107 protein-coding genes and 1 other RNA gene (1 of these 108 cut by a window edge) are annotated in these 112,966 nt (G+C 69.4%); 42 read left to right on the top strand and 66 right to left on the bottom strand.

Annotation, left to right across the window (positions count from 1 at the left end):
* Positions 1-115: the 3' end of a hypothetical protein gene (locus tag AVR91_RS37845; protein WP_063276142.1), read on the top strand. The gene continues 1,028 nt to the left of window position 1, outside the view; the window shows 115 of its 1,143 coding nt (coding positions 1,029-1,143); its start codon lies off the left edge, out of view; its stop codon occupies positions 113-115.
* 50 nt (positions 116-165) lie between these two features.
* Positions 166-801 carry a hypothetical protein gene (locus AVR91_RS37840; RefSeq protein ID WP_063276141.1) on the top strand — a complete coding sequence of 212 codons (636 nt, stop codon included), beginning with the start codon at positions 166-168 and terminating at the stop codon, positions 799-801.
* Between the two features lie 63 nt (positions 802-864).
* Here the strand turns inward: AVR91_RS37840 and rnpB are convergent.
* The 5 genes from rnpB to AVR91_RS37815 all read right to left on the bottom strand — a co-directional run bounded on the left by rnpB (position 865) and on the right by AVR91_RS37815 (position 4,495).
* Positions 865-1,263, bottom strand: an RNA gene (gene rnpB, locus AVR91_RS37835) — RNase P RNA component class A.
* Positions 1,264-1,277: 14 nt separating this feature from the next.
* Positions 1,278-1,838 carry a COG4315 family predicted lipoprotein gene (locus AVR91_RS37830; protein ID WP_228709447.1) on the bottom strand — a complete coding sequence of 187 codons (561 nt, stop codon included), beginning with the start codon at positions 1,836-1,838 and terminating at the stop codon, positions 1,278-1,280.
* On the bottom strand, positions 1,759-3,042 hold the full coding sequence (locus AVR91_RS37825) for an NAD(P)/FAD-dependent oxidoreductase (protein ID WP_063276139.1): 1,284 nt from the start codon (positions 3,040-3,042) through the stop codon (positions 1,759-1,761). Before AVR91_RS37825 ends, AVR91_RS37830 begins: the two co-directional genes overlap by 80 nt.
* On the bottom strand, positions 3,039-3,848 hold the full coding sequence (locus AVR91_RS37820; RefSeq protein WP_063276138.1) for a ferredoxin: 810 nt from the start codon (positions 3,846-3,848) through the stop codon (positions 3,039-3,041). The genes AVR91_RS37825 and AVR91_RS37820 overlap by 4 nt, the downstream gene beginning before the upstream one ends.
* The gene (locus tag AVR91_RS37815; protein ID WP_063276137.1) at positions 3,845-4,495 is read right to left on the bottom strand and encodes a DUF4142 domain-containing protein; all 651 of its coding nucleotides are present in this window, start codon (positions 4,493-4,495) and stop codon (positions 3,845-3,847) included. The genes AVR91_RS37820 and AVR91_RS37815 overlap by 4 nt, the downstream gene beginning before the upstream one ends.
* 246 nt (positions 4,496-4,741) lie before the next feature.
* Between AVR91_RS37815 and AVR91_RS37810 the strand changes: the two genes are divergently transcribed.
* From AVR91_RS37810 to sfnG, 4 genes are read left to right on the top strand one after another with little or no spacing between them, the layout of a single operon-like run.
* The gene (locus tag AVR91_RS37810) at positions 4,742-5,296 is read left to right on the top strand and encodes a sigma-70 family RNA polymerase sigma factor (protein ID WP_063276136.1); all 555 of its coding nucleotides are present in this window, start codon (positions 4,742-4,744) and stop codon (positions 5,294-5,296) included.
* 11 nt (positions 5,297-5,307) lie between these two features.
* The gene (locus AVR91_RS37805; protein WP_228709446.1) at positions 5,308-5,667 is read left to right on the top strand and encodes a zf-HC2 domain-containing protein; all 360 of its coding nucleotides are present in this window, start codon (positions 5,308-5,310) and stop codon (positions 5,665-5,667) included.
* Between the two features lie 31 nt (positions 5,668-5,698).
* Positions 5,699-8,524 (top strand): BREX system ATP-binding domain-containing protein, encoded by a 2,826-nt coding sequence (locus tag AVR91_RS37800; RefSeq protein WP_063276134.1) that lies wholly within the window; start codon positions 5,699-5,701, stop codon positions 8,522-8,524.
* A 33-nt stretch (positions 8,525-8,557) separates the two neighbouring features.
* Entirely contained in the window at positions 8,558-9,649 is a 1,092-nt protein-coding gene (gene sfnG / locus AVR91_RS37795) for a dimethylsulfone monooxygenase SfnG (protein WP_063276133.1), read from the top strand.
* A gap of 18 nt (positions 9,650-9,667) precedes the next feature.
* On the opposite strand, the gene AVR91_RS37790 is transcribed toward sfnG, so the two are convergent.
* The 4 genes from AVR91_RS37790 to AVR91_RS37775 form a co-directional block, all read right to left on the bottom strand.
* Entirely contained in the window at positions 9,668-11,404 is a 1,737-nt protein-coding gene (locus AVR91_RS37790) for a hypothetical protein (protein WP_063276132.1), read from the bottom strand.
* 113 nt (positions 11,405-11,517) lie between these two features.
* Entirely contained in the window at positions 11,518-12,627 is a 1,110-nt protein-coding gene (locus AVR91_RS37785; RefSeq protein WP_172843526.1) for a bifunctional RNase H/acid phosphatase, read from the bottom strand.
* Positions 12,624-13,361, bottom strand: coding sequence for a zinc ribbon domain-containing protein (locus AVR91_RS37780; RefSeq protein WP_063276131.1), 738 nt, complete (start codon positions 13,359-13,361; stop codon positions 12,624-12,626). Before AVR91_RS37780 ends, AVR91_RS37785 begins: the two co-directional genes overlap by 4 nt.
* 16 nt (positions 13,362-13,377) lie before the next feature.
* Positions 13,378-14,199, bottom strand: a complete 822-nt coding sequence (locus tag AVR91_RS37775; protein ID WP_016331562.1) for a Nif3-like dinuclear metal center hexameric protein — start codon at positions 14,197-14,199, stop codon at positions 13,378-13,380.
* Between the two features lie 31 nt (positions 14,200-14,230).
* Here AVR91_RS37775 and AVR91_RS37770 point away from each other — a divergent pair, with 31 nt between their 5' ends.
* Positions 14,231-14,785, top strand: coding sequence for a chorismate mutase (locus AVR91_RS37770; protein ID WP_063276130.1), 555 nt, complete (start codon positions 14,231-14,233; stop codon positions 14,783-14,785).
* A 174-nt stretch (positions 14,786-14,959) separates the two neighbouring features.
* Here the strand turns inward: AVR91_RS37770 and AVR91_RS37765 are convergent, their stop codons facing one another.
* The gene (locus AVR91_RS37765) at positions 14,960-15,280 is read right to left on the bottom strand and encodes a hypothetical protein (protein WP_063276129.1); all 321 of its coding nucleotides are present in this window, start codon (positions 15,278-15,280) and stop codon (positions 14,960-14,962) included.
* Between the two features lie 130 nt (positions 15,281-15,410).
* Between AVR91_RS37765 and AVR91_RS37760 the strand changes: the two genes are divergently transcribed.
* Genes AVR91_RS37760 through AVR91_RS37750 form a run of 3 tightly spaced genes read left to right on the top strand, consistent with a single transcriptional unit; the run spans position 15,411 to position 17,383 of the window.
* Entirely contained in the window at positions 15,411-15,872 is a 462-nt protein-coding gene (locus tag AVR91_RS37760) for a low molecular weight protein-tyrosine-phosphatase (protein ID WP_037331995.1), read from the top strand.
* 23 nt (positions 15,873-15,895) lie between these two features.
* Positions 15,896-16,717, top strand: coding sequence for an SURF1 family cytochrome oxidase biogenesis protein (locus tag AVR91_RS37755; RefSeq protein WP_063276128.1), 822 nt, complete (start codon positions 15,896-15,898; stop codon positions 16,715-16,717).
* Positions 16,718-16,771: 54 nt separating this feature from the next.
* A complete protein-coding gene (locus tag AVR91_RS37750) occupies positions 16,772-17,383 on the top strand; it encodes an FMN-binding negative transcriptional regulator (protein WP_063276127.1) in 612 nt (203 codons plus the stop codon).
* Between the two features lie 346 nt (positions 17,384-17,729).
* Here AVR91_RS37750 and AVR91_RS37745 read toward each other — a convergent pair whose 3' ends face one another.
* Together AVR91_RS37745 and AVR91_RS37740 are read right to left on the bottom strand one after the other, a co-directional pair.
* Complete coding sequence (locus AVR91_RS37745) at positions 17,730-18,683, bottom strand: cobalamin biosynthesis protein CobD/CbiB (RefSeq protein ID WP_211282815.1); 954 nt, start codon at positions 18,681-18,683, stop codon at positions 17,730-17,732.
* A 38-nt stretch (positions 18,684-18,721) separates the two neighbouring features.
* Positions 18,722-19,417 (bottom strand): FadR/GntR family transcriptional regulator, encoded by a 696-nt coding sequence (locus AVR91_RS37740; RefSeq protein WP_016331555.1) that lies wholly within the window; start codon positions 19,415-19,417, stop codon positions 18,722-18,724.
* 103 nt (positions 19,418-19,520) lie between these two features.
* On the opposite strand from AVR91_RS37740, the gene AVR91_RS37735 reads away from it, so the two are divergent.
* The 4 genes from AVR91_RS37735 (at position 19,521) to AVR91_RS37720 (ending at position 22,332) form a co-directional block, all read left to right on the top strand.
* Entirely contained in the window at positions 19,521-20,012 is a 492-nt protein-coding gene (locus tag AVR91_RS37735; RefSeq protein WP_063276126.1) for a gluconokinase, read from the top strand.
* Positions 20,012-21,379, top strand: coding sequence for a GntT/GntP/DsdX family permease (locus AVR91_RS37730; protein ID WP_063276125.1), 1,368 nt, complete (start codon positions 20,012-20,014; stop codon positions 21,377-21,379). Before AVR91_RS37735 ends, AVR91_RS37730 begins: the two co-directional genes overlap by 1 nt.
* A gap of 120 nt (positions 21,380-21,499) precedes the next feature.
* Positions 21,500-21,826, top strand: coding sequence for an ArsR/SmtB family transcription factor (locus tag AVR91_RS37725; protein WP_016331552.1), 327 nt, complete (start codon positions 21,500-21,502; stop codon positions 21,824-21,826).
* Entirely contained in the window at positions 21,823-22,332 is a 510-nt protein-coding gene (locus AVR91_RS37720) for an SRPBCC family protein (RefSeq protein WP_072028729.1), read from the top strand. Before AVR91_RS37725 ends, AVR91_RS37720 begins: the two co-directional genes overlap by 4 nt.
* A gap of 58 nt (positions 22,333-22,390) precedes the next feature.
* On the opposite strand, the gene AVR91_RS37715 is transcribed toward AVR91_RS37720, so the two are convergent.
* The 6 genes from AVR91_RS37715 to AVR91_RS37690 are packed head-to-tail and all read right to left on the bottom strand — an operon-like array spanning position 22,391 to position 29,169.
* On the bottom strand, positions 22,391-23,395 hold the full coding sequence (locus tag AVR91_RS37715; protein ID WP_083737904.1) for an N-acetylglucosamine kinase: 1,005 nt from the start codon (positions 23,393-23,395) through the stop codon (positions 22,391-22,393).
* On the bottom strand, positions 23,380-24,645 hold the full coding sequence (locus AVR91_RS37710; RefSeq protein WP_063276355.1) for a 6-phospho-beta-glucosidase: 1,266 nt from the start codon (positions 24,643-24,645) through the stop codon (positions 23,380-23,382). The genes AVR91_RS37715 and AVR91_RS37710 overlap by 16 nt, the downstream gene beginning before the upstream one ends.
* The gene (locus AVR91_RS37705; RefSeq protein ID WP_016331548.1) at positions 24,642-25,535 is read right to left on the bottom strand and encodes a carbohydrate ABC transporter permease; all 894 of its coding nucleotides are present in this window, start codon (positions 25,533-25,535) and stop codon (positions 24,642-24,644) included. Before AVR91_RS37705 ends, AVR91_RS37710 begins: the two co-directional genes overlap by 4 nt.
* On the bottom strand, positions 25,532-26,521 hold the full coding sequence (locus AVR91_RS37700) for a carbohydrate ABC transporter permease (protein ID WP_016331547.1): 990 nt from the start codon (positions 26,519-26,521) through the stop codon (positions 25,532-25,534). Before AVR91_RS37700 ends, AVR91_RS37705 begins: the two co-directional genes overlap by 4 nt.
* Before the next feature lie 4 nt (positions 26,522-26,525).
* Positions 26,526-27,908, bottom strand: a complete 1,383-nt coding sequence (locus AVR91_RS37695; protein WP_063276354.1) for an extracellular solute-binding protein — start codon at positions 27,906-27,908, stop codon at positions 26,526-26,528.
* A 10-nt stretch (positions 27,909-27,918) separates the two neighbouring features.
* Positions 27,919-29,169 (bottom strand): ROK family transcriptional regulator, encoded by a 1,251-nt coding sequence (locus AVR91_RS37690; RefSeq protein WP_063276353.1) that lies wholly within the window; start codon positions 29,167-29,169, stop codon positions 27,919-27,921.
* Between the two features lie 300 nt (positions 29,170-29,469).
* Here AVR91_RS37690 and AVR91_RS37685 point away from each other — a divergent pair, with 300 nt between their 5' ends.
* Positions 29,470-29,847 (top strand): TetR/AcrR family transcriptional regulator, encoded by a 378-nt coding sequence (locus AVR91_RS37685; protein ID WP_063276352.1) that lies wholly within the window; start codon positions 29,470-29,472, stop codon positions 29,845-29,847.
* Positions 29,844-30,200: a hypothetical protein gene (locus AVR91_RS37680; RefSeq protein ID WP_063276351.1), complete on the top strand. Its 357-nt coding sequence runs from the start codon at positions 29,844-29,846 to the stop codon at positions 30,198-30,200. The genes AVR91_RS37685 and AVR91_RS37680 overlap by 4 nt, the downstream gene beginning before the upstream one ends.
* A 106-nt stretch (positions 30,201-30,306) precedes the next feature.
* Here AVR91_RS37680 and nudC read toward each other — a convergent pair whose 3' ends face one another.
* The 5 genes from nudC to AVR91_RS37655 are packed head-to-tail and all read right to left on the bottom strand — an operon-like array spanning position 30,307 to position 37,330.
* On the bottom strand, positions 30,307-31,320 hold the full coding sequence (gene nudC / locus AVR91_RS37675) for an NAD(+) diphosphatase (protein WP_063276350.1): 1,014 nt from the start codon (positions 31,318-31,320) through the stop codon (positions 30,307-30,309).
* Positions 31,320-32,696: a M16 family metallopeptidase gene (locus AVR91_RS37670; RefSeq protein ID WP_063276349.1), complete on the bottom strand. Its 1,377-nt coding sequence runs from the start codon at positions 32,694-32,696 to the stop codon at positions 31,320-31,322. The genes nudC and AVR91_RS37670 overlap by 1 nt, the downstream gene beginning before the upstream one ends.
* The gene (locus AVR91_RS37665) at positions 32,693-33,997 is read right to left on the bottom strand and encodes a M16 family metallopeptidase (RefSeq protein WP_063276348.1); all 1,305 of its coding nucleotides are present in this window, start codon (positions 33,995-33,997) and stop codon (positions 32,693-32,695) included. The genes AVR91_RS37670 and AVR91_RS37665 overlap by 4 nt, the downstream gene beginning before the upstream one ends.
* Positions 33,998-34,014: 17 nt before the next feature.
* Positions 34,015-35,613 carry a DUF2207 domain-containing protein gene (locus AVR91_RS37660; RefSeq protein ID WP_063276347.1) on the bottom strand — a complete coding sequence of 533 codons (1,599 nt, stop codon included), beginning with the start codon at positions 35,611-35,613 and terminating at the stop codon, positions 34,015-34,017.
* A 1-nt stretch (position 35,614) separates the two neighbouring features.
* Complete coding sequence (locus AVR91_RS37655; protein ID WP_394329979.1) at positions 35,615-37,330, bottom strand: DUF2207 domain-containing protein; 1,716 nt, start codon at positions 37,328-37,330, stop codon at positions 35,615-35,617.
* Positions 37,331-37,640: 310 nt separating this feature from the next.
* Between AVR91_RS37655 and AVR91_RS37650 the strand changes: the two genes are divergently transcribed.
* The gene (locus AVR91_RS37650) at positions 37,641-38,900 is read left to right on the top strand and encodes a neutral zinc metallopeptidase (RefSeq protein ID WP_063276345.1); all 1,260 of its coding nucleotides are present in this window, start codon (positions 37,641-37,643) and stop codon (positions 38,898-38,900) included.
* 580 nt (positions 38,901-39,480) lie between these two features.
* Here the strand turns inward: AVR91_RS37650 and AVR91_RS37645 are convergent.
* Positions 39,481-40,368, bottom strand: coding sequence for an RDD family protein (locus AVR91_RS37645; protein WP_063276344.1), 888 nt, complete (start codon positions 40,366-40,368; stop codon positions 39,481-39,483).
* A gap of 61 nt (positions 40,369-40,429) precedes the next feature.
* Between AVR91_RS37645 and AVR91_RS37640 the strand changes: the two genes are divergently transcribed.
* Together AVR91_RS37640 and AVR91_RS37635 are read left to right on the top strand one after the other, a co-directional pair.
* Positions 40,430-41,437 (top strand): stage II sporulation protein M, encoded by a 1,008-nt coding sequence (locus AVR91_RS37640; RefSeq protein WP_063276343.1) that lies wholly within the window; start codon positions 40,430-40,432, stop codon positions 41,435-41,437.
* Positions 41,438-41,454: 17 nt separating this feature from the next.
* Positions 41,455-42,528 (top strand): hypothetical protein, encoded by a 1,074-nt coding sequence (locus AVR91_RS37635; RefSeq protein ID WP_063276342.1) that lies wholly within the window; start codon positions 41,455-41,457, stop codon positions 42,526-42,528.
* A 76-nt stretch (positions 42,529-42,604) separates the two neighbouring features.
* On the opposite strand, the gene AVR91_RS37630 is transcribed toward AVR91_RS37635, so the two are convergent.
* The 6 genes from AVR91_RS37630 to AVR91_RS37605 form a co-directional block, all read right to left on the bottom strand.
* Positions 42,605-43,387, bottom strand: coding sequence for a hypothetical protein (locus AVR91_RS37630; RefSeq protein WP_063270868.1), 783 nt, complete (start codon positions 43,385-43,387; stop codon positions 42,605-42,607).
* An 88-nt stretch (positions 43,388-43,475) separates the two neighbouring features.
* Positions 43,476-44,762, bottom strand: a complete 1,287-nt coding sequence (locus tag AVR91_RS37625) for a DUF58 domain-containing protein (protein ID WP_063270867.1) — start codon at positions 44,760-44,762, stop codon at positions 43,476-43,478.
* Positions 44,762-45,721 (bottom strand): AAA family ATPase, encoded by a 960-nt coding sequence (locus AVR91_RS37620; RefSeq protein ID WP_083715427.1) that lies wholly within the window; start codon positions 45,719-45,721, stop codon positions 44,762-44,764. Before AVR91_RS37620 ends, AVR91_RS37625 begins: the two co-directional genes overlap by 1 nt.
* Positions 45,722-45,738: 17 nt before the next feature.
* Positions 45,739-46,863: a DUF4350 domain-containing protein gene (locus AVR91_RS37615; protein WP_063270865.1), complete on the bottom strand. Its 1,125-nt coding sequence runs from the start codon at positions 46,861-46,863 to the stop codon at positions 45,739-45,741.
* The gene (locus AVR91_RS37610) at positions 46,860-47,501 is read right to left on the bottom strand and encodes a DUF4129 domain-containing protein (RefSeq protein WP_063270864.1); all 642 of its coding nucleotides are present in this window, start codon (positions 47,499-47,501) and stop codon (positions 46,860-46,862) included. The genes AVR91_RS37615 and AVR91_RS37610 overlap by 4 nt, the downstream gene beginning before the upstream one ends.
* Positions 47,495-48,628: a hypothetical protein gene (locus tag AVR91_RS37605; RefSeq protein WP_063270863.1), complete on the bottom strand. Its 1,134-nt coding sequence runs from the start codon at positions 48,626-48,628 to the stop codon at positions 47,495-47,497. Before AVR91_RS37605 ends, AVR91_RS37610 begins: the two co-directional genes overlap by 7 nt.
* 216 nt (positions 48,629-48,844) lie before the next feature.
* On the opposite strand from AVR91_RS37605, the gene AVR91_RS37600 reads away from it, so the two are divergent.
* Positions 48,845-49,930, top strand: a complete 1,086-nt coding sequence (locus AVR91_RS37600; protein WP_228708017.1) for a neutral zinc metallopeptidase — start codon at positions 48,845-48,847, stop codon at positions 49,928-49,930.
* A 315-nt stretch (positions 49,931-50,245) separates the two neighbouring features.
* Here the strand turns inward: AVR91_RS37600 and AVR91_RS37595 are convergent, their stop codons facing one another.
* Positions 50,246-50,653 carry a hypothetical protein gene (locus tag AVR91_RS37595; RefSeq protein WP_143254233.1) on the bottom strand — a complete coding sequence of 136 codons (408 nt, stop codon included), beginning with the start codon at positions 50,651-50,653 and terminating at the stop codon, positions 50,246-50,248.
* A gap of 126 nt (positions 50,654-50,779) precedes the next feature.
* A complete protein-coding gene (locus AVR91_RS37590; RefSeq protein ID WP_063272018.1) occupies positions 50,780-51,856 on the bottom strand; it encodes a potassium channel family protein in 1,077 nt (358 codons plus the stop codon).
* 88 nt (positions 51,857-51,944) lie between these two features.
* Here AVR91_RS37590 and AVR91_RS37585 point away from each other — a divergent pair, with 88 nt between their 5' ends.
* Positions 51,945-52,331, top strand: a complete 387-nt coding sequence (locus tag AVR91_RS37585) for a DoxX family protein (protein WP_063272017.1) — start codon at positions 51,945-51,947, stop codon at positions 52,329-52,331.
* On the opposite strand, the gene AVR91_RS37580 is transcribed toward AVR91_RS37585, so the two are convergent.
* Both AVR91_RS37580 and AVR91_RS37575 read right to left on the bottom strand, forming a co-directional pair.
* Positions 52,328-55,585: an ATP-dependent helicase gene (locus AVR91_RS37580; RefSeq protein WP_063272016.1), complete on the bottom strand. Its 3,258-nt coding sequence runs from the start codon at positions 55,583-55,585 to the stop codon at positions 52,328-52,330. The two genes, AVR91_RS37585 and AVR91_RS37580, sit on opposite strands and share 4 nt — an antisense overlap.
* Entirely contained in the window at positions 55,582-58,797 is a 3,216-nt protein-coding gene (locus AVR91_RS37575) for an ATP-dependent helicase (protein WP_211282814.1), read from the bottom strand. The genes AVR91_RS37580 and AVR91_RS37575 overlap by 4 nt, the downstream gene beginning before the upstream one ends.
* Before the next feature lie 54 nt (positions 58,798-58,851).
* Here AVR91_RS37575 and AVR91_RS37570 point away from each other — a divergent pair, with 54 nt between their 5' ends.
* Entirely contained in the window at positions 58,852-59,175 is a 324-nt protein-coding gene (locus AVR91_RS37570; protein ID WP_063272015.1) for an MGMT family protein, read from the top strand.
* Between the two features lie 14 nt (positions 59,176-59,189).
* Positions 59,190-60,026 (top strand): siderophore-interacting protein, encoded by an 837-nt coding sequence (locus AVR91_RS37565; protein WP_063272014.1) that lies wholly within the window; start codon positions 59,190-59,192, stop codon positions 60,024-60,026.
* A 295-nt stretch (positions 60,027-60,321) separates the two neighbouring features.
* Here AVR91_RS37565 and AVR91_RS37560 read toward each other — a convergent pair whose 3' ends face one another.
* From AVR91_RS37560 to AVR91_RS37550, 3 genes are read right to left on the bottom strand one after another with little or no spacing between them, the layout of a single operon-like run.
* A complete protein-coding gene (locus AVR91_RS37560) occupies positions 60,322-61,611 on the bottom strand; it encodes a sensor histidine kinase (protein ID WP_063272013.1) in 1,290 nt (429 codons plus the stop codon).
* Positions 61,612-61,665: 54 nt separating this feature from the next.
* Positions 61,666-62,475 (bottom strand): uroporphyrinogen-III synthase, encoded by an 810-nt coding sequence (locus AVR91_RS37555; RefSeq protein ID WP_063272012.1) that lies wholly within the window; start codon positions 62,473-62,475, stop codon positions 61,666-61,668.
* Entirely contained in the window at positions 62,468-63,436 is a 969-nt protein-coding gene (locus AVR91_RS37550; RefSeq protein WP_063272011.1) for a helix-turn-helix transcriptional regulator, read from the bottom strand. The genes AVR91_RS37555 and AVR91_RS37550 overlap by 8 nt, the downstream gene beginning before the upstream one ends.
* 60 nt (positions 63,437-63,496) lie before the next feature.
* Here AVR91_RS37550 and AVR91_RS37545 point away from each other — a divergent pair, with 60 nt between their 5' ends.
* From AVR91_RS37545 to AVR91_RS37535, 3 genes are all read left to right on the top strand, one after another.
* The gene (locus AVR91_RS37545; protein WP_063272010.1) at positions 63,497-63,892 is read left to right on the top strand and encodes a DUF3224 domain-containing protein; all 396 of its coding nucleotides are present in this window, start codon (positions 63,497-63,499) and stop codon (positions 63,890-63,892) included.
* Positions 63,893-63,901: 9 nt separating this feature from the next.
* Positions 63,902-65,020 carry a DNA glycosylase AlkZ-like family protein gene (locus AVR91_RS37540; protein WP_143254228.1) on the top strand — a complete coding sequence of 373 codons (1,119 nt, stop codon included), beginning with the start codon at positions 63,902-63,904 and terminating at the stop codon, positions 65,018-65,020.
* A 93-nt stretch (positions 65,021-65,113) separates the two neighbouring features.
* Positions 65,114-66,295 (top strand): Kelch repeat-containing protein, encoded by a 1,182-nt coding sequence (locus AVR91_RS37535; protein WP_228709445.1) that lies wholly within the window; start codon positions 65,114-65,116, stop codon positions 66,293-66,295.
* Positions 66,296-66,357: 62 nt separating this feature from the next.
* Here AVR91_RS37535 and AVR91_RS37530 read toward each other — a convergent pair whose 3' ends face one another.
* From AVR91_RS37530 to AVR91_RS37505, 6 genes are read right to left on the bottom strand one after another with little or no spacing between them, the layout of a single operon-like run.
* Positions 66,358-67,461 (bottom strand): uroporphyrinogen-III synthase, encoded by a 1,104-nt coding sequence (locus AVR91_RS37530; protein WP_063272007.1) that lies wholly within the window; start codon positions 67,459-67,461, stop codon positions 66,358-66,360.
* Positions 67,458-67,805, bottom strand: coding sequence for a nitrite reductase small subunit NirD (gene nirD, locus AVR91_RS37525; RefSeq protein ID WP_063272006.1), 348 nt, complete (start codon positions 67,803-67,805; stop codon positions 67,458-67,460). The genes AVR91_RS37530 and nirD overlap by 4 nt, the downstream gene beginning before the upstream one ends.
* On the bottom strand, positions 67,802-70,306 hold the full coding sequence (gene nirB, locus AVR91_RS37520; RefSeq protein WP_063272005.1) for a nitrite reductase large subunit NirB: 2,505 nt from the start codon (positions 70,304-70,306) through the stop codon (positions 67,802-67,804). Before nirB ends, nirD begins: the two co-directional genes overlap by 4 nt.
* Entirely contained in the window at positions 70,306-71,664 is a 1,359-nt protein-coding gene (locus AVR91_RS37515; protein ID WP_063272020.1) for a nitrate/nitrite transporter, read from the bottom strand. Before AVR91_RS37515 ends, nirB begins: the two co-directional genes overlap by 1 nt.
* 29 nt (positions 71,665-71,693) lie before the next feature.
* Complete coding sequence (locus AVR91_RS37510) at positions 71,694-73,121, bottom strand: FAD-dependent oxidoreductase (protein WP_063272004.1); 1,428 nt, start codon at positions 73,119-73,121, stop codon at positions 71,694-71,696.
* Positions 73,118-75,187 (bottom strand): molybdopterin oxidoreductase family protein, encoded by a 2,070-nt coding sequence (locus AVR91_RS37505; RefSeq protein WP_228709444.1) that lies wholly within the window; start codon positions 75,185-75,187, stop codon positions 73,118-73,120. Before AVR91_RS37505 ends, AVR91_RS37510 begins: the two co-directional genes overlap by 4 nt.
* A gap of 364 nt (positions 75,188-75,551) precedes the next feature.
* Here AVR91_RS37505 and AVR91_RS37500 point away from each other — a divergent pair, with 364 nt between their 5' ends.
* From AVR91_RS37500 to AVR91_RS37490, 3 genes are read left to right on the top strand one after another with little or no spacing between them, the layout of a single operon-like run.
* Positions 75,552-76,076, top strand: coding sequence for a PadR family transcriptional regulator (locus AVR91_RS37500; RefSeq protein WP_063272003.1), 525 nt, complete (start codon positions 75,552-75,554; stop codon positions 76,074-76,076).
* Between the two features lie 15 nt (positions 76,077-76,091).
* The gene (locus AVR91_RS37495; RefSeq protein WP_063272002.1) at positions 76,092-76,772 is read left to right on the top strand and encodes an ABC transporter ATP-binding protein; all 681 of its coding nucleotides are present in this window, start codon (positions 76,092-76,094) and stop codon (positions 76,770-76,772) included.
* Positions 76,769-79,012, top strand: coding sequence for an FtsX-like permease family protein (locus AVR91_RS37490; RefSeq protein ID WP_063272001.1), 2,244 nt, complete (start codon positions 76,769-76,771; stop codon positions 79,010-79,012). The genes AVR91_RS37495 and AVR91_RS37490 overlap by 4 nt, the downstream gene beginning before the upstream one ends.
* Here the strand turns inward: AVR91_RS37490 and AVR91_RS37485 are convergent, their stop codons facing one another.
* On the bottom strand, positions 79,013-79,810 hold the full coding sequence (locus AVR91_RS37485) for a TIGR02569 family protein (protein ID WP_063272000.1): 798 nt from the start codon (positions 79,808-79,810) through the stop codon (positions 79,013-79,015).
* 105 nt (positions 79,811-79,915) lie between these two features.
* Between AVR91_RS37485 and AVR91_RS37480 the strand changes: the two genes are divergently transcribed.
* Entirely contained in the window at positions 79,916-80,884 is a 969-nt protein-coding gene (locus AVR91_RS37480; RefSeq protein WP_228709443.1) for a hypothetical protein, read from the top strand.
* A 346-nt stretch (positions 80,885-81,230) separates the two neighbouring features.
* Here AVR91_RS37480 and moeZ read toward each other — a convergent pair whose 3' ends face one another.
* The 3 genes from moeZ to AVR91_RS37465 form a co-directional block, all read right to left on the bottom strand.
* Entirely contained in the window at positions 81,231-82,409 is a 1,179-nt protein-coding gene (gene moeZ, locus AVR91_RS37475; RefSeq protein WP_016331501.1) for an adenylyltransferase/sulfurtransferase MoeZ, read from the bottom strand.
* Positions 82,410-82,527: 118 nt separating this feature from the next.
* A complete protein-coding gene (locus AVR91_RS37470; protein WP_063271998.1) occupies positions 82,528-83,697 on the bottom strand; it encodes a DUF3152 domain-containing protein in 1,170 nt (389 codons plus the stop codon).
* 81 nt (positions 83,698-83,778) lie between these two features.
* Entirely contained in the window at positions 83,779-84,636 is an 858-nt protein-coding gene (locus tag AVR91_RS37465; RefSeq protein WP_063271997.1) for an alpha/beta fold hydrolase, read from the bottom strand.
* Positions 84,637-84,880: 244 nt separating this feature from the next.
* Between AVR91_RS37465 and AVR91_RS37460 the strand changes: the two genes are divergently transcribed.
* On the top strand, positions 84,881-85,504 hold the full coding sequence (locus AVR91_RS37460) for a TetR/AcrR family transcriptional regulator (RefSeq protein WP_037332079.1): 624 nt from the start codon (positions 84,881-84,883) through the stop codon (positions 85,502-85,504).
* Positions 85,505-85,577: 73 nt separating this feature from the next.
* Here the strand turns inward: AVR91_RS37460 and AVR91_RS37455 are convergent, their stop codons facing one another.
* Complete coding sequence (locus tag AVR91_RS37455) at positions 85,578-86,999, bottom strand: amidohydrolase family protein (RefSeq protein ID WP_063271996.1); 1,422 nt, start codon at positions 86,997-86,999, stop codon at positions 85,578-85,580.
* Between the two features lie 35 nt (positions 87,000-87,034).
* Positions 87,035-88,075, bottom strand: a complete 1,041-nt coding sequence (locus AVR91_RS37450) for an amidohydrolase family protein (RefSeq protein ID WP_063271995.1) — start codon at positions 88,073-88,075, stop codon at positions 87,035-87,037.
* Between the two features lie 96 nt (positions 88,076-88,171).
* Here AVR91_RS37450 and AVR91_RS37445 point away from each other — a divergent pair, with 96 nt between their 5' ends.
* Entirely contained in the window at positions 88,172-88,708 is a 537-nt protein-coding gene (locus tag AVR91_RS37445) for a carboxymuconolactone decarboxylase family protein (protein ID WP_063271994.1), read from the top strand.
* 328 nt (positions 88,709-89,036) lie between these two features.
* Here AVR91_RS37445 and AVR91_RS37440 read toward each other — a convergent pair whose 3' ends face one another.
* Entirely contained in the window at positions 89,037-89,960 is a 924-nt protein-coding gene (locus AVR91_RS37440; RefSeq protein ID WP_063271993.1) for an alpha/beta fold hydrolase, read from the bottom strand.
* Positions 89,957-90,865, bottom strand: coding sequence for an AurF N-oxygenase family protein (locus tag AVR91_RS37435; RefSeq protein ID WP_063271992.1), 909 nt, complete (start codon positions 90,863-90,865; stop codon positions 89,957-89,959). The genes AVR91_RS37440 and AVR91_RS37435 overlap by 4 nt, the downstream gene beginning before the upstream one ends.
* Positions 90,866-90,915: 50 nt before the next feature.
* On the opposite strand from AVR91_RS37435, the gene AVR91_RS37430 reads away from it, so the two are divergent.
* Together AVR91_RS37430 and AVR91_RS37425 are read left to right on the top strand one after the other, a co-directional pair.
* Positions 90,916-91,683, top strand: a complete 768-nt coding sequence (locus AVR91_RS37430; protein WP_063271991.1) for a TetR/AcrR family transcriptional regulator — start codon at positions 90,916-90,918, stop codon at positions 91,681-91,683.
* The gene (locus AVR91_RS37425) at positions 91,680-92,006 is read left to right on the top strand and encodes a DUF4873 domain-containing protein (protein WP_016331491.1); all 327 of its coding nucleotides are present in this window, start codon (positions 91,680-91,682) and stop codon (positions 92,004-92,006) included. The genes AVR91_RS37430 and AVR91_RS37425 overlap by 4 nt, the downstream gene beginning before the upstream one ends.
* Positions 92,007-92,109: 103 nt before the next feature.
* Here AVR91_RS37425 and AVR91_RS37420 read toward each other — a convergent pair whose 3' ends face one another.
* From AVR91_RS37420 to AVR91_RS37410, 3 genes are all read right to left on the bottom strand, one after another.
* Positions 92,110-93,390 (bottom strand): heparan-alpha-glucosaminide N-acetyltransferase domain-containing protein, encoded by a 1,281-nt coding sequence (locus AVR91_RS37420; RefSeq protein WP_063271990.1) that lies wholly within the window; start codon positions 93,388-93,390, stop codon positions 92,110-92,112.
* Between the two features lie 114 nt (positions 93,391-93,504).
* On the bottom strand, positions 93,505-93,735 hold the full coding sequence (locus AVR91_RS37415; RefSeq protein ID WP_016331489.1) for a DUF3107 domain-containing protein: 231 nt from the start codon (positions 93,733-93,735) through the stop codon (positions 93,505-93,507).
* Positions 93,736-93,795: 60 nt separating this feature from the next.
* A complete protein-coding gene (locus AVR91_RS37410) occupies positions 93,796-94,449 on the bottom strand; it encodes a ferritin-like fold-containing protein (protein WP_043848581.1) in 654 nt (217 codons plus the stop codon).
* A gap of 463 nt (positions 94,450-94,912) precedes the next feature.
* Between AVR91_RS37410 and AVR91_RS37405 the strand changes: the two genes are divergently transcribed.
* Together AVR91_RS37405 and AVR91_RS37400 are read left to right on the top strand one after the other, a co-directional pair.
* Positions 94,913-96,508: a DEAD/DEAH box helicase gene (locus tag AVR91_RS37405; RefSeq protein WP_063271989.1), complete on the top strand. Its 1,596-nt coding sequence runs from the start codon at positions 94,913-94,915 to the stop codon at positions 96,506-96,508.
* Positions 96,509-96,543: 35 nt separating this feature from the next.
* On the top strand, positions 96,544-97,923 hold the full coding sequence (locus AVR91_RS37400; protein WP_063271988.1) for an Rv3212 family protein: 1,380 nt from the start codon (positions 96,544-96,546) through the stop codon (positions 97,921-97,923).
* Positions 97,924-97,964: 41 nt separating this feature from the next.
* Here the strand turns inward: AVR91_RS37400 and AVR91_RS37395 are convergent, their stop codons facing one another.
* The 7 genes from AVR91_RS37395 to AVR91_RS43010 form a co-directional block, all read right to left on the bottom strand.
* Entirely contained in the window at positions 97,965-98,666 is a 702-nt protein-coding gene (locus tag AVR91_RS37395; RefSeq protein ID WP_063271987.1) for a hypothetical protein, read from the bottom strand.
* Between the two features lie 115 nt (positions 98,667-98,781).
* Entirely contained in the window at positions 98,782-99,120 is a 339-nt protein-coding gene (locus tag AVR91_RS37390) for a hypothetical protein (protein WP_063271986.1), read from the bottom strand.
* A gap of 34 nt (positions 99,121-99,154) precedes the next feature.
* A complete protein-coding gene (locus AVR91_RS37385; protein WP_016331482.1) occupies positions 99,155-100,015 on the bottom strand; it encodes a RecB family exonuclease in 861 nt (286 codons plus the stop codon).
* Between the two features lie 215 nt (positions 100,016-100,230).
* Complete coding sequence (locus AVR91_RS37380) at positions 100,231-100,860, bottom strand: MarC family protein (RefSeq protein WP_016331481.1); 630 nt, start codon at positions 100,858-100,860, stop codon at positions 100,231-100,233.
* The gene (locus AVR91_RS37375) at positions 100,857-101,720 is read right to left on the bottom strand and encodes a PHP domain-containing protein (RefSeq protein ID WP_063271985.1); all 864 of its coding nucleotides are present in this window, start codon (positions 101,718-101,720) and stop codon (positions 100,857-100,859) included. Before AVR91_RS37375 ends, AVR91_RS37380 begins: the two co-directional genes overlap by 4 nt.
* 51 nt (positions 101,721-101,771) lie before the next feature.
* Positions 101,772-102,332: a PH domain-containing protein gene (locus AVR91_RS37370; protein WP_016331479.1), complete on the bottom strand. Its 561-nt coding sequence runs from the start codon at positions 102,330-102,332 to the stop codon at positions 101,772-101,774.
* A gap of 24 nt (positions 102,333-102,356) precedes the next feature.
* Positions 102,357-102,518 (bottom strand): hypothetical protein, encoded by a 162-nt coding sequence (locus tag AVR91_RS43010; protein ID WP_005167589.1) that lies wholly within the window; start codon positions 102,516-102,518, stop codon positions 102,357-102,359.
* A gap of 186 nt (positions 102,519-102,704) precedes the next feature.
* On the opposite strand from AVR91_RS43010, the gene AVR91_RS37365 reads away from it, so the two are divergent.
* Positions 102,705-103,118 (top strand): NUDIX hydrolase, encoded by a 414-nt coding sequence (locus tag AVR91_RS37365; protein WP_063271984.1) that lies wholly within the window; start codon positions 102,705-102,707, stop codon positions 103,116-103,118.
* A gap of 321 nt (positions 103,119-103,439) precedes the next feature.
* Here AVR91_RS37365 and AVR91_RS37360 read toward each other — a convergent pair whose 3' ends face one another.
* Both AVR91_RS37360 and AVR91_RS37355 read right to left on the bottom strand, forming a co-directional pair.
* On the bottom strand, positions 103,440-104,543 hold the full coding sequence (locus tag AVR91_RS37360; protein WP_063271983.1) for a DUF2332 domain-containing protein: 1,104 nt from the start codon (positions 104,541-104,543) through the stop codon (positions 103,440-103,442).
* A gap of 33 nt (positions 104,544-104,576) precedes the next feature.
* Positions 104,577-105,155 carry a MaoC family dehydratase gene (locus AVR91_RS37355; RefSeq protein ID WP_016331476.1) on the bottom strand — a complete coding sequence of 193 codons (579 nt, stop codon included), beginning with the start codon at positions 105,153-105,155 and terminating at the stop codon, positions 104,577-104,579.
* Positions 105,156-105,404: 249 nt separating this feature from the next.
* Here AVR91_RS37355 and corA point away from each other — a divergent pair, with 249 nt between their 5' ends.
* The 3 genes from corA (at position 105,405) to AVR91_RS37340 (ending at position 108,155) form a co-directional block, all read left to right on the top strand.
* Positions 105,405-106,493, top strand: a complete 1,089-nt coding sequence (gene corA, locus AVR91_RS37350) for a magnesium/cobalt transporter CorA (RefSeq protein ID WP_016331475.1) — start codon at positions 105,405-105,407, stop codon at positions 106,491-106,493.
* 178 nt (positions 106,494-106,671) lie between these two features.
* Positions 106,672-107,319, top strand: a complete 648-nt coding sequence (locus AVR91_RS37345) for a metallophosphoesterase family protein (RefSeq protein WP_063271982.1) — start codon at positions 106,672-106,674, stop codon at positions 107,317-107,319.
* On the top strand, positions 107,316-108,155 hold the full coding sequence (locus tag AVR91_RS37340; protein WP_016331473.1) for a ParB N-terminal domain-containing protein: 840 nt from the start codon (positions 107,316-107,318) through the stop codon (positions 108,153-108,155). The genes AVR91_RS37345 and AVR91_RS37340 overlap by 4 nt, the downstream gene beginning before the upstream one ends.
* Positions 108,156-108,379: 224 nt before the next feature.
* On the opposite strand, the gene AVR91_RS37335 is transcribed toward AVR91_RS37340, so the two are convergent.
* A complete protein-coding gene (locus tag AVR91_RS37335; RefSeq protein ID WP_063271981.1) occupies positions 108,380-109,903 on the bottom strand; it encodes an MFS transporter in 1,524 nt (507 codons plus the stop codon).
* Positions 109,904-110,025: 122 nt separating this feature from the next.
* Between AVR91_RS37335 and AVR91_RS37330 the strand changes: the two genes are divergently transcribed.
* Entirely contained in the window at positions 110,026-110,706 is a 681-nt protein-coding gene (locus AVR91_RS37330; RefSeq protein WP_063271980.1) for a TetR/AcrR family transcriptional regulator, read from the top strand.
* Between the two features lie 12 nt (positions 110,707-110,718).
* Here the strand turns inward: AVR91_RS37330 and AVR91_RS37325 are convergent, their stop codons facing one another.
* Positions 110,719-111,645, bottom strand: a complete 927-nt coding sequence (locus AVR91_RS37325; protein WP_063271979.1) for a hypothetical protein — start codon at positions 111,643-111,645, stop codon at positions 110,719-110,721.
* Positions 111,646-111,844: 199 nt separating this feature from the next.
* Here AVR91_RS37325 and AVR91_RS37320 point away from each other — a divergent pair, with 199 nt between their 5' ends.
* Complete coding sequence (locus tag AVR91_RS37320; protein WP_034313416.1) at positions 111,845-112,045, top strand: PspC domain-containing protein; 201 nt, start codon at positions 111,845-111,847, stop codon at positions 112,043-112,045.
* A 3-nt stretch (positions 112,046-112,048) separates the two neighbouring features.
* Here the strand turns inward: AVR91_RS37320 and AVR91_RS37315 are convergent, their stop codons facing one another.
* Positions 112,049-112,810: an NPP1 family protein gene (locus tag AVR91_RS37315; RefSeq protein ID WP_063271978.1), complete on the bottom strand. Its 762-nt coding sequence runs from the start codon at positions 112,808-112,810 to the stop codon at positions 112,049-112,051.
* Between the last annotated feature and the right edge of the window lie 156 nt (positions 112,811-112,966).

Below are 112,966 nucleotides of genomic sequence, written 5' to 3'. Positions count from 1 at the left end.
CACCGAGGGCAAGGAAGCCGTGACGCCGGAGGGGGAGAACGAGCCGTGGTTCAACAAGAGCGAGATCGGCGGGGACAAGAGCCCGGAGGAGACGCGGGGGAACCTCGACATCTGAGCGACTCCCGGCAGCGGGCGGCGGAAAAGATCTTCGCCCACCAGGAGCGTATGGAGGACAAGGCCGACAAGGCCCTGGTCCGTCCTGGCTTCCGTGAACGGGTCGAGGAACTGATGGCCGCCCAGTGGCGCGAGCCGGTCATCGTGCTGCGGCTGGGCGACACCGATCTGGGTTTCGACGTGCCCGGCAGGCGCCTGGACGGCACGGTCAAGGGGAAGCGGCTCGTCCGGCGGTTCTTCTGGAACGTGTTCCGCGGAATCGGCGGCGCGTTCGTCTACGTCTTCGCGCTGCTGAACGGTGCGGGCAGTGGCGGCGGCAAGGGCGGTCACCCGTTCCAGCGGGAGATCCGGGTGAAGGGCCCGGCGAACGCGATGGCGCTGGAGCCCGCCGATCGGGTCCGGAAGGCGAGCGGGCCCTGGCTGGTGTGCTCGCCGTCCGCGATCGCGGTGGTGGACACCGGTTCGACCTACCGGGACCCGGCCGACGCGCCGCCGCCGGAGATCCTCTGGCAGGCCCGGAAACCCCAAGCGCCCGAGATCGACTTCCGCAAACGCGTCCTGACTTGGCCGGACGGGTCGAGTTTCGCGTTCACTCTGCACGGCCGCACGGAGGAGCGGTATCTGCGGGACCGTTTCGAGTTCCCCAACACCATCCACTGGACCGGACGGCCGGACGCCTCGAGGTAGCTCGCTCGCTGCCCCCAATGCCACATTGGGCGCACACGCGACCAGCGCCCTCGAGAAGTAGTACGGACGAGCCGGCGTGTAAGCCGGATCCTGTCCCCGCCCCGCCTCGCGGCGGCACGGGTGGCGGCCATCCATCTAGGCCCGCCGTCGCCGACGGGCTCGAGCGGCCTACCCGCAGGCTCGGGCGGGCAGCCCTCGATCGCCTGCGCAGGAGCCTCGCGGCTCCCTCTTGGCCTTGCTCCGGGTGGGGTTTACCTAGCCGTCCTGGTCACCCAGGACGCTGGTGGTCTCTTACACCACCGTTTCACCCTTACCTCCGCCCGCGAAGCGAGCGGAGGCGGTCTGTTTTCTGTGGCACTGTCCCGCGGGTCGCCCCGGGTTGCCGTTAACAACCACCCTGCCCTGTGGAGTCCGGACTTTCCTCGAACCGGTTTCCCGGCTCGCGGCCGCCCCGCCGACTCGTCCGTCGGCGAATCCTACTGCACGGGTGTCGGCAAGCAGTTCAGGTTGCGCCGCCCGTCGGGTCGGACCACGAACCACACGTGGTCGGTGCCCTGCCCGGTCCATTCGCCTGGCCGCGCGTTGGCGAACTTGTAGAGCGGCCAACCGGCCAAAGTCACCTGCTTGGCGCCTTCGGGACGCTTGATGGTGTCGACCAGCGCCGGATCGATGCCGGTCACCAGGGGTGTGCCGGTGGTCGTGACGGGGGTCCACACCGCGGCGCAGTCCCCGAGGCACGCCGAGCGGGCCTTGTGCGGGTTGTCGCGTTCGTAGCGGAAGAGCACGGCGCCGGTCTCGTCGAGGACGGCTTGCCCCATCCGGGTCATGTAGACGGCGGTGAGCCGCGTGCCGGGCGGAGGATCCGTCGGAGTACCGGCGCGCGAGGTGACGGGCTGCGACACCCTCGGGCTGGGGAGCGATTCCGTCACCGGAGCCTGAGCCGTCCGCGAAACGGGGTCAGCCGCCTGCCACCACATCGCGGCGCCCACGACGAGCGCCGCGATGACGGCGAGCATGGTCAATCGCGATCGGCGCATCGGGCGTCTCCGTTTCTCCCGGGTGGCTGACGGGGTTCTGTTCCGCGATCTCGTTGGTCCAGTGGAGGACGGCGGACGGGCTGTCGAGGCCGACCACGCCGACGAGCCGTCCCTTGCGAACGAAGCCGGTGACGGGCCGTTCGCCACCGACGGGTGAAGCGAGCGCGACGGTGTCGGTGCCGAGCTTCGGGATGCCGCCCGCCTGGATGCGCATGCCGTGCTGTTCGGACCAGAACCGCGGCACCGGCGCGAAGGGCCGCGAAGCCTGCGGGCCGGCGAGGAGGTTTTCCGCGGCCGCCCGGCCCATCTCGACGGCGTTGAGCCAGTGCTCCACTCGCCGCGGCGTCTCGTCGAAACGCAGGTTCGGCCACTGGGCGACGTCGCCGGCGGCGACGATGTTGTTCATCCCCAGCACGTGACAGGTCGGCGAGCAGACGACGCCGTCGTCGAGCGGCAGTTTCGCCCCGCGCAGCCACGAGATCGACGGCACCGTGCCGACGGCCACCACGACGCACGAGACGTCCAGGATCCAGCCGTCGGACGACCGCAGCCGCAACCCGTTCGGTGTGGTCTGCCAGCTGTCGATGGACGCGCCCAGCGCCAGCCGCACCCCGCGCGAGCGGTGCAGCGCCGAGAGCTTCTGCCCGATGTGCTTGCCGACGACCTCGCCGAGCAGATGCGCCGACCGGCCGATGATGGTCACATCCCGGCCGATCTCACGCAGGCTGGCGGCGACCTCGCAGCCGATGAACCCGCTGCCCAGCACCGCGACCGGGCCGTGGTCGGCGGCCAGGTTGTCGCGCAGTTCGGCGGCGTCGGCCAGGGTCCGGACGACGACCACGCGCGGATGTCCGTGCGGCACACCGGAAAGCCTTCGCGGCTCGACGCCGCTGGCGATGACGAGCCCGTCGTAGGGCAGCTCTTCCGCCCCGGGCAGATGGACGACCTGGCGCCCCGGTTGCAGATGGGTCGCCGGGGTGTTGAGCCGCCATTCGGCGTCGATCTCGTCGAGCCGGGCGAGCATCGTCTCCGCCGGGCCGGTGGCGCCGGTCAGCAGTTGCTTGGACAACGCCGGCCGGTGATACGGCGGCTCGGGCTCGTTGCCGACGATCACCAGTTCGCCGTCGAATCGCAGTTCCCGCAACCGTTCCGCGCAGCGCAGCCCGGCCAGCCCGCCACCGACCACGACGATCCGTTCGCTCATCGTTCCGCCCCCTGCAATCGGATCGCCCGCATCGGGCAGGCTCTGGCCGCGGCTTGTACGAGCGGCACCTGTTTGGCGCCGGGTTTCCGGAGGTACCGCAGCTGTCCGTCGCCCTGCAACTGGAAGACCTGCGGTGCTTCGGCCTGACAGATGGCGTAGCGGTGGCACTTCTTGTCGTCGACGGAGATCCGGACCGGTTCGGCCCGGCGGGTCCCGCCTTCGAGCAGCCCGAGCAGGACCAGCGCCCGCGGCGGGAGCACCCGCAGCACGGTGAGCACCACGGCCGGGGTGAGCACGGTGATCCCGCCGAGCCAGACCGTCGCGAGGTTCCCGTTCGCCGCCGCGCCCAGCCACGAGTGGATCGCCAGCAGGCCGACCGCGAAGTAACCGGCCTGATGGAACCGCTGCCCCCGGAGGTCGGCCGCGCCACGACGCACCGCCGCGGTGACCGCGAGGGCGATGAACAGTTCCAGCCCGACGACGCCGGCCGCGTGCCGGGCGAGCCCGCCGCCGGCGAACGGGATCAGCAGCGCGAGGACGCCGAACGAGTCGTCGTCGAGGAACAGATAGGACAGTCCATGGACGACACCGGTGGCGAGACTGAACACCGCGAGCACGACGTGACCTCCGCGCAACGCCTCGTGACCGGTGACGCGCCTGATCCAGCCGGTCGCGCTCAGCACGCCCCACACCAGCGTCAGGCACATCGTCACGTAGGCGAACCGGGCCGACAGGGCGGCGATGTCCCGCACCCCGCTGTCGTGCGGCGACGGGGCCGGGATCACCGCCAGGAGCGCGGCGCTCATCCGCGCCTGCCCGATGTCCCGAGCATCCGGACGAGCCCGAACGTCGCGCCCCCGGCGATCCCCGCCATGAGCACGCCGAGCGCGATGTCGCCGCCGTCGAGTTCGTCACCGTCGCCGGGAGCGATCATCAGTGAAGTGGTCTCGGCGATCCCGGTGCTTTCGAGCAGGGTCATGTGCCGCATGACGGTGTCGACGGCGGTCTGGGCGAAGGAGCGCATCGCGTCGTCACGGGTGGCGGCCCGCACCTGGGACGCGAGGCCGAAGACGCTCCCGTGCGCGGCGCGGGAGCGATTGACGTAGAGGCGGTCGAAGTCGGCACCGACGGCTCCGGTGATCTCGTCGCTCCAGGAACGCTGTTCCTCGGTTGGCTCGGCGGGGAGTTCGACGCGGACCTTCGAAGCGAGCGCGCGGACCTGGGCGTCGAGCCGGTCGTGGTCGTCGGCGAGTTTCCGGCCGACCTCCCGTACCCGCTGCCCGCTCCCGCGCTGCTCCGCCTGACGGCTGATCGGTCCTTCCCACAAACTCCCTTGGCGGACCTGGACGAGCAGTTCCCGGTCATGGGCGTCGATTTCCGCGAAGGCGTGGGTGGGCGTTCCAGCCCATATCACCAAGCAGGCGATCACCAGTCCGAACAGCCGATAGATCATTTCACCCGTCCCCGTCCTCGAAGTGCCTCACTGGGAGTACGGCGAACCGGAGCGGCCGGTTCGATCTAGCCGGAGCAGGGCGGTGTGATGTGCATCACACGACATATTTAGAACCGTTTATCGCCGCGATACGTACCGGCCGGCTAAATGTAAACGAACCACTACTGCACATGGCTCACGGCGATAGTCTGCGCTACGGTGTACGAACCCGTGAAATCCTCCACCGCCGGGGAGGTAGCGAACTTTATGGAAGCAGTGGGCAGAGGCTGCCGGTTCGATGGCGACCATCGGCCGGGCGAGGTTTCCGACGAGCTTATTTCGGTGCTGTACAAGGATTTCCGGGACACCCTGTTCGGGCAGGTGATGTACCTGACGGGCCATGATCAACAATGGACGGAAGACGTCGTCCAGGAAACACTGATCCGCGCCTGGCAGCATTCGGACACGTTGAACCGCGAGCCGGGAATGTTGCGCGGCTGGCTGCTCACGGTCGCCAAGCGGATCGTGATCGACGGCTGGCGAAACCGGCGCGCCCGGCCACAGGAGGTCGAGCTGGACAGTTCCGAAAACGCCGAAATAGCGGACCGGACCGAACAGTCACTGTCCGCACTCGTCATTTCCGAAGCGCTGCGTTATCTGGACGGCAAATATCAGGCCGTCATCTACGAGACGTATCTGACCGGGCATACGGTCCGGGAGGCGGCGGTGATATTGGGGATCCCGGAGGGAACGGTCAAATCACGGCTGTACGCGGCTATGAAGACATTGCGACGGTCGTTAGGAGAGCTGGGTTCCCGATGAGGAAGCGAAAGGTGAAACACACCGATGTGGCGGCGTACGTACTCGGTGTGCTGGACCGGGCGGAGGCTCATGCCTTCGAGAAGCATTTGAAGGATTGCGCGCGATGTGGACGGCAGGTCGCGGAGTTCGCGTCGGTGGAGGACGCGCTGGCGAAGGCCGATCTGCGCTACCTGTCCCCCGTCGCCGCGCGATGTCGCGGCCGGCTGTCGATGATCACGGCGAACCTGGTCGTGGTCTTCCTGGCGTGCGTCGTCGCGGCCTTGATGTCGTCGCAACGATCGTCCCGGCGGATCTCGTCGGATGCGGACATCCCGGCTCCTGCTCCCCTCGACGACCAGCGCTCACTCCCGTTACCGCTTACATGCGAGTAGTCTGCCGCAAGCCGACACGAAGGTCTCTACGGTGCATACCGAAGTAAATCCCGAGAGTCCCTTCGGCGGGCCTTCGGTACCGAAGCGCCGCGCCGCCGGGTTACTGGGTCGAGACGGCGAACTCGACACGATCACCGGCCTGTGCCGCGCCGCCCGGCAGGGCCGCGCCGTCAGCGCGGTGGTGGTCGGCGAGTTCGGGATGGGCAAGTCGTCGATGCTCACCGCGGCCGGTGAGCTCGCCGAAGCGGCCGGATTCACCGTCGCGATCGCCACCGCGTCCCGGCTGGAAACCCATCTGACCGGCGGTGTCGGCCGTCAGCTGGTCGAAGGGCTCACCCACGCGCCCGCCGAACCCGGATCGCCGCGGCCGCGCACGCCGCACGCGACCGAAATCCTGCCGGATCACCCGCCCCGTACCGAACGGGAACAGACGGAGGCGCTCGACGCCTTCTTCCACACCGTCCGCCACGCCGCCGAACAGGGACCGGTCTTCCTCGGCATCGACAACATCCACCTCGCCGACCCGTGGTCGATGCGCTGTCTCGCCTACATCCGGCACCGGGTCGAGCATTTGCCGGTGCTGGTCGTGCTGACCTCGTTGATCGGGCACTTGCAGACCGGCGAGGTCGCCCTGCTGGAGATGTCCGGCTGCACCCCGGCGACCATCCGGTTGCGCGGGCTCGGGACCCGGCACGTCGCCGAGTTCCTCCGGGTCTCCGTCGGGCGGTTCGCCGAGGAATGCCGCGAGGTCACCGGCGGCAACCCGTTCCTGCTCGGCGCGCTGCGCCGCCGCCTGGTCCCGGGGATGGATCCGGCCACCGCGGGGTCGGCGATGATCGGCGAGGTGCTGCGGGTCCGCATGCACGAGTACACCGCCGCGCCGAAGGTGCTCGAAGCCGTCGCGATCCTCGGCGAGGACGCGAGTTTCGACCTGCTGGCACAGCTGGCCGGGGTCGACGAGAGCACGGCGCTGGAGGCCATCGACACGATGGTGCGGGTGCACCTGCTGACCAACAGCCACCGGCCGTCGCTGACGTACCGGTTCGTCCGCAACTCGGTGCTCGCCGACATGCCGCTCACCACCAGGGCCGTCACGCAGGCACGGGCGGCGCGGCTCCTGCACGACGCGGGTGCCGCGCCGGAACGGGTCGGCGTCCATCTCCTGGAGGCGACCGCGATCAGGATCCCGTGGGCGGTCGACGTCCTGCGGCTGGCCGCGCGGCATTCGGTGGTCGAGGGCGACCCGGAGCTGTCCGTCCGGTTCCTCTCGCGCGCGCTCGAAGAACGGCTCAGCGAACGCAAGCGGATGGCGATCCTGCTCCAGCTCGCGCACGCGGAATTCCACTGCGACCAGGATTCGGCGCCGGCCAGGGTGCGCGAGGCCATCGACCACATCGACGACCGGGAAACCGCGGCCTTCGTCGCGACGGCCATGATCCTTTCGCTGTGCTGCGGCCCGGACGCGCGGCTGGCGATCAACTCCGCCGGCCAGTTCGCCGCGCGGCTCGACGCGGGCGGACGCGACGCCGTCTGGCCGCTGCTGTGCATGACCTATCTCGCCGAAGCCGGCAGCAGGCTCGGGCCACCGCCGGACTTCCGCGACTTCGAACAGCAATGGGCGCCGCTGAACGATCCCGCCGCGCAACAGAGCCGATCCGGCCTGCTCGCGCTCGACACGGTGCGCGACGGGAAGTCGTCGGCGAACGCCGTCCGGCATTTCGGGGAGGCGTTGTCCGGAGAGCAGCCCGAACTGTTCGAACAGCCGTATTTCTTCACGCTCGCGACGGCCGCGCTCGCCGACGAACCCGCGCTCACCGACAAGCTCTGCCAGGTGCTCGACACCAAACGCCTGCCGTGGGACTTCCACGTGCCGAAAGGCGCCCTCGCCACCCTCGCCCGCGGGATCGCCCTGCAGGCGGGCGGCGACCTGGTGCGCGCGAGTGTCCACTTCGAATCGCTGGTGCGGCAGTTCGACGAGCGCGGGGTCACCAGCCGATGCCCGATCGCGGTGCTGTGCGCGGCGAGACTGATCGAGGTCTCGGTCGACCTCGGCCGCCACGATGTCGCGAAAACCCTGCTTGACCGGATCGATTTCGGTGCCACACAAGCACTTTTCACGCACAACTACCTGCTCTACGCCCGCGGGAGGCTCCGTGCGGCCACCGGTGAACCGGAGCTCGGCTACGAAGACCTGCGTGGCTGCGGCCGCCGTCTCGAGCACCACGGCATGCGTTTCCCCGGCTTCGCCCCTTGGCGGGCGCACGCCGCCCGCACCGCGCTGGCGCTCGGCCGCACCGACGCGGCGGCCCGGCTCGCCGAGGAGGATCTCGAAGCCGCGGAACGCTGGGGAGCGCCGAGGATCCTCGGCGGCGCGCTGACCACGGCCGGTCTCGTCCGCGAGGACGAAGAGGGCGAACGCCTGCTCATCAGGGCTGTCGACGTCCTCGGCGGGTCGACCGCGAAACTCGCGCTGGCCGAGGCGCTGACCGAACTCGGCGTGCTGCAGGCCCGGCACGGGCAGGCCGAGAAGGCGGTCGGCACGCTGCGGATGGCCGCGCAATCGAGCAAGCACTGCGGGGCGCGGCCGCTCGCGCGGCGGGCCGCCGAGGCGCTGCGGGACGCGCGGACGAGTCTCGCCACGGCGAAGGACAACGAACACGGGCTCACCAAACAGGAATACCGCGTCGCGCTGATGGCGTCACAAGGTCTCACCAACCGGGAGATCGCCGAAGCACTGCACCTGACCCGCCGCACCGTCGAACTGCATTTGTCCGGCGCCTACCGGAAACTGGGGATCACCGGGCGCACCGAATTGAGTTCCGCGCTCGGGCGGTCCCAGCGCGTGGACGCCGATTGACGGTTTCCGGGGATGGCGGGTTCACTCCGCCACATGCCGGAAATCGCATCCGAACCACTCAAATTCGCCTATTGGGTCCCCAATGTGAGCGGCGGTCTGGTCACCAGCGACATCGAGCAGCGCACCGACTGGGGCCACGAGTACAACCGCGATCTCGCCGTCCTCGCGGAGAACAGCGGCTTCGAATACGCGCTGAGCCAGGTCCGCTACACGGCCAGCTACGGTGCCGCCTACCAGCACGAATCGACCGGATTCAGCCTCGCGCTGCTGCTCGCGACGCAGCGGCTGAAGGTGATCGCGGCCGTCCATCCCGGACTGTGGCATCCCGGCGTGCTCGCGAAGTTCATCGCGAGCGCGGACGTGATCTCCGGCGGGCGCGCGGCGGTCAACGTGGTCAGCGGCTGGTTCAAGGACGAATTCACGAACCTCGGTGAACCATGGCTGGAACACGACGAACGGTACCGTCGCTCGGAAGAATTCATTCGCGTGCTGAAGGAACTCTGGACGAACGACCACGCCGAATTCACCGGCGATTTCTACCGGATCCACGATTTCGACATCAAGCCCAAACCGGTCGGGCGGCCGCATCCGGAGATCTTCCAGGGCGGCAACTCCACCGCGGCGAGGAAGCTCGCGGGCCGGGTCTCCGACTGGTACTTCAGCAACGGCAAGGACTTCGACGGGTTCAGCGAGCAGGTCGAGGAAGTCCGGGGCTACGCGGCCGCGAACGACCACACCGTCCACTTCGGGCTCAACGGCTTCGTGATCGCGCGGGAGACCGAGAGCGAGGCGAAGGCCGTGCTGCGCGAGATCGTCGAGAAGGCGAACACCGAGGCCGTCGAAGGCTTCCGCGGCGCCGTCAAGCAGGCGGGAAGCTCCACATCGGACAAGAAGGGGATGTGGGCCGACTCGGAGTTCAAGGATCTGGTGCAGTACAACGACGGCTTCCGCACCGGGCTGATCGGCACGCCGGAGCAGATCGCGGACCGGGCCATCGAGTACAAGAAGCGCGGGGCGAACCTGCTTTTGCTCGGCTTCCTGCACTACCTGGAGGACGTCGAGCACTTCGGGAAGCACGTGCTGCCCGTCATCCGGGAGAAGGAGGCGGCCCTCGACCGCGTTTAGTCCTCTGAATGCGGTCGTTTACGGGAGGTAGACGGTCTGGCCCGGGTGCATGGTCGGGCCGCAGTCCTTGAGCGGCCCGCCGAAGCGCGCCTTCTCGACATCCGGCATGGTCTTCGCGGCGTAGTCCCGCACGGCCTTCAGCTTCTCGGGACTGGAGACGGCGTCCTTGCGCACGAAGTCGCCGTTGCGCGGTCCACTACCCGGGTACACGAAGATCGGCTCGTAGTCGCGGTCGACCCGCGGGTCGACGGTGATGCCGTTGCCCGCGGCCCACGGGCCCCACGAGTGGATGAAGGTCGGCTTGACCTTGTCGAACACGTAGTCGCGCAGCCCCGGCAGGTCGCCCTTCTTGAGGAAGTCCGCGACGTCCGCCTCGACCAGCCCGGCCATGTCGACCAGGTGCAGGCGGCTGGTCATCGACGAGCCGCCGAGGTCCGGCAGCAGCAGCGACGCCTGCTGCAGGCCCAGGATGTCGGCCATGGTGTTGAAGCCGCGGCCGAAGCGGTCGGCGATCAGGCACGCGGGCACCGTCGGGACCTCTTGGAACTTCTTCGAGGCCGACGCGAAGCCCATCCCGGACGGGATCGCGGCCGCCACCAGCACGAGCACCACGACGATCCGCAGCACCGCCCGGGAGCGGCGCATCAGTTCGCCGGCGGCCAGCGTCCCCGCCAGCACGGAGAGGATCCAGATCGGGGTGGCGAACCGGTGCTGGCCCATCCAGTCCGGGACCATCACGCCGTACGCGATGATGCCCAGCGCCAGCGGCACCAGCAGTGCGATCAGCGCGCGCCGCCATTCCGCGCGGACCAGCGCGTACCCGATGGTCAGCGCCAGCAGGATCGTGCCGGCGACACCGGCGTAGCCGACCAGCTCGAACGGCTGCTTCAGCGCCGAAAGGCCGGGTAGGCCCTGCCCCTTCGCGATGGACGGGTTCGCCAGCAGCCTGCCGAACTCCGCGATCCGCCAGGCGAGGTACGCCCCGAACGGGATCGCGAACGCGACCACGGACACCACGACGAGTTTGATGCTCTGCCCCAGCAACGGCTTCCGCAGCTGGAACAGGACGACGAGCGGGTACGCACCACCGTAGATCAGGCCTTCGGGGCGGGTCAGCGCGGCGAACGCGACCAGGATCCCGGACCAGACGGCGACCTTCGCGGTGAGCACGGTGTCCTTGCGCACGGCCACGAACAGCAGCACGGCGAGCCAGGCGACGGCCATCCCGAACAGCGAGTTCTCCAGGCCGGAGATCGTCCAGATGACGAACGACGGGATCGCGGCCAGCGTCAGCCCGACGACCAGCGTCGCCAGCCACGCGAAGCGCGCGAAGATCTGCTTCGCCGCGATGTGGCAGGCGGCCAGCGTCCCGGCGGTGAACAGCAGCCCCAGCAGTTTCGGGAACAGCACGTAGTCGGGAAGGCCGAACAGCATGCCGCTGTCGAAGACGCCGACGAGCTTGCCGAGCACCAGCGCCACCAGCCACGTCGAGTTCGACCAGCCCTCGACCGACGGCTGCCCTTGCTGCAGGACCGGCCCGAGGCCGTCGGCGAAGCTGCGCGCGTAGGAGAAGGTGATGGCCGCGTCGTCGACGATCCAGTGGCCGTAGAGGGTGGCGTGCCAGGCGACGGCCGCCACCCCGGCGAGAACCGCCAGGTACGGCGCGACACGGGCGGCCAAGCCACGACGGGCCGGCGTCTCCGCCGGGTCGGGCACGTCTTGTTCGGAAGCTTCGCTGAGTGCGCTCGCCGTCATGTCCCCGTCTTCGCCTTTTCGCTCACGTGCCGTCGCCCGAAACTGTAGCCAATACCCCATCGGCCGCCCGCGACACGTCATATCCAGGCGTGATCCGCGCCACAGTCTCCCTATCAGGAGAGATGCGAAATGTCGTTCACCAGCCGGACCGAGGCGTTGCCGTCCGGGTAGAACTCGACGATCGACAGCGACGCCAGGTCCAGATGCAGGCGGAACAGCAGCGACGGCCCGGCGTCCAGGCCCATCCGCAGCAGCGCCTTGATCGGCGTGACATGGCTGACCAGCACCAGCGTCCGGCCGCCGTACTTCGCGATCAGCTCGTCGCGGGCCTTGCGGACCCGGCGATGGACGCCGTCGAAACTCTCCCCGCCCGGCGCCGCGATCGAGGTGTCGGAAAGCCAGCTGGTCTGGAACTCGGGGTCGCGGTCCATGGCCTCTTTGAAGGTGAGGCCCTCCCACTCGCCGAAATCGGTCTCGATCAGCCCGGGGTGGGTCTCGACCCGGCCGCCGAGCGCGTCCGCGATCGCCTGCGCGGTCTGCTGGGTGCGGATCAGCGGCGAGGCGATGATCGGGGCCACCTCGCCGTCGACGACCAGGCCCTCCATCGCGCCGAGGCGTTTCGCGGCGGCGGCCGCCTGCTGCTTGCCATGCTCGGTGAGGGGCACGTCGCCGCGGCCGGAGTACCGCTTCTCGACCGACATCGCCGTCTGGCCGTGCCGCACGAGGAGCAGTTTGGTCGGGGTCCCGGTCGCGCCGGTCCAGCCGACGGGGCTGACCCTGTCCTGCTTCACGGTCTTCTTCGGCGCTTCCGCCTGTTTCCCCGCGTCCATCGCCTCGTTCGCGAGGCCGTCCGCGTGGGAGTTCTCCGCGCGCGGGATCCACTCGTAGCGCACGCGCGAGAACCGCGCCGCCAGCTCCTTGGCCTCGGCGTTCAGCGGCTGCATCGACGGGTGCTTGACCTTCCAGCGCCCGGACATCTGCTCCACCACGAGCTTCGAGTCCATCCGGACGTCCACTGTGGACGCTCCGAGCTCGGCGGCCGCGGCGAGCCCGGCGATCAGGCCGCCGTACTCGGCGACGTTGTTGGTCGCGATGCCGACGTAGGCCTTGCGCTCGGCGAGCACCTCGCCGGTGGCCGCGTCCTTGACGACCGCGCCGTATCCGGCGGGCCCCGGGTTGCCCCGCGAACCGCCGTCGGCCTCGACGAGCACGTGGTCGGTCACAGGCCGGACTCCAGCGTGCGCACCAGGATGGCGCCGCAGTTCTCGCACTGGATGACGTTGTCTTCCGGGGCCGCCTTGATCTCGGCGATTTCGCGGCGGTCGATGTCCAGCTGGCAGGCGCCGCAGCGGCGGGCACGCAGCAGCGCAGCGCCGATGCCCTTGTGCGCACGGACCCGCTCGTAGAGCTTCAGCAGGTCTTCCGGGAAGCGCGGCAGGAGCTTGGCGCGGTCTTCGTCGCGGCGTGCCTTCGTGGTGTCGAGGTCGGTGAAGTGCTCGTCGCGGCGGCTGACGGCTTCGGCGACCTCGCCCTCGGCCTTGGCGACCTCGGCGCTGGTGCGCTGGGCGTCGAGTTCGAGCGCCTCGCGGCGTTCCATCAGCTCCAGCAGGTCGTCCTCCAGCGCGGACTGACGACGGCTGAGGCTGTTCAGCTCGTGCTCGATGTCGGTCATCTGCTTCGCCGCGACGGAACCGGATTCGAGGAGTTTGCGGTCGCGGTCTCCGCGAGCGCGCACCGACTCGATCTCCTTCTCCTGGCGGGCGATCTCGCGGTCGAGGTCGGACGCCGCAGTCTGGACCGAGACCAGCGCGTCACGTCGTTCGCGCACCGTCTTCTCGCCCGCGTCGATCTCGGCGATCTCCGGCAGGGTGCGGCGACGGTGGGCGGTACGCGAGAGTTCCGCGTCCACCTTCGCGAGTTCGAGCAGCTGGCGCTGGACGGCGGGATCGGCCTTCACGGTGCTCCTTGGATTGTCAGTGCTCGGTTCGGGTGGCCCGTAGCGTCCACGGGTCGGTGCACCGCGTGGAGACGTGAACGTCGACGTTACCCGCAAACGCGGCACGGACGACGCCCGAGGCTTGCTCGCACCACGGCCACTCGCTCGCCCAGTGGGTGACGCCGACCAGGGCGGGGACTTCGGCGATGTCGGCGAGGTGCTCGCCGGCGGGATGATGCCGGAGATCGGCGGTGACGTACGCGTCGACCCCGGCGGCGGTGGCGCGCTTGAGATAGCTGTCGCCGGAACCGCCGGAAACGGCGACGCGACGGATCGGGCGGGCCGGATCGCCCGCGCCGTAGACCCCGGGCTCGGTGCGGGGCAAGGCGTTCGCGACGCGTTCGACGAAGGCGGAGAAGGGCTCGGGCGCGGGCAGCTCGCCGATGCGGCCGATGCCGGTGACCCCGTCTTCGCGGGGGTCGAGCGGGCCGAGGACGGTCAGGCCGATGGCGTCGGCGAGCGCGTCGGAGACGCCGGGGGACGCGGAATCGGCGTTGGTGTGCGCGCAGTACAGGGCGACGCCCGCGCGGATCAGTCGGTGCACGAGGCGCCCCTTCGTGCTGTCCGCCGGCACGCCGTGGACTCCGCGCAGCAGCAGCGGATGGTGCGCGACGATCAGCTGCGCGCCCCCGGCTATCGCCTCGTCGACGGTCTCGTCGACCGGGTCGACACAGAACAGGACCTTGTCCACGTGCTCGGCCGGGTCGCCGCAGACGAGCCCGACGGCGTCCCACGATTCGGCGAGTTCGGGCGGATACGCCTGCTCCAGGGCGGCGATGACTTCGGCTAGCGCGGGCACTCGGGGATTTTCGCATGTAGCGTTTCCGGGCATGCGACTTCGGGTGCTCTGTGCCGCTTCGCTCCTTCTCGTGGCGTTACCCGCGCCGGCGTCGGCGTCTCCGGGCCTCTGGGAACTGACCGACCTGGCCGCTCAGCGCGTGCAGATCGCCGACAAGGTCGCGGCCGCGAAGTTCGGCACGCCGTCGCCGATCGACGACCCGGTGCGCGAGCAGCAGATCCTCGACTCGGTGGCCGCGAAGGCGCCCGGCCTCGGCCTCGACCCGGCCGGGGTGGTGCGGTTCTTCCGCGACCAGATCGAGGCGAACAAGGTCGTGCAGCGCGGCCTGTACGCGCGGTGGACCGAGCACCCCGGCACGCGGCCGCCCGGACGACCCGATCTGGGGACCGAGGTGCGGCCGGTGATCGACCGGCTCAACGCGGGGCTGCTCACCGAACTCGCCTCGACGCGGGACGCACGGGCGCGGCGGTCGTGCGACGTGCGGCTCGCGGTCACGGTGCGGCTGGCCGACGCGCGGCGCGAGCTGGACCGGTTGCACTCCGGGGCGCTTTCGGAGTCCTTGCGGTCGGCGTGTTCACGCTCCTGACCTGCGGGTCGGGAGCAAGGGACCTTTGCTACCGCGTGGGGCTCCCGCATGTTGCGAAAGCCACTTTCGCAACGTTGAAGGTTGCGAAAGTGGCTTTCGCAACGTCCCGGGCAGACCTAACGCGAGCCGCTGACCTGCGAAAAGGAAGCAAGGGACCTTTGCTACCACCCCGGCTCAGTCCAGGGCCTTCGCATCCTTGCTGATCGCCCAGCGGCCGGCCGCGCGCATCACGCGCCCCGTCCACAGCACCGCGCGATAGGCCTTCGTCGTCTGGTCGGGAACGTCGGGCCGGACGACCTCGTACGGCGAGACGGACGCGCTCGACCGGAGGTGCAACGGCATCCTGGTCATCGCCTCTTTCGGCGATCTCGCCTGGACGAAGTGGTGCTCCGACAGGATCCGCCCGACCTCGTAGGGGTGCGGAAGCTTGACGGTGATGCGGTACCAGCGGAGCCCGGTTGCCGGCGACTCGACGCTGGGTGTTGGTGCGCTCATACGCGACCTTCCTGCGTGTTTCTCTCCAGGAGGTCTACTCCCGCTTCGTCCCGGCTTTCCAGCTTCGCGCGCCCGGTAGCCGTTCGGAGCCGGTGAGCGGTCGATCTCCACCGGCCTTCACACTGATCAGGTGCTGCACATCGTCTTCGTCTGTTCCGGCAACATCTGCCGTTCCCCGATGGCCGAGCTCGTCTTCCGCGCGAAGGCCGAGGAGGCGGGTCTCGATCACCTCGTGCAGGTGTCCAGCGCGGGCACCGGCGGCTGGCACGTGGGCGAGGCCGCGGACAAGCGGGCCCGCGCGAAGCTGGCCGAACACGGGTACCCGACCGGCCACGTCGCGGCCGAGGTCGACCGCGGGCATCTGGCCGCCGACCTGCTGCTCGCGGCGGACGAAGGGCACCTGTCGTTCCTCCGGCGCAAGGTGTCGGACCCGGCGAAGGTCCGCCTGCTGCGCGAGTTCGATCCGTCCGCGCCCGAGGGCGCCGAGGTCCCGGACCCGTACTACGGCGAGGACGACGGTTTCGAGGACGTCCTCGGCATGATCGAGCGAGCCGTTCCGGGCCTGCTCGACTGGGTGCGCGCACACGCCTGAGGCCGACCGCTTACCGTGGTGGGGTGCGGTTGAAGTTCCTGCTGAAGCCCGGGTGGCTGGCATTGACGTTGGTGGTGTTCACCTTCGCCATCACTTGCTTCACCCTGCTGGCGCCGTGGCAGTTCTCCCGCAACACCGAACGCGAGCACCAGAACGCGGCGCTGCGGGAGTCGTTCTCCGGGCAGCCGCGTTCGCTGGAGGAGCTGCTCCCCAACGGAGCCGTGCCTGATCAGCGCACCGAATGGCATCTGGTCGCGATGAAGGGCACGTACCTGCCCGAGGGCGAGGTCGTGGCCCGTCTGCGCTCCGTACAGGGCGAAGCGGCCTTCGAGGTCCTGACGCCGTTCCGGACCGTCGAAGGCACGATCGTGCTGGTCGACCGCGGATACGTCCGGCTCGACGACAAATCGCGCGCGCTCCCCTTCGCCCCGCCTCCCGCCGGAACTGTCGACATCGTCACGCGGGCACGTCACGATGAAAAGGACGGGAAGAACCGCGACGCCTTCGCCGACGAGTCGACCGGCGGGAAGCTTCAGAGCTACGTCGTCGATTCGCAGGTCGTCGCGCGGGCCGCGAAGCTCGACATCCGTCCGGGCTACTTCCAGCTCGACGTGAACCAGCCCGGCGTCCTGGGCGCGCTGCCACTGCCACAGACCGACGCCGGACCGTTCTTCTCCTACGCCCTGCAGTGGATCGCGTTCGGCGCGATGGCGCTGATGGGATGGCTGTACTTCACCATCCGCGAGCTGAAGCCGGGCGGCGCGCTTGCCACGGAGCGGCCGCAGCGGCGCAAGAGTGTCGCGGAGATGCTGGCCGAAGACGAACGCTCCGAAGTGGCCACCTGATTCGACCCGAAAATGGACCTTTCATAGGTCCATTTCTCGTGGTCCGCTTCGAGCATGCTGATTCACCCGTGGGACGCCGCCCACGACGACGCCGAATGGCGGGCCTGGCTCTCGACGCACGACTTCGGCCAGCTGATCGCCGGCGGCACGGGCCGTGACCTGCCGATCGTCAATCCGGTGCACTTCGCCTACGACGGCGACCGGACGGTCCTGCTGCACCTCGCGCGCCCCAACCCGGTCTGGCCGCTGCTGGAGGAACACCCGCGCGCGCTGCTCGCGGTGATCGACGACCACACCTACATCCGCTCCGGCTGGAACACCCCGGCCGACCCGCCGCACGGGGTGCCGACGTCGTACTACTCGTCGGTCCAGCTCGAATGCGACGTCCGGTTGATCGACGACGCCGCGGAGAAGGCCGCGCTCCTGGACCGGCAGCTCGCGCGTTTCGAGCCCGGTTCGGACAGGCTGGGGGTGAGCGCGACCGAGGCGCCGGACAAGCGGTTGCTCCCCGGCATCCGCGGGGTCGAACTGACCGTGACCGGGGTGCGGGCGAAGTTCAAGTTCGGCGGGAACAAGCAGCCTGCCGACCGATCACGGATCGACGCGGAGCTCGCGCGTCGCGACGGGCCGATGGACGCACGGGCGCGGGCGCAGCTGGCGCGGTAGCAAAGGTCCCTTGCTCCCTTTCCGCAGGTCAGCGGGTCAGGTGGTAGCAAAGGTCCCTTGCTCCCTTGCCCGTCACGCAGCCAGGATCACCCACGGCACCGTGTGGATTTTGGGACGTCAGATGTCCCAAAATCCACACGGTGCCCCCGGTGACAGCAAAGGTCCCTTGCTCCCGTCTCGGCGACTGTGTGGATTTCGGGTCACCCAACGCAACAAAACCCACACGGTCACCACCCGGAGTAGCGGGTGTGTGGAACCAGGGACACTCAACGTCCCTATTCCCACACACCCCCGCCCCAAGTGGTAGCAAAGGTCCCTTGCTCCCCTGCCGCCGGGAATCCGCAGTTCAGCGCCGTCGCCGCAGCCCGACGAGACCCGCCAGCACCACCGAGCTGAGCGCGCCCAGCCACCCGACCACCCGCGAGAGCTCCACGGCCCGCGTCACGTGCCCCGCGTCCGGGTTGCGCCCGATGCCGAGCACCGGCAGTTCCTCGACCCCGTGCGGGTACACCGTCCGCCCGCCGACGCGGATCTCCAGCGCCCCGGCGAAAGCGGCCTCGACGCGGCCGGCGTTCGGGCTCGGGTGCGCGGTGGTGTCCCGCCGCCACGCCCGCCACGCGCCGCCCGCCGAGCCGCCGACGACCGGGGCGGCGAGCACGGTCAGCCCGGCAGCGACCCGCGTGGGCACGAGATGGACGATTTCATCCAGCCGGGCGACGAGCCACCGGTATCGCTCGGGGCGCCCGCGGCCGATGCCGCGCAGCAGGCTGATCGCACGCGAGCCGAGCAGGCCGGGGACGCCGGCCAGCGCTCCCCACACCAGCGGCGCGATGACGACGTCCGCGGTGTTCTCGGCGAGGGTTTCCACCGAAGCACGCGAGAGGCCGATGACGCCGAGGTCGTCGGCGACCCGCGGATCCAGTGTGGACAGTGTGCCGCGCGCGGTCTCGAGTTCGCCTTCTTCGAGGTCCCGGGCCAGTGAGGTGCCGTGCGCGGCCAGTCCGGCGGCGCCGAGGACGGCCCAGGTGGTCACCGCGGTCGTGGTCGCCTGCAGGACGGGACTGCGCCGCCCCGCCCGCTCGGCGAGCACGCCCGCCAGCACGGCGGAGCCCGCGAGGCCGCCGGTCCACAGGACACCGGCCACCGGGTGTTTCGGCCGGACCTTCGCGTCCACCGCCGAAGCCGCCCTGGCGAACGCCGTCACCGGACGCCTCGACCGAGGGTCCCCGATCGCCCCGTCCGCGGCCACCCCCAACACCAAGCCGATCGCGCGCGCCGCGCTCACCGTCGCCCCCTGCATGCAGTATCCCTCGAAGACCTGCAGAGATTACTCGAAGATCATCCGTCCAGAAGGACGGCCATCTCGTCACGCGCCTGGATGACGATGTCCCGCATCGCGCGTTCGGCCCGGTCGGGGTCGCCGGCGTCGACGGCCACCGCGACCTCGACGTGCAGGGCGACGGCCTCGGGCTGCGGCTCCTCCGGCATCAGCCCGTGCCCGGTGCGCCCGGCGAGCACTTCGGCGACGACCGCCGAAAGCTGGGCGAACATCGGATTCCGCGACGAGGACAGCAGCAGATCGTGGAAAGCGACGTCGTGCCCGAGGAAGGTGTCGAGGTCCCGCCGGTGCGCCGTCTCCTCGAGCCGCTTCGCCAAAGCCCGGAGACGGCCGCCCTCCTCCGGCGTCGCCCGCAGCGCGGCGTAGCGGGCGGCGCACGGTTCCACACCGGAACGCAGTTCGGTCAGGGTGCGCAGCGCGGTCTTCCGCTCGGAGCCGTCGAGTTGCCAGCGGAGCAGCCTCGGGTCGTAATGGTTCCACTCGCTCGGCTCGCGCACGATCACCCCGACCCGGCGTTTGCTGCTGGTCAGGCACATCGTTTCGAGGACGCGCACCACCTCGCGCGCCACCGTGCGAGAGGCGCCGAACCGCTCTTGGAGCTCCTCCGAGCGCAGTACGGAGCCCGGCGGGAGCTCCCCGTTCGCGATCGCGGAGCCGAGCGCGTCGAGCACTTCGGCATGCCTGTCGTTGCCCACCAGGCGACTCTAACGTTCTGACTCGATTAAGTAGTACTTGATGTTGCTTAAGTAGTACTTTTGAGCTGTACTCGTCCCGGCTACAACGACGTGGGAGGTACGGATGACCGTCATCGTGGTGATGGGCGTTTCCGGCTCGGGCAAGACGACCGTGGGCACGGCACTCGCCGAACGCCTCGGCGTCGACTACGCCGAAGCGGACACGTTCCATCCGAAGGCGAACATCGACAAGATGAGCTCCGGCCACCCGCTGAACGACGAAGACCGGCAACCCTGGCTCGAAGCCATCGCCACCTGGATCCGGGACCATCAGTGCTCCGGCGGCGTCGTCACGTCTTCCGCGCTCAAGTATCGCTACCGCGACATCCTGCGCAGCGGCGGGAAAGTCTGGTTCCTGCACCTCCACGGCGACCGCGACCTGCTCGCCGATCGGATGAAGACCCGCTCCGGCCACTTCATGCCGGTGTCCCTTTTGGACTCCCAGCTCGCCGACCTCGAACCGCTTCAGCCGGACGAGCACGGCCTCGTCGCCGACATCGCGAAGAAGCCGGCAGAGATCGTCGAAACCGCCCTTTCCGTTTTCAAGGACCGCTGATGACCACCACCCTCGCCGCCGCCTGGACCGGACACGACACCCGCCTCATCGGCGCGACGGTGCTCGCCATCGCCGTGATCGTCGTCCTGATCACCAAGGCGAAGCAGCATCCGTTCCTGGCCCTCATCCTCGGCTCCGGCGTGCTCGGGCTCGTCGGCGGCATGCCGGTGGACAAGCTGATCAAGAGCTTCAGTTCCGGCGTAGGCTCCACCGTCGCGTCGGTCGGCGTGCTGATCGCGCTCGGCGCGATGCTCGGCAAGCTGCTCGCCGATTCGGGTGGCGCGGACCAGATCGTCGACACCATCCTGCGCCGCGCCGGCGACCGCGCCCTGCCGTGGGCGATGGCGCTGGTCGCCGCGCTGATCGGGCTGCCGATGTTCTTCGAGATCGGCCTGGTCATGCTCATCCCGGTGATCCTGCTGGTCGCCAAGCGCACCGGGAAACCGTTGCTGATGCTGGGAATCCCCGCACTCGCCGGGCTTTCGGTGCTGCACGGTCTCGTCCCGCCGCATCCCGGCCCGCTCGCCGCCGCGGGCGCGCTGAACGCGAACGTCGGCCTCACCCTGGCCTTCGGTCTGCTCGTCGCGATCCCGACGGTGATCATCGCCGGACCGCTGTTCGGCAAGCTGGCCGCGAAGATGGTCCCCGACGCCGTCGCGCCGGAACGTCTCATCCCGGAATCGTCGTCTTCGGACGGACGGCGGCCCGGCTTCTTCGCGACGCTGTCCACCGTGCTGCTGCCCGTCGTGCTGATGATGGGCAAGGCGCTCGCGGACATCCTGCTGGAGAAGGAGAACCACGTCCGCCGCGTGCTCGACTTCATCGGCGATCCGCTGGTGGCGCTGCTCGCCGCGGTCCTGCTCGGCATGCTGACGTTGGGCAAGTCCGCGGGCTTCACGCGGGACAAGCTGTCGTCCACGGTGGCCGATTCGCTGCCGCCGATCGCCGGCATCCTGCTCATCGTCGGCGCGGGCGGCGGATTCAAGCAGACCCTCGTAGACGCCGGGGTCGGCAACGTCATCACCAGCCTGGCCACCGGCGCGAACCTGTCGCCGCTGCTGCTCGGCTGGCTGGTCGCGGTCGCGATCCGGCTCGCCACCGGCTCCGCGACGGTCGCCACCGTATCCGCCGCGGGCATCGTGGCGCCGCTCGCGGCGACCATGGATCCGTCGCACAGCGCATTGCTGGTGCTGGCGATCGGCGCGGGCTCGCTGTTCTTCTCCCACGTCAACGACGCCGGGTTCTGGCTGGTCAAGGAATACTTCGGGCTTTCGGTCGGGCAGACGCTGAAGAGCTGGTCGATCATGGAGACGGTGATCTCGGTGGTCGCGATCGCGCTGATCCTGCCGCTGGGCGCCTTGTTGTAGCTCCGGCCACGTCGCGCGTGAAGGCCCCCTTCCCTCGGCTGAGCCGAGGGAAGGGGGCCTTCACGCGCTCTCGGAAACTCCGGCTTGACACGTGACCTTTTGGTCACCTATTCTTCCGATGTGCCCGACGACGACCTGGTTTTCAAGGCCCTGGCGGATCCGACTCGCCGGTTCCTGCTCGACCAGCTGTTCGCGCGTGACGGCCGCACGCTGACCGAGCTCGAGTCCGAAGTGGACATGAGCCGGTTCGGCGTGATGAAGCACTTGAAACTGCTGGAAGAAGCCGGACTTGTCGTCACGCGCAAGGAGGGCCGGGAGAAGAAGCATTTCCTCAACCCGGTACCGATCCGGCAGATCCACGACAGGTGGATCGACAAGTTCACGGAGCGCAACGTGACCGCGTTGCTCGACCTCAAAGCCGAACTCGAGACCGAGGAGCCCTCATGACCGACACCCAGGTTTACCGCGTGTACATCAAGGCCACCCCGGAGAAGATCTGGGACGCCATCACGAAGCCCGAGTGGTCGCAGAAGTACGGCTACACCGGCCTGGTCGACTTCGACCTGCGGCCGGGCGGCAAACACGCCACCCACCCGACGAAGGACTACGTCGACGCGGGCTTCACCAACGACCTGGTCGACGGTGAGGTCCTGGAGGTGGACCCGCCACGCAAGCTGGTCATCACCTGGAAACTCCTGATGGACCCGTCCTTCGACAAGGAGCCGTACACCAAGCTCACCTACGAGATCGAAGAGACGAAGACCGCGGGCACCAGGCTGACCGTCACCCACGACGTCACCGACGCGCCGACGACGGCCGCGCTGGTCAGCGGATCGCAGGAGGACATCAACGCCGGGCCGGGCGAGAACGCCGGCGGTGGCTGGCCGTGGATCCTGTCGGACCTCAAGACGCTGCTGGAGACGGACGAGCCGCTCGTCCCCGCCGCCTCCTGAGCGCGTGAAGGCCCCCTTCCCTCGGCTGAGCCGAGGGAAGGGGGCCTTCACGCGCGATCTAGACCCGTTTTGTCGCGGCCTTGAGAGAGGTCTTCGCGGCGGTGGAAGCGCCGATCGTGTCCAGCGCGAACAGCGCCGCACCGACCACCGGCGCCACATCGACCACCTGGATCGAAGCCTGCGGAGCCACTTTCAGGCACCGCCGTTCGATCTCCGCGATCACCTGCGCGCCGACCCCGGTCAGCACTCCCCCGCCGAGGATGACTTCGGGCGCCTCCTCGGTGAGTTCGAGCCGCCGCAGGATGACCGAGACCAGCAGGGCGACCTCTTCGACGAACCGGTCGACCACGTCCTGTGCCACCTCGTCGCCGTCCGCCGCGACGGCGAACAGCAGCGGGCACAGGCCATGGATCGAATCGGAGTGCAGATCCTGGAAGTGCAGGCGCTGCACCACGTCCAGCACCGAGGACGCCTCGAAGTGCGCGGTGACGGCGGCCTGCAGAGCGGTACCCGGACCGCGGCCGTCCTCGGCGCGGACGGCCCACCACAGTGCCTCCTCGCCGAGCCGGTAGCCGCCGCCCCAGTCGCCGGAGATCTTGCCCAGCGCGGGAAACCGGTGCTCACGGCCGTCGGCGCTGACGCCGGCGCCGTTGATCCCGGCGCCGCACACCACCGCCACGCCCGTCCCGTCGGAACTGCCCGCACGCAGCAGCGCGAGCGTGTCGTTGCCGACGATCAGCGTGTCGCTCCAGCCGCGTGCCGCCAGCGCGGCGTGCAGGATCGCTTCCTCCCGCGGGAAATCCAGCCCCGCGAGATAGGCCGACGTATGTGTCGCGAAAGGACGCTCGTCGGGAAGCCCTGCCCCGCGAAGGGCTTCCAGGACCAGCTTCTCCAACGCCTGGACGCTGCCGTCGACCCCGATGTTCTGCGGGGACGCGCCCGGTCCTCGCGACTGCCCGAGCACCCGTCCGTCCCGCGAGACGATCAGGACGTCGGTCTTGCTGTTGCCGCCGTCGATCGCGACGACGACGTCCTGTGAGCCGGCCGTCATGCCCCCGCCCACGGCAGGAACTCACGGTTGATCTTCACCAGCGAGTCGGCGAGCTGATCGGCCTTCGTGTACTGGCCGACCAGCGGATGCGCGAGCAACGCGTCGGCCACGCGGTCCCGGCCGCCCTTGATCGCCGCCTCCAGCGCGAGATGCTCGTACGCCGTCACCCCGGCGATGAGCCCGGCGAACCGCTGCTCCACCGGCGGCTGCGCGATCGGGCGCGGGCCGTTTCCGTCCACAAGGGACGGAACCTCGATGACGGCGTCGTCCGGCAGGAAGTCGAAAGTTCCTTCGTTGCGGACGTTGACGACGTGCTCTTCCGCGGGGCCGCCCGAGGTGAGCGCGTGCACGAGCTGCACCGCGGCCTCGGAATAATAGGCACCGCCCCGCTTTTCCAGCTGCTCCGGTTTGGTCACCACCTCCGGGTCGAGGTACACCTTGAGCAGTTCCTCCTCGACGTCGCTCACGACGTCCGCGCGCGGCCGCTCGGTGCGCTGTTTGGCGACCTGCTCGTCGTGCCCGTAGTAGTACTTCAGGTAGTACGACGGCACGACGTTCATCCGCCGCATCCATTCCACCGGCGCGGTGACGTGCTCGCCGAGGAATTCCGCGTGCTCCGCCAGCAGTTCCGGCAGGCGGTCCTCGCCGTTGACGAGCACCTTCCGTTCCCAGCTCAGGTGGTTCAGTCCGGTGTGGACGAGTTTGACCTCGTCGATCCCGGCGCCGAGCAGATGCGCGAACGTGCGCTGGAGGTGGATCGCGACGTTGCAGAGGCCGACGGCGCGGTGGCCCTCGTTCAGCAGCGCGCGCGTGACGATGCCGACGGGGTTGGTGAAGTTGACGATCCACGTGTCGTCACCGGCGATCTTCCGCACCCGGTCGGCGATGTCGAGCACCACCGGCACGGTGCGCAGCGCCTTCGCGAGGCCGCCCGCGCCCGTGGTCTCCTGCCCGACACAGCCGCAGGCGTGCGGGAAGGTCTCGTCCCCGCGGCGGGCGCGCTGCCCGCCGACCCGCAGCTGGATCAGCACCGCCGACGCACCGTCGACGCCCTCTTCGAGGCTCGACGTGGTGCGCACCCGCGCCGGATGCCCGGCGTGGCTCAGCAATCGATTGCTGAAGTCCCCAACCGCCTCCACCCGGTACGCGTCCGGATCGATCAGCACGATCTCGTCGACGTCCAAAGTGGACCGCCGTCCGGCGATCCCGTCGATCAGCTCGGGCGTGTAGGTGGAACCACCACCGACGACTGCCAGTTTCATCCCTTGACCCCTGTGAATGTGATGCCCTTGACGAAGGACTTCTGCGCGAACACGAACAGCACGATCACCGGCAGCATGATCAGCGCGGTGGCCGCCATGGTGAGGTTCCATTCCACGTGGTGCATACCGCGGAACGACGCGATCGCCAGCGAAAGCGGCCAGTTGTCGCGGGTCTCACCGGTGTAGAGCAGCGGGCCGAAATAGTCGTTCCAGGTGAACAGGAAGCAGAACATCGCGGTGGCCGCGATACCCGGCTTCGCCATCGGGATCAGCACCTTGACCATCGCCTGGAACTCGTTGCAGCCGTCGATCTTCGCGGCTTCGAGGTAGTCCTTCGGAATGGTGAGGAAGAACTGCCGCAGCAGGAAGATCGAGAACGCGTCGAAGAAGAAGTACGGCACGATCAGCGGGACCAGGGTCCCGGTGAACCCGAGCCGCACCCACAGGTCGTACAACGGCACGACGGTGACCTGCGGGGGCAGCATCATCGCGGCCATGGTCAGCATGAAGAACAGGTTCTGCCCGCGGAACTTCAGCTTCGAAAGCGCGTACGCCGCCGGGATCGCCGAGACGAGCGCCCCGACGGTTGCCAGCGTCGAATACAGGATGCTGTTGCCGAAATACTGCAGCAGCGGCGCCTTCTCGAACACCTCGATGAAGTTCTCGAAGTGCCATTCCTTCGGCCAGAAGTTCGACGAAAGCGCCTGATCGCTGGACATCACCGCGGTGAGGAACACGAACAGGATGGGCAGCATGAAGATCACGCCCATCGCGATGCCCACGCTGTGCGTCGCGATCCAGTACAGCTTCTTGTCCCATTGGCGCCGCACCCGTACCTTCGGCGGTTCGGACGCCGGGGCGGTGTGCCTGGGCTCGGCCAGTGTGGTCATCCGCCCTCCTCCTGGTGCTGGGTCTTGCGCAGCTGCCGGACCAGGATCCAGGTGAACCCGGCCGACACGATGAACAGCAGGACCGCCATCGCCGCCGCGTAACCCATGTTGAAGTACCGGAATCCCTGGACGTACAGCCAAACCGGATAGGTCAGCGTCGAATTCTGTGGTGCGCCGATGAATCTCGTGTTGCCCGCGACGTCGGCCGCGCCCGCGGCCGCCGATCCCGCGACGATCGCCTGCGTGAAGAACTGCAACGCGAAGATCATCGAGTTGACGATGCCGAACAGCAGCACCGGCGAGATCGACGGGAGCGTGACGTGCCAGAACCGGCGGACCGGCCCGGCACCGTCGAGTTCGGCGGCCTCGTACTGCTCCTGCGGCACGTCGAGCAGCGCCGCCAGGATGATGATCATCAGCTCGCCCGACCCCCACATCACCAGCAGGGTCAGCGCGGGCTTCGACATCGCCGGGTCGTTGAACCACAGGCCGCCGTCGATGCCGACCGCCCGCAGGAACGCGTTGACCGGGCCGTATTCCGGGTTGAACAGGAACACGAACGCCAGGGTCGCCGCGGCGGGCGGGGCCAGCGAGGGCAGATAGCAGAGCGTCCGCACCAGGCCGACGCCCGATTTCAGTCGCGAGATGATCGACGCCACGCCGAGCGAGAACACGACCCGGCAGAACGTCAGCACGATCACCAGCCACAACGTGTTGTACGCGGCGGTGCCGACCAGCTGTTCGCTGGTGAACATGCGGATGTAGTTGTCGAAGCCGATGAACTCGGGCGCGTTGATCAGGTCGTAGCGGGTGAACGAGTAGTAGACCGTGGCGATCAGCGGGTACCCGAAGAAGATCAGGAACCCGAGCGTCGCCGGTGCGATGAAGTAGAAGACGGTGCGACGGCGGCGCGCTGCGTTCCCCTTCCGCGTCCGGGTGGACGCGGAAGGGGAGGCGACCGCCCTGGAATCCAGGGTCGAAGTCATGCGATCAGCCGCCGGCGCGTTTCTGGGCCAGCTCGTCGTTGATCTGAGCGTCGACCTGCTTGAGCCCCGCGATCATGTCGGGGACGTTGCCCGCCTGCCACTTCTCCGCGAAGTCGTTGACGGCCTTGAGGTGCGCGTCGCCGATCGGGGTCGACGGGTTGGGCATCAGCTTTCCGCCGTTGTACAGATCGAGGAACGTCTTGAACTCCGGCGTGACCTCGAGCTTCGGGTCGGTCAGCGCGGCCTTGGTGCTCGGGACGTTCTTCAGGCCGTTCGACAGCTCGACCAGCGTCGAGGTGTCGAGGGTGACCTGCTTGATCAGTTCCCAAGCCGCGCCGGGGTTCTTGGCGCCCTTGGGGATCGCGATGATCGTGCCCGTGGTGAACGCGCCGCCGTAGCGGTCCGGCTTGCTGTCGAGCACCGGCGGGGCGGCGGTGCCGAACTTGAGCTCCGGCGCCTGGTCCTTGATGAACGCGGTGCGGTACTCGCCGTCGATCATCATCGCGAGCTTGCCGCGCTGGAAACCGTGGTCCGCCGAGTATTCCTCGCCGAGACCGGCCTTGAACTGCTCGACCTTGGCGTGGCCGCCGTAGAAGTCCACGAGCTGCTTCTGGAAGTCGAACATCGCCTTCCACTCGGGGCTGTCGGCGAGGTGCGACTGGCCGTCGGGGCCGATGTAGGTGGCGCCGAAGTTGGGGGCCCAGTACTGCGCCATGTTGGCGTAGAACGGCATCGACGGCAGGAAACCGGCGACCTTGATGGAGCCGTCCGCGTTGAACTCGGTCAGCTTCTTGGTGGCCTCGAACAGTTCCGAGGTCGTCTTCGGCGGCGACGTGATGCCCTTCGCCGCGAACATGTCCTTGTTGTAGTAGAAGCCGTAGACGTCCGCGAGCAGCGGCATGGCACAGCGCTTGCCCTGGTACTCGGTGTAGCTGCGGACGGCGTCCGGGATCTGGTTCAGGTCGATCTTGTCGCGGTCGATGTAGGGCTTGAGGTCCTGGAAGCTGCCCGTCGAGCACCACGCGCCGAGGTTGTCGGTGAAGAACGAGATCGCCACGTCCGGCGGGTTGCCACCGCGGATGGACTGGGTGATCTTGTCGTCGTCCTGCTGGCCTTCGTGCTTGATCTCGATGTTCGGGAACTTCGCCTTGAGCTTGTTGAGCCCGGCGGTGACCACGTTGTACTCGCGGTCGGTGAACTTGCTGTAGACGGTCAGCGTGAGCTTCGCGTCCGCGGCGGGGGCGGCCGCCGCGTCGCCCGACCCGCCGTTCGGGCCGCTTGCGGCGCCCGAACAGGCGGACACCAGCGCGGCGACGGTGACCGCGCCGAGCACTATCGAGCCGCGCCAACGGCGGCCGCTTCTCCGAACCTGGGTCGTGGAACTCATGACCCTCCTCCTAGTTGGTTGGGGCGGGAGACGGTGGTTCTGTTCGTGATTCCGGGACAGCCACGATCGGGTTCGGCTCTCCCGCCCCGGACCGTCTCGGCCCGAGGAGCGAAGGGGTGTTGACGCCGAAGACGTCCCTGCGCACGGTGGCGAGCGCCGATTGGAGCGCGCCCGCGCGGACCGCGTTGCCCTGCACCGAAGCGACCCCGACGGGAGTGCGGGGCAGGACCAGTTCGTGCAGCCTTTTCGCGACCAGTGCGGCGAATTCGTCGCCACCGGCCCGACTGGTGTCGCCGGAAAGAAGCACGAGTTCGGGGTCGACGACCGCGATCAGGCTGGCCGCTCCGCCCGCGACACGGCGGGCGAGGTCGTCGAGGAAGGCTTCGTTCCCGCTTTCGCGGGCCTTGGTGACCGCGTCCGCGCCGGTCTCGGCCTCGAAGCCGTGCGCGGCGGCCAGCTCGACGACGGCCGGCGACGCGACGAGGTCGCCGAAACGATCTCCTCCGCGTGCCGTTTCCTTCCGCGTGGCAACGGAAACCGGATCGGGGACGCGCATCCAGTCGATCTCGCCGCCACCGCCGGTCGCGCCGCGCAGCAGCCGGCGGCCGACCACCACCGCGCCGCCGACGCCGTCGCTGAGCCAGATCATCACGAAATCGTCGAGCCCGACGGCCTGGCCGACCGTCATCTCCACGATCGCGACGAGGTTGACGTCGTTCTCGATGGTGACCTCGACGCCGAGCTCCCGGCTGAGCCTGCCCGGCACGTCGAACCCGAGCCAGCCGGGGATGTGCGGCGCGGAGGAGAGCAGGCCGGTGCGCGGATCGAAAGCACCCTGGGCGCCGATGACGACGTGGCGGAGATCGGTGGCGGCGAGTCCGGCGCTGTTCGCGACGTGGGAGAGCGCCGCGCCGAACGTGCCGACGACGTCCGCGCCCTCGTGGACCGGCAGGGGGACCTGGTACTCGGCGAGCACCGCGCCCGTGACGTCGGAAACGACGAAGTCGGCCTTCTGCGGGGTCAGATCCACGGCCGCGACGTAGGCGACTCCGCCGTTGACCTGCCAGAGCTGCGCCCTCGGGCCGCGGCCGCCGCCACGCACCCCGGCCTTGGTGACGATGTCGTCCTGTTCGAGGCGGGTGAGCAGCTGCGCCGTCGCGGGTTTCGACAGGCCGATCGCGACTTCGAGCTCGGAGCGCGTCAGCGGGCCGTCCCTGAGGAGGACCTCGATGGCCGCGCGATCGTTGATCTCGCGCAGCATTCGCGGACTGCCGGCTCGCACTGGAGTTCACTCCCGACTTCGTTAGGAAACTTTACAGACGGTTTCCGGGGACTGTAGTGAGCCGAGCCACAGCCGTCAACGGGGCCGGGAAACGGGGAGGTAACGCTTGCCGTGTTCCGCACAGTGGGTATAGGGACGGGCGCGGAGGGTGGCGGGACCTGCCTGGCGAGTGGTCTCAAGAGGGGGTTGCGAAAGTGGCTTTCGCAACCCGCGCCCATGGCGAGGGTGATCATCCAAGCGTTCTTGACTGGTCATTCTTGAATGACTATTCTCAAACCCATGGCCCGACCACGCCAGTTCGACGAGACGACAGCGATCGAAGCCGCAGCGGCGGTCTTCCGGCAGCGGGGATACAACGCGACTTCGGTCGATCACCTCGTCGAGGCGACGGGTGTCCACCGGGGAAGCCTGTACGGCGCGTTCGGCAGCAAGCACGGCTTGTTCGCCCGGGTGCTGGAACACGTCACCGCGGACCGCGACGAGCAACTCGACCTGCTGCTGGTCGCGCTGCTCGAACTCGCACCCACCGACGAGCGGCTGCGCGCCCGGGCCCGGGCCGTCATCCAGGACCTCGGGACGACCCCCGACGAGCTGGGACGACGGCTGCTGGCCCGCGCCCGCGTGCAGGACATCGACGACGAAGGAGAAAAGACATGAGCAACAACCGGGTCACCATCAGCGGCGACCGGCTCGTGGTCGAACCCGTGGGGATCGACAAGGTCTGGTCATTCACCCGGCGGCTCGAAATCCCGCTCGCCCACGTGCGCGGCGCGACCCACGATCCGGGGATGCGCGACGAGCCGAAGGGCTGGCGCGGGCCGGGTCTCCGGATCCCCGGCAAACTCTCCGGCACCTTTCACGCCGACGGCGACCGGCAGTTCTGGAACGTCTCCGGATTCGACCGCACGGTCGTCATCACCCTCGACGAGGCCGAGGACTTCAACCGGCTCGTGCTCACGGTCGACGATCCCGCCGAGATCGTCACCGCCGTCAACAACGCCATCGCGTGACGACCCGCTCGAGTCCGTGAAGGCCTCCTTGAGGGACTCTGGGTCCCTCAAGGAGGCCTTCACGGAACGAGTCTGAAAAGTGGTAGCAAAGGTCCCTTGCTACTCGTCAGACCCCGGCCCAGGCCGCCAGCATCACGCGCGCGATCGACGAGTTCCCCGGCAGCACCAGCTGCCGCGTCCCGCCGGCGATCGGGGTCGGCACGGCGCCCGCGTTCCGGAGCTGACTGTTCGCGAAAGCGGCCCGCACCTCCTCGCGCGAAACCCAGAACGCCTCTTCGATCTCGCCCTCCGCGGGCACGATCGTCGAAGAGATGTCCGCCCGTGCGGTGAAGCCGAGCATGATCGACCGCGGGAACGGCCACGGCTGGCTGCCGAGATACCGCACATCGCGCACCTCGACGCCGACCTCTTCGCGGATCTCCCGCTCGACACAGCCTTCGAGCGACTCCCCGGCCTCGACGAAACCGGCGAGGATCGAGTACCGGTCCGGCGGCCAGATCGGCTGCCGGGCCAGCAGGACGTGCTCGCCGTTGACACCGGCGTCGTCGTGCACGAGGCAGATCACCGCCGGGTCGGTGCGCGGGTATTCCTCCCGGCCGCAGCCGGTGCACTTGCTCGCCCAGCCCAGCTGGATCAGTTCGGTCGGGCTGCCGCAGCGCGTGCAGAACTTCGCCTGCCGCCGCCAGGCCTGCAGCGCCTGCGCGGTGGTGAACAGCCCCGCCGAAGTGTCGTCGAGCAGGTCGCCGTAGCCGCGCAGGTCGACCCAGATCTCGCCTTCGTGGCGGGCGACCTGCTCGATGACGCCCCAGCTGCCCGCCATTTCGACGGTCTCGGTCTCCCCGGCGGGGCGGCCGGGCATCGACCAGTAGTCGGTGCCCTGCCACTCCCCCAGGAAGACCGCCTCGGCGGGCGGCTCGGTGCCGAAGTCCTGCGACTTGCGGGTCGCGAGCGTGCCGGAACCCTCCACCACCGGGGTGCGCGCGTGCTCGTCGAGCAGCACGATCCGGGCGTTCGGCCAGCGCTCGGCGAGCCTGTCCGGGTTGGTGCGCAAGGATTCCTGACGGTCCGCCGTGGAGCGCGAAAGCGTCGGGAGCGCCCCTAACCCGAACGGCGTCTCCATCAGGCCGGCTCCCCGACGGTCACGTCGCCCAGCGCCGTCAGCTTCGGCGCGAGGACATCGGCGTCGCCGACGACGACCCCGGTGAACCGCTTGGGCGCGAAGAACTCCAGCGCGGCGTTCGCGACGTCCTCGGCGGTGACCGCGGCGAGACGCTCCGGATGCCCGGCCAGCCATTCGACGCCCAGCCCCGTCGCGGCGAGCGCGGAGAGCTGCGCGGCCAGGCCGCCTTGCGACGACGCGGCCGTGACCAGCGAACCGATCGCGTACTGGCGCACCGACTCGACCTCTTCGGCGGTCGGCGGCACGAGACCGAGCCTGGCCAGCTCGTACCGCGTCTCCATGAGCGCGGCGGCGGTCGCGTCGGTCGCGGTGTCCGCGTCGACGTTCACCACGGCGGTCTGGTCGGTGAACTCGAATCCGGAGTGCGCGCTGTAGGTGTAACCCTTGTCCTCACGGATGTTCTCGACCAGCCGCGAGGAGAAGTACCCGCCGTAGACCAGGTTCGCCAGCTGCAGCGCCGGGTACCGCGGGTCCGTGCGTGACACGGTCTGCGCGGACAGCCGGATCTGCGACTGCACGGCACCGGCCCGCGGCACCAGCAGGACATTTCCGCCGGTGAGCTCGGGCAGTGGGGGCAGGCGGACGGCGGAGCGGTCCGAAGCCCAGCCGCCGAACGCCTTCTCCAGGTCGCCGATGACGGTCTCGGGGTCGATGTCGCCGACGATCACCAGCACGGATCCCCGCGGCAGCACCGAAGCCCGGTGCAGCGCGCGAACCTGTTCCGGCGTCACGACGGCGACGTCTTCGGCCTGCGGGACCTCGCGGACCGCGGGGTGGTCGCCGTAGCGGTGCTTCTGCAGCGCCTCACGGGCGATCGTCCTCGGCTGCGTGCGGGACACGGCGATCCGCTCGATGAGCCGCTCGCGTTCCCGCTCGACCTCGGCGTCCGCGTACGACGCGCCGGTGAGCGCGTCGGCGAGGACGTCGAGCATCGTCGGGAGGCCGTCGGCCAGCGAGGTGCCGGTGACGACCAGGCGCTCCGGGTCGACGCCGGACGCGAGGTCGCCGCCGATCAGCGCCAGATCCGCGTCGATCTCGATGCGGTCGCGGCGGGCGGTGCCGGTCAGCAGGGTTTCGGCCAGCACTTCGGCGGTGGCCGGGTGCAGCTTGTCCTCACCGGCGAACGGGATCCAGACGCGCAGCTCGACCAGCGGCACGGTCGGCTTCCGGACGGCGAGCACGCGCAGCCCGTTGCTCAGCGCGGTGTCCACATGGGACAGATCCGCGGCGGCGCGCTGCGTCCCCAGCGACGGGACCGGACGCGGCCCGGCGGCCGTGCGGCCGATCTCCTCGGCGGTGCGGTGCGGTGCGCTCACTGCTCGGAACCTTCCTGATCGGAATCGGCACTACCGGGGCGGACGACGAGGACGGCCCGCGAGTCCGGCCGCAGCGCCTTCGCCGCCGCCGAAACGGCTTCCGCGGTGACCGCCGACATCTTCTCGGCGAGCCGGTACACCAGCGACGCGTCGCCGTAGAGCAGCTCGAACGAGCCGAGGGCCAGCGTGCGGGACACCAGCTTGTCGTGTTCGGAATGCAGGCTCGCGGCCCAGCGTGCGGTGACCTTCTTGAGTTCCTGGTCCTCCGGCGGCGTGGCCGCCAGCTTCTCCAGCTCCTCGTCCAGTGCGGCGAGGACCTGGTCGGTGCTCACCTCGTGCGGGTGGATCGCGGTGATGGTGAAGGTGTCCGGGTCGCGCGCCTCGAACGGGCCGAACAGCCCGGCGCCCGCGCCGATGTCGACGACCAGCGGCTCGCGGTGCACCAGCCGCTGCTGGAGGCGGGAGCCGTCGCCGTCGGTCAGCACGCCGGCGAGCACGAGGTTCGCCAGGTAACCGTCGAGGTCGTTGATCGGGTCCGGCATCCGGTAGCCGACGCCGACCGCGGGCAGCGGGGCGTGCGGGTCCACGTGCTCGCCGCGCAGTTCGCCATCGGGGGCGGGCTCGGCGAACGACGGACGCTGCGGCGCGGGCCGGTGCGGCACGTCTCCGAAGTGCTTCTCGATCAGCTCGCGGGCCTCCTCGACGGTGAAGTCACCGGCGACGGTCAGCACCGCGTTCGCGGGCGAGTAGTAGGTGTCGAAGAAGGCCGCGCAGTCGTCCAAGGTGGCCTGTTCGAGATCCTCGAAACCGCCGTAACCGTTGTGCGCGTTGGGGAACGTGGAGTACAGCACCGGCGGGAGCAGGATCCACGGGAACCCGCCGTACGGCCGGTTCAGCACGTTGAGGCGGATCTCCTCCTTGACCACGTCGATCTGGTTGGCCAGATTCTCCTGCGTCAGCTTCGGCGCCCGCATCCTGTCCGCTTCGAGGAACAGGGCGCGCTCGAGAGCCGCGGCGGGGAGGACCTCGAAGTAGTCCGTGTAGTCCGGATGGGTGGAGCCGTTGAAGCTGCCACCACTCGACTGGACGTACCGGAAGTGCGCGAGCTTCTCCAGGCTCTCGCTCCCCTGGAACATCAAATGCTCGAAGAGGTGCGCGAAACCGGTGCGCCCTTCGGGCTCGGAACGGAAGCCCACGTCGTAGTGGACGCTGACACCCACCACCGGAGCGGTCGCGTCGGGCGCGAGCACCACGCGCAGACCGTTGTCGAGGGTGAATCGGACAAGCTCGGGATCGGCCATGCGCACCACCCTACGGGCTACTCAGGCCTCCAGGCACGGCCCTGGCGGGTCGCGGCGAAGGTTCCCACTAGCGCGGCGGTGAAGTCGCTCACCCGCGCGATCGGGACCTCGCCGTCGTCTTCCTTGCCGTACCAGTAGATCTTGGGCGGACCCTTCAGCTCGGCGAATCCGGCGACCCACCGTTCTTGTTCGCCGAGAGCGAGCGCGTACGGCAGCGCCCGGGATAGGAGCACCTCGCGTTCGAGCTTCGGGACGTCCGCCGCCTTGGTCGCCAGCAGCGCCTCGCGCACGCCGAGCAGCCGCCGGTGCAGCACCACGCCGGCGCCGGTGCGCACCGGCAGCCACCGGGCGGCGACGGCCAGTACCGCGCCCGTGGCGATGACGATCAGCCCGAGCTGGGCGTAGCCGACGGTCAACGCCAGCAGCACGGTGAGGAACAGGCCGTAGAGGCAGATCCGCAGACCGGCGCGGGGCAGCCTGCCCGGCAGCCGCGAGTACCAGCGGCGCTCGACAACGCTGTCGTCCAGCGCCCCCCGCACCGATTCGACGCCGATCCGCGCGGACTGGATCTCCGACAGCAGCACCGACTCGCTCTCGCCGGGCAGAAGGAGATCGAAAACGGCGCGCTCGTAAGTGGTCAGCTGCTCGTCCGGCGGGTTGCGGCGGACGAGCCGCCAGGTGGTCAGCTCGCCGGGCACCTCGCTCACCCAGAGGTAGTTCCGGACGGCGAGGTCGACGACCGTCGCGGCCAGATCGACGGCGTCGGCCCGGCCCGAGAGGACGGTTCCGACCTGTCCGGGAAGCACACCGTCGGGTGACGAGAACGCCTTCCCGGTGAGCAAGCGGACCGGGAGCGCGTCACCCGGGTGCCTGTCCCGCCTCCGCAGGAGGGCCAGGCCGACGGCGGCCGCGATCAGCACGAGCGCGAAGCCGCCCCACGCCCAGCCGACCGGGGCGGTGAGCACGAACGCTCCGGCGAAGGTCTTCGACGGCTCCAGGCGCGCGTTCGCCGGGACGGTGCCGCCGGGCAGTTCGACCGAGATCTCCATCCGCTGCCCCGGCGCGAGGTTCTGCTGGCTGAACCGGGTCAGCCCGGAATGCGCGATCTGGGCGGTCGCGCAGTGCGCGCGTGACGTCTCGGGCCCGGCGTAGCAGGTGACCGCGTTCGGGATGGCCGGAGCGGCGAAGCTCGCCCGCACGAGTTCGAGCCGGGCGTCCCAGCCGCCCGCGAGCTGCCAGCTCACCCTGGTCAAGCCGTCGGCTTCGGCGACCGCACCGTCCACTGTGTACCGGACGATCGAGGTGCCGCCCTTGAGCTTGACGGTGAACTCGTCGTCGGTCAGTTCGGCGTTGCCCGCCCCCTCGATGGCGACGTCACGGATGCCGATGATCCGGTCGCGGTCGCGCGGGGCGGCCGTGCGGAGCGGGATCCGGCGGGTCATCGTCGCCTCGCTCGGCACGGACACCGCCTCGACGACCGTGAGCGCGCCGTCGCGTTCCACCTTGAGCGAGATCTCCGCACTGTTCGGCAACGCGGGCAGTTGCGGTTCGCCCTGCGCCCCCGCCGGTGCCGCGCCCAGCACCAGCAGGAGACCGGCCAGCAAGCAGATCTTCACGTCAGGCGGGGACCGGTTCCGGGCGCAGCGAACGCAGGTGCCCGGATTCGGCGAGGAGACCGTCCAAAGCGGACAGGAACGACGGCAGATGCGCGGCGAACCGGCGCAGATCCCGATCGCCTTCGAGCCCGCCGAACCAGTACAGCCCGGCCGAACCGTCCGCCGACGGGTCGAGCGCCTCGAACGTCCGGAGCCAGTGCTCGGTGTCGCCGAGCACGATGGCGTACGGCAGCGACCGGGAGAACACCATTTCCCGGTCCCCCAAAGGAATGTCGGCGACCTTGACGGTGTGCAGGTATTCGAGCAGCCCGCGCACCTGGCCGACCAGACGCCTGCCGCGCGTAGTCCTCGGCGGTACCCAGGAGGCGCCCAGCAGCGTCGCGATCCCGGCGAGCGCGACCGCGACACCGAGCAGCGCGTGGCCTGCCGTGAAGGTCAGGACGACCGTCGCCACGAGTCCGAGCGCGATCAGGCCGACCCCCGCCCACGTGAGTTTGCTCTTGCCCCTGTCCGGGCGCCGGGAGAACCAGCCCTTGCGCACGACGTCGGCGTACATCGCCTCACCCGCGACACGGAGATCGACGGTGCCGCGGCCGCGGAGTTCCGACAGCAGCACGGAATCGGTGCCCTCGGGCAGGAGCGCGGTGTAGATCTCGCGTTCGAAGGCGGCGAGGTGCTCGTCCGGCGCGTTGCGGCGCGCGATCTGCCAATCGACCGTGCCGGCGCCGCGGATTTCGGCGATCCACAGGTAGTTGCGGACCGCGAGGTCGACCACCGTTCCGCTGACGTCCACGACGTCGACCGTCTCGTCGACGACCGTCCCGACCTGTCCGGGCAGCACGCCGTCGGGCGAGGCGAACGAGACCCGATCGCCTTCGCGCATGAGGACGTCGACCGGGCCGGTGCCCGCGGCGAGCGCGCCCCGGTCACGGCGGCGCAGCAGCCAGACGGCGAGCACGCCGAGCACGAGGAACAGGGCCAGCGCCCCGAATCCGAGGCCGGCGAGGGTGGTGAGGGCGAAGGCGCCGCCGACCGAGGCGATCTGCTCGAACCGCGCGTTCGCGGGCACCGTGCCCGCCGGGAGCTGGACGGCGAGGTCGACCCGTTCGCCCGGCGCGAGTTTGTCCTGCTCGATACGGACGACGCCGCTGTGATCGGTCTCCGCGAGCGAACACTGCCTGTCCGAACCGAGCGGTCCGGCGAAACAGTCCACTGTGGGCATTTCACGCGTCGGCGCGCTGAACGAAGCGGACACGCGGGACAGTTCGCCGTCCCAGCCGCTCGCGACCTGCCAGCGCACCTGCTGCGCGCCGTTGACGTCCGCGACCGCACCGTCCACTTTGTACTTGAGAGTGGACGCGCCACCGTCGAAGGTGGCGACCAGCTGTTCGCCGTTCGGCTCCGTCTTGCCCGCACCCTCGACCGAGACGTCACGGATCCCGTAGACGCGGTCCTGCTCCTCGCCCGCGGGAACCTTGAACGGGATCCGGCGCACCAGATGCTGTCCACCCGGGACGGTCACCTGCTCGGTGATCGACAGCGAACCGTCGCGTTCCACCTTCACCGCGACGTTCGTGAACGCTCCGCTCGGCGGCTGGAGCAGCCCGAGCTGACCGCGCGCGCCCAGCGGTGGCGGCTTCGGCAGCTGTGGCGCGTTGGTCAGCGAAGGGCCCGCTCCGGGCGCCTCCGGAACGTTCGTATCCGACGGCGGGGCCATCAAGGCCGAGCTCGCCGCGACGGCCACGACCGCCGTCCCCCATTTCGTCAACACAGCCACACACTCTAGGGCAGCCGATCTATGCTGACCGCCGAAACGCCGAATCCGCCACCTGGGCGAACGGCGTTGCCGAACCGCATGGGGGATCCACTCGATGAACCAGCAGCCGCCCGGCCCGCCTGATCCGCGGCGCCGGCCGACTCCGCCACCGCCCCGGCCGCCGCAGGGTGGCCGACCGCTTCCGCCACAGGGCGGGCGTCCGCTCCCGCCGCCGGGAGCACGTCCGCTTCCGCCGCGCGGGGGCCCGCCGATGCCGCCGCCGAACCGGCCGGGCCCCGTCCCGCCCGGTCGTCCGCCGATTTCCCGGCCGACGCCGGTTCCGCCGCCGTTCCGGCCGGGCCCGCCGAGCGGTGGCCTGCCGCTGCCCCCGCCGGGCGCGGCACCGCTGCCGCCGCCGCAGATCGGCGCTCCGGTCCCGTTCCGGCCCGGTGCCGTCGGCCCGCCGCAGCTTACGTACGGTCCGCGTTTCGCTCAGCCCGCTTTCGCGCCCTACGGGGGATATCAAGCCAAGAAGTCGAACGGCGGGGTGATCGCGGCGATCGCGATCGTGGCGGTGATGGCGGTCATGGGTGGGCTGCTCATGGTGATCACCATCGCGAACGGCAAGTCGAAGCACGTCGCGGACGTCGGCTACTCCAGCTACTCGGAAACCTCCACTTCGGACTACACGACGACCAGCGACACGACGTCGTCGACGACGACCACCAGTTCGCGTGATTCGACCGGCACACGTGAGACGTCGACCGGCTCGACCCGGGAGACCTCCGCGAGCCGTGCCCCTTCCGGCCCGCAACCGCACCACAAGCTGGCGGACAACCCGCTGTGGCTCGATTCCCAGGTCGGCCTGCCGAACCAGCCGTGCAACCTCTCGCGCTGGGCGAACAACCCGGACGCGGCGGCTGCGTTCTTCGAAAGCGCGCGGCCCTGTCTGGACAGTGTTTGGCAGCAGGTCATGAACTACACGAAACTGCCGTTCCGGGTCCCGACCGTGAAATACCCGTCCGGCAAGAACTGGTCGAGCCCGTGCGGCGACGCCAGCGGCGGCTCGGTTGCGGCGTTCTACTGCTCGCAGAACGAGACGTTGTACATGCCGTACGAAGGCCTTCAGGTTCCGCAGTACGGCAACCGGCCCGGGGTCTATCTGGCGGTCTTCGCCCACGAGTACGCGCATCACATTCAGGCGCTTTCGGGGATCTCGGAGGCCTATTGGGACGCACGGTACGAAGCGGGCACCGACTCGGAGGCGGGCCTGGAGATGTCGCGGCGCAACGAGCTTTCGGCGCAGTGTCTTTCCGGCACGTTCCTGGGTTCGACGGTGGGGCGCGGCGGCTCGGTCGATCAGGCGATGTACCGCGACGCCTGGCAGACCCAGGACCGCGGCGACCACAACGGCGGCCCGCGCGACCACGGCTCCGACGCGCACGCGTCCTCGTGGTGGCAGCACGGCGCGCAGAAGAACCGGATGTTCCAGTGCAACACGTGGGCGGCGAAGTCGGCCGACGTCTCCTGATTCGCGACTGCCCGATGGGCGAGTACGGCGGTGGGTTCGCGTGACCAGCGGGACGACACGCGCGATTGGACGGACGACACAAGGCGGCACCCCGGCCGCGCGAGTGTCGTCCGTCCAGTCACATGTGTCGTCCGTCTGATCACACGTGCCGTCCACTCAATCACGCGCGAGTGCCGACCTGGGCCCCGTGGGTCGTGAGTGGCAACTGTCGTTCTATTGAGGGGTAAGTCAAAGGTGGCGTGATGGAGTCGGCGGTGCGAGCTCGTCACCGAGACCCAGCACCGTGCCCTCAGACTGTCCCAAAAGGACAATTTCCGAGGTCAAGGCGTCCGATTTGAGTACTTTGCGCAGTATTGCCCCCGGGGTCGTGAGTGGAAATGGTCGTTCTAACCCTCATTACCACTCACGACTCTCCGCGAAAACGGACTTACAGGCATAAAGCGGGCGCATCCTGCCCGGGCAGTGACCACTGTGGACACCAATGCCTCAGACGGCACAACGCGCCGCATCTGGCTTACCCCTCAATAACCCTCTTTACCACTCACGACCCACCCGAGCGGCAGCTATGCGACGTTGCCGGTCAGCCCGGAGGCGCGAAGGGGTTCTCCGGGGCCGGTTCCGCCGGGGGCTGGGGTTGGGCGACGGGAGCGGGAGCGGGAGCAGTCGGCTGCGGGTAGGACTGCACGACAGGCGTCCCGTACTGGACCGCGGGCTGCAGCTTCGCGTGATCCCGCTGCCGCCGCTCGGCCAGCACCGCCGACAGGTACGCCCAGGACGGCACACCCGGCGGCACCGGCGCCCCGATCGCCGCCGCGACCTGCTGTGCGAGCCCGTACCCGAGCGCTTCGGCTGCTTCGGGGCGAAGCTCGCTTGTGCGGCTCAGGTACTGACGGACGGCCAGCGCGAGATCGTTCGGCAGCCGGGTCAGGTCCAGCTGCGAAGCCCAGTACGCCAGCTGCGGCGGCATCCCGACGTACGGCGTCCGCGCCGCGGGCATGCGTTCCCGGATCACCAGCGTGCCGGCCAAGTAGTCGCCGACGCGGCGGCCGTTGGGAGACAGCAGCGACGTGACCACCGCCACGACGCCGAGCATGCCCAGCGCCCAGAAGTCGATGAAGAACCCGGCGAGCCCGCGGACCAGCGCGTGCCGGAACCGCACCGGCCCGCCGTCGGTGCGGACCACCCGCAGGCCGAGCGCCATCTTCCCGAGCGTACGGCCGCGGCTCAGTGTCTCGCAGATCACCGGGTAGCCGACCATGATCAGCACGAGGGTCACCAGGAACAGCGTCAGTGCCAGCGCCTCGTCACCGAAGGCGGCGACCTGGCTGAGCACCAGCATCGCGACGATCAGGGCGACCAGCTGGAGGGCGACGTCGAGCATCATGGCGAGCCCGCGGCTGGCCAGTTTCGCCGCGCGCACGTCCAGGACGACGGCCTCGCCGGTGACGAGTTCGGACTCTTGTTCCACCTGGCAAGCGTAGTGACGAATAGGCTGGGCGACCAAGGACGATCGCCGGGAGGGCTCCGAGTTGGATGTGGACGTGTTCGTCGCCGCGCACCAGGCCGAATGGAACCGGCTGCGTGACCTCGTCGGCCGCGCCGGGAAGCTCAGCGGGCCGGACGCCGACGAGCTGGTGACGCTGTACCAGCGCGTCGCGACGCATCTTTCGATCATCCGCTCGGTCGCGCCCGACCCGGTGCTCGTCGCGCAACTGTCCGGCCTGGTCGCGAAGGCGCGCTCGGCCGTCACCGGTTCGCACAGCCCCGCGTGGCGCGAGGTCGGCCTCTTCTTCACCCACCGGTTCCCGGCCGCGCTGTACCTGAGCCGTCGCTGGTGGCTGGCGTCGGCGGCGGCGTCGATCGCGGTGATGGCGATCGCGGCGGTGTGGATCGCCGGAGACCCGCAGGTGCTCGCGTCGCTGGCCTCGCCGGAGGAGTTCAAGGACTTGACCGCGCCGGGCGGGAAGTACGAGACGTACTACACGTCCGACCCCGCGGGTTCCTTCGCCGCGCGCGTCTGGACCAACAACGCGTGGGTGGCCGCGACCTGTCTGTTCCTCGGCGTGGTGCTGGGCGTCCCGGTGATCTACGCGCTCTGGGCGAACTCGCTGAACCTCGCGATCGGCGCGGCGCTGATGTCCTCCGCCGGACGGCTCGACGTGTTCTTCGGGCTGATCCTGCCCCACGGCCTGCTGGAGCTGACCGCGGTCTTCGTCGCGGCCGGGACGGGCCTCAAACTCGGCTGGACGGTCATCGACCCGGGACGCCGTTCCCGGACAGCGGCGCTCGGCGAGCAGGGGCGCTCGGTCGTGGTGATGGCGCTGGGGCTGACCGTCGTCCTGCTGATCTCCGGCGTGATCGAGGGTTTCGTGACCCCGTCGGGCCTGCCGACCTGGGCGCGGATAGGAATCGGAGTAATCGCCGAGGTCGCGTTCTTACTGTACGTGTTCGTCGTCGGGCGTCGCGCCGCGAAAGCGGGCGAAGTGGGTGATGTCGACTGGCGATACGCTGGAGATTCTCGACCGGAAGCGGGCTGACCTGGTTAGCTCCTTTCATGGGGAGAAAACGGTTACGCGCCTTCGCGATCGTCGTCCTGTCCGTACTCGCCTCGACGCTCCTCGTCGGCGCGTCCCAGGCTCGGACCGTTTCCGCGCCGTCGGGCAAGCAGAACTGGGTGGTGAGCGTCGGCGGATTCCGGACCGACGCCGACCGCAATTACGTCCGCCTCGGCTATCTCGTGTTCAACCAGGCCGACAACACCGTCGCGCACAACTTCTGGACCTGGAGCCAGGCGGGCTTCCCGGCCCCGGTCGACAGCGGCGACGTCTATTACTGCGGTGACTGGGCGCCGGGTACCAATCCCCGCAACAACTGCCCGATCAAGACCGCGCCCGGCTTCACCGGCGCCCCGAACGGCCATTTCACCGGCACCTACACCGAGAACTCCGGACAGGTGGCCATCACCTGGACCAGCAGCACCGTCGACGGCACCACCACTCCCGTGAACCTCACGGAGACGTGGGCCGTTTCGGAGCCAAGGCCGGGTCTCGGACGTCTGCAACTGGTGAGCGACAACTACTCGATCACCAGCGGCATCGCCTACGGCAGCAACGCCTCCCTCGCGCAGACCAGCAAGGCCCCGATGAGCTCGGTGCGCGCGACCCAGCGGTCGTATCTGCTCGAAGGGCAAGGCGTGAACCGCCGCGCGATCACGAACTGGACCCGCGGCAGCAGCGGCGCGCTCGGCGTCGGCCCGGGGTGGAACAAGTGCGACGACGGCTCCTGTCTCGGGTACGTGCAGTACGACTCCGGATGCGCCCCGACCTCTTGTTGCCTCCCCGGCGCCGGATACGAGGCCTGCGCGAAGAAGATCATCGACACCGGCGACAGGCGGTTCTACTACCTGAGCGACGCTTTCGGCGGACGGCGCAACAGCTACGAGTTCTGGTGCGAATGCCTGTCCTACAACGGTTGCTACCTCGGCAACAGTCACGTCCGCCCGCTGCTGCAGGTGATCGACGACGCGGGTGCGTTCCAGGGCTGGGTCGGCGCCGAGGTCAGCCCGGACCGGAGCGGCTCGCGGGATCCCTCGGGCGAGTACTACTCGAGTTTCGCGCTGGTGGCTTAGTTCCGCGTGGGCTGAGTGGGTCGTGAGTGGCGTTTCGGGTTAGAACCCGAANNCGAAACGCCACTCACGACCCCGCTCAGCAGGTGCAGCTGCCCTCGAAGGTGATGCTGTTCCCGTCCTCCAGGCTCGCGCTCCCGGTGAACCGGATCTCGAACTCGCCCGGTTCGGTCAGCACGATCTTCGTGCTCGTCGCCGAACCGTCGGCGCCGGTCTTGGCCGTCGCCGTCTCGGCGCCGCCTTCGAAGACCAGTACGTTCTTCGGCCGTGCCGCGCGGACGAAGAAGTTCACCGGCACGTCGGCGGCGGGCTGGCCGTTCTCCCCGATCACGCGCACCACGAACGGCTGACCGGGCGTCTTCGTGGACAGCCGCTGCCCGTTCCCCGAAAGGATCGCGAGCGTCCGCACCCCGGCCGCCCAGGTGTTGGACAGTCCCGGCAGGGAGCAGACCTCCTGATACAGACGCGCTCCCACGGTCGGCGCCTCCGCGGTCAGGCAGCGCGCGGTCGCCACGTTCGCCAGCAGCACCAGCCCGGGCAGCCCGGCGTTGCGGCGCCACTGCTGGAGACGGTCCTTGCCGTCGCACGCCACGAGTTTGACGCCGACCCCGTCGACCGGGCTGATCGCCGCCAGGCACTGTCCACTCGCGACATGTTTGTACGACAGCGCCGCCTTGTCGTACACCCATTGCGCGCTGGCGTCCTTCGCGTCGGCGAGGGAGAGCTTGCCGTCGGCCGCGGCCAAGGAGACGGTCCCGCCGCCGTCGGCGAGGTGGACGGGCTTCCCGGCGGGCTGCGCGGAAGCGGGTGACACGAGCAGCATCGCCGGAAGTACCGCGAAGAACAGCACGAGCTTGCGCAAACCTGGCCCCAATCGCGTCGGTCCGGACTTCCGAGCTAACCGTCCGCGCGCCCGCACGCCAACCGGCACCACTCCATCGGGTTCGGCGTCAAAGCCGTCCGGCCGCCTTCAGCGCGAGATAACGGTCCGCCAGCCGCGGCGGCAGATCCTCGGGCACCGCGTCGACGACCTCGACCCCGTGCCGCGCCAGCCGCGCGGTGACCTGGCGCCGTTCGGCCAGCACCCGCTCGGCCGCCGCCGCATCGTAGACGGCTTCCGCGTCGCCACGGCCCGCCGCCATCTCGGCGACCCGCGGGTCCGCGACCGAAGCGATCATCAGCTGGTGCCGCGAGGTCAGCTTCGACAGCACCGGGAACAGGCCTTCCTCCAACGGCGCCGCGTCCAGCCCGGTCAGGAGGACGACCAGCGCGCGCCGCCGGGTGCGCCGCAGCACCTCCGCGACCATTCCCCGTGCGTCGGTCTCGACCAGCGACGGTTCGAGCGGCGCCATCGCGTTCACCAAGGCCGGCAACAGATCCGTCGATCCCTGGACCGCCGCGTGGACCTGCCGGTCGTACGCCAGGAGATCGACGCGGTCACCCGCCCGGGCAGCGAGTACGGCCAGCAGCAGGGCCGCGTCCATCGCCGCGTCGAGGCGCGGCGCGTCCCCGACCCGGCCCGCCGAAACGCGGCCGGTGTCGAGCACGAGCACCACGTGCCGGTCGCGTTCAGGACGCCAGGTACGCACCATGACATCCGACGCGCGCGCCGAAGCCCGCCAGTCGATCGACCGGACGTCGTCGCCGATCACGTACTCGCGCAGCGAATCGAATTCCGTGCCCTGGCCCCGGATCAGCACCGCGTTGCGGCCGTCGAGCTGCTGCAGCCGCGCCAGCCGCGACGGCAGATGCTTGCGGCTGTGGAACGGCGGCAGCACCCGCACGGTCCACGGCACGTCGTGCGAACCCTGCCGCGCGGCGAGCCCCAGCGGCCCGGTCGACCGGACGGTGACCCGGACCGCCGTCCGGTCGCCACGACGGGTCGGCAGGAGCCGCGTGGTCACGACCCGGCGTTCGCCAGGGGGCAACGTCAGGCGGTGCCGGTCGTCCGCGCCTGCGCTGGGCGGCCAGGCGTCGCGAAGCCACGCGCGCACCGGGCGGCCGCCGGGATTGGCCACGGTGAGCGTGACCTCGCACTCCTCCCCCAGCCGCACGGACGTCGCGCCGGACCGCGCGAACTGAAGCCGTCGCACACTTCCGGCGAGCACGAGATCCAGCACCACCACCAGCAGCAGTACCGCCGCGGCCAGCCCGATCCCGGCCCACGAGGGCAGCAGGAAACCGACCACCGGCGCCGCGAGGAGCGCCAGCAGCCCGAGCCGCCCGGTGACGGCCATCAGCGCGGAACGGGTACGGACGCGAGGACGCGGTCCAGCACGCCGTCGGCGGTCGCGCCTTCGAGTTCGGCCTCGGGCCGCAGGTCGAGGCGGTGCCGCAAGGACGGCCGCGCCAAGGCCTTGACGTCGTCCGGGGTGGCGTAGTCGCGGCCCGCGAGCCACGCCCACGCCCGGGTCGCCGCCAGCAGAGCGGTGGCGCCACGCGGGGAGACGCCGAGCCGCACGGACGGCATCGACCGCGTCGCCCGGCAGACGTCGACGATGTAGGCGAGCACCTCGGGCCGCACGGTGACCCCGGCGACGGCGCGCCGCGCGGCGTCGAGCTGGGCGATCCCGGCGACCGGCGTGACCCCGGCCGCGCCGAGGTCACGCGGGTCGAAACCCTGTGCGTGCCGGGAAAGGATGCCGAATTCGTCCTCCCGGGACGGCATCGGCATGGTCAGCTTCAGCAGGAACCGGTCCAGCTGCGCCTCGGGCAGCGGATACGTGCCTTCGTATTCGACCGGGTTCTGCGTCGCGATGACGATGAACGGGTCGGGCAGCGGGCGCGTCTTGCCGTCGCTGGAGACCTGACGCTCCTCCATCGCCTCCAGCAGCGAAGACTGCGTTTTCGGCGGCGTGCGGTTGATCTCGTCGGCCAGCAACAGGTTCGTGAACACCGGGCCCTCGCGGAAGGAGAACTCGCCGCTGTGCGCGTCGTAGACGATCGAACCGGTGATGTCGCCCGGCATGAGGTCCGGCGTGAACTGCACCCGTGTCGTCTCCAGGTCCAGCGCGGCCGCCAGCGCCCGCACCAGCAACGTCTTCGCCACCCCGGGAACGCCTTCGAGCAGCACGTGTCCCCGGCACAACAACGCGATGATGAGCCCGGTGACGGCCGCGTCGTTGCCCACCACGGCCTTCCCGACCTCGGCGCGCAGGGCGATCAGCGCCGCCCTGGCATCGGCCGCACCGTCCATACTGGACTGCTCGCTACTCAAGACCGCTCCACCTCTCGTTCCACGACATCGAGTCCGTCCGCCAGCCGCACCAGCGCGGCGTCGTCCGCCGGCGGGTCCCCGTACAACAGCGCGCCGACTTCGGCCGGCGCCCGGCCGGTCCGTACGGCGACGGACTCCACCAAAGCGGCCGGTTCGGCGTCGCGGGTGAGCCCCAGCAACGGCCGGAGCCGCGCGCGAGCCGCCTCACGCAGGGTTTCCCCGGCGTGCGCGGCGGCCTTCGCCTTGCGATACAACCTCGCCCTGCCCTCGGTGGCCTCGGCCGCGCGGACCACGACGGGGATCGGCTCGGTCACCACCGGGCCCAATCGCCGCGAACGCCACAGCGCCAGCAGTACCACCGCGACCCCGGCCTGCAGTGCCGCGTACGACCAGCCCGCCGGGATCAGTTCGGACAGCGGCTTCTTCTCGGTCTCCAGCGACGGGTCGGCGGGCGTCGGCAGGTACCAGACGAGCCGCTCGTGCTTGCCGAGCACCCGCATCGCCAGCGCCGCGTTGCCCTCGTCGGCCAACCAGTCGTTGGTCAGCGGAGTGGGGGTGCCGAGTACCGTCACCGTCCCTTGTGGACTCGGAACCTCGAGATACGAGCCGCCGTAGCATTCCTGCGCCCTCGGTTGCGTGGCCGAATACGTCAGGCCGCCCATCGTCGCGCTCCCCGCCGCGACGGGATCCGCGGCCTCGCACTCGGGCGCGCGGGTCTCGGTCTCGACCTGGCCGCTCACCCGCACCCCGGGAAGGACTTCCTCGACCGTGCCGGAACTCGGCTGCACCAGCACGACGTGCTCGGCGCTCTGGCGGATCTCCACGAAGGTGCTCTTGGGCACGTACTCGGGTTTGGTGATCAGGACCGTCGCGTCCCTCGCGACCCCTTTGGCCTCGGCGGCGGTGCGCACGATCGGGATCTTGACGCCTTCCCGTTCCAGCAAGGTCGCCAACGCACGGCCGCCTGCGGGCTCGTAGGAACCCGGTTCGAGGGCGCCGGTGGTCTGCTCGCCCTGGAAGAGCACGAGCAGCGTGCCGGTCAGCACGATCAGGAGGACGACCGCGAGCGGGAGCCGCACCCCGCGCCAGATCCGGCGGGCATCGGGCGAAACCGAGGTCATCCGGCCGCCAAGGCGACGGGCCTGGCACGGCGGCAGCGTTCGTCCAAATCGGACAGTGACCGGTAGCCGTCCGCCGTGGCCGGGATACCGCCGTAGTGGACGTCGTCGAACAGCCGGGCACCGGCGCGCAGAGGCTCGGCGACGTCGGGAAGCAGCCGTCCGGCTTCGATGGCGGCCTCGTCCGCGGTCCGCCCGGACTTCTCGTCCAGCAGCGCCCGCTCCTCCAAGGACCGCACCACGGCACGGAACCGTTCACGGACGGCGTCGTCGAAGTCGCCCCGCGACGCGGCCTCCTCGGCCGCCTTGCGGTGTTCACCGGACGCCTTGCGCTGCCCGGCGAACACGGCGCGCCCGCTCTTGGCCGACGTCGCCAACGGCCCGGACTTCAGCCGGATCACCACCACCAGCACGATCAGCACGACGGCCAGCAGCACCACGGCGAAGATCCCGCCGGGCACGGCTCCGTTGACCGTTTCCAGGAAACGCAGCAGCTTCTCGACAACCCAGTTGAACGCCTCGGACAGCCAGCTCGGTCTCGCGGCCTGGTAGGCCTGGCCCGAGAGCTCCTCGGCGGCGCGCAGCCGGGCGGTGTCCCGGTCGATGTCGACCGGGACCTCGGCGAGGAAGCGCGTCACCATGCCTGCGGCGGAGGCGGCGTCTGGATCCCGGCCGCACGGGCCAGCTCGATGTCCATGCCCTCGCGGCGCATCCGCTGGTCGATGTAGAGGATCACGGTGACCAGCGCGCTGAACGGGCCGACGATCGTCTGCGCGATCACCGTGCCCACCGACTGCAGGATCAGGTCGCCGGTCGACGGGACGTAGATCTGGTCCAGATTGCCGAAGATCGACAGGAAGGCGCTGAAGCTGAACGGGATCGTGATGATCGACGCCAGGAACGACGAGATCACGTATGCCAGCAGCAGGATCCCGAAGACCCGCCAGAACATGCCCGAGACCAGCTTCACCGACCGGCGGAACGCCTCGAACACGGTGCCGCGTTCGAGGATGAACGCCGGGCTGGCCAGCGCCCAGAAGGTGTAGGGGATGATCGCCGGCAGCAGGCAGAAGACCGCCCCGACCAGGATCGCCAGCGTGTAGAGCACGGTCAGCCCGAGCAGCGGCAGCAGCCGGGGCGCAGCCTCCTTCGCGGCCTCCTTGAAGGTGACCGGTTTCCCGAGGACGGCCTTGCCCATCAGGACGGTCAGGAATCCGGTCAGGACGGTGGTCCCGAGCAGGGTGGCGACGAGGGTGATGAACGACGTCGCCAGCGTCCCGCCGAGGATGCCGAGCATCTGGTTCATCAGTTCCTGATCGGTGGCCGCCGGGCCGAGATCGCGGATCTGTTCCAGGTCGGCGGTGGTGTCGACCAGCAGCAGCCCGACCAGGTTGATGGCCGCGGTGAGCACGGCGGTGACCGCGGCGGCCCCGAAGACCATCCGCCAGTACTTGCGCATGGCCGTGACCGCGCCGTCGAGGATGTCGGTGAGGTTCAGCGGGCGCAGCGGGATGACGCCGGGCCTGCCGAGGCCGACCTTCCAGTTCGGGTACTGCTGCTGCGGCGGGGGCTGGTACGACGGCAGCGGAGGCGGCGGTGTCGCCCCGGAGGGTGACTGCCACTGCTGCGCCGCTTCCCCCCGCGGCGGCGTCGGCGAGTCCGCCTGCGGCTGTGCCGGTTGGTCCGCCTGCGGCTGTGTTGCTTCCCCCGCCTGCGGCTTCGGCGTCTCGGTGCCTTCCGGCCCGGACGGTCCGCCGGTCTCCGTCATGCGACAGCCCCTTACCCGTTCACGTTGCTTACGAACACTCTTCCAGAGGGTCCGACACCCAGCCAGAGCTGGGGGGACGACACTGATGGGTGACCGCTCGCCTCACGCTGGATACCCTCTGCAGCCGAGCTTTGGGTGGGGACGCCGTTAGCTCGTTATGCTGAACATCGGACCGGGTGCCCCCGGTTCGCCCCTAGAACCACCGGGACCGACTTGATGACGCAACCGCCCCACGGCCAGTGGCCGCCACGCGGCGCCGTCCAGCCACCGCCGGTGCACGGCCAGCCCCCTGCCCAGTGGCACGGCGCGCCGCACCACTTCCCGCCTCCGCCGCCACGCCGGTCCGTTGGCGCGATCGTCGGTATCTGCCTCGGCGCGGTCGCCGTCCTGGTCCTCGGCCTGGTCGCGATCGTTTCACTCAATCGTGACGACTCCGATCACGTAGCGAATGCGGGCTACAGCACCCTGCCGAACACGCCTTCGCAGGCCGGGCTGCCGCCGAGCGGGTCTTCGTCGCCCTCGTCGTCGACGAACCCGTTCCCGTCGTCACCGACCAAGGCGCCGTCCTCGTCGAGCGGGCCGCAGAAGATCCTCAAACTCGGTGACCACCCGATCCTCCAGGACCCGAACGCCGGCCTGCAGAACCGGGTCTGCACGCTGCCGCAGTGGCAGAGCAGCCAGCAGGCCGCCGAGGCGTTCTTCACCGCGGCGGGCAAATGCCTCGACAACGCCTGGGGCCCGTTCCTCGACGCCTACGACCTGCCGTTCACCCCGCCCGCCCTGCACTTCCCGACCGGGTCCAGCTTCGAAACCGAATGCGGCACCATCCAGGTCGGCATCGCGACGGCGGCGTACTACTGCGAGAACAACCTCTACGTGCCGTTCCGCGGTCTCCAGACCGACCAGTACGGCAACAACCCCGGCGTCTACCTGGCCCTTTTCGCGCACGAGTACGGACATCACGTGCAGGAGGTCGCCGGGCTGATGGACGCGGCCTGGCAGAAGATCTACGACGCAGGCCAGAACAGCCCCGCCGGGCTGGAGATGTCACGGCGCAAGGAACTGCAGGCGCAGTGCTTCTCCGGGATGTTCCTCGGCGCGCACGTCGACCAGGGCGGCACGGTCAGCCGGGACATGTACAACAAGGCCTGGAACGACCAGGAGACCCGCGGCGACAACACCTCACGCAGCCAGGACCACGGGACGAACGCGCACTACGCGTCGTGGTGGCGGGCGGGGGCGAGCAACAACCGGATCGCCGACTGCAACACCTTCTCGGCTCCCTCGAGCGCCGTTTCCTGAGTTTTCGCGCGTGAAGGCCCCNNGGGGCCTTCACGCGCTTCGGGTGGCGGGGTGCCGCTCGCCGATGGATGCGGTGCCGTGGGCGATTCCGGCTTGCCCGGTGCGGCTGGTCGCGCCGAGACGCCGACTGTGTGGCTTTTGGGACGTTGGATGACCAGAAATCCACACAGTCCCGTCGTGACCGGTCCGGTCATGGTGGGCTGTGTGGAAATAGGGACATTGAACGTCCCTATTTCCACACAGCCCTCACCCGCGGTAACGCTCAAGTGCCCTCGACCACGGCGAGTAGCCAGCGGCCGATGCCCTTGAGAGGGCTCAGGCCGTCACCGGAACCCGAGGCCCCCGCAACACCAGGAACACGTACATCCCGCCCGCGAAGCAGCTGAACACCAGCAGCGCCAGCCCGAGCGGCCGCCGCGCGTCGCTCGCTCCGGCCGTCGCATCGGCCGCGTGCACCGCGATGGCGTCCCCCGATGCCCCGTCCGGGACGACGACCTCGAGACGTTCGCCCTTGCCGTGGCCGCAGCCGTCGAGCGAGCCCTCCGTCGGCTTGCCGCCGAACTCGAACTTGACCTTCTCGGTGGCGCCGCCGCCGGTACAGGGCGCGGGCTCGACGACCTCCGCCCGCACGGTCGTCCCCTTGGTTTCGTTCGAGATGCCGAACAGCCCCGGCCCGGCGAACCACGCCAGGAAGACCACCAGCAGGCCGACCGCGGCCGCCACGGCCAGGGAGTTCCACCCCGGGGTGAGCCCTCTGGCGGGGTCCGATCGCTTGCGCACGAACGCCATGCTCCCAGAACCTCGCGGCAAAGCACAGGAGCCCGGAGAGGTGGTAGCAAAGCTCCCCTGCTACCGCTCGATCGTCTCCGCGGACGTCACCTTCCGGATGTACAGCAGCTTGTCCCCCGGCTCGATCGCGTCCGCCTGCGGCGCGTCCACCCGGTACAGCACGCCGTCGCGGACGACACCCAGCACGATGTCCGGCAGATGCCGCGGCGACCCGCCCTCTTCGGACGGTTCCACCGGACGTTCGGCGATCGCGAGGCCGGACTCGGGGGTGAGCAGGTCCTCGACCATGTCGACCACCAGCGGCGTCGACGTCGCCATGCCCAGCAGGCGTCCGGCGGTCTCGCTCGACACCACGACCTGGTTCGCGCCCGACTGCTTCAGCAGGTGGACGTTCTCCGCCTCCCGCACCGACGCCACGATATGCGACTTCGGCGCCAGCTCACGGGCGGTCAGCGTGACCAGCACCGCGGTGTCGTCCCGGTTCGGGGCGACGACGACGGCCTTGGCCCGCTGCACGCCGGCGACGCGCAGCACGTCGGCGCGGGTGGCCGAGCCGTGCACGGTCACCAGCCCGAGTGACGTGGCCGCTTCGAGCGCCTGCTGGTCGGTGTCGACGACGACGATGTGGTCGGGTTCGACGTTCTCGTCCCCGAGCAGCGCGTTGACCGCCGATCGGCCCTTCGTGCCGAATCCGACGACGACCGTGTGGTCCCGCACCTTCGTCCTCCACTTTTGGATCTTGAAAGCCTGTCGCGAGCGCTCGGTGAGCACTTCGAGTGTGGTACCGACCAGGACGATGAGGAAGAGCACCCGCAGCGGGGTGATCACCAGGACGTTCACCAGCCGCGCGGACGGCGTCGCGGGCGCGATGTCACCGTAACCCGTGGTCGACAGCGACACCGTCGCGTAATAGAGGCTGTCGAGGAAGGTGAGCCCATCGCCGTTGGCGTCGCGGTAGCCGTCCCGGTCGAGGTAGACGATCAGCACGGTCGCGAGCAGCGCGAGCACCGCGCCGATGATCCGTTTGAGGATCGAACGCAACGGGCTGACCGTCAGTTCCGGCATCCGGATCACACCGACGAGCTCGTGGTCCGGGCGGTCGCTCAGCCTGACCGGGAAACGCTTGAGAACCCTCATGCACAGGCTCCGGCCTGGTCCGCGTCACTCACGGTCGGGAGGATAGCCGAAGAACGTTCCGTTCAGCTCGGTATGCGAAGCTCAGGGCATGTCTCCGGATTCCCGGCCGTCTCAGCGGCCCGCCCATTTCCTCGCCGGTCTGCTCGGCGCGGCCGGTGTCCTGCACTTCGTCCAGCCGAAACCGTTCGACGCCATCATCCCGAAGCAGCTTCCCGGCTCCCCTCGTGCGTGGACCTATGGCTCCGGGGTCGCCGAGCTGGGTGTGGCCGCCGCGGTCGCGAACCCGAAGACCAGGCGGCTCGGCGGGCTCGCGGCCGCGTTGCTCTTCGTCGTGGTCCTGCCGGGGAACGTGAAGATGGCCGTCGACGCCGACCGCCGGAAGGCCCCGAAGCACTGGCGAGCGGCCTTCTGGGTCCGCGTCCCGCTTCAGATCCCGCTGGTGGCCTGGGCTCTGAAGGTCCGCGACCGCGCCTAGACAGTCGGGACGCTTCGCAGGAGCTGTCGCAGTCCTTCGGCGTCCAGCAGATCCGCCGGGCGAACGGTCTTGTCGTGTTTCACGTAGTGGAACGCCGCCCGCACCTTCTCCACGGGGATGTTCTTCAAGGCCGCCCACGCCAGCCGGTACGCCGCCAGCTGCACGGCCAGCGATTCGAGCCGGTCGGCTTCCGGGACGGCACCGGTCTTCCAGTCGACGACGGTCCAGCCGCCGTCCGCGTCGGCGAACACGGCGTCCATGCGCCCGCGCACCGTCACGCCGACGACGTCCGCCGAGAACGGCACCTCGACCGCGTGCGGCACCCGATGCGCCCACTCGCTCTTCTCGAACGCCGCCTGCAACGCCTCAAGCTCGGTGTCGGGCGCCTCGTCGACGTCCGCCGCCCCCGGCAGGTCGTGGATCTCCAGCAGCTGCTCGCCGCCGAACCGCTGCTCCAGCCAACCGTGGAACGCCGTCCCCCGCCGCGCGTAGGTGTTGGGGCGCACGGGAAGCGGCCGTCGCAGCCGTTTGGCCAGCTCGGCGGGATCGGCCGACAGCTCGACCAGCTGACTCACCGAAAGATGCGGCGGCAGGACGACCTGCTGCACCCGGTCCCGAGCCCGTGCCCGCTCCTCCAAGAGCACCTTGGTGTCGGAGATCCAGCCGTCCGGATCGTCCTCTTCCTCCTGCTCGGCATGTTCGGCGTCCTCCATCGCCCCGAGCACCATGTCGACGCCGTTCGTGACGCCCTCGCGCCGCGGCCACAGCGGATCGACCGGCCACCGCGACCGGCGCGAGTCGGCGACCAGCGGATTCTCCCCGTCGGTCTCGGGCTCGTCGGCCCAGTGCTCGATCCGGCCGACCGAGTTCGCCCGCATCACCTCGCCGATTTCCAACAGGAACTCCGACGGGCCCTTCGGCCGCGCGCTGCTCTCGTTCCACCAATGGCCGGAGATCAGCATCGTGTGCTCGGAACGGGTCAGCGCGACGTAGCAAAGCCGCCGCTCCTCGTCCGCCTCACGCGCGACGAAGCCTTCTTCGTGCAGTTCCAGCGCTTCCTGGACTTCCTTGCGGTCCGCGCCTTCGGGGATCCGCAGCTCCGGCAGGTCCTCCGAGTCCCCGCGCAGCGCGGCGGGCAACGAGGTCGACGTCCGCAGCCACGACGAAGAACGCCGCCGCCCCGGGAAGACCTCCTTGACCAGATGCGGGATCGCGACGATACGCCATTCCAGCCCCTTGGCCGAGTGCACCGTCAGCACCTGGACCCGATCCGGGACCACCTCCACCTCGCCGGGGGTGAGCCCGTCTTCCGCGTGCGCGGCCGTGTTCAGGTAGTCCACAAAGGACAGAAGGGTGGCCGTCGGCGAGGTCTCGGCGAAATCCGTGACGACGTCGGCGAAGGCGTCCAAGTGCGCGCGCCCGGCGGGGCCGGGGCGAGCCAGGGACTCGACGTCGAGCAGCATCGTGCGTTCCACGTCGGCGACCAGCTCGGGCAGCGACTGGTCCAGCCGCCGTCGCAACGCCGAGAGCTCGGCGCCGATCCGCCGGATCCGCCGGTATCCCTCGGGCGAATAGCGTTCCGGCGTCCCGGGATCGTCGATGGCGTCGGCGAGGCCCGCCTGCTCGACCCGCTCGGTCACCAGGACCGGTTCGTCCACATCGGACTTCCCCGACGGCGGAACCGGCGACGAGAGCTCGCCCGCCCGGCGCCACAACGCCGCGAGATCGGCCGCAGCGATCCGCCAGCGCGCCCCGGTCAGCAGCCGGGCGGCCGCGCTGCCCGCGAGCGGGTCGGCGAGTACCCGCAACGTGCTCACCAGATCCGCGACCTCGGGTTCGTCGAGCAACCCTCCGAGACCGACGACCTCCACCGGGAGCCCGCGCGCCCGCATCTCCGCGGCGATCGGCGCCATGTCGGCACGGCGGCGCACCAGCACCGCCGCGGTCGGCGGCTTTCCGGTCTCCTCCACGGTTTCGAACCAGCGTTTCGCCACCGCGTCGGCCACCCATTCGCGTTCGGCGCGGATATCCGGCAACAGCGCGGCGGCGATGTCGGCGGTTCCCGCGCCTTCCAGCGCACGCAGCCGCGCGACACCGAGACCGCGTTCTCGCAACGGTTCCGAGATCGCGTTCGCGAGTTCGAGCACCTCGGGCGGGTTGCGGAAGCTGGTCAGGAGCCCGAAATCCAGGGCCGGGACGAGCTGTTCGCCGTTGTCACGCGGGAAATCCGTGGTGAAGCGGGGCAGGTTCGCCGCGCTCGCGCCACGCCAGCCGTAGATGGCCTGCGCCGGGTCGCCCACCGCGGTCACCGGCATCGGCGGATGCTCGACGCCGCCGAACAGCGAACGCAGCAGGATCCGCTGGGCGTGCCCGGTGTCCTGGTATTCGTCGAGCAGGACGGCGCCGTAGCGCTCACGCTCCCCCGCGACCACCGCCGGGTAACTGCTGGCGAGCTGCGCGGCCAGCGACATCTGGTCGGCGAAGTCGAGCGCGCCTTCCGCCCGTTTCCGCGCGTGGTACGCCTCGACCAGCGGCAGGAGCGCGAGACGGAACCGTTGCGCCGTCATGACTTCGGCCAGCTTCTGCGGCAGCGACGCGCGCTGCCCCTTCGCCCGCGGCGCGTTCTCGATGACCTCGCACAGCCAAGACGTGTACTGCGCCAGCCTTTCGGTCTCGACCAGATGCTCGCCGAGCTCCCCCGCCAGCGCCAGCAACTGCGCGGTCACCGTGGAGGGCACGCGATCGGTGTCGAGGTCGTTGTCCCAAGTGGACACGACACGATGCGAGAACTGCCACGAAGACGTCTCCGAAAGCAGCCGGACACCGGGCTGGACGGGCAGCCTCAGGCCGTGTTCGGACAGCAGCCGTCCGGCATACGCGTGATAGGTGAGCACCGTCGGTTCGCCCGCGGTCACCGTCGTGCGCAGATCACCGGTCGGGTCGATCTTGTCGAGCAGACCCGAGCCGACCAGGCGGCGCAACCGCGTACGGACGCGATCGGCGAGCTGGCGGGCGGCCTTGCGGGTGAAGGTCAGGCCGAGCACGCGTTCCGGCGGGACGACACTGTTGGCCACCAGCCAGACGACGCGCGCGGCCATCGTCTCGGTCTTGCCCGCACCCGCGCCGGCGACGACCAGCGACGGCTCGATGGGCGCGGCGATGACCTCGGCCTGCTCGTCGGTCGGGCTGTGCAGGCCGAGCGCGCGGGCGATCTCACCCGGTTCGACCTGGCGGCGCTGGAGTTCGGAGATCAAGGACCGGTCACCTGCCTGCCCTCGGGGCGCAGCGGACAGCACCCCCTTGCCGGGCAACGATCACAGTCCGGGTTCTCGGTGACGCCGTACTCCGGGCCCGCGGCCGAGCCCGCCGCCGAGCGCACCAGCTCAAGCCACTGTTTGCCGCCGTCCTCGTCCAACGGCGCCTGCTCGCGCTGGGTGGATCCGGTCTTGTTGTTGGACTTCGCGACGTAGACCAGCCGTGCGCCGCCGGGTTTCGAACCGCCCTCGACGGCGCCGAGCAGCACGGCGAGCTGATACGCGGCCAGCTGCGGATGCTGTTCGGCGTCGGCGGCGGAGATCGGGACCTTGCCGGTCTTGATGTCGATGACGACCGGACGGCCGTCCTTGTCCATCTCCACGCGGTCGACACGGCCGCGCAGAAGCACGCGGACGTCGTCGTCGCCGACGGGCAGCTCGACCTCGATGTCCTGCTCCACACCGGCTTCGATCAGCTCCTTGCGGCTGGATTCCAGCCAGGAGATGAAGTTCCGCAGCATCTGCTCGACCCGCGACCGCTCGCGGCGCGAGAACCAGGGCGCCCCGGCGTCGACCCGCACCCAGGCCTCGTCGAGAGCCGCGCGGATCTGCTCGTCGCTGCTGCCGCCGGCGACCGCCTGCGCGAGCCCGTGCACCAGTGTCCCGGTGACCGCCGCGAGCTGTGCCGGGTCACTGCCGCCGTGGCGTTCGATCAGCCACCGCAGCGGGCATTTGACCAGAACCTCCACAGTGGACGGTGAGATGCGGATCAGGTCGCCCGGCCCGTGCACGGGTTCACCGGTCGAGGGTTCCAGCAGGCCGTACCAGGTGCCCGGATGCGCGCCCGGTACCCCGGCGGCGGCCAGTTTCGCGAGCTGACGCGCCGCCCGCTGCCGCCTTTCCGGATCGCTCGACTCGTCACAGACGACCTCGCGGAGTTCGCCGACGAGTTCGGCGAGCACCAGCGAACGTCCCGCCGGTTTCATCCGCGAGTCGAGGCCACCGTCGTCCGCGCCGTTCTCCTCCAGGTCGTCGATGAACCGTGAGGGCTGCTCGTCCTCCCCCGCGACCGCGCTGACCAGCAACGTCTTCCGCGCCCGGCTCGCGGCGAGATAGAACAGCCGCCGCTCTTCGGCGAGGATCGGCGCGGTGGCGGACACCTTTTCGTCGTCGACGCCGGACATGAGGTCGACCAGCCGCTCGACGCCGAGCACGGAACCGCGCAACCGCAGATCCGGCCAGCTGCCCTCCTGGACACCGGCGATCGACACGACCGTCCACTCGCGACCGGCGGCCGCGTGCGCCGTGAGCAGCGAGACACCTTCGCTCTTCATGGCCGCGGGGGCCAGCGTGTCACCCGCGATGTTCTGCGAGGACAGGTAATCCGCGAACGAGGCGACACTCGCCTTCGGCAGTCTGTCGACATAGCGACCGGCGGCGTCGAAGAGTGCGACGATCGCGTCGAGATCACGATCCGCTTGGGAGCCCAGCGATCCGCCACGATCGACCAACCGCAGCAAACGCTGTTCCAGACCGCTGGCCTGCCACAGATCCCACAGCACCTGCTCGACGCCGTCACCACGCACCACGGCCTGGTGCGCCGCGTGCAGCAGGCCACCGATCCGGCGCATCGGCAGCGCCTCGGCCTCGGCGAGACCGGTGAGGACATCGTTGGTACGCAAGGCTTCCACCAGCAGCTCGTCGCTCGACCGCTGCCCGCCGCCCGCGAGCTCCAGCCTGCGCAAACCGCGCCGCAGCCGCCGCAGGGCGAGCGGATCCGCGCCACCCAGGGGCGAGGAGAGCAGCATCTCGGCGAGGTCGACGTCGAGCAGCTCGGGGTCAGCGGCGAGCCGCAGCATCGCCAGCAGAGGACGAACTGCGGGCTGCTTCGCGAGCGGCAGCTCCTCTGTGGCGGAACCGATCGGCACCCCTGCGGCGCGCAGAGCACGTTGCAGGACAAGGAAAGTACGTGCGGGCGACCGGACGAGCACCGCCATCTCCGACCACGGCACGCCGTCGACGAGATGCGCGCGGCGCAGCTGATCGGCGATCCAGCTCGCCTCGGCGGCCGGGGTCGGCATCAGGCGGACACGGACGACACCGCCCTCGGCGTCCGGCGCGTCGACGAGTTTGCGCTGCGGCGACGAGCCGGGCAGCACGGAACCGAGTTTCGTGACAGCCGTGCGGATCACCGGCGCGTGCCGATGCGCCGTGGTCAGCAGGACCGTGCGCTCGCCGTCCTCGTCCGCGTCGGCGAAGAGGCGGGGATCCGCGCCGCGGAAGGAGAACACGGACTGATCGGGGTCGCCCGCGACGACGAACTCGTCGGCCGCGTGCCCGATGAGCCGGACGAGCTGGGTCTGCAGCGGGTCGAGATGTTGCGCGTCGTCGACGAACAAATGCCGGACGCGGCGCTGCTCCCGCTCACGCAGTTCGGGGTCGTCCTCCAGCGCGAGCAGGGCGGAAGTGACGAGCTCCGCCGCGTCCAGCGCGGGCGCGCTCGCCACGCCGAGCGCGTTGCCGCCCGCGCCCTGCAGCAGGGTGACCTCTTCGTACTGGCTCCAGAATCGCCCTGCGGCGATCCACTCCTCGCGGCCGCGCCGCCTGCCGAGCTCGACCAGATCCTCCGGGCCGAGCCCGCGTTCGGCGGCGCGGAGCAGGAGGTCTCGCAGCTCCTCGGCGAAACCGGGGACGCTCAGCGCGGGACGCAGCTGCTCCGGCCAGTCGAGCGCGCCCTCCTCGAGGTCGCCGGCGAGCAGATCGCGGACGACGACGTCCTGCTCCGCCCCGGCCAGCAGGCGGGGCGGCGGGAGGTCGTCGGCCTGCGCCTCCATCCGCAACAGCGCGTACGCGTACGAATGCACCGTGCGCACGAGCGGCTCACGGATCGTGCGCGGCAGCGGATCCTCTTCCGGATCGGTGGTGAGCCGATGGGTGATGTCGGCGCGCAGCACCTCGGCCGCCTTGCGGGAGGTGGTCAGGATGAGCACGCTCTCCGGGTTCGCGCCCTCCGCGATGCGCCGCGACGCCGCCGACGCCAGCAAGGCCGTCTTGCCCGTTCCCGGCCCGCCGAGGACCCGGCGGAACCCGTCCGGCGCGGCCAGCAGGCGGCGGGCGCCGGAATCCCACTGGAACGACGGCGTGCCGGTGACCGGCGTGCGGACCAGCCGCGCGTCGGTTCCTGCCGCTGTTCGCCGCCCGTTCACGCCCACGATGGAACCACGCCCCGCCGACACAACCTCGCAGCGGCACGGCAAAGTGGTCCCATGGATGACGAACTGCACGAGCGGGTGCGCGAGGTCATCGCGAGCGTGCCCGCCGGCTCGGTCGCGACTTATGGGGATATAGCGTCGGTTTCGGGCGCGCCGTCGCCGCGGCTGGTCGGCCGCATCCTCGGCGAGGACGGCCAGGACCTGCCTTGGCACCGTATTCTGCGGGCCGACGGGACACCGGCGCCGCACCTGGTCGACGAACAGCTGCAACGGCTGCGGGCGGAGGGCGTCATGTCCGACGGGCAGCGCGTCGACCTGCGGAAATACCGATGGCAACGTGATCCCGCCGACGACACTGGTTCTGGCGGCCTCTTTTAGGTTAGCCTCGCCTAATGAGTTACATCGAGGCGAAGGTGACCGGCGTCAGGCGGCTCACCCCGCATATGAGCAGGGTGACCTTCTCGGGGGCGTCGCTGGTGGACCAGGCGCCCGACCAGTACCTGAAGGTGTTCTTCCCGCAGCCCGGCCAGGCGGAACCCGTGCTGCCCGCGCCGCTGACCGGCGACGAAGTGCTTTCCTGGTACCGGACCTACCTCGCGATGCCCGACGACGTCCGCCCGCCGATGCGCACGTACACCGTGCGCGCGCTGCGGCCGTCCGTGCAGGAGGTCGACATCGACTTCGTGCTGCACGGCGACGAAGGCCCCGCCTCCGCGTGGGCTTCGCGCGCTTCGGAGGGCGACAGGGTCGCTTTCCTGGGACCGCACGGGCTCTACGACGTGCCCTCGGAGACGAACTGGCAGCTGCTGATCGGCGACGAGACCGCGATCCCGGCGATCGGCGCGATCGTCGAGGCACTGCCCGCCGGAACGCGAGCGCTGGTCTACATCGAGATCAGTGATCGCGAAGACCGGCAGGTCTTCGAAACCCAGGAAACCCAGGGAACCGTGGAACTGCACTGGGTGGTGCGAGGTTCCGGCGAGGTCGGCTCGGCGGTTCTGGAGGCCGTGCGGAAGGCGGAGTTGCCGGGCGGGACGGCCTACGCGTGGATCTCCGGCGAGGCGAACATGGTGAAGCTGGCGCGGCGGCATCTCGTGCGGGAGCGCGGGATCGACAAGCGGGCGATCTGCTTCACGGGGTACTGGCGGCAGGGGGTCAGCGAAGAGGCCGCTGGGCGTGAGGCGATGCGGCAGGCGGAGGCTGGGGAGGCTCCTGCCGAGGAGGACTGAGGGCTTCTCGCGTTGTGTCATGAAAGGGTCGTTCAGGACGTTTTGTGTCCTGAACGACCCTTTCATGACATGCGGCTGCCGGCGGCATGCCTTGAAGGCCACCTTTGGGACGTCGGACGTCCTGAAGGGCCCCTTTGAGACATCAGCACCCGTGCCAGCAGGGTCCTGACCTGCGAAAAGGGAGCCCCTCGCACCTCAGAAGCCCCATACGCCACAGCAGCTGCGCGTGAAGGCCCCCTTCCCTCGGCTCAGCCGAAGGAAGGGGGCCTTCACGCGCCCAAAAGAACCAAAGACCTCAGTGCGGCACCCAAAGCGTCACCCGAGTCCCCCGCCCCGGCTGCGAATCGATCGTCCCCCGCCCGCCGACCTCCGCCAGCCGCGCCATGATCGACTGGCTGATCCCGAAGCCCGGCGGCCGGTCCAGCATGCTGAAGCCGGTCCCCTGATCCCGCGCGATGACCGCGACGCCGCCTTCGCACTCCTCGACGCGAAGCACGACCTGTTTCGTCCCGGCGTGCTTCACGGTGTTTCGGAGCGCTTCGCGGACGGCGTCACGGATGGCGGTCCGGCGCGCGTGCGAGAGGCGGTAGTCCTCTTCGGTCTCGGCGGCGACCAGCTGGGTGCGGAGGCCGTCGCGCGCCATTTCGGTGGCGACCTCGGCGAGGTCCGCCGCGAGGCCCCGGGCCGATGGCGCATCGGGGCCGGTCAGTTCGCGCCGGAGTTCGGCCGCCTGCGCCCGCGCCGTCGCGCGCATCTCCGCGAGCCGTTCCGCGGCCGCGGAATCGTCGTCCGGCGCTTCGAGCCCCATCGCCTCCAACGTCTGCAACACGGAATCGTGCATCACCCGCTGGGTCCGCAGGCGTTCGGCGCGTTGTCCCCGGCGCATCCCGATGCCCAGCGCGAACCGGGTCCCGACACCGAGCAGGATCAGGATCCCGGCCGTGGTCACCATCGCCACGACGAGCGCGACCATGCACCCCACCGACCGGCTCATCGCGAGCGGATGGTCGAGCGGCAGCCCGCCGGCCCAGGTCAGGAAGGCCCGGAACGGCACGGCCGCGATCAGCAGCAGACAAGCGGCGGGCAGGCCGAACGACAACGTCCACAACGCCACCGTCCCGACCATCCACGTCCACGCGACGTCGATGGCGAACGGCTGGATCTCGGCAGGCGCCGTGGCGGCCACGATCGTCGTGAGCACCACGCCCACGACGAGATCCGCGTACATCAGCCGTCCGGACGTCTTCGCCCGGATCCCGCGGCCGCGCACCACCCACCACACCGCGAAGACGTTGAGCAGCATCCCGATGATCGTCGTGCTCAGCACCGGCACGATCCCCGCCGAGCCGTTCGCGACCAGGAAACCGATGTACACCTTCGGAAACGCGGCCACACGGTAGAAGATCGGGCCCAGCGCGGAATAGCGGATCGCCCGCATCAGCAGGGTGTCCGCGGAGTCCTCGCGATAGCGCCAGTCCGGCACCGAATCCGGGTCGGGTGCTTCGTCGGCCGGGCTGGCCGACAGGACCGAAGAGCCCTTTCGCAACATCGCGCGCACGAACGTGACCGATTGAGACTCGGACATCCGCCGCCCTCCCCGCGTCCGATGTGTCGAGCGTGGCAAAGCGGACTTCCCGCGTCAAGACGGCCGAATGCGCAGTTCCGCGACGAGAAGTTTGACCAGCGCGCCGAGCCGCTGACGTTCGGGCTGCACGGTCGGCACCCCGGCGGCTTCCAACGGCGCCGCGGTCACCGGACCGACGCACGCGCACAGCACCGGACCTCGCAGTGCGGCGAGGAGTTCTTCGCGACGCGGGCCCGCCAGCGTGAGCAGGTTCGCCGCCGCCGGCGCGGACGTGAAGGCGAGCGCGTGCACACGTCCGGCGATCACGCTTTCGACGAGTTCGTGCACAGGTGCGACGTCCACGGGCGAAAGCCAGCGATAGGGCTGCGCTTGGACGACGTCCGCGCCCGCGTCCCGCAGCGACGCGGTGAGTTCGGGCAGCAGGGTGCCGTGCAACTGGACCGCGACCCGTTCGCCGCGAACCCCGGCGTCGCGCAATCCTTCGAACAGTTCGGCGTTGCTCTCCTCGGGCGCGGAAAACTCCTCCCGGAGGCCGAAACCACGCACCGCGCCCACCGCCTTAGGCCCACGCGCGAAGATCCGTGACGCCGCCAGACGTTCCAACAACGGCTCGTGCAGTCCCCAGCCTTCAGCCGCCGAAAGCCAGCCACGGAATCCGGCGCCGGTGGTCACGGCGGTGAACCCGACCGGCCCGGCCAGCACGGCGTCCGTCGCCGCTCGCAGTTCGGTGTCGTCGGGCAGCGGGACGATCCGGATGGTGGGCGCGTGCAGCACCGTCGCGCCCTGCCGGGTCAGCGCACCGATGAAGTCGTCGGCCCGCCGCTCCGCGGTGATCCCGATCGTGATGCCGTCCAGGTCAGCCATAAACCGCGCCCATCTTCCTGATCTCCTCCGCCAGCCGCTCGCGCAGCTCCGGCGGTTCGAGCACTTCGAGGTTCCCGCCGAACCGCAGTAGTTCGCCGACGGCCGATTCTCCCGGTTCCACGGGCAGTTCCATCGTCAGCCAGCCGTTTTCGTCGGGCTCCGCGGGTGTTTCCCGCAACGCCCGAGCGCCGACGGCCCCGAGGTAGAACGGCAGCAGTATGCGGGCGAACTCGTTCAGCCGCACCACCGCCATCCGTGAGTACATCCGCTTTTCGAACTGCTCCGACCATTCGTGCCAGTAGCGCGCGAGGTCGAAGTCCGACGGCCGCTCGAAGATCTCGCCCAGATCTTCGAGCTCTTCGATGCGGGAAATGCGGTACGTCCGGTCGGTCCCGTCGCACCGCGCCGCGAGATACCAGTTCCCCGCCTTGAGGATCAGGCCCAGCGGGTCGAGCACGCGATCGACCTTCCGCTGCCCCCAGCGTTCGTACCGGACCTTGATCCGCCGCCCGTGCCAGACGGCGTCGGCCAGTTCGGACAGTCGCGGCAGGCTTTCGATCCCGCGATGCCAGCCGGGGACGTCCAGGTGGAACCGCTCGGAGATCTTGCCCGCGCCGGCACGCAGCTCCGACGGCATGGCCGCGTGCAGTTTGAGCTGCGCGGCGGCGAGGACCGCGCCGAGGCCGAGTTCGGTGGCCGCGCCGGGCAGCCCCGCCAGCGAAAGTGATTGCGCCTCCTCCTCGGTCAGCCCGGTCAGCCGCGTGCGATAGCCGTCGACCAGCTGATAGCCGCCCGTGCGCCCGCGATCGGCGTACACCGGCACGCCGGCCGCGGACAGCGCCTCGACGTCGCGGTACACCGTCCGTACCGACACCTCCAGCTCGGTCGCCAGCTCCTCGGCCGTCATCCGGCCGCGGTTCTGCAGCAGGAGGAGGACCGACAGGAGTCTGCTCGCGCGCATGAATCCAGTATCCCCGAAAACCTGACACATCCTGACAGGTATGGCTGACAGGGTGAACCCATGAACACGTTCGCCATGAAGAACTGGGAAGAATCCGTCGTCAGCGGCACGGAGGGCGCGCCGCGAGTCGCCTACGCGCACGCCACGCTCACCTACAGCGGGCTGATCGAAGGCGAGTCGGTCCTCGACTACCTGCTGTACTACGCGGGCGAAGGCTACGACGGCGGCGACACGACCTCTCCCGGCCTCGAACGGATCGAAGGCAGCGTGGACGGACGTAAGGGAAGCTTCGTGATCAAGCACGACACCGGGTTCGACACGCAGGGCATCTCGTCGGCGTTCGAGATCGTCAAGGGCTCCGGAACGGGTGAACTCGCCGGGATCACCGGCAGCGGCACCACGACGGGCGCCCTCGGTGAGCCGACGATGTCGTACACGCTCGAATACTCGCTCTAGGGAGAAATGGTGCTCGACGTCGATCGCAAGCAGGTGCTGGCCTACCGGATCGCCGCGCACGGTCTGCACCGCGAGGAGACGGATACGGCCGCGGCGGCCGTATTCGACCTCGGGCTGCAGGATTCCGTGCGGGACACCGCCCTGCTGGGCCTCGCCGCCAGGATCGACGGCGACGTCACGCCCGGCGTCTGGGACGACGACCGTTTCGTGCTCGCGTGGACGCATCGCGGAGCGCCGCATTTCCACCGCCGCGCGGAACTGGACGCGATCCGGGCCGCCCTCGTGCCTCTCGACGAGAAGGACGCGATGGCCCGGATCCTCTGGCAGCGCAAGCAGGTCGACGACGCGGGCATGTCCGCGACGGACGCGTTGTTCACCGCGGCGAAGGCGATCCGCGAGGTCGTCACCGGCGTCCAGACCAAGGGCGCGGTGAGCGGCGCGGTCACGAAACTGATCCCCGACGGCCTCTCGTACGCCTGCCGCGGCTGCGGTGTCGTGCACATCTACGAGCAGTTGATGCGGGTCGCGTCGATCCACGCCGGGGTCCGGCTGGAGCCGGGCGCGACCCCGGCGACGTTGGCACCACTGGAAAAACGAGGCAGGCTCAAGACGTCGCCGGACGCCAAGGCGGCCACCCGCGTCGTCGAGGGTTACCTGCGGATCAACGGCCCCGCCGCGCCCAGGGACGCCGCCGCCTACGTCGGGACCACCCGCACCGGGGTCGACGCGATGTGGCCGGACGGCCTGGCCGAGGTCCGCGTCGACGGCAAGAAGGCCTTCCTGCCGGAAGACCGGCTGGCGCTGCTGGAGAACCCGCCGGAGCCGGACGTGGTGCGCCTGCTGCCGCCGCTCGACCCGTTCGTCCAGGCGCGCGACCGCGCCGTGCTGGTGCCGGACAAGGCCCGGCAGAAGGAGGTCTGGAAGATCCTCGGCAGCCCCGGCGCGCTGCTGGCCGACGGCGAGATCTCCGGTGTGTGGCGGGCGAAGGCGAGCGGGAAGAAGCGGCTCGACTTCACCGTCACCGCGTTCGACGCCCTCCGCCCGGCCGTCCGGAAAGCGGCCGAAGAGGAGGCGGCCCGCGTCGCCGCCGCCCGGGAATTCCCCGACCACCGCGTCACCTGGTCCTGAAGGCGGTCCGATCGGCCCCGTTCCGGGTGCCCAAGAGGTAGGCCATCGCGCAACGGCTTGCCGCGGGAGAACACGGCGGCGACCGTCGAGGACATGAGCACACAGACGGAACCCCGGACGACGGCGAGCGGCTGGGCGGCCACCGGCGACCTGCCCTGGGCACGCCAATGGGACGGCATGAACGAAGGCCCGGTCCTGCTGCCGGACGGCCGTGTCCTCGCCGCGGGCGGTGGCAACAACCGCGGTGCGGTGACGTACGCCGACGCCGCGCTCTACGACCCGGCCAGTGGCCAGTGGACGGTCACCGGATCGCTCGCGACCAGCCGCCGCCTGCATTCGCTGACCGTCCTGCCGGACGGCAAGGTGCTGGCGGCGGGCGGTTTCCACGGCCATCCGTCCACTTCGCCCAACATCCTCACCTCCGCGGAGGTCTTCGACCCGGCGACCGGGACCTGGAGCCCGACCGGCTCGATGCACACCGCCCGCTGCAACCATCACGCGATCGCGCTGGCCGACGGCCGGGTGCTCGTGATGGGCGGCGGGAGCGAACGGCCGCCGATCGATTCCCTGGTGATCGCGGCGGCGGAGATCTACGACCCGGCGACGGGCACCTGGACCGAGACCGCGCCGATGATCCACGCCAGGGCGGCGTTCCCCGCGGTGCTGCTGCCGGACGGCAAGGTGCTCGTCGCGGCGGGCCTCGTCGAAACCGGCGGCGACCTCGTCGGCCTGACCTTCTGCGAGATCTACGACCCGGTCGCGGGAACGTGGAGCCCCACCACGCCGATCGGCACGCCGGTCCCGCTCGAAGCGGGACGGCCGCGCGTCGGCGCGCAGATGGTCGCACTCGCCGACGGGACCGTGCTGCTCACCGGCGGCCACACCGGCGGGCCGCAGAACTGGAACTACGCGCCGTTCAGCCTCGGTGAGTCCGAACGCTACGACCCGGCCACCGGCAAATGGACCGACGCGGCGCCGATGAGGATCCCGCGCGACGAATTCCGCCTGATCCGCTTGGACTCCGGCAAGGTGCTGGCCATCGGTGGCCTCGAATACGGCGGGTACGACGCCGGGTACCAGAACTCCGAGATCTTCGACCCCGCGACCGGGCAATGGGGTCCGTTGCTCGGGCTCACCATCGGCAGAGCGAAGTTCGGTGCGGTCGAACTCGCCGACGGCCGCGTCCTCATCGCCGGCGGCGCCGCCGTGCTGGCCAACGCCGGCCCGGACGGCAACCACGTCCTCATCACCAAAACCGACCTCTTCACCCCGTGACCCACTCCCCGCATTTCGTCCTCTGAATGCGGTCTTCGCATTCAGAGGACGAAATGCGGGCGTCAGGGGTCGACGGCCAGCCGGTAGCCGCGTTTCACCACCGTCTGGACCAGTTTCGACGTGCCCAAAGAGCTCCGCAGGCGGCCGATGGCGGTCTCGACGGCGTGTTCCTCGCCGCCGTCGGGGAGCGCGGAGACCAGTTCCCGCCGTGAGAACACCCGCCCCGGCGATTCCGCCAGCACCCGCAGCATGGCCATCGGCGCGGGCGCGATGTCGCACCACTGTCCGTCGACCAGCGCCGCCTGGCCCCGCAGTTCGATACTCCGCCCGCCCGCGGTCAGCCGCGGCGAGCGGGCTTCGAGCGCGTCGGACACCGTCCGCGCCAGCGCCCCGATCCGCGACCGGGTGGGCTGCACCGTCGGGATCCCGAGCGCGGCCAACGGCGCCGCGGTGATCGGCCCCACGCAGGCCGCCACGACCCGTTTCTCCAGCGCTCCCACCACTCCCGGCAGCCGTCCGGTCCGCTTCGCCACCGCCAGCAGGGACGCCGCCGCGGGCGCGCTGGTGAACGGCAACGCGTCCACCGAACCGTCGAGGACACCGTCCAGCAGCCGGTCCAGCGGCCCGGGATCGGACGGCCCGACCCACCGGTACACCGGCACCTCGATCACTTCGGCACCCGCCGAACGCAGACTGTCCACAAAGTACGGAAGCGGTTCGCCGTGCAGCTGCACCGCGATCCGCTGACCGTCCACACCGGAATCGAGCAGATGTCTCAGTACTTCTGCGTTGCTCTCCGAGGCGGGCGAGTAGTCCTCCGAAAGCCCGGCCGCGCGGATCGCGCCCTTGGCCTTCGGGCCGCGTGCGAGCAGCGAAGACTTCCCCAGTCTGGCCAACAGCTCCTCCCCCAGCCCCCAGCCCTCGGCCGCCTCGACCCAGCCGCGGAAGCCGATCCCGGTCGTCGCGACGACGACGTCGACCCGCTCTTCCAGCAGGCGCGTGGTGGCCGACCGCAGTTCGGTGTCGTCGGCGAGCGGCACGATCCGGATCGCCGGGCCGTAGCGCACGGACGCACCTTTACGCACGAACAGCGCGCCGAGCTCGTCAGCCCGTCGCGCCGCCGTGATCCCGATGACGAATCCCGCCAGGGGAAGGACTTCTGTCACGGCGAGAATTCCACCTCCACCACACCACCGGTGACCCGGACCCGATACGCGGCGACCGAGACCCCTTCGGCGTCGAGACAGGATCCGTTCCGCAGATCGAAGCGTTCCTTGTACACCGGCGAGGCCACCACGGGAACGCCGCCCGCGTCGCCGACGATGCCTCGCGAAAGCACCGCCGCACCGCTGATCGGGTCCACATTGGACAGCGCGTACCACCGGTCGCCGGGGAGGCGGAAGATGGCCACCTGTGTCCCACCGTCGAGCAGGGCCGCGACACCGGACCATTCGGGGACGGCGCCCGCCGCGCAGACGGCGGTCCAGGTGCGTTCGATCGACGTCGTCACTGTTTCACCTCCGGGATGCCCAGCAGCACGGGCACCTTCTGGTCGCGTTCGGTGCGGAACGAGATCGTCGGATCCGGGGTGCCCGGCGCGTTGACGAACGAGCTGAACTTCGCCAGCTTCTCCGGATCCTCCAGCACGCCACGCCACTCGTCGGCGTAGTCGCCGACGTGTTTGGCCATCGCCGCGTCGAGGTCCTCGCAGATGCCGAGCTTGTCGTCGACGATCACCGCGCGCAGGTGGTCGAGCCCGCCTTCCATCTCCTCGACCCACGGCGCGGTGCGCTGCAGCCGGTCGGCCGTGCGGACGTAGAACATCAGGAACCGGTCGATCGTGCGGATCAGCGTCTCGGTGTCCACTTCGGACACGAGCAGATCGGCGTGCCGCGGGGTCGCGCCGCCGTTCCCGCCGACGTAGAGGTTCCAGCCCTTGTCGGTCGCGATGATGCCGAAGTCCTTGCTCCGCGCCTCCGCGCATTCCCGCGCACAGCCCGAAACGGCCGACTTCAGCTTGTGCGGCGAGCGCAGGCCGCGATAACGCAGCTCCAGCTCGATCGCGAGACCGACGCTGTCCTGCACGCCGTAGCGGCACCACGTCGAACCGACACACGACTTCACAGTGCGCAACGACTTCCCGTACGCGTGCCCCGACTCGAAGCCGGCGTCGACGAGCCGCCGCCAGATCAGCGGGAGCTGGTCGACGGTGGCGCCGAACAGGTCGATCCGCTGGCCGCCGGTGATCTTGGTGTACAGCCCGAAGTCCATCGCCACCTGTGCGATCACCATGAGCTTCTCCGGCGTGATCTCGCCGCCGGGGATCCGCGGCACCACCGAGTAGGTGCCGTTGCGCTGCAGGTTCGCGAGGAACTTGTCGTTGGTGTCCTGCAGGGTCGCCTGCTCGCCGGCGAGGATGTGCCCGTTGCCCAGCGTGGCCAGGATGGACGCGATCGCCGGTTTGCAGATCGCGCAGCCGGTGCCGGTGCCGTAGCGGTCGATCATCTCGCTGAACGTGGTGATCCGGGTGGCCTGCAGGATCTGGAACAGCTCCGCGCGCGACTGCGTGAAGTGCTCGCACAGCGCCTTCGACTGCTCGACACCGCATGCCGTCAGTAGCTTGCCCAGCAGCGGGACACAGGAGCCGCAAGCGGTTCCAGCCCGGGTGCAGCCCTTGATCTTGGCGACCGAATCGCAGCCCTCTTCGGTGATCGCGTGCGTGATCGCGCCCTTGGAGACCGCGTTGCACGAACAGATCTGCGCCGCGTCCGGCAGCGCGTCGACACCGACCGCCGCTCCGCCACCGGCCGGGGCGAGGATCGCGCCCGGTTCGGCGGGCAGCGGCCTGCCGACCATCGCGCGCAGCGTGTTGAACTCGCTCGCGTCGCCGACCAGGACACCGCCGAGCAACGTCTTCGAGTCGTCCGAGACGACGAGCTTCTTGTACGTCCCGGCGACAGCGTCGTTGAACGCGACCTCCAGGGCACCCTCGGTCGCCGCGTGCGCGTCACCGAAGCTGGCGACGTCGACGCCCATGAGCTTGAGCTTCGTCGACATGTCCGGCTCGGGGAATGTGCCCTCACCGCCGGTCAGCCGCGCCGCGACGATCTCCGCCATCGCGTAACCGGGCGCCACGATGCCGTACACCTTGCCGTCCACGGCCGCGCATTCCCCGATCGCGTACACCGCGGGGTCGGACGTCCGGCAGGTGTCGTCGACCAGGATCCCGCCCCGCGCACCGACTTCCAGGCCGGACGAGCGAGCCAGATCGTCTCGTGGCCGGATACCGGCGGAGAAGACGACCAGATCGACGTCGAGTTCCGTGCCGTTGCCCAGCCGCGCGATGTAGCGTTCGCCGTCCGGCTCGATGGCGTCGGTCGACGTTCCCGTGTGGACGGTCACGTCGAGATCGGTGATCAGCCGCCGGAGCAGGCCACCGCCGCCCTCGTCGACCTGCAGCGGCATCAGACGCGGCGCCATCTCGACCACGTGCGGCGAGAGACCCATGTCCCGCAACGCCTTCGCGGCTTCCAAACCCAGAAGCCCGCCACCGATGACGACCGCCGAACGACGTCCACGACCGGGCCGCTGCGCGGCTTCCCGGATGGCGTCGAGATCCTCGATCGTCCGGTAGACGAAGCAGCCGGGAAGATCGTGACCCGGCACCGGCGGAACGAACGGCCGCGAACCGGTCGCCAACACGAGCGAGTCGTACGACTGCTCGTATCCGGCCTCGGTGACGACGACCTTGCGCTCGCGGTCCACCGTGGCGACGGCGTCACCGAGCCGCAGCTCGACCAGCGGATCGCCCGCGTAGTCCGCACCTTCCAAGGCGAGGGAAGCGGGATCCCACGTGTCCACATAGGACGTCAGGGCGACCCGGTCGTACGCGGGACGCGCCTCCTCGGCGAGCACCACGACCTGCCACTGGCCGTCCTTGTCCTCCGCGCGCACCGCTTCGACGAGCCGGTGCGCGACCATGCCATGTCCGACGACGACGAGTTTCCGCATCAGACCTCCGCTCCGGCGAGCGCCAGACCTCGGGTGCTCGCCACCTCCGACTGCTGTTTGCGCAGATACACCGCCCACGTGACGGCGAAGCACAGGCCGTAGAAGACCAGGAAGGCGACGAACGCGGGCACCCCGCTCTTCGTGTCCGCGAACGACTGGCGGAAGGCCAGGTTGATGAACAGCCCGCCGAGCGCGCCGATCGCCCCGGCCAGTCCGATCAACGCGCCGGACAGCTTGCGCGCCTTGAGCATCTCCAGCGTCTCGTCCGCGCCCTCGCTGATCGCGACCTTCGCCTTGGCGCGGAAGATCGCCGGGATCATCTTGTACGTCGAGCCGTTGCCGATCCCGGTGAGCACGAACAACACGATGAACGCGATGGTGAACAGCGCCAGCGAATTCGACGTCGAGGCCAGGATCAGCACCACGGTCGCGGCGGCCATGCCGACGAACGTCACGAAGGTGATCTTGCCGCCGCCGATCCGGTCGGCCAGCCAGCCGCCCGTCGGCCGCGAGAACGAGCCGAGCAGCGGGCCGAGGAACGTCACCGCGGCCGCCTGCAGCGGCGTCCGGCCGAACTGGTTCTGCAGCACCAGGCCGAAAGCGAAGCTGTAGCCGATGAACGAACCGAAAGTGCCGACGTAGAGGAACGACATCACCCAGGTGTGCGGGTCCTTGACGACCTCGCGCATCGCCTTGGTGTCGCCCTTCATCGAGGAGAGGTTGTCCATGTAGAAGTACGCGCAAACCGCCGCGACGACGATCAGCGGGATGTAGATCGCGAGCACCACCCGAGGCGCCGTGGCGCCGACGGTACCGATGACCAGCAGGCCGATCAGCTGGATCGCCGCCACGCCGAGGTTCCCGCCGCCCGCGTTGAGCCCGAGCGCCCAGCCCTTGTGCTTCTCGGGGTAGAACGCGTTGATGTTGGTCATCGACGACGCGAAGTTCCCGCCGCCGACCCCGCCGAGCGCGGCGATCAGCAGGAACGTGCCGAGCGAGGTGCCCGGCTCCATCGCGATCGCCGCGAGGATCGTGGGCGCCAGCAACAACAACGCACTGATGATCGTCCAGTTCCGGCCGCCGAACTTCGCCACCGCGAAGGTGTAGAGCGGCCGCATCAGCGCGCCGATCAGTGTCGGGGTCGAGACGAGCAGGAACTTGTCGGCGGCCGAGAACCCGTACTGCGGGCCCATGAACAGGACCATGACCGACCACAGTGTCCAGACGGAGAAGCCGATGTGCTCGGCGAGGATGGAGAACCAGAGGTTCCGCCGGGCGATCTTCTTCCCGGTCTCCTCCCAGAACCGCTCGTTCTCGGGATCCCAGTGCTCGATCCAGCGCTTTCCACGAGCTGCCATGAGGTCCTCCTTGGTGGATGCGTTCGGGTTCACTGGGCGGCCAGCCATTTCGCGACCCCGCCGACGGCGTCCTTGCAGCCGCCGCAGCCGGTCGTCGCGCGGGTCGCCCCGGCGAGGGCGGCGACGTCGGTGGCGCCGCCGCGCCACGCTTCGACGAGCCGTCCCTTGGTCACCGCGTTGCAGCGGCAGATGACCGCCGACGCGGGCAGATCGGCCGGGCTCGAAGCCGACGGCGCGCCCGGCGGCAGCGAGCGTCCTAAAAGGACCGCCAGCCGGTCTTCGGGCACCGGGGTGCCCCGGTCGTAGAGCTGCGTGATCGTCGCGGCCGCGTCGGGCAGGCCGAGCAGGATGGCGCCGGCCACCCGATTCTCGCGGACGACGAGCTTTCCGTAGCGGCAGCCCGCCGGGTCGCTGAAGGTGAGCACCTCGGCGGTCGGGTCGTCCGCGCCGGTCATCGTCTCGCCGAGCGCGGTGAGGTCGATGCCGCGCGCCTTGAGCCGGGTCACCGCCTGGGTGCCGCGGTAGCGTGACGCGGATTTCGTACCGGTGACCAGATCCGCGACGACGGCGGCCTGCTCCCAAGCGGGTTGCACGAGCCCGCCGAACGCGCCGGGATGCTTGGCGCAGTCACCGATCGCGTGGATCCGGCCGTCGCTGGTGCGCAGCAGATCGTCGACGACGATGCCGCCCTCGACGGTCAGCCCCGCGTCCACGGCCAGTTTCGTCTCGGGCCGGACGCCGGTGGAGACGACGATGAGATCGGCGGGCACGTGCGTGCCGTCGTCGAGTTTGAGCCCGTCGCCGCTGACGTACCGCGCGGCCCCGACACCGAGCCGGAAGGCGACGCCGAGTTCTTCGAGCTTCCTGGTCAGCACCCGGGCCGATTCCGCGTCCAGCTGACGTTCCATGATGTGCGGCATCGGATGCACGACGGTGACGAGATTCCCGCGGCCGGCGAGGCCTCGCGCGGCTTCCAGCCCGAGCAGCCCGCCGCCGAGGACGGCGACCGGCGCGCCCAGCTTGGCGGCGTCGAGAATGCGCGCGCAGTCGTCGAGGGTGCGGAACGCGACGACGTCCGGGCCGGGTTCGAGCCCTTCGACCGGCGGCATCCACGGGTTGGCGCCGGTGGCGAGCACGAGCGCGTCGTAGTCCACAGTGGACCCGTCGTCGAGGTGGACCCGTCGCGCGTCGCGGTCGATCGACGTCGCGGAGACCCCTCGGCGCAGATCCGCGCGGGTACGGGACGGCCATTCGTCGTCGTGCAGCCGGACGGCCTCGGGCCGCATGGTGCCGGCGACCACCGACGAGAGCAGCACCCGGTTGTAGGCGGTGTGTTCCTCCGCGCCGACGACCGTGAGCCGCACGCGCTCGCCCTCGGGATCGCGGCGCTGGATCTCGTCCGCGAGCCGCGCGCCCGCCATCCCGTATCCGGCGATGACCACCGACCGGGGGCTCACGCGACGGCCTCGGCCGGGGCGAGCGCGACCGCGCACACCTTGAACTCGGGCATCCGGCTCGTCGGGTCGAGCACCGGGTTGGTCAGCAGGTTCGCCCGGCCCTCACCGGGGAAATGGAACGGGAGGAACACCAGATCGGGGCGCAGCGACGCCACACAGCGGACACGTGCGACGGTCTCCCCGCGGCGGGAGCGCACGAGCGCGAGGTCGCCCTCGGCCAGCCCCGCGCGGGCAGCGGTGTCGGGATGAACTTCCACGAAGGCCTCCGCCACGACGTCGTTGAGTTCCTTGACCAGCCGGGTCTGCGCCCCGGACTGGTAGTGCTGCAGGACCCGTCCGGTGGTGGCCTGCAAGGGGAATTCGGCGTCCGGTAGCTCGGCCGGGCCGACGTGGTCCACCGGCACGAATCGCGCGCGGCCGTCCGGGTGGGCGAAGGAGTCGAGGAACATCCGCGGCGTGCCGGGATGCGACTCCGCCGGGACGGGCCAGTAAAGGGCTTCGCCGTCGCGGAGCCGGTCGTAAGTGATGCCCGAGTAGTCGGCGACGCCACCCTTGGACGCGCGGCGGAGCTCGGTGAAGACGGTCTCGGCGTCCGCCGGGAAGCGTCCTTCGGGCTGGCCGAAGCGGCGGGCGAGTTCGGAAAGCACGTAGAGATCGGTCTTCGCGCCCGGTGGCGGATCGATCGCCTTGCGCCGCAGGATGATCCTGCCCTCCAGGTTGGTCATCGTGCCGTCCTCCTCGGCCCACTGGGTGACCGGCAGGACGACGTCGGCCATCGCCGCCGTCTCCGAAAGGACGAGGTCCGAGACCACCAGGAAGTCCAAAGAGGACACTTTGTCCTGGATCTTCCCGGCGCCGGGTGCGGAAACGACGAGATTGCTGCCGAACACCATCAGCGCGCTCGGCCCGTCTTCGGTGCCGAGCGCCTCCAGCAGCTCGACGGCCGAACGCCCCGGCCCCGGCAGGGATTCCGGCGGCACGCCCCACACCCCGGCGACGTACTCGCGTGCGGCGGGATCGTCGATCTTGCGGTAGCCGGGCAGCTGATCGGCCTTCTGCCCATGCTCACGTCCGCCTTGGCCGTTGCCCTGGCCGGTCAGGCAGCCGAAACCGGACCCCTCGCGCCCCGGCAGACCGAGGCCGAGCGCGAGGTTGATCCAGGCGTTGACCATCGCGGTGCCGTTGGCGTGCTGCTCGGTGCCGCGCGCGGTGAGGACGTAGGCGTTGCGGGCGGCGGCGAGCTTGGCGGCGACACGACGCTGGTCCGCGGCGGAGACGCCGGTGATCTGCTCGACGCGCTCCGGCCACCAGGCCGCGACCGACCGCCACAGCTCTTCGAAACCGTTCGTCCTCGAGACCACATAGGACTTGTCGAGCAGGCCTTCGGCCACGACGGCGTGCAGGATGCCTTGCGCGAGCGCGAGGTCGGTACCCGGCGCGGGCTGCAGGTGCAGTCCGGCCAGTTCGGCGGTCGGCGTGCGGCGCGGGTCGACGACGATCAGGTCCGCGCCCCGCAGATGCTGGGTGAACGGCGGCATCGTCTCGGCCGGGTTCGCGCCGATCAGCAATACCGCGTCGGCGTCGGCGAGATCCGTGACCGGGAACGGCATCCCGCGGTCGGCGCCGAACGCCTTGATCCCGGCGGCGGCCGCCGACGACATGCAGAACCGGCCGTTGTAGTCGATCTGCGACGTGCCCAGCGCGATCCGCGCGAACTTCCCCAGCAGATAGGCCTTCTCGTTCGTCAGTCCGCCGCCGCCGAAGACGGCGACCGAGTCAGCCCCTTTGGCCGCGCGGATCTCGGTGAGGCGCTTCGCGACGAGGTCGAGGGCCTGGCCCCAGGTCGCGGGCCGGAGTTCGCCGTCGACCCTGATCAGCGGCGTGGTCAGGCGGGACGGCGAGGTGAGCAGTTCCCCCGACGTCCAGCCCTTCTGGCACAGACCGCCGGCGTTGACCGGGAAGTCGCGCGGGGCGACCCGGGCGCCGTCGAGGCTCATCCCGCACTGCAGGGCGCAGTACGGGCAGTGCGTGTCCACCGCGGTCACGGTGGGGGCGGCGAGCGGCACGGGCACCTCCTCCAGGCGTCGATAGCGCTTGAAGGTAGGTAGGCCGTGTTACCTGAAAACTCCTGAATGTTTCAGGCGTTTGACATTGCCCGCCGCCGATGGACGTCACACCGTGAACTCCGCGCTGTCCGTGAAGGCCTCCTTGAGGGACCCAGAGTCCCTCAAGGAGGCCTTCACGGACCTGCGCTAGCCCCTGGCCGCGTCGCGATGCGGCACATGTCCATGGGGGGGCCGAAGGGGCCCTTCACCGCATGCCACGCGGCGAAGGGAGCTTTCACCACGTCACATGCGACGAAAGTCCCCTTCAGCAACTATTCACTCTATGTATAGACCGTGCGTATACACGCTGTGTATAGTCGCCCGCATGTCCATCGGGAACACCCTGCTCGGCCTGCTCGAAGCCGGCCCGAAGCACGGCTACGACCTCAAACAGCTCTACGACAAGCAGTTCCGCCAAGACCGCCCACTGCACTACGGGCAGGTCTACTCGACACTGAACCGGCTCTTGAAGAACGGCCTCGTCGAAGAGAACGGCGTCGAAGCGGGCGGCGGTCCGGACCGGAAGCGGTACGCGATCACCGACGCCGGCGTCACCAACGTCGAGGAATGGCTGAAGAGCCCGGAAAACCCCTCCGTCTACCTGCAGAACACGCTGTACACCAAGGTCGTGCTCGCGCTCCTGTCCGGCCGCGGCGCCCAGGATCTGCTCGACGCGCAGCGGAGCTCCCACCTGCGCGCCATGCGCGAGCTCACCGCCCGCAAAACCGACGGCGACCTCGCCGACCAGCTGATCTGCGACCACGCGCTGTTCCATCTGGAGGCGGATCTGCGGTGGCTGGAGCTCACCGCCGCCCGCCTCGACGACCTCGCGCGCCAGCTGGCTCGCTGATCTGGGGACCACACAGTGGAAACACCGTTGTTACACGGGCTGGGCCTGCACAAGGCCTTCGGCCCGAACCAGGCGCTGACCGGGGCCGGGTTGACGCTCGAACCCGGCGAGATCGTCGCGGTCATGGGGCCGTCGGGGTCCGGGAAGTCGACCCTGCTGCACTGCCTGTCCGGGATCGTCCGGCCCGATGAAGGTCAGGTGCGCTTCCGCGGACGTGACCTCTCGAGCATGTCCGACGCCGAACGCAGTGCCCTGCGGCGCACCGAATTCGGCTTCGTCTTCCAGTTCGGGCAGCTCGTGCCGGAGCTGACCTGCCTGGAGAACGTCGCACTGCCGCTGCGGCTGGGCGGGATGAAACGCCGCCCGGCGGAACGGATCGCGCGCGGCTGGCTCGACCGGCTGACGGTCGGCGACGTCGGCGGCAGCACACCCGGCCAGGTTTCCGGCGGGCAGAGCCAGCGGGTCGCCATGGCCAGAGCGCTGGTCACCGAACCGTCGGTGATCTTCGCCGACGAACCGACCGGCGCGCTGGACACGCTCAGCGGAGAACTGGTCATGCGCCTGCTGTCCGAGACGGCTGAACAGACCGACGCCGCCGTCGTCCTGGTCACCCACGAACCGCGGGTGGCCGCCTACTCCGACCGGGAGGTCATCGTGCGCGACGGCCGGACACGTGAACCGGCGGTGACCCGATGACCGGGCGCGAAGACCTGATGCTCGGGTTCCGGCTGGCCGTCGGGGGCGGCCGGGGCTCGATCGTCAGGCTCGTCCTGAGCACGGCCGGCATCGGGCTCGCGGTCGCGATCCTGCTGCTCGGCGCCTCCGCGGGCACCATCAAGGAGAACCGCGACCAGCGGACGTTCGCCGCTTCCGTGCGCAGCGAACCGATCCCGGGCGTCGCGCCATTGGACTACAGCGCGACGACGACCGACTTCCGCGGTCAGGCGATCTCGCTCGTCCACTTGCGGCCGACGGGCCCGAATTCGCCCATCCCGCCGGGCGTGGACCGGCTGCCCGCACCGGGCGAGGTCTTCCTTTCGCCGAAACTGGCCGAACTCGTCGCGTCCGACACCAGTGGGCTGCTGCGGCCGCGTCTGCCCGGTAAGCCGGCCGGGCTCATCGCCGAAGAGACCACGCTCAATCCGAACGACCTGCTCGCCTACGTGGGCACGGACGCGATGCGGGACGCACGCACGATCTACGGTTTCGGCGCCGAACCCGGCTACCGCGACCTGATCGAGAACGGGATCCTGATCCTCCTGCTGCTCGGGCTCTTCGTCCTGCTCACGCCGGTGTTCATCTTCGTAGGGACGGTCTCCAGGCTCGGCGGTGCCGCCCGGGACCGGCGGCTCGCCGCGTTGCGGCTGGCGGGTTCGTCCCTCGCGCAACTTCGCCGGATCACCGCGGCGGAATCCCTCGCGGGCGCTGCGGCAGGCCTGGTCGTCGGTACCGCGCTGTTCCTGCTCTTCCGCGGCGCGGCGGCGGACTTCCAGGTGTTCCGGTTCGGGGTGTACCCGGACGATCTGACGCCGTCGTGGCCGCTGGTGGTGCTGATCGTGCTCGCGGTCCCGGCACTGACCGTGGCGACGGCCTGGGCGTCCCAGCGACACCTGGTCGTCGAACCGCTCGGCGTCGTCCGCGAGACCGCACCGCCGAAGCGCCGGTTGTGGTGGCGGCTGCTGCCCGTCGTCATCGGAATCCTGTTGATCGCCCCGGATCTGGGTGTCGCGAGCGAACTCGGCCGCTGGGCGCTGATCGGTGGCGCGGTACTGCTGATGCTCGGGATTCCCGCGCTGCTGCCGTGGCTGCTGGAACGCGCCGTTTCCCGGATCAAGGGCGGGCCGCCGTCGTTCCAGCTCGCGATCCGCCGTCTGCAGAGCGACAGCGGGACCCCGTCACGGGTGGTCGCGGGCCTCTGCGTGGTCCTCGCCGGAGCGATCGCGCTGCAGAGCCTCCTGGCTGGACAGGCCGCGATGGAGGCCGATCGCCAAGACCGGACCGGAGGCCGGATCACCGTCTACGCGGACGGTCCCGTGGCCGATCGGGCGATCGCCGCGGTCCGCGCGGTCCCCGGCGCGGCCGATTTCCAGGCGATGCGCTCGCTGTTCGTCGACGGGAAGCGCCAAGACGGCGCGCTCGTGCCCTTCGCCGTCGCCGACTGCGCCACGATCGAGGTGACGACCACCGCGACCGGTTGCCGCGACGGCGACGTGTTCGCCGACCCCTCGTCCCTCCACATAGGACAGTCGGCGAAGATCACGGGCAACGACAAACGGGAGCAGCCCTGGACCGTTCCGGTCACACCGCGACCGTTCGAGATGAAGCCATCGAGCGTCGCCGACTCCCTGGGACCACAAGTGCTCGCGACGCCCGGCGCGATGGCGGGTGTCGACCTGGCCGCGGCCTCGGTCACGGTGAGCCTGCGCGGGACCACCGGGAATCCGGATTTCGTCGAGCTGGTGCGGAACTCGGTGGCGCCGTACAGCGGACAGGTCACCGTGGCGGCTTACAACGGGGAGCGGGCCTCCACCGAGGCCCGGATGTTCGACGACGCGCGGGACATCCTGCTCGGCGGCGCGCTGTTCGTCCTGCTGCTGGCCGGGGTGAGCCTGCTGGTGCTCGCCCAGGAACAGGTCCGTGAACGGCGGCGGGCCCTCGGCGCGCTGTCCGCCACCGGTGTCCCGGTGCGGGTGATCGTCCGGTCCCTGCTGTGGCAGAACGGGATTCCGCTGCTGCTGGGCATCGTGGTCGCGACGGCGACCGGGATCGCCGTCGCCGCGCTGGGCAAGCGGCTGTTCTGGGACGGGCTGTACGTCGACTGGTCCGCGGTCGCGCTGCTCGCCGCGGCGGCCGTCGTGCTGGTGCTGCTGGTGACGGCGTCGACGGTGCCCTCCGTGCGCTCGGCGGCGAGGACGGAGAACCTGCGCACCGAGTGACTACAGCACCGCGCTCACGTCCCGGGCGGCGGCACGAAGACCGTCGTGCGCCGCCCGGGTCGACCGCGGGTCGAGGGCGTTGGCCGCCAGGCGGAAGAGGACGGCCCGCAGGAGGAGCTGCGGCCATTCGGGCAGATGTGCCCAGCGTTCGAGAAGATCGATGGTGGCGCCGCCCCAGGCCAGCGCGTCGACCGCGACGATCGCGGCGCCCCATTCACCGGGCCGGTAGTACGGGACGAAATCGACGATGCCGGGGGCCGCGTCGCCGTCGAACAGCACGCCGGCGAGAAGCTCACCGTGGACGACCTGGTCCGGCAGTTTGACCGGTCTTCGGGATCCCGCCAGTACCTCGAACCAGCGGCCGCCCTTGTTCTCGTCGAGGGACATGTCCGCCTCGCCCCAGGCGAGTTTGTCGGCCAGCGCCTCGAGATCGGTGCGCCGTCCCAGGAAATCCGGCCGGGGCAGACCGGCCGTCGCGCGATGCAGTTTGACCGCCGCGTGCACGACCTCGTCATAGCGGTGCTCGGCCGTGCCGGACACGAACCGGTTCGCCGACCAGCCACCGACCACCCAACGGCCGTCACTGGACCGGACCGGCTTCGCGACCCGCAGCCCCGGCTCGTCGACGGCTTCCAGCGCCCGTGCCGTCCACAGCGTCCGCGACTTGTCCACGACCGGCTTGAGCACGAGATCGTTGTAACGCCAGGAATCGGTACCCGGCATCGGTTCCGCGTCACCGGTACGTCCGCCGAACGCCGAACAGACGTGTTCCGGAGGGCTTTCAAGGGTGGCACGCACGGCTCGGGACGTTACCCCGTCTTCCGTGCCACGAACGAGAAGACGCGCTGGTCTTGAGTAGCGATACTCATGACACGATCGCTTCTGACCTGCCATTCTTCGACCGTGATCCCCCGAACGGCGCAGCGGCGCCTCACCGACGGGCAACTCACCGCCCTCGCGCTCGGTTCACTGTGGCTGCTCGGAACGCTGGGCGCGGTCACCGTGGGCCTGTTGCTCCCGCTGGCCGCGTTCCTGCACGTCCCGTGGATCGCGTTGCCGGTCCCGCTCGTCTCGATCGGGGTGGTCTACCTCGTCGGTTTCTTGGCGCCAGAGGCCTTTCCCGCCGTCGCGAAGCCCTGGCCCCGGCTGGCGTGGGCTTTCGTCGCCGGGACTTCCGGCGTGTTCGGCGCGATCTTCGTGCTGGAGGTGGCGGAGGCGTTCGATCCGTGGTTCGCGGTGCCGTTCCTCGGAGTGCCGGTGCTGCTCGTCGCGGGCGTGTTCGCGCGGGGAATCGGCGTCCAGGTGGGCGCGGGTGTCCTCCTGATGGTGCTGGTCGCGGGCGGGATCGCCGTCCCCGCGTCGCTGCCTTTGGACACCCCCGCCCGGCGGCTCGCCGCGACCGGCGTCCCGCAGGACCGCACCCTCGCCGCGGACCTCGGCCCGCACCGGCTCCCGACCAAGACGACCGAAGACTCCGGATCGCTGATCGTCGAGTACGCGCCCCAGCTGTGGATCTCGCCCGTCTGGACTTTCGCGACCGACGTCGTCGAGAGCTGCGAGACAGCGGTGAAGACCTCTTGGCGCCTCACGAACGCGACCTGCTCCCAAGTCGGCGACGGCGAGTTCGTGCGGCGCGACGCCGAGCGGATCGAGTTCGTGCAGCGGCGTGGCGCGCTGTCGGTGCACGTCGCGGGCAACCACAACTGGAAACCCGAGGAGCTGCGGGAACTGGCCGGGAAGGCCCACCCGCTGACCGACGCCGAGATCATCGCCGCCGTGCCGAAGTCGCGCGGCGGAAACCGGACCGATGTCGTGGCGGGGTTCACGACGTTCGTGCGGGCGATCTTCACCGGCCGCTCGCTCGGCTACTGACGCCCGGGGGGCCAAGGGACCTTTGCTACCACTTCGGGCCTAAGTACATGAAGGCCCCCATCCTGTACCTAGGCGCAAGGAAGGGGGCCTTCATGTACCTCGTCTTGCGGCGTTCGGGCTGTCGAGCGATCCAGCGTTCCGTACCCAAGGAGAGCAAGGGACCTTTGCTACCACTTCGGGCACCCGAGGCTCCGCGCGTGCAATGAAAGTGTCTTTCCTTGCAAATTTTGCAAGGAAAGACACTTTCATTGCAGCGGCCGCCGGAGGCACCCAAGCCGCCCTCCGCGCGTGAAGGCCCCCTTCCCTCGACTCAGCCGAGGGAAGGGGGCCTTCACGCGCAAAAACGTCAGTAGGTCGGCAGGCTCTGGTCGATCTGCCGCGCCCAGGCCAGCACGCCGCCACCGAGGTGGGTCGCGTCCTTGAACCCGGCCTTGTGCAGCGCCGCCAGCGCCTCCGCCGAACGCGCGCCCGACTTGCAGTGCAGCACGATCGGCTTGTCCTGCGGCAGTTCCGACAGCGCCTCGCCCGAAAGGATCTTGTCCTTCGGAATGAGCGTCGCGCCCTTGATGTTCACGATCTCGTACTCGTGCGGCTCGCGGACGTCGATGAGGGCGAAGTTGTCGCCGTTGTCGAACTTGGCCTTGAGCTCCGCCGGAGTGATCGTGCTTCCCGAAGCGGCCGAAGCGGCTTCGTCGGACACGACGCCACAGAACGCTTCGTAGTCGATGAGCTCGGTGATCTTCGGGGTCTCCGGATCCTTGCGGATCTTGACCTCGCGGTACTTCATCTCGAGTGCGTCGTAGCTGACGAGCCTGCCCAGCAGCGGCTCACCGATACCGGTGATCAGCTTGATCGCCTCGTTGACCATGATCGAGCCGATCGAAGCACACAGCACGCCCAGCACGCCGCCCTCGGCGCACGAGGGGACCATGCCGGGCGGCGGCGGCTCGGGATAGAGGTCGCGGTAGTTGAGGCCCTTGCCGTTCGGCGCATCCTCCCAGAACACGCTCGCCTGCCCCTCGAACCGGTAGATCGAGCCCCACACGTAGGGCTTGCCGGTGAGCACGGCGGCGTCGTTGACCAGGTACCGCGTCGCGAAGTTGTCGGTGCCGTCGAGGATCAGGTCGTACTGCTCGAACAGTTCGAGCGCGTTCGACGATTCGAGCCGGTCGGTGTGCAGGTGCACCTTCACGAACGGATTGATCTCGGCGATCGTCTCCTGCGCCGACGCAGCCTTGAGCTTGCCGATGTCGGACTGTCCGTGGATGACCTGACGGTGCAGATTCGATTCGTCGACCTCGTCGAAGTCGACGATGCCGAGCGTGCCGACCCCGGCCGCGGCCAGATACAGCAGCGCCGGGCTGCCGAGGCCACCGGCGCCGATGACCAGCACCTTGGCGTTCTTCAGCCGCTTCTGCCCGGTCACCCCGACGTCCGGGATGATCAGGTGACGGCTGTACCGGGCCACCTCTTCCTTGGTGAGCTCGGCGGCCGGCTCGACGAGCGGCGGCAGCGTGCCTGACATCGGGTCCTCCATCTCGCGTGGATCGCGGGTCGCATCCCAGTATCTACAACACCGACAGGCGGAAACGACTTCCCCTGTTTCATATCCTGGGATGTTCCAGCAGGTGAGACGGCTTGGACTAGGGTGTCTGGTTCGGCCAGGAGCCCGGCTTGCACACCTTGCCGTCCGCGGGCACCTTGCCGCGGTCGCCGCCGGGGAGATTGTTCAGCTGCGCCACGAAGTCGTTCGAGACGCCGAAGGTCTGCTGCATCATGACGGGCGCGACCGCGCCGTTCTCCGGGCAGCCCACGTGCTTTCCGCCCAACGCGTGCCCGACCTCGTGATTGATGGCGTACTGGCGGTACCCGGTCATGTCGCTCTCGAAGGCCATCGCCCCCCGCACCCAGCGGGCGAGGTTGATCACCACGCGCTTGTCGAAACTCGAGCGGTAGCAAGACGTCTCATAGGTGATCTGGAACATGCAGACGTCCGCGCGATGCGTGGTGTTCGGTGTGGTGAGACTCACCCGGAAGCTCGGATTCGGGAAGCTCGCGTCGACGCGCTGGAGCGCTTTCTTGCCGTCCCACGTCCAGCTCTTGGGATTGGACAGCGTGCCCTGCACCATCGTGGCGAAGCTGTCGTCACCGCCGTAGCTGGACGCATCGATGCCGTCCTCGACCTCGACGGTGTACGTGAACAGCTGGCCCGTGCCCACCTTTTCACCCTTGCCCGGCACCACGTGATAGGTGCCCTTGCCGGACTCGGTGAAGGGACCGCCCTTGGGCAGGTCCGCGGTCGGGATCTTGAGGTCGACCGGTTTGGCCGGGTTCTCCGGGAGGACATCGCCGCCTCCGTCGACCCCCGCGCCCGGCTCGCCGCCGTTGCCGGCGGATCCATCGGCCGCGGCCTGGGTCGTGCCGTCGGAGGCGATCGGCTCGGCCGGGCCGGTGGCGGTGTTGAACACGACCAGCGCGGTGATCACCACGAGGATCGGGAGCGCGTACACGCGCCAGCCGTAGGTCTTGGCGAACTGGCCGATGCCGCCCTTGCGCTTGCGTTTGGCGGCGGCTTTGGCGGCGGCGGTCTCGTGCGGCTTCCAAGACGCGCTGAGCGGCTGGGCGCTGGTCCGGCGGCCACCTGGGCGGTAGCGGTCTTCGTCGAGCCGCTGCGACGGCGGCGGCGTCGGCCGGTACTGGCCGGTGCGCGGCGCGTCGGCGGTCCGGGGCTGGGCGCGCGGCGGACGACGGGCGGAGGCGGAGTACTGAGACCGCCGACCTTCGCCCTGCGCGCCTTGCTTTACCCGATCCACGCGCACCAGGGTGCCATAACCGAACTGTGATGTTGTGAGCGACCGGCGCTTGGCACGGCGTGTCCCGGCCACCCGAATGGGCTACCAGATGCCCGATTCAACCGATTCCCACATCCCCAAAACGGCCTTCGCTACGACATTCGGGCGTTCCATCTGCGCCACGTGGCCGGTTCGGGGCAGAACGAGCAACCGCGCGTGCGGAAGTAGCCGAGCGGTGCGCTCGGCGCGCCGGACGGAGATCACCCGGTCGTGCTGCCCCCACACGACGAGCGTCGGCGCGTCGACGGTCGGCGCGACCGCCCACAGCGACGCCGGGCCGCGCGCGGACCACGTCCGGAAGATGCCGAACGTGCTGCGGGCCAGCGCGGGGGCGGCCCAGGCGAACCCGGCGCGGGCGCTGTGTTCCTCTTCCAGCTCGTCCAGCCTGCTCTGCGCGAACCGGCTCGGGTCGGCGAAGCACAGCTTGATGACCTGCATGGCGCGTTCGCGCGGGCCGAGCGCGGCCAGCCGCCGTCGCACTCTCGGCCCGATCAACGGCAGATACGCGAACGCCATCCGCGGATCGGACAGCCGTTTCATGCTGGGCCGCAGGTCCGGCATCGCCGGCGAGATCAGCGTCAGTGTCTTGACCAGCTCCGGACGGCGGGCCGCGACGAGCAGCGCGACGGCGCCGCCCATCGAGTTGCCGAACAGGTGCACGGGCCCCGCATCGAGGCTCTCGATGTGGCTCGCCACGACCTCGGCGTGCGCGTCGAGGCTGAAGTCGAACCCGTCGACCGGCTCCGAATAGCCGAATCCCGGCAAATCGACCGACGTGCCCGCGGCTTGGGGCGCCAGAAGGGCGGCGAGGTCGGTCCAGTTCGTGGACGAACCGCCGAGGCCGTGGACGTAGACGGCCGTCTCGGGACCGCCCGGTGTCCGGCGGATGTGCAATTTCACCCCGCCGACACCTATTGTTTCCCCGGGCCAAGGGGGCGGCGCCGGGTCCAGCGAGGGCAACGACCTGCGCGAAAGCGGCACATGGGTCAGCGGCGGGCGGCCCCCGGCGGCACGGGAAACTGGAGAAGACACAGCATCAAGGATGCCTGACCCTTGGCGGTCCGGCTGTACCGGCGAGTAATCTCGAGCTCACTTCACGCGGCGGTGACCCCGCCCCGCGGAGCCCGCGGCTACTGGAGGAACGATGACAGAAATGGCGCGACTGCAGGCCCGAGGTGTCCGCCTGCCCAGAACGGAACGCCGCGCCCAGCTGCTGGCCGCCGCGCAGCGGGTGTTCGCCGCGAACGGATACCACGCCGCCGCGATGGACGAGATCGCCGAAGAGGCCGGAGTCAGCAAGCCGGTCCTCTATCAGCACTTCCCCGGCAAGCTCGACCTCTACATCGCGCTGCTGGAGAGCCACGTCGACGAACTGGTGCGGCGGGTCAAGGACGCGCTCGACTCCACGTCGGACAACAAGCAGCGCGTGCCTGCCACCGTCGGCGCGTTCTTCGACTTCGTGAACAACGACGCCGGCGCCTTCCGCATGGTCTTCGAGTCCGACCTGCGCGGCGAGCCCGCCGTCCAGGAGGCGGTGGACCGGGCGACGTCGGCCAGCGTCGACGCGATCACCGAGACCATCACCGCCGACGCGGGCCTCGACGAGGACAAGGCCCGGCTGCTCGCCGTCGGCCTCGTGGGTCTCTCGCAGGTCAGCGCACGGTTCTGGCTGGCGCACCACAAGTCGATGAGCCGCGAAGAGGCCGTCGCGCTCACCGCCAACCTCGCCTGGCGAGGCATCGGCGGTGGCTTCCCCCTCCAGCACTGACCCCCGCGTTTCGTCCTCTGGATGCGGTCCTTGCGCATGCAACCACCGCATTCAGAGGACGAATTGCGTCAGGTCACTGGGGCAGGAGCTTCTTCAGGCGGTCCGCGGCGGCCTGGGCGTCGGCGACGACCTTCGCGGTGTCGATGCCGACAACGCGTCCTTCGCGCTTGAGGGCGCGGCCGTCGACGAACACCCACGAGACGTTCGCGGGCTGGGTGTTGAAGACCAGCTGATTCACCCAGTCCACCTTCGGCGCGAAGTTGACCGCCTGCGCGTCGACCAGCTGGAGATCCGCCCGCTTGCCCGGCGTCAGCGACCCGATCTCCTTGTCCATCCCGAGCGCCTCCGCGCCGCCGAGGGTCGCCATGCGCAGGACGTCCGCCGTGGTCGGGTAGACCGCCGGATCCGTCGTGGTCGCCCGCTGGAGACCGACGGCCGCGCGCATGACGTTGAACATGTCGCTCGTGTCGTTGGTGCCGCCGTCGAGACCGAGCCCGACCTTCATGTTCCGCTTCTTCATCTCCGGCAGCCGGATGACACCCGACGCGAGCCGCATGTTCGAAAGCGGGTTGTGCGCCACGCCGACCCCGGCCGCCGCGAGCTCGTCGAGGTCGGCGTCGGTGGTCTGGATGACGTGGTTCGCCACCAGCCCGGGGTGCAACGCGTTCGCGCGCCGAAGCGCGTCCATCTGCCCCGCGGTCAGATCGGCCTTCGATTCGAGCAGGTGCACGTTCAGCGAGACGCCGAGTTCGCGCGCGAGCTTCTCCGAGGCTTCGACGCTCGGGAAGTTCCCCGTGGACGGATGCGTGCCGATCTGCAGGCGTGCCAACGGGTTCGGATCGATGACCTCGCGCTTCACGCGGCGGATCTCGTTCTGCAGCGCGGGATCGGTGGTGCCGTTGTAGGAGTAGAGGAACCGCAGCTTCGACTCGCCGAGCGCGCGGAGACCGCCCTTGGCGAAGTCGGTGTTGAACGCGTGCGACCAGTCGGTGACCGTGGTGATGCCGGTCGAGACGACGTCGGCCGCGGCGAGTTTCGTGCCCGCGTACGCGTCCGCGTCGGTCACCGGGGCGCGGTACAGCGGGATGACGCATTTGCCGAGCCAGCCGATGAGTTCCTTGTCGGCCGCGCAGCCGCGGATGAGCGACTGCCACAGGTGGTTGTGCAGGTCGACGAAGCCGGGCAGCACGATCTTGCCCCGGCCGTCGACGACTCTCGCGGTACCCGCGTCGAGGTCCTTCCCGACCTGCTTGATCTTGGTGCCTTCCAGTACGACGTCGGCGTCGGCGAGGGCGCCGAGCGGTCCTTCGCCGAGGCCGGGATCCATGGTGAGCACCATCGAAGCGTCGCGGATGACGACCCGGCCGGCGCCGGTGAATTCCGCGTCGCTCCCGGCTTCGGTGGTCCCGCCGCCCAGGTCGGTGAGCAAGACCGCGCCGAGGACGACGGCGATGGTGAGGCTGAAAACGGACAGGATCGATCTGTTTCGTTTCATTCTTCCAACTCCCCAGTCGAAAAGATCACGTTAGCTCACCTGACGCGAACACCCCGGAGAATTACCGCGATGGGATGTTCCAGCCGTTCCAGGTCCTCACGCGGATCTTCCGCGTAGACGACGGCGTCGGCGGGCGCGCCCGGAACCAGCCCGGGCAACCCCAGATATTCGCGCGCGGCCCACGAGCCCGCGGCGAGGGCGTCGTGGGGTCGCAGCCCCGCTTCCGCGAGGGCGCGGATCTCGGCGCCCACCCGGCCGTGCGGCCGGGAGTCGGTCCCGGCGAGGATCTTCACCCCGGCTTCGGCCGCCGCCACGATCAACCCCGGATGCGCCTCCGCCCCGCCGACGAACCACCGTTTCCGCGGGGTGTCCTCACGGTTCCGCGCCCGCCCGAGCGCCGCCTGGAACACCGAGAGCGTCGGCGTGAGCGCGGTTCCGCGGGCCGCCATGTCCGGCAGGTACACGGGATCGAGCCACATCCCGTGTTCGACGGAGTCGACTCCCGCGGCCACCGCCGCTTCCCCGCCGGCGGCGTGCTGCGAGTGCACCGCGACCCGGCCACCGGCCGCGTGCACCGCCTCGACGACCGCGGTCATGACGTCGGACGGCACGGCGTCGTCCCCCGCCCGCCAGTCGGCGATGATCTTGGCCCAACCGGTGCGTTTCGCTTGTGCCGCGGCCAATCCGGGGAGCTCCGCGTGCGTGGCGCGACGGCCCCAGCCGTCGAAGAACTGGCCGTGCTGGGCGATCCAGGGCCCGGCGTGCACCGCGCGGGGCAGCCCGGGTTCGGCGCCGAACCACTCGGGCGGCTCACCGGGCAGCCCCGGCGAGCGGATCATCGTGACCCCGGCGTCGACGTGCCGGTGCAGATCGGCCCGCAGGATCTCTTCGTCCATCGGGTCGCCGGGCTCCTCGGCCCCGGGATGGGTGTGGGCGTCGACGAGGCCCGGCAAGAGCCAGCCTTCGGCGACCAGTTCCGCCCTCGGAACCGGATCGGTGGTCCATCGATCGCCGTCGGCGTAGAGATCGACGTACTCGCCGTCGGGAAGCGCACGCCCCCGGATTCTGATGATCACACCGCCCCCTCGTTTCGAGCAATCCAGCGGCATCGCGTCGAGCCCGGTTTCGGCTATCAATCGAGTGACCGCGTTGCCGATCCGCGAGGAGTCACCATGCCGCATATCGCGCTCGACGAGAACCTTCCCGGCATCACCGGCTTGTTCGCCTACCGGCCGGAGACGGCGGCGCCGCTCGGGCAACTCGCCGAGGTCCTGCTCCGCGGCCCGAGCAGCCTCAGCGTGGGCGAACGCGAACTGATCGGCGCCGTCGTCTCGCGCGGCAACGACTGCACGTTCTGCTCACTCAGCCATGCCGCCGTCGCCGCCGAAGCACTCGAAGGCGGCATGCCAGTGGTGGAGGCGGCGTGGAAGGACGTCGACGGCGCCCCCGTGTCGGCGAAGGTGAGGGCGCTCCTGCACGTCGCACTCGCCGTCCGCGAAAGCGGGAAGTCGGTCGGCGAAGACCTGATCGAGACCGCCCGCGCGGAGGGCGCGACGGACGTCGAAATCCACGACACGGTCCTGATCGCGGCCGCGTTCTGCATGTTCAACCGCTACGTCGACGGGCTGGCCACGCTCGCCGTCGACGACCAGGACGCCTACCGGGAGGCGGGCGTCCATCTGCTGGCGAACGGCTACACGTCCCTCTGAAAAGAGCAAGGGACCTTTGCTACCACCCGCGCCGACCGCACGTCGCGAAAGCCACTTTCGCCCCTGTCTGGGCGTTTATTCGCTGTCGTGCGTGTGCTGAAGGCTCCCTTCACTGCGTCCGATGCGGCGAAAGGAGCCTTCGGCCCCGGCAACACGCGTGTCGTCCACCCAGTCACGCGTGTCGTCCACCTGATCACACGCGCCGTCCTCTCAGACACGCACAACCACCTTGCCGCGGCTTTGACCTATGGAAAGAGAGCAAGGGACCTTTGCTACCACTTGTCTCAATGTCGAGAGAAGTGGTAGCAAAGGTCCCTTGCTCCCCTTTTCAGACCCTCGCGGCGCGGCGGACGAGTGCCGCGATGCGGTCCGAAACCTCCTGAGCCCGCTCCTGCGGAAGCATGTGCCCCGCCCCCGGATAGCGCACGAATTCGGCTTCGGGCAGCTCGTCGGCGATGACCTTGGCGTGCGGCGGCGGACAGAGCCGATCCCGCTCCCCCGCCAGCACGATCACCGGTTTGCCCTGCAGCGCGGCCAGCGTGACCCGGCAGTCGTGCCGCGAAATCGCGTCCTGGAATCCCGCGACGCTCGCCGGATGCGCGCACAGCAGCTGCTCGGCGACCGAGTCCACGTCGGCCCGCTGAGGCCGCCGCCCGAAGACGAGCAGCCGCGCACCGGGCCGCACCACCGACAGCGGCAGCGGCAAGGCGTCCCGGCGGTTCTTCGCGAGCAGCTTCGCGAGCCTCCGTTCGAACCTCGCCGCGCCGCTGCCCGCGATCCCCGGCAGGCCGAGGGTGATCCGGTCCATCTCACCGGACGACGTGGCGACGAACGCGACCCCTGCGACGCGCCGGGCCACGAGATCGGGGTGCCTGCGCGAAAGTTCCATGATCGTCATGCCGCCCATGGAGTGCCCGGCGAGCACGATCGGCCCGTTCGGGACACGGTCCTCGATCAGCTCGGCGAGGTCGTCGGCGAGGGTCGCGATCGTGGCCGTGCCCGGTTTCGCCGGCGCGGAACCGCCGTGGCCGCGCAGGTCGTAGCGCAGCGTCCGGACGGAATCGCCGAGCCGCGACACCACGCCGTCCCAGGTCCGGTGGTCCTGAGTCCAGCCGTGCACGAGCACCAGCGTGAGCTCGGAGTCGGCGGGCCCGCTCGTCTCGACGTGCAGGGCGGTGCCGTCACCGGTCACGAACCGATGCTGCCGCGACGGGTCCCACGAGACGGCGTCGCGCTGCTTGACGCTCCTCATCGCTTCCCCGGCAGCAGGAAGGACTTGCGCCAGAAGTACATGCCCGGTTTGCCGACCAGCCCCGACTCCTGCAGGAACGGCATGATCTTCTCGCCTGCCCACTGGATGCTTTCGCGCCAATTCGGGTTGTTCAGCGCGGCCTCGACGCCGTCACGCGGACGGATGCCGACGGCCTTGTAGACGTTCGGGTTGATGAAGGCCCGCGTCACGAAATACGAGATCAGCGCGATGATGAACTGCTGATAGAGGATTTCCTTCTTCGACAGTTTCGCCATCCCGCGAGTCACCTCTTCACGGGCGAAGGTGACGTGCCGGGCTTCTTCGAGCACGTGGATCCGGTTGACCATGCGCACCAGCGGCTGGATGTCCGGGTCGTTCATCTGCTCGCGCTGAAGCCGGTCGAGGACCTCTTCGGCGACGAGGATCGCGCCGTAGCGCGCGGGACCGTAGCTGATCGACGGCATCAGTTTCGCCAGCCGCCGCAGCCACGGCACCGGCCCGTAGGACGGGCAGCCGATCCGCGAGGCCATCCGCGCGAACATCGTCGAGTGACGGCATTCGTCCGCGATCTCGGTCAACGCGTACTGGGCGTGCGAACTGGTCGGGTCCTCTTCGTAGACCTCCTTGAGCAGCATCTGCATCAGGAGGATTTCGAACCACAGCCCGGTCGTGGCGACGCTGGCGACCTCGTGCTTGCCGAGTTCGATGCGCTGCTCTTCCGACAGCGAGTCCCACAATTTCGTGCCGTAGAGCGAAGAACGATGTGCCGGGATGTACCGCTTCCCGTCGACGAGCGGGGCGGTCCAGTCGATGTCGACGTCGGGATCGTAGAACTTGTTCGCGGAGGACTTGAGCAGCCGCTCGGCCGTCTTCTCCCGGTCTGTTTCCTTCAGCGCCCGCGTCATTGCCGACACACCCCTATCTGTAACTCGTGGTAACAGTTACCTCTGGTAGCATGACTGGGGTGATCGAACGTGTCAAGCGCAACAGCAAGCAGTCGAGCAAGCACCCCACGGCGGGTGAGGCCGACACGGGCGACGCCCGTCGCGACCGCTGGCGCAAGCACCGGATCGCGCGCCGCGCGGAGTTCGTCGAGGCCGCCCTGCGCGCGCTCGACGCGCACGGCCCCGACCTCGGCATGGAAGACGTCGCCGCCGAAGCGGGCGTCACGAAACCCGTGCTGTACCGGCACTTCGACGACAAGGCGGATCTGTACGTCGCGCTCGGGCAGCGCGGCACGGAGATCCTCTTCCAGCGGCTGATCCCGGCGATCAACTCCGAGCTCGCCCCGGTCCCCCGGATCCGGATGGCGCTCGACTCCTTCTTCAGCGTCATCGAGGAGCATCCGAACCTGTACCGCCTGCTCGCACGCGGCGGCCTCCAGGAGAAGGCGGTGGTCAAATCCGACGTCGTCGCCGAGGACAAGGAACTGATCGCCACCGCGCTGACCGCGCTGCTCGGCGACTACATGCGGATGTTCAACATGGACTCCGGCGCCGCCGAACCGTGGGCGCACGGCATCGTCGGGATGGTGCAGAGCACCGGCGAATGGTGGCTGGACCGGCGCTCGATGGGCCGCGACAGCGTCGTCGAGTACCTGACGCAGATCATCTGGGCCGCGATCGACGGCCTCTCCCGGCAGCAGGGCATCGTCATCGACCCGAACCTGCCGCTCGAAGAGAACAAGGTCGTCCAGATGCGGAAGGAATCGGAGGCACAGTGAGCGAGCACGACGAAGACGGTTACGCCGGCGAAGCGGTCCTCGTGATCGACGGGACCGAGATCGCCACCACGGTGGACCTGCGGGGCTATTTCCAGCCCATCGACGGGTATTACCGCTGGTACGGCCGCGTCGCCACCAACGAGCAGGTGTCGGCGGCCGCCGGCGGCAAGAAGACCGCCGTCGAGATCCGCGCTGGTGAGTACAGCGCGAAGGGCGAGCTCTCCGACCCGGACCCGTGGGACCGCTACCGCATCATGGGCACCAGCACGCCGCCCTTCCACGTGCCGACCAGCCTGGAAGAACTGAACGAACTCAACGCCTGACCAGGCGGAAGTACATGAAGGCCCCCTTCCTTACGTCTAGCGCAAGGAAGGGGGCCTTCATGTACTTCCGGGGAGCAAGGGACCTTTGCTACCACTTCGCAGGTCAGCCCCGCCGTGGAGCGGGCACCCGAGCACTGGGCAGCACGTACTTCGGCCAGCTCGACAGCTTGTTCATCGCCCATTCCAGCGGCCCGCGCCCGACGAACTTCCGCCACAGCACCGCGGCGGTCAGCGCCACCACCGAGAACTCGACGAAATGCAGCACGCTGAAGATCGAGTCGCCGTCGCTCTCGTCCCACAGCAGCGCGATCGCCACGAAATGCAGTACGTACGCGCTCAGCACCCGCCCGCCCAGATCCGAAAGCGGCCGCAGCACGCGCTCGAACTTCGGCATCAGCAGCTGACAGCCGCCGATCACCGCCGCCGCGATCCCGATCGAGATCAGCAGGTCGAACGGCGTGTACGAGGTACCCGTCGGCAGCAGTTCCCAGGCCCAGCTGGTGGTCGGCGGCGTGCCGTGGATCCAGGTCTGGTGCAGCCGCAGGAATTCCGGCGACGTCATCCCCATCTGCGCGGCGGCCGGTTCGAGCGACCGGTAGATCGCCTGCATACCGCCGAGCGGCCCGGTCGCGAGCCAGGAAACGAAGTACCCGCCCACCGCGAGCGCCGAGCCGCCGAAGAACAGCCGTCGGCACACGCTGCGCGAAGTCAGGTCCATCCGCCCGATCGCCATCCCGGCGAACACGTACGCCATCAGCGTCAACGCGGGGAACGTGCCGGTCAGCACGAGAACGGTCGCGGCCTTCAGCAGCCCGGTCGACGTGATGTCGTCCGCGGTCAGGTCCGGCGCGAAGAAGAGCAGGTCACGGGGCAGCAATTGCGCCCTGATCAGATGCGAGAGCAGCGGGCCCGCCACGGCGACGACGACCGCCGCGATCGCGAGCGCCTTCGCGCCCGCGCGCAACCACGGGATCGCGAAGAGGAAGCAGGCCCCGTAGTAGGCCAGGATCACCATGTAGCCGGTCTCGAGGCTGGTCAGCCACAGCCCCAGCGCCACCAGGAGCGGGGCGCGGGTCGCCAGTTTCAGCGCGACACGGGTCCGGTCGCGGCCCTCTTTGGGACGGCGTCCGCCGGACATCAGCGCGATCGAGACCCCGGCCAGCACCGCGAACAGCGCGGCGGAATGGCCTTCGAACGGTTTGAACAGCACCCCGACGCCGCCTTTGGCCGGATCGGGGCCGACATGCACCGCGTACATGCCGAGGACGGCCAGGCCGCGGGCGACATCGATACCGGTCAGCCGCCCTACGGCCCGTTTGGCTTGTTCGGGAACAGTGCGCACGCCGTCGACCAGCGCGCGGTCCATCACAGTGACGCCGTCCACCTCATTTCTCGGCTAGCCCCCTGCCGTCCCCGCCTTAGCGTGACGATCAAATCTGAGAGCTGGCTGAGACGCGGCGGTGACGCCACTGTGACATCCGACTACAACCCGATCGGGTTAGTCACCAACGGCGAAGCCGACCTTGCGAACATCCGACGGCGCGATCTCGACGTAGGCGATCCGGTCGGTGGGCACGATGTACTTGCGGCCCTTTTCGTCGTCGAGGCGGAAGATCCCGTCGCCGGCCCTCAAGGCGTTCGCGACCAGTTCCTCGACCTCGTCGGGTGACTGGCTGCTGGACACCACGAGCTCTCGCGGCGTGTCCTTGATGCCGATCTTGACCTCCACGTGGGACCTCCGCTTGAAAGTTCGAAATTCACTGGTGCGCCAAGGCTAGCCGAAGTGACCTCAGCCCAGCCCCAGCACCTGCATGCGCTTGGTGTGCCCCTGCTGCAACCGACGGAACAGCGCCGCGATTCCCGACAGGTCGCCCGACCCTTCGACGATCAGCTCGGCGAGCCCGTCCCGCTCGGCGACGACGTACTGGGCCTGCGTCAACGCCTCGCCCAGCAGGCGGCGGCCCCACAGCGCGAGCTTGTCGCGCGCCTTCGGGTCGGCCTCGATACCGGCCGCGACTTCGCGTTCGGCGAACGCGGAATGCCCCGTGTCGGCGAGCACGGTGAGCACGAGGTCCTTGGTCTCGGGGTCGAGCCAACTGGCCATCTCGCGGTAGAGGTCCGCGGCGAGTCCGTCGCCGACGTAGGCCTTCACCAGGGACTCGAGCCAGGAGCGCGGTGCCGTGGAGGCGTGCCACGCGTCGATGTGCCCGACGAAGGGCCGCATCGCGTCCTCGATCGCGACGCCGTGCCCCTTCAGATGCTTGGCGAGCAGGTCGTAGTGCCCGATCTCGGCCGCCGCCATCGACGCCAGCGCGGCCCGGCCGGACAGCGTCGGAGCGGTGCGCGCGTCCTCGGCCATGCGATCGAATGCGGACAATTCCCCATAGGCGAGTACGCCGAGCAAATCGACTACGCCTTCACTGATCTGCTTTGCCTCGGTCACGGCGGAAAGGGTATCGCCGAACACACCCGCACGGACCGGAAGAGACCGATCCCACCCCGCCCGGCGCGCCGGGGGGTATCGAAAAACCGCAGATCAGGTAGACTGGCCGCCGGATACGACGGATCTTCCGTCCCGGATCGGGACGCCGCTGCGGCTGAAGGACAGCCGGTGTGGCCCCGGTCAGCACAAGAATGATGTGCGTGCACGCCATCCTGCGGCATTCCCACGAAGGGCCGCTCCAGCGCCAGTAGCGCGGAGCCCGAGCGAATTTTCGTGGTCGAGTGTCGATCGGTGACCAGGGCAGTGCGCGCTGGTCACGAGAGAGGCGAGCACCCTGACCACGAACGAAACCACAACCGAAGAGCACACCACCACCGGCGTCCCGGAGGCCGTCGCGCTGGAGCACAGCGAGACCGGCCCGGCGGCGCTGGACACGTCGCACCCGCTGCAGGCGGGCGCCCCGGTGGAACCCGAAGCCCCCACCTTCGCCTCCTTCGGCATCAAGCCGGAGATCGTGAAGGCCCTCGGCGAGGCCGGGATCGAGCGCACCTTCGCCATCCAGGCCCTGACGCTGCCGCTGGCCATGGCCGGCGACGACCTGATCGGCCAGGCCCGCACCGGTATGGGCAAGACGCTGGGCTTCGGCGTCCCGCTGCTGCACCGCGTCGAGGTCCCCGGCGACGGCACCCCGCAGGTGCTGGTCGTCGTGCCGACCCGTGAGCTGTGCATCCAGGTCGCGAACGACCTCAAGGGCGCGGGCAAGCACCTCGGCATCCGCACGCTGGCCATCTACGGCGGCCGCCCGTACGAGCCGCAGATCGAGGCGCTCCGCAAGGGTGTCGACGTCGTCATCGGCACGCCCGGCCGACTGCTGGACCTGGCCGAGCAGCAGCACCTGGTGCTCGGCAAGATCCGCGGCCTGGTGCTGGACGAGGCCGACGAAATGCTCGACCTGGGCTTCCTTCCCGACATCGAGCGCATCCTCCGGATGGTCCCGGACGCCCGGCAGACGATGCTGTTCTCGGCGACCATGCCTGGTCCGATCATCACGCTGGCCCGTACGTTCCTGAACCAGCCGACGCACATCCGCGCCGAGGAGAACGACGCCGGCGCCATCCACGAGCGCACCACCCAGTTCGTCTACCGGGCGCACTCGATGGACAAGCCCGAGCTGATCGCCCGCGCGCTGCAGGCCGAAGGCCGCGGCCTGACGATGATCTTCACCCGCACCAAGCGCACCGCGCAGAAGGTCGCCGACGATCTGGTCGAGCGCGGCTTCGCGGCCGCCGCCGTGCACGGTGACCTTGGCCAGGGCGCCCGCGAGCAGGCGCTGCGCGCGTTCCGTTCCGGCAAGGTCGACGTGCTGGTCGCCACCGATGTCGCCGCCCGCGGTATCGACATCGACGACGTCACGCACGTGATCAACTACCAGACGCCGGAGGACGAGAAGACCTACGTCCACCGCATCGGCCGCACCGGCCGCGCGGGCCGCACCGGCGTCGCGATCACCCTCGTCGACTGGGACGAGGAGCCGCGCTGGAAGATGATCTCCGACATCCTCGGGCTCGACAAGCCCGAGCCGGTCGAGACGTACTCGTCGTCGAAGCACCTGTTCAGCGACCTCGGCATCCCGGAAGGCACCACCGGGCGTCTGCCGCTGTCGAAGCGGACCCGCGCCGGCCTTTCGGCCGAGGTCGAAGAAGACCTTGGCGGCAAGCGCCGCGGCCGTGGCCGCGGGGCGAGCGACGAAGAGGCTCCCCGCAAGCGCAACCGCGCGCCGCGCAAGCGGACCCGCGGCGGCGCGAACGCGGCCGCCAAGATCGAGGCCGCCGACGCCGCGGCGAGCGCTTCCGCGGACAGCGCCGAGAGCCAGAGCGAAGCCGCGTCGGAGGGCCGCACGCGGACCCGTCGCCGCAGCCGCGGTGGCGCGAAGCCGAGCCCCGAGGTCAGTGGCCCCGCGGTCGAGAAGGAGGCAGGCGACAGCGCCGAGCGTCCGGCTCGCCGACGCCGCCGTCGCCGTCCGTCGGCGACTTCTGATACACCTGCGTCGGCAGACTGAGCTTTCATACTGCGGACGTGGGGAGCTAGGGGCACGTGAGCGAACGCTGGGACGCCGCGCCGGACAACGAACCGGCGCGGCCCGTGCCCGCCGATCCCGAGCAGCCCGAAACGGCTGAAAACGCGATCGGCACGGAAGACGTGCTGGACGCCGACCCCGCTCAGCCGGTGGCCACCGAGCCGCCGCTGGGCGGGAAACGCGCCCGGCCCTCCCCGTGGAACCGCAAGCGGGACCGCGTTATCGCCGCGGCGATCGTCGTGGTCGTCGCGGTCACCGGTGTGGTCATCGGGGTGAACAGCGACAACGCGGCGACGGTCGCGCAGGTCGCCACCACCCTGCCGCCCGGGCTCCCGCCGGCGCCGGCGCAGGTCCCCGGCTCGTTGAGTGAACTCTGGCAGGCGCCGAGCTCGTCGACCCCCGTCCCGATCGGCGAGGCCAACACCGTCGTCACCGCCGACAAGGGCGAAGTCCTCGGCCGGGACCCGTACACCGGCGAAGTCCGCTGGCGCTACTCGCGCGATCTCGAACTGTGCACCGTCGCGCTCGCCGGGATCAAGGTGGACGCGGTGTACCGCAAGGACACCGGCTGCAGTGAGGTCACCCAGCTCGACGCGGGCACCGGGCGCCGCACGGCGCAACGCAACGGCGACGCCGAGCTCGGGACGCGGCTGGTCGTCGACGGATCGCACGTCACCACGACCGGCAAGAAACTCCTGAACACCTGGCGCGACGACCTGGTCAAGAGCATGGAGTACGGCCAGGTCCCCGCCATCGTGAACCCGAACAAGCAGCCGAGGACCGGCTGTACCTACGGCACGGTGGCCGCCGCGGCGGGCAAGATCGGCGTGATCGAGCGCTGCCCCGGCGACCCCGCCGACCGCTTCACCGTCTACCGCGCGACCAACGACGAGGCCGACGACCCGAAGGTCGACTACAGCACCGTGCTCGCCGGGAAGAACGCGAAGGTCGTCGCGATGTCCGGCGATCTCGCGCTGATCGTGTTGCCCGAGCAGAAACTGCTGGTCATCTACGGTGGCGACGGCCTGCAGAAGTCTGCTTATCCGCTCGACGTGCTCGAGGCCGAGATCACGCAGGATCCGGTGGGCGGTGTCATGACGACCTCGTGGACCGCGCAGGGCGTCTACTGGTTCACCGGCTCGAAGACCATGGCGTTCTCGCGGGACGACCTCACGCCGCGCTGGACGCTGAACAACTCGACCGGCCCGGGCGTGACCTTCGGGGAGCAGCTGGTCGTGCCCATCCAGGGCGGGCTGGCCGTGCTCGACGAGACGACCGGCGCCACCATCCGCACCGTCGGCGTCGACAGGCGCGGCTACACCGGTCCGGTGCTGCTCTCCTCGGTCGGGCCGGTGCTGCTGGAGCAACGCGGCCCCACCGTCGCCGCCCTCAAGTGACCGGCGGGTGGTAGCAAAGGTCCCTTGCTACCGGCCCGCGGTCAGCGCGTCGTCGAAGTCCGGGAAGTACGCAGCCGGCTGACTTCCTTCCAGCACCACTTGCCGCCTTCGCTGACGAGCGTGCCGGTGGCGGTGCCCGGCCGCCCCGCGACGGTCAGCGTGACGGCGACCGTGGCCTTGGTCTCGGAGACCTTCGTGACCGGGCCGAGCGAGGCGTCCGACGCTTCGCTGACCCGCTCGATGATCTGGTCGATGTCCTTCTCGGCGCTCGCGCATTTCAGCTCCGTCAACGCGGCCCTGTCATGGGCGTTGATGCCGTCGATGATCGCCTGCGCGGTTCCTTCCGGGCCGGACGCCTTCTCGGCCTTGTCGTCACCGAGGAAGAACCCGGGCGCGACGAATCCGGTGATGCCCAGCGTGAGCACCACCACGGCCGCCGCGGCGATGCCCACGATCAGGCCGGTCTTGTTGTTCTTCGGGGGCGCGGGCGGCCCGCCGAAGCCCTGTCCGTACTGCTGCTGGCCGTAGCCGGGGTATTGCTGCTGGGGGTACTGCTGCTGCGGGTACGCGCCGCTCTGGTCGTAACCGCCCTGCTGGTACTGCCCCGGGTACTGCTGCTGTTGGCCCGGATACGGCTGCTGGCCCGACTGCTGTTCCGGATACGGCTGGCCCGGCTGCTGCCCTGGATACTGCTGCCCGCCATGACCTTGGTCGGGCTGTCCTGGCTGGGGTGGGTAGGTCATCAACAGGCCCTTCGTCCTCGCTGCGGGGCGGCGTGTTCGTCCACGACATGCCCAGTGAGCCATATTTTCGCAGGAACGAGGCGCCTTTTCCGATCAATGACACCTTCCTGCCGTGTCAGCTCCACCAGAACAGGCTCAGCGCGGCCGTCACGCTCACGACGACACCGAGACCCGCGAAGCCCGCGACGCGGCCATTACGCGTGTCGGCGACCCGTTGGGCCAGCAAGGCGACGACCGCCGCGACCGGATGACCGATCAGCATCAGCGGCCCCGGCCCGGGCGCACCGGCGAACAGGCAGACTCCGGCGATCACGAGAACGAACACCGCGAGCACGACCATCCCGGCGGCCAATGATCCGGTCAGCCCCCGCCAGAACCGGCCGCTTCGGGGCGTCTCGGGCTCGTCCGAGGGCGGTGGGGTGGTCGCGAGCTCTTCGGTGTCCGGTGACGACACGTCCTCGCCTGTCCTATCGTCGGGTCTGGAGAATCTAGGGCGCCAGCAACTCCCACGGCTGAGCCGCGGGCCCGGCCTCCTGGCCTGCCGCGCAACTGGGCCGGAAGTCGCACCATGAGCAACGGCGGCCCGGGCGCGCCGGGAACAGGACGTCCTCGTCGCCGCCGGCGTCCAGGGTATCCGTTGCCAGCCGCAGGTCTCCGGCGGTCTCGTCGGCGCGTTGGAGATGCCGCTTGAGGCTCTGCTCGGTGTGCTCGGCGGCCGCGACCGTCCCGGTGGGCACGTGGTGCAGCTCGACCTGGTAGCACGGCGTCCGCAGGGTCCTGGCGGCCGCGACCGCATACAGCGCCAAGGCCTGCGACGAGCGCGCCTCGTACTCGTCCGGCTCACGGCGGCCGGTCTTGTAGTCGATGATCACCAGTTCCCGGCCACGCTGGTCGATGCGGTCGGCGCGGCCCTCGATGATGAGACTGGGCCCGCTGCCCGGTTCGAGCGTGACCGGCGCCGAAACCCAGCGCTCCAGCCCGACCGGATCGACGCTGACGTCGTTGTGCTCGACGTACTCCGCGACCCAGGCCTTCGCCCTGGCGCGATACCGGGCGGCCTGATCGGCGTCTTCGAACCCGGCGTCCTTCCAGTGTTCGGCGACGAGCGCCATCGCCCGCTGCGGCACGCGCTTGACCACCGGCAGGTCGAACAACGCCCGCAAAGCGTTGTGCACCACCGCACCCAGCGTGCTGTGCGCCCACGCGCCGGTGCGTGCCGGGGACGGGCGGTCCAGATACGACATGCGGTAGCGGCGCGGGCAGTCTTCGAACGTCGCGAGGCGCGCGGGCGAGACCTTCGTCAGCTTGCGCGGCGCCTCGACGCCGAAGTCGAAACCAATCTGCTCCATCGGATCACCCCGCCCGCAACGCTACGCACCCCCACCGACACTTTTCGAGGGGATCCCCGCCGAAGGGAGTAAGGGACCTTTGCTACCACCCGCCTGGCAGCAGTCCGTGCAGGTCGCCTTCACGGCAGCCCGCGTGCAATGAAAGTGTCTTTCCTTGCAAATTCGGCAAGGAAAGACACTTTCATTGCATCGGCCGGGCGGCCCCACGGGCGACGTCACGTGCCCGAGATGAAGCCCTTCACCGAGTTCGCCACCAGCTCGACCGCGATCGCGGCCAGCAGCAGACCGGCGATCTTCGCCAGCAACGTGATCCCGCTTTCCTTGATCAGCCGGATGACCACGCCCGAGTACCGCATGCACAGGTACAACACGAAGTGCACCGTCACGATCGAAAGCGCGAGAGCCACGTACGCGCCGACGTGGCCATCGGCCTGCCGCACGAAGACGATGGTCGCGGCGATCGCGCCCGGGCCGGCGAGCAGCGGCGTCCCGAGCGGGACGAGGGCGACGTTGACGTCGTCGCCCGCCGCCTCGGCCTCGCCGCCGGTCTTGCCGGTCAGCAGCTGCAGCGCGATGAGCAGCAGCAACAGCCCGCCCGCGCCCTGCAACGCCGGGATCCCGATGCCGAGGTAGGACAGGATCGCCTGTCCCGCCACGGCGAACAGCGAGATCACCAGCAACGACACCAGCACCGCCTGCCGCGCGGCCTTGGCGCGGAACGCCACCGACTTGCGGCCGGTCAGGCTCAGGAACACCGGCACCGTGCCGGGCGGGTCCATGATGACGATCAGCGTGATCGTCGCGCTCATGAACAGGCGCGCGTCGAAGAAGTCCGTGATCGTCACCGGGTCACGACCTGATAGCCGGTGGCCCGCGCGACGAGTTCTTCGAACGCGAGCGGATCGGTGGTCTCGTCGCCGAGGTCGATCGTCTTGTTCGTGCCGTGGTAGTCGCTCGACCCGGTGCGCACGAGCCCCAGCTCCCCCGCCAGCCCGTGCAACCGGACGCGGGTCTCCTCGTCGTGGTTCGGGTGGTCGACCTCGACCCCGGTGAGCCCGTGCCCGGCCAGCCCGGCGAGCACGTCCACGCTGATGGTCGCCCCGCGCGTGTAGGCGAAGGGATGCGCGATGACGGTGACCCCGCCCGCCGCCGCGATCATGTCGATCGCGTCCTCCACGAGCGTGTCCTGCCGCGCCACGAAATATCCGCTGCCGTTGCCGAGATAACTGCCGAACGCCTCGTTCACCGACGAGACGACACCGGCCCGCACCAGGGCCTGCGCGAGATGCGGCCGTCCGGCGGAACCGTCCTCGGGAAGCAGCGACATGACCTCGTCGGGATCCACCGGGAGACCGTCGGCGGCCATCCGTTCGGCCATCACCCGCAGCCGCCAACGCCGCTCCGACCGCAGCCGGGTCTGCTCGGCGACGACCGCCGCCGACTCCGGGTCGAAGAGGTACGCGAGCAGATGGACGCTGATGTGCCGCCCGGTCACCGGGTCGACGGAGATCGTGGACAGCTCGGCGCCGGGCATCAGGGTGAGCCCCGGTGGAAGTGCCTCGGCGGCCGGGGCCCAGCCGGCCGTGGTGTCGTGATCGGTGATCGCGACGACGTCGAGGCCCGCCTTCGCGGCGGCGGCGACCAGCCCGGCAGGGCTGTCGGTGCCGTCGGAGGCGGTGGAGTGGGCGTGCAGGTCGATGCGCATCGCCGATCAGTATCGACGATGCGCCAGGTCACAGCGACCCCGGGACCTGCGCTAACCGACCTTCTTCTTGCCGCGGGCCGCACGCTGCGCCTTGATCATCGAAAAGCGCTCGGCCTGCTTCTGCTTGTCGCCGAAGACGAGCTCGGAAATCGTGTCGTAGAACTCTTCCGGCTTCGGCAGGTAGTCGATGCGGTTCAGGGCCTGGATCTGACCGGCGGACTCGACCACCATCGTCCCGTACCCCATCATCCGGCCCCACGCCGAACGTTCGTAGGTGAGGTCGGTGACCTTGGTGATCGGCATCATCAGCACCTTGGTGGTGTAGACGCCGGTCGTCATCACGAATCGTTTGTCCGTGACGACCAATCGCTCGACCCACCACTCCATCACCACGTACGCGAAGCGCAGGATGACGAGCAACGCGGCATACCAGAGGATGTTCTGGATGACCCACGCGGCGGGCGGGAGCAGGTAGGACACCAGGACGCAGATGGCCAGCAAGGCCACCGCCTCGAAGGTGTCCCACAGCAGCACCGCCCAGTGACGGCGGATCCTGATGACCCGCCGCTCGGTGTCGAGGAGATACTCGTCTGGATCGCGTGGGGCGAACATACCGATAGAGTATCCGCTCCTCCGCTAGCTGAAGACGTTGCTGACGAAGGTGATCACCGATTCGGCCGAGTCACGCAGGAAGCCGATGATGTTTCCCACGAGGCCCGCGGCCTGACCTGGCTGCGCGATCACGAAGAACAGCACCAACGCGATTCCTGCGAAAGTGAGGAGCTTTTTCGCGTTCACAGCGATCAATCCTGTCTCTTACGGTGACTGACTGCGGATACTGACCATTCATTTTGTACCGCACCTTCCACCGGCGCGGGAGAGAAGTCCCGCGCTTGGGTCAGCCGGCAGGGGGAAGTGTACCGCACGGCTACTCTCCGTGTACAGGACAGCTGTTGTCAGGAAGCCCGCGTCTACCATTCGGGAATGAACACCGTTTCGGACAGCACCGTCCGCTGTGTCGGCGGCATCGTCCACGACGAGCTCGGCCGGATCCTGCTGATCCGGCGCGCGAATGAACCCGGACGTGGACTCTGGTCGGTCCCCGGCGGACGCGTCGAACCAGGCGAAACGGACGAAGCGGCCGTCATTCGCGAGATGCGCGAAGAGACCGGGCTCGACGTGATACCGGGCACACCTGTCGGCAACGTCCGCCGTGGCCCCTACGACATCCACGACTACGCCTGCACGGTCACCGGCGGCACTCTCCGTGCCGGGGACGATGCCGACGACGCTCGGTGGATCGACGCCGAAACCTTGATCGAACTCGACAAAGACGGCCGCCTGGCCGAACTCCTGTTCGTCACTCTCCGCGACTGGGGAGTGCTGCCGACCGGGTAGCCCCGAAAGACGCGGGATAAAGCAGTGTGAGAGGTGAAAACTATCCTCGCCGATGCTTTCCCGTCATCTCCGAAGAGCGGAAACGCTAACGACCATCAGTCGCTGACGGGCTCCGTCCGGGTTCGCGCCGACCGCCCACTCTCGTCCACGCGCGGCCTACTCTGGGCTTGGCGACTCGCCGGTCCCGCTGGGTGCCGGCCTTGACCCGAGAGGTTGCGAAAGCCACTTTCGCAACGTTGAAGGTTGCGAAAGTGGCTTTCGCAACGTCGGCCGTGGCCGGGCCCGGCGCAGCCGACCGCCGTCAGCGGCTCAGCGGAACCGCTAAACCGGCAGCCAGGTCATCCGCTGCCCGTGCGGGGCCGTTCTGGCCAGTGCCCGCACATCCGGGACGCCGGAATCCCAGCGGACGAGCCCGAGCACGGCCTGGTCCACCGGTTCGGCCAGGTCGGTCCTGCCGGTCACCAGCGGCTCCAGCGCGGCGGCGTAGAACTCCTCGCTGACCCACCACAGCGGCCGGTCCGCGGCGAGCTCGCGGAGCGCTTCGAGGAAGTCGGCCCGCCGCTCCCCCAGGTACGCCAGCACGTGGCTGGTCAGCACGACGAGCGGGGCGTCGGCGGGCAGCGTGGCGGCCGCCGAGGCGAGATCGTCGACGGCGTCGCCCGCGATCAGCTCCGGCCGCTGCTTGCCCTGTGCCGCCGCGGCCGTGCGCAGGAGCCGGATCCGGTCCGGCTGGTCGGCCCAGACGCAGGCTTCGAGCCAGGCCAGTTCGTCTTCGTCGGCCAGGTCCACCGGGGCGCGGTCGAGGCCGGCGCGGGCGGTGATCGTCAGCTTCTTCGGCACCTTCGGCGTGACGGCGCCGGGCGCGAGGTCCAGCGCGCAGTGCAGGCCGACGGCGGTCTTCGCGGGCCCGGCGGTGAGCTGTTCACCGCCATCGCATTGGTAGCGGTAGGCGTATTTGTCCATGCCGAGCAGCAGGCCCGCGCTGCAGCCGACCTCGAGCAGCGCGATCTTGCCGCCCGCCTCCTTCGCGGCCATCGTCATCGCGGGGTAGAGCAGCGCGGCCCGGCGGACCTCGTTGGTCTGCGTGTACCGCGAGGAGATGATCGCGCGCGCCTTGTCCGCCCGTTCCAGCAGGAACGAGCGGAACAAGGGCCACGTCTCCGAGTCCACGCCGTCGAAACCGCCGACGGACGGGTAATACCGTGAGAGCGGGTGGATGGGGTCGGCCTGGATGAGGCGGTGCGCGGTCGCCATGAGCAGCGTTCCGCGTGCTTCACCACCGCGGGCGTCCGTCAGCAGCCCGGCGACGTCGTCGTCCTCGGCCGCCTTCGCCGCCAGGTGCTCGTACAGCGGCGAAACACCGGCCGCCTCGACCCTCGCGAACTTCCGCAGGCGGCTCTTGATCTCATCCAGCCCGATGGGCATCGACGCGCTCCCTTTTCCCGTTCGTGACACCCATTATTCGTGCGGCACGGGACGGCCGGGCTGTTCACCGCCCCTGGTGTCACCGTAAGACCGCTTCGGCACCATCACCTTGCGACGGAACACACACACGATCGTGCCGTCCTGCTTGTAGCCGCGGGTCTCGACGTAGACGACGCCCCGGTCGTCCTTCGACTTCGACGGCGTCTTGTCCAGCACCTCGGTCTCGCCGTAGATGGTGTCACCGTGGAAGGTCGGCTTCACGTGCTTCAGCGATTCGACCTCGAGGTTCGCGATCGCCTTGCCGGACACGTCCGGCACCGACATCCCCAGCAGCAGCGAGTAGATGTAGTTGCCGACCACGACGTTCTTGCCGAAGTCGGTGGTCTCCTCGGCGTAGTGCGCGTCGAGGTGCAGCGGATGGTGGTTCATCGTGATGAGGCAGAACAGGTGGTCGTCGTACTCGGTGACCGTTTTGCCCGGCCAGTGCTTGTAGACCGCACCGACCTCGAACTCTTCGTAATAGCGACCGAACTGCACCCATTCCTCCTGCACGAGTAACGCGGCGTGAGCCTGGAACGACAGGCCTTCGTGTTGAGGAGTACCCTCGACCATTGGTGTCGGGTCGTCAACGCGACCCACGCCACTGCGTAACCGTCCGCCGAGCCGAAGGAGGTGAGGAACCCGATGTCCAGTGGCGATAGTCCGCTTCCTAGTAGTCGCAGCGTTTCCGCCTTCACATCTCGCCGGATCCCCACCTGGCAGGGCTGACGAAACCGGGAACGCTGGCCTAGCCGAGCGGCCCCCGACCGCTTGGCCCGTCGTCTTCGCGCACCAACGCACGACGTCTGCCCAGGAGATCCCATGCCTGCCATTCCCTCGCTCGGCGGCCTTCGCGGCCGGAGCAACGGCCGCGCCAAGAGCGTCCCCGAACGCCCGCTGCCCGTCCCCCTTTCGGCGTACGTCGTCGATTGCGCGGTGTACGTGGACGGCAAGCGCCTGCCCGGCCGCTGGACGCACGCCGAGGCCATCAAAGAGGTGCGCAAACGGCACGCCGGGTTCGTCTGGATCGGCCTGCACGAGCCCGACGCGGTCCAGATCCAGGGCATCGCGGACACCTTCGGCCTGCACGAGCTGGCCGTCGAAGACGCGCTCGAAGCACACCAGCGGCCCAAGCTGGAGCGCTACGACGACACGCTGTTCATGGTGCTGAAGACCGTCCGGTACGTCGAGCACGAGTCGCCCGCGACGGCGAACGAGATCGTCGAGACCGGCGAGCTGATGGCCTTCCTCGGCCGCGACTTCGTGATCACCGTGCGGCACGGGAACCACTCGGGGCTCGCGAGGCTGCGCCGCGAACTCGACCAGGATCCGGAGCGGCTCGCCCTCGGGCCGTCCGCGGTGCTGCACGCGATCGCGGACCACGTCGTCGACCACTACCTCGACGTCACCACCGCCATCGAGTCGGACATCGACGAGATGGAGACGCATGTCTTCGCGCCGCGCTCCAAGGTGAGCGCCGAGCAGATCTACTTCATGAAGCGCGAGGTGCTGGAACTGCGCCGCGCGGTCATGCCGCTCGGCACTCCGCTGCAGCGGCTCGCGGAGGGGTACACGCGGCTGATCCCGGACGAGGTCCGTTCCTACTTCCGCGACGTCTCCGACCACTTGACGACCGTTTCGGAGCGGGTCTCGAACTTCGACGAGCTGCTGACCACCCTGGTGGACGCCACGCTGGCGAAGATCACCCTCCAGCAGAACACCGACATGCGCAAGATCACCGCGTGGGCGGCGATCATCGCGGTCCCGACGGCGCTCGCCGGGATCTACGGGATGAACTTCGACTACATGCCGGAGCTGCATTGGCGGTTCGGCTACCCGGTGGCGATGACGGTCATCTTCGGCGTCTGCATCCTGCTTTACCGAATATTCAGGAAGAACCGCTGGCTCTGACCTTTCTTCCCCTTTCGGTAGTTCTGGAGTTCCCTCATGCCAAGGATCCTGACCAACCTCAAGTTCTGGGCGCTGGCGTTCTGCGTCGTCTGGCTCGGCATCGTGATCGCGATCATCGCCAAGGACCCCGCGTTCGCGCACGGCACGAAGTAGCGCCGCCGGGCTTACCCTGGAGCGCATGAAAGCGCTGGTGGTCGCGGACGAGGTCGAAGAGCGGCTGTGGACGTCCGCCGTCCGCAACCATCGGGCCGACCTCGTCATCGGTGCCGGTGATCTGCCGTACGACTACCTCGAGTTCCTGGCGGGCGCGCTCGACGTGCCGTGCGTGTTCGTCCCGGGTAACCACGACCCCGATCTGTCCGGTTACACCCGCTACGGCGGACTGTCCATGAAGGACGGTTTTCCCACGGTGTGGCCGGGACCGGCGGGCGGGGTGAACGCGGACGGCCGGATCGTCGACGTCGGCGGGCTCCGGTTCGCCGGGCTCGGCGGCTCGGTCCGCTACAACGACGGCCCCAACCAATGGACGCAACGCCAGCAGGCTCGGCGTGCCCGCAGGCTGGTGCGCCGGGCCCGGCTCCGTCGCTGGCGGGACGGGCGGGACGTCGACATCCTGCTCACGCACGCGCCGCCGCGGCACTGCGGCGACCGCGAGGATCCGCCGCACCGCGGGTTCGACTGTCTCCATCGCACGATCGAGTTGCTGCGGCCGAAATGGTTGCTGCACGGGCATATCCACCCGCACGGTGAACCCGTGCCGGACCGGGTGGTCGGCGGGACCACGGTACGCAACGTGGTCGGGCACCGGATCATGGAGTTCGTATGAAGGACACCGGTTTTCCCCGTGCGGACGCGGAACACGACTTCCTCCGCGCGCGACGACGTCAGGTGCTGTCGCGGCTGGCGAACTGGCTGCGCGGCGAGCCCGACGACGTCAACATCATGCTGCCGTTCCACGAGGTGGTCGACGCGCTCGGTTATCTCGGCGAGCGGAAGATCGGGGCGCGGGTGATCCGGCTCGACTCGATCGTCGGCAGCGTCGACCGCGGCCGCGATTTCGACCGCCGCTTCCGCCCCACGTCCGGGCGGGTGCGCGAACGGTGGGAACGGCTGGCGCTCGCCACCCGGCGCGGCGAGTCGATCCCGCCGATCGAGGTGTACCGCGTCGGCGAACTGCATTTCATCATCGACGGGCATCATCGCGTCTCGGTGGCGCACGCGATGCGACTGTCCACAATAGAGGCGATGGTCACCGAGGTGCGGACCAAACTGGACCCGAGCGGGATCCGGTACCGCGGCGACCTGATCGTCAAGGACTACCGGCGGCTGTTCCTGGAACGCGTCCCGCTTTCGGGACACGCGCGGGCTTCGGTGGTGTTCACCGATCCGTGGGACTACGCGCGGCTCGGCGAGCACGTGGAGGCGTGGGGTTTCCGGCTGATGCAGGACGAAGGCGCGTACTCGGATCGGGCGACGCTGGCGCAGCGGTGGTTCGACGAGGAGTTCGTGCCCGTGGTGGCGATGCTGCGGCAGGCGGACCTGATCGGCGCGCGGACGGACGCCGAGGCGTATCTGTGGGTGGCGTGCGAACGGTACCGGCTGATCCGGACGCACCGGTGGGACGACGAGGTCTTCGAGGCGGTGCGGTCGCAGTCCCGCTGACGCCCCCTCTCAAGTGTCATGAAAGGGTCGTTCAGGACGTAACTTGTCCTGAACGACCCTTTCATGACATCCGGCGGTGGTGTTCCGCACAACCACGCCGCGCGAAGGACGCTTTCCCCTCATGCCATGCGGGGAAAGCTCCCTTGACACCCCTCTCCGCGCTAGGAAAGGACCGTTCCTTGCAAATTTTGCAAGGAACGGTCCTTTCCTAGCATTCGAGGGACCTACATGTGCACGGCGACCGGCGTAGCGTCCGAAGCGCCTTCAGGAGCCTTCGCCGGAGCACCCGACCGCAGCAGCAGCCCGCAGATCACCGCACCGATGACGAAGATCCACCCGCCCCACACGAAAGCGGTCGTGTAGCTGTGCACTGCCGCTTCTGCCGCCAGTTGCGCCGAAGGCACCTTCCCGGCCGCGAACGACGTCGCCGCGTTACCGGCCAGGGTGCTCAGCAGCGCGGTCCCGATCGAGCCGCCGACCTGCTGCGCGGTGTTGACCGCCGCCGACGCGACACCGGCGTCGTGCGTGTCGACACCGAAGGTCGCGACGCTCATCGCGGGCGCCATCGCGAGGCCGATGCCGATGCCCATGACCATCAGCGGGAACAGCACCCCGCCGGCGTACGTGCTGCTGGTGTCGATGGCCGAGAGCCAGAACAGCCCCGCCCCCGCGATCAGCATTCCCAGCGACACCAACGGTTTCGCGCCGAACTTCGGCAGCAGCACGGCCGTCGCCGACGTCGCGCTGGCCATCAGGGTGGCCACCATCGGCAGGAACGCGACCCCGCTCTGCACCGGCGTGAACTGCAGGTTCAGCTGGATGTAGAAGGTGAGGAACAGGAAGATCGAGAACATCCCGATGGCGAGCAGGAACATCGCGAGGTACGAGCCGCCGCGGTCGCGGTCGAGCAGTACGCGCAGCGGCAGGAGCGGATGCGAGACCCGCTGCTGGATCGCCACGAAAGCGGCGAGCAGCACGACACCGGCGGCGAGGAAACCCCACACCGACACCGAGGACCACGAGTCGCGCTCGGCGTTCGCGAAGCCGTAGACGAGCGCGAAGAGACCGGCCGACGCGGTGATCGTGCCGGGGATGTCGAGCTTCGGGCGCGGGCCGTCGGTCTCGGAGTTCTTCAGCAGCACGGCCGAACCGGCGAACGCGATCACCGCGAAGATGATGTTGACGTACATCGACCAGCGCCAGTCGAGGTACTCGGTCAGCACGCCGCCGAGCAGCAGGCCGATCGCCGCGCCGCCGCCACCGATGGCGCCGAAGACACCGAACGCCTTGCCGCGCTCCTTCGGATCGGTGAACGTCGTGGTCAGCAGCGAAAGGGCCGCCGGGGCCAGAAGCGCGCCGAAGACACCCTGTGCCGCGCGGGCGACGAGCAGCATTTCGATGCTGGTGGCGGCGCCGCCGATCGCCGACACGATGGCGAAGCCGGCGAGCCCGACGAGGAACGCGCGTTTGCGGCCGAAGAGGTCCGCGAGCCGCCCGCCCAGCAGGAGCAGGCTGCCGAACGCGAGCGCGTAGGCGGTGACGACCCATTGGCGGGCATCGTTCGAGAATCCGAGGTCCTGCTGCGCCGACGGGAGCGCGATGTTCACGACGGTGGCGTCGAGCACCACCATCAGCTGGGCGAGACCGATCATCACCAGGATCAGCCATCTCCTGGCGTGGTGCGGGTTGGTGTGCTGCGCGGCCGCGTCCCCCGGCGGCGTGGCGACAGCGGTGGATGAGTCAGACATACGGGCGTTTTCCTCACCGATAGTGACGAAGAAGCTATGTGGAGTAGGTATCTCCCCTTTCCGCGCCCAAGGTACACAAGAAGTGGAGAAGTGTCCTCTACTTCGTTTGTTAAGCTGGACGGATGGCTCGGGACCTCGCTCCCGCCGCACCGGCGCGGCCGCTGCGGCGCGACGCTGAACTCAATCGGCAACGCATCATCGCGGCGGCACGCGATGTCTTCGGCGAGCGCGGGCTCGAAGCGACGCTCGACGACGTCGCGCATCACGCCGGCGTCGGCGTCGGCACCGTCTACCGCCGCTTTCCCAGCAAGGAACACCTGGTCGAGGCGATGTTCGTCGACCAGTTCGAGACGATCCGCGAGTTCGCCGAAGAAGCGCTTCGCGCCGAAGACCCGTGGGAGGGCTTCGCGGACTTCACCTGGCGCGCCGCCGAACTGCACGCCGGTGACCGCGGGTTACGGGAAGTCATGCTGTCGAACGTCTTCGGCCAGGAGCGCGTCGCCGAGGCGAAATCGCGCATGGTGCCGTTGATCACACAGCTCGTCGAACGCGCTCAAGCGGCGGGCGTCCTGCGCGCGGACATCGTGCCGACGGACATGCCGCTGCTGCACCAGATGATCGGCTCCGTCATCGAGTTCACGCACGGTATCCAGCCGGACCTGTGGCGCCGGTGCCTCGCGATGCTGCTGGACGGCCTGCGCGCCGAACCCGGCCGCGCGACCCCGCTGCCGCATCCGCCGCTGGACGTCGAGGCGCTGGAAGAGGTCATGTGCTCCTTCCGGCTGCCCAAGCTGCGCTGCTGACCCCGCATTTAGTCAGGGAAGCTTCGGGAACACCGCGGCGGCGACCTCCCGTGCCGCCGCGCAGGTGGCGTCCTCCGCCGCCCCGTCGACACCGACCACGGAAAGCGCCGCCTGCTCGACCCGGTCCGGGGTGCCCGGGATCGGCCGGTGCGTGGTCACCTGGCAGAACGCCCCGGAAGTGGCGACCTGGACCTGCCGTCCGCCCAGCGCCTCCGTCGCGCCCGGCGTGGTGTCCGCGCCGACGGACAGCGAGAAGCTGACCTTGCCGCGGATGCAGTTGTGCCCGGACAACGCCGGGGCCGGTTTGGTCTCCGCTCCGGCGGCGGCGTCGAGTTCGTGCTGGTCGAGCAGGGCGCACGGGGCGACACGGCCCCACGAGCGCTGGTCCAGGTTCAGCCGCCCCACCTTGCGCTCGGTGATCACCCCGGCCGCGCTGCCGACGGTCGCGTCGGCGGTCCGGCAGCGGTCGGCCTGGTCGGCCGGGGCCCTGTCGTCGGAGGTCACGGCGATGGACAGCCGGATCCCGTCGGCGAAGGTGAGCAGCCGCGTGCAGGTGGTGTCCTGGTTGAACGTCGATTGCTGGACACTGAGCCCTTCCGGCAACGGCCCGGCGTATTCGTACGGCTGATTGTTCGGATCCTGCCCGGAAGTGATCGGGCCGGTGGTCACGGTGTAGCGATTGGCACCCTCGACGAATTCGAGGCGGCAGAACTCGAAAGAGGTCAACGGCGGTTTGACCGCGTTTCCGCCGCCGATCACCTTCCGCTGGTCGACAAGGCTGCAGTAATCGAGCGACGAGTATTCGCCGAGCGCCTCGGAAGCGGTCAAGGCCTCGTCGCCCGCGGTGGTCGGCGAAGACGTCACCGCCGATTCCGGCGTGGCACAGGCCGCGGCGAGGAACAGGCCGCAGAGTACTGCGCTGAGTCTCTTCGGGGGCACCGGAGCAGTATCGTCAAAAGATCCGGGAACACCACCCCCTACGGGCGAAGAACACAGGGTCCGCCTCGTTTTCCCAGGTGACTCCTTTACCTCGATTTCACGCCCTTAGGGGTGCGTTTCGTTCCGCGGTGGGATGCGGCCGGGCCGCCGCGCGACGAAAATGGGTTTCACACGCAGTGATGACAGAGAGGGAAGACCCGTGACGAACCCCGTAGCCGCCCGCCTGACCCGACCGCGCCAGGGCCGCATGATCGGCGGCGTCTGCGCCGGTCTCGCCAAACGTTTCGGCACCACTCCGGGCAAGGTCCGCCTGCTCGCCGTGCTGTCCTGCCTGCTGCCCGGCCCGCAGTTCATCGTCTACCTCGTGCTGTGGCTCGCCCTGCCCGAGAGCGAGTACTGAGCCTCAGCCGTTGGGGTCGAAGGGGATGCCCGACGGCTTGGCCTTGCCGAGGTTGTACTCGAACGAGCCGTCCTTGATCGCGAGGCTCGCGCTGCCGAAGTCGGCGCGGACGAGCGTGTCGCGGATACCGGGCGGGAACCGGTCCCAGCTGACGAGATCCGGGTACTGCCAGGCGTTGTAGTGGTTCTCCGGCGGCTCGGTCGCGCTCGCGATGCGGAAGCAGTGGGTGCTCGCGCCGTCCTTGTGATAGACGATCTTCGGGTGGGTTCCCTCCCAGGAGACCTTCGAGCGGTCGTAAGTCGAGTAGTTGCCGTGCGCGGACGTCGAGACGTACCGGGCCTGCCCCTCGTTCACCCAGACGACGACGTGTTCGATGTCGTGCCGGTGCCCGCAGCAGTCGATGCCCGGGACGGCCTGGTCCTTTTCGAAGTACAGGTCGTACAGGTGGGCGCACCAGCCGTTGTTGCACTTGGACCGGGCGTAGGAGTTGGTGTTGTCGAGGTCGGACCGGTCCCGGCACTGACCGTTGAGGGCTCCGGAATTCTTGAGGCCGGTGGCCACCGCCCCGGTGGGCGAGATCGCGGGGGTCGGGTAGCAGCCGTCGGTGTCGTAGTCGAACGCGGGCTGCCAGGTGCGGTCGGCGTCGGTCGCGTTCGACGGCAGTGCCTGTGGGGGTTCGGCCCAGGCGACGGCCGGGGCGAGCGTGGTGACGAGGACCGCTCCGATCAGGCCCTGCAGGAGACGGCGTGTCAGCTTCTTCGGCAAGGCAGGCGCCCTTCTCTCGGTACCCGGAGGATTCCCGATCACCTCAGGTGACGTAAACCGCCGAAGGTGGGGAAGCGCGTGAAGGCCGCACACGCGTGATCGGACGGCGAACTCGCGTGATTGAAGGCGGAACTCGTGGAGTTGCCCCCGGATGGC

The organism is Amycolatopsis keratiniphila subsp. keratiniphila (assembly GCF_001620365.2).
Classification (GTDB): domain Bacteria; phylum Actinomycetota; class Actinomycetes; order Mycobacteriales; family Pseudonocardiaceae; genus Amycolatopsis; species Amycolatopsis keratiniphila.
Note: the sequence above shows the minus strand (reverse complement) of the source record. Positions and strands in the feature narration are given on the sequence as shown.

Excerpts from the sequence above, each read along its gene's own strand:
- AVR91_RS37840 (WP_063276141.1), top strand. The coding sequence starts at position 166 with ATGGAGGACAAGGCCGACAAGGCCCTGGTCCGTCCTGGCTTCCGTGAA.
- AVR91_RS37830 (WP_228709447.1), bottom strand. The coding sequence starts at position 1,838 with ATGCGCCGATCGCGATTGACCATGCTCGCCGTCATCGCGGCGCTCGTC.
- AVR91_RS37825 (WP_063276139.1), bottom strand. The coding sequence starts at position 3,042 with ATGAGCGAACGGATCGTCGTGGTCGGTGGCGGGCTGGCCGGGCTGCGC.
- AVR91_RS37820 (WP_063276138.1), bottom strand. The coding sequence starts at position 3,848 with ATGAGCGCCGCGCTCCTGGCGGTGATCCCGGCCCCGTCGCCGCACGAC.
- AVR91_RS37815 (WP_063276137.1), bottom strand. The coding sequence starts at position 4,495 with ATGATCTATCGGCTGTTCGGACTGGTGATCGCCTGCTTGGTGATATGG.
- AVR91_RS37810 (WP_063276136.1), top strand. The coding sequence starts at position 4,742 with ATGGAAGCAGTGGGCAGAGGCTGCCGGTTCGATGGCGACCATCGGCCG.
- sfnG (WP_063276133.1), top strand. The coding sequence starts at position 8,558 with ATGCCGGAAATCGCATCCGAACCACTCAAATTCGCCTATTGGGTCCCC.
- AVR91_RS37790 (WP_063276132.1), bottom strand. The coding sequence starts at position 11,404 with ATGACGGCGAGCGCACTCAGCGAAGCTTCCGAACAAGACGTGCCCGAC.
- AVR91_RS37770 (WP_063276130.1), top strand. The coding sequence starts at position 14,231 with ATGCGACTTCGGGTGCTCTGTGCCGCTTCGCTCCTTCTCGTGGCGTTA.
- AVR91_RS37765 (WP_063276129.1), bottom strand. The coding sequence starts at position 15,280 with ATGAGCGCACCAACACCCAGCGTCGAGTCGCCGGCAACCGGGCTCCGC.
- AVR91_RS37750 (WP_063276127.1), top strand. The coding sequence starts at position 16,772 with ATGCTGATTCACCCGTGGGACGCCGCCCACGACGACGCCGAATGGCGG.
- AVR91_RS37745 (WP_211282815.1), bottom strand. The coding sequence starts at position 18,683 with ATGCAGGGGGCGACGGTGAGCGCGGCGCGCGCGATCGGCTTGGTGTTG.
- AVR91_RS37735 (WP_063276126.1), top strand. The coding sequence starts at position 19,521 with ATGACCGTCATCGTGGTGATGGGCGTTTCCGGCTCGGGCAAGACGACC.
- AVR91_RS37730 (WP_063276125.1), top strand. The coding sequence starts at position 20,012 with ATGACCACCACCCTCGCCGCCGCCTGGACCGGACACGACACCCGCCTC.
- AVR91_RS37720 (WP_072028729.1), top strand. The coding sequence starts at position 21,823 with ATGACCGACACCCAGGTTTACCGCGTGTACATCAAGGCCACCCCGGAG.
- AVR91_RS37710 (WP_063276355.1), bottom strand. The coding sequence starts at position 24,645 with ATGAAACTGGCAGTCGTCGGTGGTGGTTCCACCTACACGCCCGAGCTG.
- AVR91_RS37705 (WP_016331548.1), bottom strand. The coding sequence starts at position 25,535 with ATGACCACACTGGCCGAGCCCAGGCACACCGCCCCGGCGTCCGAACCG.
- AVR91_RS37700 (WP_016331547.1), bottom strand. The coding sequence starts at position 26,521 with ATGACTTCGACCCTGGATTCCAGGGCGGTCGCCTCCCCTTCCGCGTCC.
- AVR91_RS37695 (WP_063276354.1), bottom strand. The coding sequence starts at position 27,908 with ATGAGTTCCACGACCCAGGTTCGGAGAAGCGGCCGCCGTTGGCGCGGC.
- AVR91_RS37690 (WP_063276353.1), bottom strand. The coding sequence starts at position 29,169 with ATGCTGCGCGAGATCAACGATCGCGCGGCCATCGAGGTCCTCCTCAGG.
- AVR91_RS37685 (WP_063276352.1), top strand. The coding sequence starts at position 29,470 with ATGGCCCGACCACGCCAGTTCGACGAGACGACAGCGATCGAAGCCGCA.
- AVR91_RS37680 (WP_063276351.1), top strand. The coding sequence starts at position 29,844 with ATGAGCAACAACCGGGTCACCATCAGCGGCGACCGGCTCGTGGTCGAA.
- nudC (WP_063276350.1), bottom strand. The coding sequence starts at position 31,320 with ATGGAGACGCCGTTCGGGTTAGGGGCGCTCCCGACGCTTTCGCGCTCC.
- AVR91_RS37665 (WP_063276348.1), bottom strand. The coding sequence starts at position 33,997 with ATGGCCGATCCCGAGCTTGTCCGATTCACCCTCGACAACGGTCTGCGC.
- AVR91_RS37655 (WP_394329979.1), bottom strand. The coding sequence starts at position 37,330 with ATGGCCCCGCCGTCGGATACGAACGTTCCGGAGGCGCCCGGAGCGGGC.
- AVR91_RS37650 (WP_063276345.1), top strand. The coding sequence starts at position 37,641 with ATGCCGCCGCCGAACCGGCCGGGCCCCGTCCCGCCCGGTCGTCCGCCG.
- AVR91_RS37635 (WP_063276342.1), top strand. The coding sequence starts at position 41,455 with ATGGGGAGAAAACGGTTACGCGCCTTCGCGATCGTCGTCCTGTCCGTA.
- AVR91_RS37625 (WP_063270867.1), bottom strand. The coding sequence starts at position 44,762 with ATGGCCGTCACCGGGCGGCTCGGGCTGCTGGCGCTCCTCGCGGCGCCG.
- AVR91_RS37620 (WP_083715427.1), bottom strand. The coding sequence starts at position 45,721 with ATGGACGGTGCGGCCGATGCCAGGGCGGCGCTGATCGCCCTGCGCGCC.
- AVR91_RS37615 (WP_063270865.1), bottom strand. The coding sequence starts at position 46,863 with ATGACCTCGGTTTCGCCCGATGCCCGCCGGATCTGGCGCGGGGTGCGG.
- AVR91_RS37610 (WP_063270864.1), bottom strand. The coding sequence starts at position 47,501 with ATGGTGACGCGCTTCCTCGCCGAGGTCCCGGTCGACATCGACCGGGAC.
- AVR91_RS37605 (WP_063270863.1), bottom strand. The coding sequence starts at position 48,628 with ATGACGGAGACCGGCGGACCGTCCGGGCCGGAAGGCACCGAGACGCCG.
- AVR91_RS37600 (WP_228708017.1), top strand. The coding sequence starts at position 48,845 with ATGACGCAACCGCCCCACGGCCAGTGGCCGCCACGCGGCGCCGTCCAG.
- AVR91_RS37590 (WP_063272018.1), bottom strand. The coding sequence starts at position 51,856 with ATGAGGGTTCTCAAGCGTTTCCCGGTCAGGCTGAGCGACCGCCCGGAC.
- AVR91_RS37585 (WP_063272017.1), top strand. The coding sequence starts at position 51,945 with ATGTCTCCGGATTCCCGGCCGTCTCAGCGGCCCGCCCATTTCCTCGCC.
- AVR91_RS37570 (WP_063272015.1), top strand. The coding sequence starts at position 58,852 with ATGGATGACGAACTGCACGAGCGGGTGCGCGAGGTCATCGCGAGCGTG.
- AVR91_RS37565 (WP_063272014.1), top strand. The coding sequence starts at position 59,190 with ATGAGTTACATCGAGGCGAAGGTGACCGGCGTCAGGCGGCTCACCCCG.
- AVR91_RS37560 (WP_063272013.1), bottom strand. The coding sequence starts at position 61,611 with ATGTCCGAGTCTCAATCGGTCACGTTCGTGCGCGCGATGTTGCGAAAG.
- AVR91_RS37555 (WP_063272012.1), bottom strand. The coding sequence starts at position 62,475 with ATGGCTGACCTGGACGGCATCACGATCGGGATCACCGCGGAGCGGCGG.
- AVR91_RS37550 (WP_063272011.1), bottom strand. The coding sequence starts at position 63,436 with ATGCGCGCGAGCAGACTCCTGTCGGTCCTCCTCCTGCTGCAGAACCGC.
- AVR91_RS37545 (WP_063272010.1), top strand. The coding sequence starts at position 63,497 with ATGAACACGTTCGCCATGAAGAACTGGGAAGAATCCGTCGTCAGCGGC.
- AVR91_RS37535 (WP_228709445.1), top strand. The coding sequence starts at position 65,114 with ATGAGCACACAGACGGAACCCCGGACGACGGCGAGCGGCTGGGCGGCC.
- nirB (WP_063272005.1), bottom strand. The coding sequence starts at position 70,306 with ATGCGGAAACTCGTCGTCGTCGGACATGGCATGGTCGCGCACCGGCTC.
- AVR91_RS37515 (WP_063272020.1), bottom strand. The coding sequence starts at position 71,664 with ATGGCAGCTCGTGGAAAGCGCTGGATCGAGCACTGGGATCCCGAGAAC.
- AVR91_RS37500 (WP_063272003.1), top strand. The coding sequence starts at position 75,552 with ATGTCCATCGGGAACACCCTGCTCGGCCTGCTCGAAGCCGGCCCGAAG.
- AVR91_RS37490 (WP_063272001.1), top strand. The coding sequence starts at position 76,769 with ATGACCGGGCGCGAAGACCTGATGCTCGGGTTCCGGCTGGCCGTCGGG.
- moeZ (WP_016331501.1), bottom strand. The coding sequence starts at position 82,409 with ATGTCAGGCACGCTGCCGCCGCTCGTCGAGCCGGCCGCCGAGCTCACC.
- AVR91_RS37460 (WP_037332079.1), top strand. The coding sequence starts at position 84,881 with ATGACAGAAATGGCGCGACTGCAGGCCCGAGGTGTCCGCCTGCCCAGA.
- AVR91_RS37455 (WP_063271996.1), bottom strand. The coding sequence starts at position 86,999 with ATGAAACGAAACAGATCGATCCTGTCCGTTTTCAGCCTCACCATCGCC.
- AVR91_RS37445 (WP_063271994.1), top strand. The coding sequence starts at position 88,172 with ATGCCGCATATCGCGCTCGACGAGAACCTTCCCGGCATCACCGGCTTG.
- AVR91_RS37440 (WP_063271993.1), bottom strand. The coding sequence starts at position 89,960 with ATGAGGAGCGTCAAGCAGCGCGACGCCGTCTCGTGGGACCCGTCGCGG.
- AVR91_RS37435 (WP_063271992.1), bottom strand. The coding sequence starts at position 90,865 with ATGACGCGGGCGCTGAAGGAAACAGACCGGGAGAAGACGGCCGAGCGG.
- AVR91_RS37430 (WP_063271991.1), top strand. The coding sequence starts at position 90,916 with ATGACTGGGGTGATCGAACGTGTCAAGCGCAACAGCAAGCAGTCGAGC.
- AVR91_RS37395 (WP_063271987.1), bottom strand. The coding sequence starts at position 98,666 with ATGACCTACCCACCCCAGCCAGGACAGCCCGACCAAGGTCATGGCGGG.
- AVR91_RS37385 (WP_016331482.1), bottom strand. The coding sequence starts at position 100,015 with ATGGAGCAGATTGGTTTCGACTTCGGCGTCGAGGCGCCGCGCAAGCTG.
- AVR91_RS37375 (WP_063271985.1), bottom strand. The coding sequence starts at position 101,720 with ATGCGCATCGACCTGCACGCCCACTCCACCGCCTCCGACGGCACCGAC.
- AVR91_RS37370 (WP_016331479.1), bottom strand. The coding sequence starts at position 102,332 with ATGTTCGCCCCACGCGATCCAGACGAGTATCTCCTCGACACCGAGCGG.
- AVR91_RS37365 (WP_063271984.1), top strand. The coding sequence starts at position 102,705 with ATGAACACCGTTTCGGACAGCACCGTCCGCTGTGTCGGCGGCATCGTC.
- AVR91_RS37360 (WP_063271983.1), bottom strand. The coding sequence starts at position 104,543 with ATGCCCATCGGGCTGGATGAGATCAAGAGCCGCCTGCGGAAGTTCGCG.
- AVR91_RS37355 (WP_016331476.1), bottom strand. The coding sequence starts at position 105,155 with ATGGTCGAGGGTACTCCTCAACACGAAGGCCTGTCGTTCCAGGCTCAC.
- corA (WP_016331475.1), top strand. The coding sequence starts at position 105,405 with ATGCCTGCCATTCCCTCGCTCGGCGGCCTTCGCGGCCGGAGCAACGGC.
- AVR91_RS37345 (WP_063271982.1), top strand. The coding sequence starts at position 106,672 with ATGAAAGCGCTGGTGGTCGCGGACGAGGTCGAAGAGCGGCTGTGGACG.
- AVR91_RS37340 (WP_016331473.1), top strand. The coding sequence starts at position 107,316 with ATGAAGGACACCGGTTTTCCCCGTGCGGACGCGGAACACGACTTCCTC.
- AVR91_RS37335 (WP_063271981.1), bottom strand. The coding sequence starts at position 109,903 with ATGTCTGACTCATCCACCGCTGTCGCCACGCCGCCGGGGGACGCGGCC.
- AVR91_RS37330 (WP_063271980.1), top strand. The coding sequence starts at position 110,026 with ATGGCTCGGGACCTCGCTCCCGCCGCACCGGCGCGGCCGCTGCGGCGC.